This is a genomic window from Novosphingobium sp. PP1Y (genome assembly GCF_000253255.1).
Lineage (GTDB): Bacteria > Pseudomonadota > Alphaproteobacteria > Sphingomonadales > Sphingomonadaceae > Novosphingobium.
This window is the reverse complement of sequence record NC_015583.1, coordinates 863,278-977,884: the sequence shown is the minus strand read 5'-3', so window position 1 is coordinate 977,884 and position 114,607 is coordinate 863,278. Positions and strand designations below refer to the sequence as shown.

The 114,607-nt window shown below is 61.9% G+C and carries 102 protein-coding genes and 6 pseudogenes (2 of these 108 running past the window's edge); 47 read left to right on the top strand and 61 right to left on the bottom strand.

Features of this window, described 5'->3' with window-relative positions:
• The 5 genes from PP1Y_RS05320 to PP1Y_RS05300 all read left to right on the top strand — a co-directional run.
• On the top strand, positions 1-562 hold the end of the coding sequence (locus PP1Y_RS05320; protein ID WP_232512289.1) for a peptidase S10. It extends 821 nt beyond the left edge of the window; 562 of the gene's 1,383 nt are visible here — the last part of the coding sequence; its start codon lies off the left edge, out of view; its stop codon occupies positions 560-562.
• A 145-nt stretch (positions 563-707) separates the two neighbouring features.
• Positions 708-3,740: a TonB-dependent receptor domain-containing protein gene (locus PP1Y_RS05315; RefSeq protein WP_013837057.1), complete on the top strand. Its 3,033-nt coding sequence runs from the start codon at positions 708-710 to the stop codon at positions 3,738-3,740.
• Positions 3,741-3,830: 90 nt separating this feature from the next.
• Positions 3,831-5,000: a pyridoxal phosphate-dependent aminotransferase gene (locus tag PP1Y_RS05310; RefSeq protein WP_013837056.1), complete on the top strand. Its 1,170-nt coding sequence runs from the start codon at positions 3,831-3,833 to the stop codon at positions 4,998-5,000.
• Positions 4,997-6,517 carry a septum formation initiator gene (locus PP1Y_RS05305; protein ID WP_148274848.1) on the top strand — a complete coding sequence of 507 codons (1,521 nt, stop codon included), beginning with the start codon at positions 4,997-4,999 and terminating at the stop codon, positions 6,515-6,517. Before PP1Y_RS05310 ends, PP1Y_RS05305 begins: the two co-directional genes overlap by 4 nt.
• Complete coding sequence (locus tag PP1Y_RS05300; RefSeq protein ID WP_013837054.1) at positions 6,514-7,806, top strand: APC family permease; 1,293 nt, start codon at positions 6,514-6,516, stop codon at positions 7,804-7,806. The genes PP1Y_RS05305 and PP1Y_RS05300 overlap by 4 nt, the downstream gene beginning before the upstream one ends.
• Before the next feature lie 52 nt (positions 7,807-7,858).
• Here the strand turns inward: PP1Y_RS05300 and PP1Y_RS05295 are convergent, their stop codons facing one another.
• Positions 7,859-9,949 (bottom strand): amidohydrolase family protein, encoded by a 2,091-nt coding sequence (locus PP1Y_RS05295; protein WP_013837053.1) that lies wholly within the window; start codon positions 9,947-9,949, stop codon positions 7,859-7,861.
• Positions 9,949-10,917 carry an ornithine cyclodeaminase family protein gene (locus tag PP1Y_RS05290; protein ID WP_013837052.1) on the bottom strand — a complete coding sequence of 323 codons (969 nt, stop codon included), beginning with the start codon at positions 10,915-10,917 and terminating at the stop codon, positions 9,949-9,951. The genes PP1Y_RS05295 and PP1Y_RS05290 overlap by 1 nt, the downstream gene beginning before the upstream one ends.
• Positions 10,918-11,061: 144 nt before the next feature.
• Here PP1Y_RS05290 and PP1Y_RS25705 point away from each other — a divergent pair, with 144 nt between their 5' ends.
• Both PP1Y_RS25705 and PP1Y_RS05280 read left to right on the top strand, forming a co-directional pair.
• Positions 11,062-11,541 (top strand): Lrp/AsnC family transcriptional regulator, encoded by a 480-nt coding sequence (locus tag PP1Y_RS25705; protein ID WP_232512287.1) that lies wholly within the window; start codon positions 11,062-11,064, stop codon positions 11,539-11,541.
• Positions 11,542-11,626: 85 nt separating this feature from the next.
• Positions 11,627-13,333 carry a peptidase M61 gene (locus PP1Y_RS05280; RefSeq protein ID WP_148274847.1) on the top strand — a complete coding sequence of 569 codons (1,707 nt, stop codon included), beginning with the start codon at positions 11,627-11,629 and terminating at the stop codon, positions 13,331-13,333.
• A 10-nt stretch (positions 13,334-13,343) separates the two neighbouring features.
• Here the strand turns inward: PP1Y_RS05280 and PP1Y_RS05275 are convergent, their stop codons facing one another.
• The 8 genes from PP1Y_RS05275 to PP1Y_RS05240 form a co-directional block, all read right to left on the bottom strand.
• Positions 13,344-14,315: a spore coat U domain-containing protein gene (locus PP1Y_RS05275; RefSeq protein WP_041558420.1), complete on the bottom strand. Its 972-nt coding sequence runs from the start codon at positions 14,313-14,315 to the stop codon at positions 13,344-13,346.
• Positions 14,316-14,332: 17 nt separating this feature from the next.
• Complete coding sequence (locus PP1Y_RS05270) at positions 14,333-16,567, bottom strand: fimbria/pilus outer membrane usher protein (RefSeq protein ID WP_232512285.1); 2,235 nt, start codon at positions 16,565-16,567, stop codon at positions 14,333-14,335.
• Positions 16,568-16,658: 91 nt separating this feature from the next.
• Positions 16,659-17,378, bottom strand: a complete 720-nt coding sequence (locus PP1Y_RS05265; RefSeq protein ID WP_232512283.1) for a molecular chaperone — start codon at positions 17,376-17,378, stop codon at positions 16,659-16,661.
• Positions 17,379-17,419: 41 nt separating this feature from the next.
• Positions 17,420-17,953, bottom strand: a complete 534-nt coding sequence (locus tag PP1Y_RS05260; protein ID WP_232512281.1) for a spore coat U domain-containing protein — start codon at positions 17,951-17,953, stop codon at positions 17,420-17,422.
• Between the two features lie 16 nt (positions 17,954-17,969).
• Entirely contained in the window at positions 17,970-18,512 is a 543-nt protein-coding gene (locus tag PP1Y_RS05255) for a spore coat U domain-containing protein (protein ID WP_232512279.1), read from the bottom strand.
• Between the two features lie 286 nt (positions 18,513-18,798).
• A complete protein-coding gene (locus tag PP1Y_RS05250; RefSeq protein WP_232512277.1) occupies positions 18,799-19,458 on the bottom strand; it encodes an OmpA family protein in 660 nt (219 codons plus the stop codon).
• Positions 19,455-21,293, bottom strand: a complete 1,839-nt coding sequence (locus PP1Y_RS05245) for a sodium:proton antiporter (protein ID WP_013837043.1) — start codon at positions 21,291-21,293, stop codon at positions 19,455-19,457. Before PP1Y_RS05245 ends, PP1Y_RS05250 begins: the two co-directional genes overlap by 4 nt.
• A gap of 96 nt (positions 21,294-21,389) precedes the next feature.
• Positions 21,390-21,998 (bottom strand): cation diffusion facilitator family transporter, encoded by a 609-nt coding sequence (locus PP1Y_RS05240; protein WP_013837042.1) that lies wholly within the window; start codon positions 21,996-21,998, stop codon positions 21,390-21,392.
• Between the two features lie 385 nt (positions 21,999-22,383).
• Here PP1Y_RS05240 and PP1Y_RS05235 point away from each other — a divergent pair, with 385 nt between their 5' ends.
• Together PP1Y_RS05235 and PP1Y_RS05230 are read left to right on the top strand one after the other, a co-directional pair.
• Complete coding sequence (locus tag PP1Y_RS05235; protein ID WP_007014604.1) at positions 22,384-22,590, top strand: cold-shock protein; 207 nt, start codon at positions 22,384-22,386, stop codon at positions 22,588-22,590.
• A 77-nt stretch (positions 22,591-22,667) separates the two neighbouring features.
• The gene (locus PP1Y_RS05230; protein ID WP_051009969.1) at positions 22,668-22,919 is read left to right on the top strand and encodes a hypothetical protein; all 252 of its coding nucleotides are present in this window, start codon (positions 22,668-22,670) and stop codon (positions 22,917-22,919) included.
• A 95-nt stretch (positions 22,920-23,014) separates the two neighbouring features.
• Here PP1Y_RS05230 and PP1Y_RS25965 read toward each other — a convergent pair whose 3' ends face one another.
• Complete coding sequence (locus PP1Y_RS25965; RefSeq protein WP_007014606.1) at positions 23,015-23,167, bottom strand: hypothetical protein; 153 nt, start codon at positions 23,165-23,167, stop codon at positions 23,015-23,017.
• Between the two features lie 48 nt (positions 23,168-23,215).
• Complete coding sequence (gene infA / locus PP1Y_RS05220) at positions 23,216-23,482, bottom strand: translation initiation factor IF-1 (protein WP_013837041.1); 267 nt, start codon at positions 23,480-23,482, stop codon at positions 23,216-23,218.
• Between the two features lie 295 nt (positions 23,483-23,777).
• Here infA and PP1Y_RS25265 point away from each other — a divergent pair, with 295 nt between their 5' ends.
• From PP1Y_RS25265 to PP1Y_RS05215, 3 genes are all read left to right on the top strand, one after another.
• Entirely contained in the window at positions 23,778-23,966 is a 189-nt protein-coding gene (locus PP1Y_RS25265) for a hypothetical protein (protein ID WP_083835163.1), read from the top strand.
• Positions 23,963-24,232, top strand: a complete 270-nt coding sequence (locus tag PP1Y_RS25700) for a hypothetical protein (protein WP_148274846.1) — start codon at positions 23,963-23,965, stop codon at positions 24,230-24,232. The genes PP1Y_RS25265 and PP1Y_RS25700 overlap by 4 nt, the downstream gene beginning before the upstream one ends.
• Positions 24,233-24,358: 126 nt before the next feature.
• A complete protein-coding gene (locus tag PP1Y_RS05215; RefSeq protein ID WP_041558413.1) occupies positions 24,359-25,036 on the top strand; it encodes a CDP-alcohol phosphatidyltransferase family protein in 678 nt (225 codons plus the stop codon).
• 11 nt (positions 25,037-25,047) lie between these two features.
• On the opposite strand, the gene PP1Y_RS05210 is transcribed toward PP1Y_RS05215, so the two are convergent.
• The 7 genes from PP1Y_RS05210 to PP1Y_RS05180 all read right to left on the bottom strand — a co-directional run bounded on the left by PP1Y_RS05210 (position 25,048) and on the right by PP1Y_RS05180 (position 34,026).
• Positions 25,048-25,722 (bottom strand): DUF2270 domain-containing protein, encoded by a 675-nt coding sequence (locus tag PP1Y_RS05210; protein WP_013837039.1) that lies wholly within the window; start codon positions 25,720-25,722, stop codon positions 25,048-25,050.
• 99 nt (positions 25,723-25,821) lie between these two features.
• Complete coding sequence (locus PP1Y_RS05205; RefSeq protein WP_013837038.1) at positions 25,822-27,300, bottom strand: glycerol kinase; 1,479 nt, start codon at positions 27,298-27,300, stop codon at positions 25,822-25,824.
• A 74-nt stretch (positions 27,301-27,374) separates the two neighbouring features.
• Positions 27,375-28,862: a glycerol-3-phosphate dehydrogenase gene (locus PP1Y_RS05200; protein WP_013837037.1), complete on the bottom strand. Its 1,488-nt coding sequence runs from the start codon at positions 28,860-28,862 to the stop codon at positions 27,375-27,377.
• A gap of 18 nt (positions 28,863-28,880) precedes the next feature.
• Complete coding sequence (locus PP1Y_RS05195; protein WP_013837036.1) at positions 28,881-29,969, bottom strand: LLM class flavin-dependent oxidoreductase; 1,089 nt, start codon at positions 29,967-29,969, stop codon at positions 28,881-28,883.
• A 126-nt stretch (positions 29,970-30,095) separates the two neighbouring features.
• Positions 30,096-31,010, bottom strand: coding sequence for an aldo/keto reductase family oxidoreductase (locus tag PP1Y_RS05190; protein ID WP_013837035.1), 915 nt, complete (start codon positions 31,008-31,010; stop codon positions 30,096-30,098).
• Entirely contained in the window at positions 31,007-32,020 is a 1,014-nt protein-coding gene (locus tag PP1Y_RS05185; RefSeq protein WP_013837034.1) for a LacI family DNA-binding transcriptional regulator, read from the bottom strand. Before PP1Y_RS05185 ends, PP1Y_RS05190 begins: the two co-directional genes overlap by 4 nt.
• Positions 32,017-34,026, bottom strand: a complete 2,010-nt coding sequence (locus PP1Y_RS05180) for an alpha-glucosidase (RefSeq protein WP_013837033.1) — start codon at positions 34,024-34,026, stop codon at positions 32,017-32,019. Before PP1Y_RS05180 ends, PP1Y_RS05185 begins: the two co-directional genes overlap by 4 nt.
• A gap of 195 nt (positions 34,027-34,221) precedes the next feature.
• On the opposite strand from PP1Y_RS05180, the gene PP1Y_RS05175 reads away from it, so the two are divergent.
• Positions 34,222-36,534 (top strand): TonB-dependent receptor, encoded by a 2,313-nt coding sequence (locus PP1Y_RS05175; RefSeq protein ID WP_041558410.1) that lies wholly within the window; start codon positions 34,222-34,224, stop codon positions 36,532-36,534.
• Positions 36,535-36,989: 455 nt separating this feature from the next.
• Here PP1Y_RS05175 and PP1Y_RS05170 read toward each other — a convergent pair whose 3' ends face one another.
• From PP1Y_RS05170 to PP1Y_RS05155, 4 genes are read right to left on the bottom strand one after another with little or no spacing between them, the layout of a single operon-like run.
• The gene (locus PP1Y_RS05170) at positions 36,990-37,931 is read right to left on the bottom strand and encodes an aldo/keto reductase (RefSeq protein ID WP_013837031.1); all 942 of its coding nucleotides are present in this window, start codon (positions 37,929-37,931) and stop codon (positions 36,990-36,992) included.
• Positions 37,932-37,958: 27 nt separating this feature from the next.
• The gene (locus PP1Y_RS05165) at positions 37,959-39,371 is read right to left on the bottom strand and encodes an efflux transporter outer membrane subunit (protein ID WP_013837030.1); all 1,413 of its coding nucleotides are present in this window, start codon (positions 39,369-39,371) and stop codon (positions 37,959-37,961) included.
• Positions 39,372-39,400: 29 nt separating this feature from the next.
• The gene (locus PP1Y_RS05160) at positions 39,401-40,918 is read right to left on the bottom strand and encodes a DHA2 family efflux MFS transporter permease subunit (protein WP_013837029.1); all 1,518 of its coding nucleotides are present in this window, start codon (positions 40,916-40,918) and stop codon (positions 39,401-39,403) included.
• The gene (locus PP1Y_RS05155) at positions 40,915-42,078 is read right to left on the bottom strand and encodes an HlyD family secretion protein (protein ID WP_232512275.1); all 1,164 of its coding nucleotides are present in this window, start codon (positions 42,076-42,078) and stop codon (positions 40,915-40,917) included. Before PP1Y_RS05155 ends, PP1Y_RS05160 begins: the two co-directional genes overlap by 4 nt.
• An 83-nt stretch (positions 42,079-42,161) precedes the next feature.
• Between PP1Y_RS05155 and PP1Y_RS05150 the strand changes: the two genes are divergently transcribed.
• Positions 42,162-42,782, top strand: coding sequence for a TetR/AcrR family transcriptional regulator (locus PP1Y_RS05150; RefSeq protein WP_013837027.1), 621 nt, complete (start codon positions 42,162-42,164; stop codon positions 42,780-42,782).
• A gap of 30 nt (positions 42,783-42,812) precedes the next feature.
• Here PP1Y_RS05150 and PP1Y_RS05145 read toward each other — a convergent pair whose 3' ends face one another.
• From PP1Y_RS05145 to PP1Y_RS05075, 15 genes and pseudogenes are all read right to left on the bottom strand, one after another.
• Positions 42,813-44,030 carry a YbfB/YjiJ family MFS transporter gene (locus PP1Y_RS05145; protein ID WP_013837026.1) on the bottom strand — a complete coding sequence of 406 codons (1,218 nt, stop codon included), beginning with the start codon at positions 44,028-44,030 and terminating at the stop codon, positions 42,813-42,815.
• A gap of 4 nt (positions 44,031-44,034) precedes the next feature.
• Positions 44,035-44,445 carry a VOC family protein gene (locus PP1Y_RS05140; protein WP_013837025.1) on the bottom strand — a complete coding sequence of 137 codons (411 nt, stop codon included), beginning with the start codon at positions 44,443-44,445 and terminating at the stop codon, positions 44,035-44,037.
• 34 nt (positions 44,446-44,479) lie between these two features.
• Entirely contained in the window at positions 44,480-44,905 is a 426-nt protein-coding gene (locus tag PP1Y_RS05135; RefSeq protein ID WP_232512374.1) for a DUF3237 domain-containing protein, read from the bottom strand.
• A gap of 125 nt (positions 44,906-45,030) precedes the next feature.
• Positions 45,031-45,267: a 4-oxalocrotonate tautomerase family protein gene (locus PP1Y_RS05130; protein ID WP_013837023.1), complete on the bottom strand. Its 237-nt coding sequence runs from the start codon at positions 45,265-45,267 to the stop codon at positions 45,031-45,033.
• A gap of 30 nt (positions 45,268-45,297) precedes the next feature.
• On the bottom strand, positions 45,298-46,008 hold the full coding sequence (locus PP1Y_RS05125; RefSeq protein ID WP_013837022.1) for an SDR family NAD(P)-dependent oxidoreductase: 711 nt from the start codon (positions 46,006-46,008) through the stop codon (positions 45,298-45,300).
• A gap of 87 nt (positions 46,009-46,095) precedes the next feature.
• Positions 46,096-47,058: a LysR family transcriptional regulator gene (locus PP1Y_RS05120; RefSeq protein ID WP_013837021.1), complete on the bottom strand. Its 963-nt coding sequence runs from the start codon at positions 47,056-47,058 to the stop codon at positions 46,096-46,098.
• Between the two features lie 285 nt (positions 47,059-47,343).
• Positions 47,344-48,029: pseudogene (locus tag PP1Y_RS05115) on the bottom strand (IS630 family transposase); the annotation flags it as partial.
• A 191-nt stretch (positions 48,030-48,220) separates the two neighbouring features.
• On the bottom strand, positions 48,221-48,943 hold the full coding sequence (locus PP1Y_RS05110; RefSeq protein WP_013837019.1) for a FadR/GntR family transcriptional regulator: 723 nt from the start codon (positions 48,941-48,943) through the stop codon (positions 48,221-48,223).
• Positions 48,940-49,722 carry an AraC family transcriptional regulator gene (locus PP1Y_RS05105; RefSeq protein ID WP_148274844.1) on the bottom strand — a complete coding sequence of 261 codons (783 nt, stop codon included), beginning with the start codon at positions 49,720-49,722 and terminating at the stop codon, positions 48,940-48,942. Before PP1Y_RS05105 ends, PP1Y_RS05110 begins: the two co-directional genes overlap by 4 nt.
• A 52-nt stretch (positions 49,723-49,774) precedes the next feature.
• The gene (locus PP1Y_RS05100; protein ID WP_013837017.1) at positions 49,775-51,064 is read right to left on the bottom strand and encodes an MFS transporter; all 1,290 of its coding nucleotides are present in this window, start codon (positions 51,062-51,064) and stop codon (positions 49,775-49,777) included.
• 3 nt (positions 51,065-51,067) lie between these two features.
• Positions 51,068-51,727 carry an alpha/beta hydrolase gene (locus PP1Y_RS05095; RefSeq protein WP_051009967.1) on the bottom strand — a complete coding sequence of 220 codons (660 nt, stop codon included), beginning with the start codon at positions 51,725-51,727 and terminating at the stop codon, positions 51,068-51,070.
• Positions 51,724-53,127, bottom strand: coding sequence for an FAD-linked oxidase C-terminal domain-containing protein (locus PP1Y_RS05090; RefSeq protein WP_013837015.1), 1,404 nt, complete (start codon positions 53,125-53,127; stop codon positions 51,724-51,726). Before PP1Y_RS05090 ends, PP1Y_RS05095 begins: the two co-directional genes overlap by 4 nt.
• Before the next feature lie 3 nt (positions 53,128-53,130).
• The gene (locus PP1Y_RS05085) at positions 53,131-55,260 is read right to left on the bottom strand and encodes a TonB-dependent receptor (RefSeq protein ID WP_148274843.1); all 2,130 of its coding nucleotides are present in this window, start codon (positions 55,258-55,260) and stop codon (positions 53,131-53,133) included.
• Between the two features lie 124 nt (positions 55,261-55,384).
• Positions 55,385-56,158: an SDR family NAD(P)-dependent oxidoreductase gene (locus PP1Y_RS05080; RefSeq protein WP_013837013.1), complete on the bottom strand. Its 774-nt coding sequence runs from the start codon at positions 56,156-56,158 to the stop codon at positions 55,385-55,387.
• A gap of 3 nt (positions 56,159-56,161) precedes the next feature.
• Positions 56,162-57,658, bottom strand: a complete 1,497-nt coding sequence (locus PP1Y_RS05075; protein WP_013837012.1) for a carboxylesterase/lipase family protein — start codon at positions 57,656-57,658, stop codon at positions 56,162-56,164.
• 488 nt (positions 57,659-58,146) lie between these two features.
• Here PP1Y_RS05075 and PP1Y_RS26330 point away from each other — a divergent pair, with 488 nt between their 5' ends.
• Positions 58,147-59,412, top strand: coding sequence for a hypothetical protein (locus tag PP1Y_RS26330; RefSeq protein ID WP_232512272.1), 1,266 nt, complete (start codon positions 58,147-58,149; stop codon positions 59,410-59,412).
• On the opposite strand, the gene PP1Y_RS05060 is transcribed toward PP1Y_RS26330, so the two are convergent.
• Positions 59,330-59,815: a Dps family protein gene (locus PP1Y_RS05060; protein ID WP_041558406.1), complete on the bottom strand. Its 486-nt coding sequence runs from the start codon at positions 59,813-59,815 to the stop codon at positions 59,330-59,332. The genes PP1Y_RS26330 and PP1Y_RS05060 overlap by 83 nt on opposite strands.
• A gap of 434 nt (positions 59,816-60,249) precedes the next feature.
• Between PP1Y_RS05060 and PP1Y_RS24605 the strand changes: the two genes are divergently transcribed.
• Positions 60,250-60,834, top strand: a complete 585-nt coding sequence (locus PP1Y_RS24605) for a helix-turn-helix domain-containing protein (RefSeq protein ID WP_013837009.1) — start codon at positions 60,250-60,252, stop codon at positions 60,832-60,834.
• Positions 60,835-60,955: 121 nt separating this feature from the next.
• On the opposite strand, the gene PP1Y_RS05050 is transcribed toward PP1Y_RS24605, so the two are convergent.
• Positions 60,956-61,828, bottom strand: a complete 873-nt coding sequence (locus PP1Y_RS05050; protein WP_158511833.1) for an MBL fold metallo-hydrolase — start codon at positions 61,826-61,828, stop codon at positions 60,956-60,958.
• A gap of 429 nt (positions 61,829-62,257) precedes the next feature.
• On the opposite strand from PP1Y_RS05050, the gene PP1Y_RS05045 reads away from it, so the two are divergent.
• The 12 genes from PP1Y_RS05045 to PP1Y_RS04990 all read left to right on the top strand — a co-directional run bounded on the left by PP1Y_RS05045 (position 62,258) and on the right by PP1Y_RS04990 (position 74,652).
• Entirely contained in the window at positions 62,258-62,845 is a 588-nt protein-coding gene (locus PP1Y_RS05045) for a M17 family peptidase N-terminal domain-containing protein (protein WP_013837007.1), read from the top strand.
• 72 nt (positions 62,846-62,917) lie between these two features.
• Positions 62,918-63,580: a response regulator transcription factor gene (locus PP1Y_RS05040; protein ID WP_013837006.1), complete on the top strand. Its 663-nt coding sequence runs from the start codon at positions 62,918-62,920 to the stop codon at positions 63,578-63,580.
• 363 nt (positions 63,581-63,943) lie between these two features.
• Positions 63,944-64,600, top strand: a complete 657-nt coding sequence (locus PP1Y_RS05035) for a hydrolase (protein WP_013837005.1) — start codon at positions 63,944-63,946, stop codon at positions 64,598-64,600.
• Positions 64,601-64,686: 86 nt separating this feature from the next.
• Positions 64,687-65,508, top strand: coding sequence for an alpha/beta fold hydrolase (locus PP1Y_RS05030; RefSeq protein WP_013837004.1), 822 nt, complete (start codon positions 64,687-64,689; stop codon positions 65,506-65,508).
• Positions 65,509-65,535: 27 nt separating this feature from the next.
• A complete protein-coding gene (locus PP1Y_RS05025; RefSeq protein WP_013837003.1) occupies positions 65,536-65,784 on the top strand; it encodes a DUF1427 family protein in 249 nt (82 codons plus the stop codon).
• Positions 65,781-67,727, top strand: coding sequence for an amidohydrolase (locus PP1Y_RS05020; protein ID WP_013837002.1), 1,947 nt, complete (start codon positions 65,781-65,783; stop codon positions 67,725-67,727). Before PP1Y_RS05025 ends, PP1Y_RS05020 begins: the two co-directional genes overlap by 4 nt.
• A 27-nt stretch (positions 67,728-67,754) precedes the next feature.
• Complete coding sequence (locus PP1Y_RS05015; protein ID WP_041558401.1) at positions 67,755-68,654, top strand: VOC family protein; 900 nt, start codon at positions 67,755-67,757, stop codon at positions 68,652-68,654.
• Between the two features lie 2 nt (positions 68,655-68,656).
• Positions 68,657-69,085, top strand: coding sequence for a DoxX family protein (locus PP1Y_RS05010; protein ID WP_013837000.1), 429 nt, complete (start codon positions 68,657-68,659; stop codon positions 69,083-69,085).
• Positions 69,078-70,436: an alginate export family protein gene (locus PP1Y_RS05005; RefSeq protein WP_013836999.1), complete on the top strand. Its 1,359-nt coding sequence runs from the start codon at positions 69,078-69,080 to the stop codon at positions 70,434-70,436. The genes PP1Y_RS05010 and PP1Y_RS05005 overlap by 8 nt, the downstream gene beginning before the upstream one ends.
• A gap of 16 nt (positions 70,437-70,452) precedes the next feature.
• Entirely contained in the window at positions 70,453-71,169 is a 717-nt protein-coding gene (locus PP1Y_RS05000; protein WP_013836998.1) for a YoaK family protein, read from the top strand.
• A 56-nt stretch (positions 71,170-71,225) separates the two neighbouring features.
• Positions 71,226-71,510 (top strand): GNAT family N-acetyltransferase, encoded by a 285-nt coding sequence (locus tag PP1Y_RS04995; protein WP_013836997.1) that lies wholly within the window; start codon positions 71,226-71,228, stop codon positions 71,508-71,510.
• Positions 71,511-71,664: 154 nt separating this feature from the next.
• Positions 71,665-74,652: a sensor histidine kinase gene (locus PP1Y_RS04990; RefSeq protein WP_013836996.1), complete on the top strand. Its 2,988-nt coding sequence runs from the start codon at positions 71,665-71,667 to the stop codon at positions 74,650-74,652.
• Here the strand turns inward: PP1Y_RS04990 and PP1Y_RS04985 are convergent.
• Complete coding sequence (locus PP1Y_RS04985; RefSeq protein WP_013836995.1) at positions 74,643-75,239, bottom strand: TMEM175 family protein; 597 nt, start codon at positions 75,237-75,239, stop codon at positions 74,643-74,645. The two genes, PP1Y_RS04990 and PP1Y_RS04985, sit on opposite strands and share 10 nt — an antisense overlap.
• Positions 75,240-75,400: 161 nt before the next feature.
• Positions 75,401-76,513 (bottom strand): NADH:flavin oxidoreductase/NADH oxidase, encoded by a 1,113-nt coding sequence (locus PP1Y_RS04980; RefSeq protein WP_013836994.1) that lies wholly within the window; start codon positions 76,511-76,513, stop codon positions 75,401-75,403.
• Positions 76,514-76,853: 340 nt separating this feature from the next.
• Between PP1Y_RS04980 and PP1Y_RS04975 the strand changes: the two genes are divergently transcribed.
• From PP1Y_RS04975 to PP1Y_RS04965, 3 genes are read left to right on the top strand one after another with little or no spacing between them, the layout of a single operon-like run.
• A complete protein-coding gene (locus PP1Y_RS04975; protein ID WP_013836993.1) occupies positions 76,854-77,717 on the top strand; it encodes an alpha/beta fold hydrolase in 864 nt (287 codons plus the stop codon).
• Positions 77,718-77,721: 4 nt separating this feature from the next.
• Positions 77,722-79,458: a D-lactate dehydrogenase gene (gene dld, locus PP1Y_RS04970; RefSeq protein ID WP_013836992.1), complete on the top strand. Its 1,737-nt coding sequence runs from the start codon at positions 77,722-77,724 to the stop codon at positions 79,456-79,458.
• A gap of 21 nt (positions 79,459-79,479) precedes the next feature.
• A complete protein-coding gene (locus PP1Y_RS04965) occupies positions 79,480-80,325 on the top strand; it encodes a fumarylacetoacetate hydrolase family protein (RefSeq protein ID WP_013836991.1) in 846 nt (281 codons plus the stop codon).
• Positions 80,326-80,413: 88 nt separating this feature from the next.
• Here the strand turns inward: PP1Y_RS04965 and PP1Y_RS04960 are convergent, their stop codons facing one another.
• Entirely contained in the window at positions 80,414-81,544 is a 1,131-nt protein-coding gene (locus PP1Y_RS04960; RefSeq protein ID WP_013836990.1) for an alkene reductase, read from the bottom strand.
• 159 nt (positions 81,545-81,703) lie between these two features.
• Between PP1Y_RS04960 and PP1Y_RS04955 the strand changes: the two genes are divergently transcribed.
• Positions 81,704-82,297, top strand: coding sequence for a nucleotidyltransferase family protein (locus PP1Y_RS04955; protein ID WP_065762389.1), 594 nt, complete (start codon positions 81,704-81,706; stop codon positions 82,295-82,297).
• Here PP1Y_RS04955 and PP1Y_RS04950 read toward each other — a convergent pair.
• Positions 82,258-83,208, bottom strand: a complete 951-nt coding sequence (locus PP1Y_RS04950; RefSeq protein ID WP_013836989.1) for a LysR family transcriptional regulator — start codon at positions 83,206-83,208, stop codon at positions 82,258-82,260. The two genes, PP1Y_RS04955 and PP1Y_RS04950, sit on opposite strands and share 40 nt — an antisense overlap.
• Before the next feature lie 100 nt (positions 83,209-83,308).
• On the opposite strand from PP1Y_RS04950, the gene PP1Y_RS04945 reads away from it, so the two are divergent.
• Complete coding sequence (locus tag PP1Y_RS04945; protein WP_013836988.1) at positions 83,309-83,992, top strand: DsbA family oxidoreductase; 684 nt, start codon at positions 83,309-83,311, stop codon at positions 83,990-83,992.
• The gene (locus PP1Y_RS04940) at positions 83,989-85,152 is read left to right on the top strand and encodes an FAD-dependent monooxygenase (protein WP_013836987.1); all 1,164 of its coding nucleotides are present in this window, start codon (positions 83,989-83,991) and stop codon (positions 85,150-85,152) included. Before PP1Y_RS04945 ends, PP1Y_RS04940 begins: the two co-directional genes overlap by 4 nt.
• 66 nt (positions 85,153-85,218) lie before the next feature.
• Here PP1Y_RS04940 and PP1Y_RS04935 read toward each other — a convergent pair whose 3' ends face one another.
• Genes PP1Y_RS04935 through PP1Y_RS04920 form a run of 4 tightly spaced genes read right to left on the bottom strand, consistent with a single transcriptional unit; the run spans position 85,219 to position 89,106 of the window.
• Complete coding sequence (locus tag PP1Y_RS04935; protein WP_013836986.1) at positions 85,219-86,112, bottom strand: NAD-dependent epimerase/dehydratase family protein; 894 nt, start codon at positions 86,110-86,112, stop codon at positions 85,219-85,221.
• Positions 86,109-87,224 (bottom strand): alkene reductase, encoded by a 1,116-nt coding sequence (locus PP1Y_RS04930; RefSeq protein ID WP_013836985.1) that lies wholly within the window; start codon positions 87,222-87,224, stop codon positions 86,109-86,111. Before PP1Y_RS04930 ends, PP1Y_RS04935 begins: the two co-directional genes overlap by 4 nt.
• A 28-nt stretch (positions 87,225-87,252) precedes the next feature.
• Positions 87,253-88,080 (bottom strand): aldo/keto reductase, encoded by an 828-nt coding sequence (locus PP1Y_RS04925; RefSeq protein WP_013836984.1) that lies wholly within the window; start codon positions 88,078-88,080, stop codon positions 87,253-87,255.
• A gap of 33 nt (positions 88,081-88,113) precedes the next feature.
• A complete protein-coding gene (locus PP1Y_RS04920) occupies positions 88,114-89,106 on the bottom strand; it encodes a TIGR03571 family LLM class oxidoreductase (protein ID WP_013836983.1) in 993 nt (330 codons plus the stop codon).
• Between the two features lie 138 nt (positions 89,107-89,244).
• On the opposite strand from PP1Y_RS04920, the gene PP1Y_RS04915 reads away from it, so the two are divergent.
• Positions 89,245-90,150, top strand: coding sequence for a LysR family transcriptional regulator (locus tag PP1Y_RS04915; protein ID WP_013836982.1), 906 nt, complete (start codon positions 89,245-89,247; stop codon positions 90,148-90,150).
• A gap of 6 nt (positions 90,151-90,156) precedes the next feature.
• On the opposite strand, the gene PP1Y_RS04910 is transcribed toward PP1Y_RS04915, so the two are convergent.
• From PP1Y_RS04910 to PP1Y_RS04880, 7 genes and pseudogenes are all read right to left on the bottom strand, one after another.
• Positions 90,157-90,570 carry an SRPBCC family protein gene (locus PP1Y_RS04910; protein WP_013836981.1) on the bottom strand — a complete coding sequence of 138 codons (414 nt, stop codon included), beginning with the start codon at positions 90,568-90,570 and terminating at the stop codon, positions 90,157-90,159.
• Entirely contained in the window at positions 90,567-91,577 is a 1,011-nt protein-coding gene (locus PP1Y_RS04905) for an aldo/keto reductase (RefSeq protein WP_013836980.1), read from the bottom strand. Before PP1Y_RS04905 ends, PP1Y_RS04910 begins: the two co-directional genes overlap by 4 nt.
• A 71-nt stretch (positions 91,578-91,648) precedes the next feature.
• Complete coding sequence (locus PP1Y_RS04900) at positions 91,649-92,587, bottom strand: cyclase family protein (protein WP_013836979.1); 939 nt, start codon at positions 92,585-92,587, stop codon at positions 91,649-91,651.
• Positions 92,588-92,790: 203 nt separating this feature from the next.
• Positions 92,791-93,249 (bottom strand): annotated as a pseudogene (locus tag PP1Y_RS24600) (SDR family NAD(P)-dependent oxidoreductase); the annotation flags it as partial.
• A gap of 93 nt (positions 93,250-93,342) precedes the next feature.
• Complete coding sequence (locus PP1Y_RS04890; protein ID WP_013836977.1) at positions 93,343-93,816, bottom strand: MaoC family dehydratase; 474 nt, start codon at positions 93,814-93,816, stop codon at positions 93,343-93,345.
• 10 nt (positions 93,817-93,826) lie between these two features.
• Positions 93,827-94,453 (bottom strand): hydrolase, encoded by a 627-nt coding sequence (locus PP1Y_RS04885; RefSeq protein ID WP_013836976.1) that lies wholly within the window; start codon positions 94,451-94,453, stop codon positions 93,827-93,829.
• 137 nt (positions 94,454-94,590) lie between these two features.
• Positions 94,591-95,784 carry an MFS transporter gene (locus PP1Y_RS04880; RefSeq protein ID WP_013836975.1) on the bottom strand — a complete coding sequence of 398 codons (1,194 nt, stop codon included), beginning with the start codon at positions 95,782-95,784 and terminating at the stop codon, positions 94,591-94,593.
• A gap of 149 nt (positions 95,785-95,933) precedes the next feature.
• Here PP1Y_RS04880 and PP1Y_RS04875 point away from each other — a divergent pair, with 149 nt between their 5' ends.
• Positions 95,934-96,827 (top strand): LysR family transcriptional regulator, encoded by an 894-nt coding sequence (locus tag PP1Y_RS04875; protein ID WP_041558394.1) that lies wholly within the window; start codon positions 95,934-95,936, stop codon positions 96,825-96,827.
• Here the strand turns inward: PP1Y_RS04875 and PP1Y_RS04870 are convergent.
• From PP1Y_RS04870 to PP1Y_RS04860, 3 genes are read right to left on the bottom strand one after another with little or no spacing between them, the layout of a single operon-like run.
• A complete protein-coding gene (locus PP1Y_RS04870; protein WP_013836973.1) occupies positions 96,824-99,079 on the bottom strand; it encodes a molybdopterin cofactor-binding domain-containing protein in 2,256 nt (751 codons plus the stop codon). The two genes, PP1Y_RS04875 and PP1Y_RS04870, sit on opposite strands and share 4 nt — an antisense overlap.
• A 5-nt stretch (positions 99,080-99,084) precedes the next feature.
• Positions 99,085-99,561 carry a (2Fe-2S)-binding protein gene (locus PP1Y_RS04865; protein ID WP_013836972.1) on the bottom strand — a complete coding sequence of 159 codons (477 nt, stop codon included), beginning with the start codon at positions 99,559-99,561 and terminating at the stop codon, positions 99,085-99,087.
• Entirely contained in the window at positions 99,558-100,772 is a 1,215-nt protein-coding gene (locus PP1Y_RS04860; protein ID WP_232512265.1) for a cytochrome c, read from the bottom strand. The genes PP1Y_RS04865 and PP1Y_RS04860 overlap by 4 nt, the downstream gene beginning before the upstream one ends.
• A gap of 480 nt (positions 100,773-101,252) precedes the next feature.
• Here PP1Y_RS04860 and PP1Y_RS04855 point away from each other — a divergent pair.
• The 10 genes and pseudogenes from PP1Y_RS04855 to PP1Y_RS25245 form a co-directional block, all read left to right on the top strand.
• Positions 101,253-101,498: pseudogene (locus PP1Y_RS04855) on the top strand (IS701 family transposase); the annotation flags it as partial.
• Between the two features lie 151 nt (positions 101,499-101,649).
• Entirely contained in the window at positions 101,650-102,363 is a 714-nt protein-coding gene (locus PP1Y_RS04850) for a LuxR family transcriptional regulator (protein ID WP_013836969.1), read from the top strand.
• A 56-nt stretch (positions 102,364-102,419) separates the two neighbouring features.
• Positions 102,420-103,652 (top strand): annotated as a pseudogene (locus tag PP1Y_RS04845) (ISL3 family transposase).
• 421 nt (positions 103,653-104,073) lie between these two features.
• Positions 104,074-105,279: an MFS transporter gene (locus tag PP1Y_RS04840; RefSeq protein ID WP_013836966.1), complete on the top strand. Its 1,206-nt coding sequence runs from the start codon at positions 104,074-104,076 to the stop codon at positions 105,277-105,279.
• A gap of 82 nt (positions 105,280-105,361) precedes the next feature.
• Positions 105,362-105,544: pseudogene (locus PP1Y_RS04835) on the top strand (integrase core domain-containing protein); the annotation flags it as partial.
• A gap of 421 nt (positions 105,545-105,965) precedes the next feature.
• Positions 105,966-107,984, top strand: coding sequence for a site-specific integrase (locus tag PP1Y_RS04830; RefSeq protein WP_158511832.1), 2,019 nt, complete (start codon positions 105,966-105,968; stop codon positions 107,982-107,984).
• A gap of 38 nt (positions 107,985-108,022) precedes the next feature.
• Positions 108,023-108,430 carry an antitoxin Xre/MbcA/ParS toxin-binding domain-containing protein gene (locus PP1Y_RS04825; protein WP_013836963.1) on the top strand — a complete coding sequence of 136 codons (408 nt, stop codon included), beginning with the start codon at positions 108,023-108,025 and terminating at the stop codon, positions 108,428-108,430.
• Entirely contained in the window at positions 108,427-108,903 is a 477-nt protein-coding gene (locus tag PP1Y_RS04820) for an antitoxin Xre/MbcA/ParS toxin-binding domain-containing protein (protein WP_013836962.1), read from the top strand. The genes PP1Y_RS04825 and PP1Y_RS04820 overlap by 4 nt, the downstream gene beginning before the upstream one ends.
• Before the next feature lie 181 nt (positions 108,904-109,084).
• A complete protein-coding gene (locus tag PP1Y_RS04815; RefSeq protein WP_041558390.1) occupies positions 109,085-109,993 on the top strand; it encodes a site-specific integrase in 909 nt (302 codons plus the stop codon).
• 4 nt (positions 109,994-109,997) lie between these two features.
• Positions 109,998-110,192: pseudogene (locus PP1Y_RS25245) on the top strand (transposase zinc-binding domain-containing protein); the annotation flags it as partial.
• Between the two features lie 81 nt (positions 110,193-110,273).
• Here the strand turns inward: PP1Y_RS25245 and PP1Y_RS04810 are convergent.
• The 3 genes from PP1Y_RS04810 to PP1Y_RS04800 are packed head-to-tail and all read right to left on the bottom strand — an operon-like array spanning position 110,274 to position 113,274.
• Complete coding sequence (locus PP1Y_RS04810) at positions 110,274-111,263, bottom strand: tyrosine-type recombinase/integrase (protein ID WP_013836960.1); 990 nt, start codon at positions 111,261-111,263, stop codon at positions 110,274-110,276.
• Entirely contained in the window at positions 111,260-112,165 is a 906-nt protein-coding gene (locus tag PP1Y_RS04805; RefSeq protein ID WP_013836959.1) for a tyrosine-type recombinase/integrase, read from the bottom strand. Before PP1Y_RS04805 ends, PP1Y_RS04810 begins: the two co-directional genes overlap by 4 nt.
• Positions 112,165-113,274, bottom strand: a complete 1,110-nt coding sequence (locus PP1Y_RS04800) for a tyrosine-type recombinase/integrase (RefSeq protein WP_232512263.1) — start codon at positions 113,272-113,274, stop codon at positions 112,165-112,167. The genes PP1Y_RS04805 and PP1Y_RS04800 overlap by 1 nt, the downstream gene beginning before the upstream one ends.
• A 142-nt stretch (positions 113,275-113,416) precedes the next feature.
• Between PP1Y_RS04800 and PP1Y_RS04795 the strand changes: the two genes are divergently transcribed.
• Positions 113,417-114,607 carry the 5' portion of a transposase family protein gene (locus tag PP1Y_RS04795; protein WP_232512261.1) on the top strand. 177 nt of this gene lie beyond the right edge of the window, so only the first 1,191 of its 1,368 coding nucleotides appear in the window; it begins with the start codon at positions 113,417-113,419; its stop codon lies off the right edge, out of view.

Below are 114,607 nucleotides of genomic sequence, written 5' to 3'. Positions count from 1 at the left end.
CCGGATCGACACGGCTACACTATGGGTTTCACCACGCGACTTTCGCCAGGGCCTGCTCGCCGACGAGGGCAAGACCCTGGGAATATTCGACATGCGCAAAACCGTGTCCAAAGAAGAAAAGTCAGGCAGCCATGCGGTGATTGCCTACTATCGCCAGAGGTTGGGATACCGCGATGGCAAGTATGCCGGTATCGAAGTTCCCGAACTGCCGGTCGGCGGAAACTGGCAGTACGACCAGGCCCCGATCACGAAGGAGTCCCTCTCCCGCGCCATGGCAGGCGAAGGTCCACCCAGCCCATCGCAGCCTTGGGTCCTGCGCGCGCTGGAACTGGCACCTGCCATGCGCGTGTTCGTCGCCACCGGCCTCTACGATTCGCTTAACGGATGCGCGGCCAACAGCGAGGCGGCCAACCAATTTGCCCCGCCACTGGCAAAGCGCGTGGACACCCACTGCTACCGCGGCGGGCACATGATGTACGAGGAACCCACAGAGAAGGTGCAATTTGCGAATGACCTCAAATCGTTCCTCTCCAATGCGGGCAATGTCCGAAATGTGGAATAAAAATTTCTCAAAGGCCCGGATAGCCGATTGCACAATGCACCGGCGCCCCACCTGAAGCGCAAGTTCGCAACATACTGCCTCACGATCTCGATTACTCTGCTTCCCAGACAAGCCGTATTGCAGGCGGAACATGAGGGGTAGTTCGATGATCAGCAGGGAGTCTCAAGTCCGCAACCATAGCGCCGGGGTAACCGCGTTACTGGTCTCCACCGCGACAGCCGCATGGATTGCGAGCGCCGCGCCCGCATTTGCCCAGAACATCGCTCCGGCAACCGTCGCCAGCGACGATGCTGGCGAGATCGTCGTTACCGGTTCGCGCATCCGCCGCGACCGTGCGGAAGAGAGCGCCCCGCTCGACATCGTCGACGCACAGGTCATCTCCGATCGCGGCTACACGAGCGCTTCCCAGGCCCTCAATCAGCTCACCTCCAACAGCCCCATGCTTGCACAGGCCGACGGCAGTGGGGAAGGCAGCGGTTCGGGCCAGCAATATCCGAATCTCTTCGGTCTGGGCACCGGTCGCACGCTGACCTTGCTCAACGGCCGCCGTATGGTCACCACATCTGCGGCCACCGGACAAGGCGACGCGCAGGTCGATGCCAACATCATCCCGCTTGGCCTGCTCGAGCGCGTCGAAGTAGTCCAGGGCGGCGGCGCTGCCGTCTATGGCTCGGATGCGATTTCGGGCGTCGTGAACTATGTCCTCAAGCAGGACTTCGAAGGAATCGAGCTCGACGCGCAAAACGGCATATCGTCGCGCGGCGACTATCACACCTACAGCTTGCGCGGCACGGCGGGCACCAATTTCGCCGAGAACCGCGGCAATATCGCGATCGACCTGAATTACGCGAAGTCCCCGCTCCTGCGTTACGACGCGCGTCCGCTTTCCGCGCTGGGTCGACTGACTGTCACCAATCCCGACGATACCGGACCCAACGACGGCATACCCTCGCGCGAAGAGCTGCTCGACGCGCACTTCTGGGAATTCAATTCGAACGGTGTCGTTTTCAATGCGCCCGCGCCGTTTACCAGCTTCTTGACGCAATTGAACGGAACGCCGCTGCAGTTCGATTCCAGCGGCGACCTCGTGCCCTTCGATCCAGGCAGCCAGGTCGGCATCCCATTCTCCAGCGGCGGCGATGGCTTTGCCTACAACAATCTGGTCGGCCTGCGCACGGGGCTGGAACGCTTCACCGGCAACGTCATCGCCCATTACGACCTGACCGATGCCATTACCCTGCGTACCGAGTTGCTCTACGCCCATACAGAGGGAACCGAACTGCCGCAGGGCCAGAGCCGCACGATCCTGAACTACGGCACATACGCCGGGCCGGTGATCTTCACGATCAACAATCCCTATCTCAGCGATTCCGCGAAGGCGACGCTATCGGCCGCCAGCCCGGGCTTTGCCTTCGGGGCGCCCCTGTTCCTGTCGAAGTACTTCTACGACCTGACGCCCGACAACGTCCAGACCTACAAGACCGACACATACCGGGCGCTCATCGGCGCCGACGGTGATTTTTCGGTCGGCGATCGCGACTTTTACTGGTCGGTCTCGGGCAGCTACGCGCGGGTCAAAGGTTCGCAGCGCCGCTGGGAAGTCGACAACGCAAAGTACGGCAACGCCATCAATGCAGTGCTCTCCGGCGGCGATATAGTCTGTGCCATCAACGCCGACGCCGATGCCACCAACGACGACCCCTCGTGCGCGCCGATCAATCCTTTCGGCAATGGCAATGTCAGCGCCGAGGCGCAGAACTACGTCAGCGTTCGCGCCGGGCTCGACTACGTCAATGAGCAGGTGGACATGCTTGCGACATTCGGCGGAGACCTGTTCTTCCTCCCCGCCGGCGCCGCAAAGTTCAGCGTGGCCTATGAGCACCGCGACGAAAAGGCACGCTACACGCCGCTCGCCGCTAACCAGCAGGGACTGTTCGGCGGTGGCACGATGGAAGTCGGCCAGTCTGCAGGCTACAACACCGATGAGATTTCCGCCGAACTCCTGATCCCGCTGGTCGACAGGGCAATGGACGTTCCCATCGTCAAGATGCTCGAGGCCAGCGCCGCGGGCCGACTGGTCGACAACTCCATCGCTGGCAAGGAACAGGTCTGGGATCTGGGGATGCGCTGGCAGCCGGTCGACGGCATAACCCTGCGTGTCTCGCGCAGCCGCAATTTCCGGGCACCGACACTGGCTCAGTTGTTCGCTCCATCATCGACCCAGCTCGGCTCCGTCGGCGCGGACCCTTGCGATTCGGACCGCATCACCAGCGGCCCCAATCCTTCCGTTCGCTACGCCAACTGCCTCGCCCTGTTCGAGGCCAACCCGAACTATGGCGTTGAGTTCGACGGCACCAATGCGGGCTTGAGCGCGGCGGAGCGCCTCGCCAACTTCCAGGACCCGGCCGAAAACTTCGAGCGCGCGACGATTACCACGGGAGGCAATCCGAACCTGCGTAATGAGGTCTCGGACACCTTCACTTACGGTATCGTCCTCCAACCGGCATTCATTCCCGGACTGACGATCAGCGCCGACCGCATCGAGATCGATCTGAAGGACGGCCTATCGTCCTTCATCACCTCGGACTTCACGGCCACCTGCTATGACAATACCGACCCCGATCCTGCCGTCTGCAATGCCTTCACCAGGCTCGCCGCTTCGGATGGCGTCAGCCCCGGCGGCACCATCGTTACCGGCACTTCCACGACATTCAACGCAGGCGTCGTCAAGTACCGCGGCGAAGTCTATGCGCTCGACTACGTCTTCATGCCGGGCGACCTGGGCACCATCCACCTCGGCGTGAATGCGACGCACAATACGCTGCTGACCACTTCGGTAACCGGCGAGACCTTCACGCGCACCGACAACACCTATCTCAAGCCGACCTGGGAAGGTCGCTTCAACCTCGACTGGACCAAGGGGCCCGTCAAGGTGAGCTATCAGGCCTACTATCTGGATTCGACGAGGGCCGATTACTACGCCACGATCGAGAACAATCCCAATCCGCGGCTCGACAACAACCTGACTCACTCGATCTCGATGCAGTGGGACACCGGACGCATGACCTTCCGCGCCGGCATCGACAACTTCACCGACAAGCAGCCTTCCTACCCGCAGATTGCCTATGGCGACATCCTGGGACGTCGCTTCTGGGTGGGTGCAAAGCTGACGATGTAACGGGCTGGCGGCGCCGGGCCCCCTCTCCTCCCAACGCCCGGCGTCGCCTTGATCGACTCATTCCCAATCTATCCGGCAGATACGAGCACAATGGCGGCAAGCCCTTCCCCCCAAACCAATACGTCATATGCCCGGTGGATCAGGGAATCGATCGTCCGCAACAGCAACTCGCGCAATCTGCTCGTAAGCCTGTTCGAAAGCTCGGTACCGGAACCCACGGCACTGCTGCGCGAGGTCATTCTCGAAGGTTTCGAGAAGAAAGTGACCTCACGCTACACAAGCACTTTCGTGCGCGGAAACCCCTACCTTGTCGCTGCGCTGGCGCAGGAATACGGCGTCGGCGAAGACCAGGTTCTGACCACGACCGGCGCGACCGGTGCGCTATCATTGATCTACCGCGCACTTCTGAGGCCCAGCGATCGCATTCTGGTCGAAAATCCGTGTTTCGATCTTTTCGAAAACCTCGCTGCGGCGACCGGCAATCCAGTCGACATCTTCGAGCGCACCGCCCCCGACTTCGCCATCGATCCGCGGACTCTGGAAGCAGCGATCGGGCCCGATACGCGGCTCGTGGTGCTCTCCAATCTGCACAATCCCTCCGGTACACCGATCGCGTCCGAAGTTCTCAGCGCGCTTGCCGGGATCGCCGAGAGGCGCAAGGTCGTCTTCGTATTCGACGAAGTCTACGGCCCTTATGCCGGGGCACACTTCACCCCGGCTGCGTCACAGGGGATTTCTGGGCGGTTTCTCTCCGTCAGCAGCCTGACCAAGATCTATGGTCTGAGCACACTGCGCTGCGGCTGGATAGTCGGTGATGCGGCCATCATCGCACCGATCCGTGACCTGGCGAGCGAAGTCGAATTCGCGATATCGAACCTTGCCCACTGCATTGCCGCGCTGGTTATCGAAGATCCCGTCGACTTTCGCGAGAACACGTTTTCGGTTCTTGCCCAGGCCCGGCCGATCATCGAATCCTACCACGATCACTGGCGCGCGCTCGGGCTGGTCGAAGGTGCATTGCCCGAACATGGTTGCATCGCGTTTCCGCGCCTTGTCGGTATCGCGGACACCCTCGGCTTTTCGCGCTGGCTTTCCGACCGCTGCGGCGTTCTGGTCGCGCCCGGTGAGTACTTTGGCGCGCCAGGCCATGTCCGCCTCGGCTTCGCGATGGAACCTTCGCGACTGGACTATGGGCTTCAGGCGCTTACGGACAGTCTCCTGACACACCGCGAGCAGAACCGGACGAAGCACAAGACATGATCAAGGCATCACTGCATCCCTCGGGTCGCACCGAGCCAGCGCGGCGGATCATGCCTGCGTTCGCCGCGCTGGCAACAATTGCAATGATTTGCGGATCGCTGACGGTTCGGGCGCAAGAACCTCAGTCCGGCGAGATCCTGCTCGATACGCAGGTCAAACCGGCGGGCTTCGCAAGGAGGCTCGATGTAGAGATCGGAACCTACCCAGTCTCTGCAGGCCCCGGGTCAGCCCCCGCCAGGGCTGGGTATCTCTCGTATAGCCGAAAGAAAGCTGCGGCCCGACGTCCGGTCATCTTCGCCTTCAACGGCGGTCCAGGCGCATCCTCCGCCTATCTGCAGATGGGGCTGCTCGGGCCTTCGCTCGCGCATCTCGCGCAAGATCCGGCAGCAGGTGCGAATGCACCGCTCGGTTCCGTGACCGGGCCGGCGGCGATCTACGACCTGGCAGACGTCGTCTTCATCGATCCGCCGGGCACGGGCTTTTCGACCCGTCCGGAAGGCCCCGCATTCAGCCCTTACATGTCGGTCGAAGGCGACGCGGCGGCGGCGGCCGACCTGGTTCGCCAGTGGCTTGAAAGTCATGGTCGGCGCGATGCCCCGATCTATCTGCTAGGCGAAAGCTACGGCACGATCCGCGCCGTCGCCATGCTCGATGCCTTGGACAAGCTTGGCCTCTCCGGGAACATGCGTGGCATCGTCCTCCTGGGTCAGGCACTCAACATGATCGAGACCTCGCAGCGTCCCGACAACATCGTCACATATGCCGTCTCGCTGCCCACGCTCGCTGCCATCGCCTGCTATCACGGCAAGGTGAAAGCGCCCTGCACCGCCGAGACGATCACGGCCGAAGCCGCGCTTTTCGCTCGCAACGAATACCTGCCTGCCCTGTACCGGGGGCGAGACCTGCCGCAGACCGATCGTGCGCGCCTGGCCCAGCGCCTTGAAGATCTGACGGGCATTCCCGGCGCATTCTATCTGGCGCACGACCTGCGCATTTCCAAGGAGCGCTTCCGCGTCGAACTGCTTCGTGCCGAGGGAGAAGTAACCGGGCGTTACGACGCACGATACCTTGCCAAACGTCCCGACGGCGTGGCGACCTTCATGCCGGGCGATCCCGCTTCATCGATTTCCGATGCCTACCAGAATGCCATGCTCCAGTATGTTTCCGGGTCCCTGCACATTCCGGGCGCGGATCGATACAAGGTGATCGCGCGCTTCGAGGGCGACTGGAGCTATGGTAGCGCCGATTCACCCTTTGCCGACTGGCCGTTCATGTCCGTCGTGGAAAGACATGCACAGACCAATGCGTGTCTTCGTCTCTTCGTCGGCACCGGCATATACGACACCACCACGACGATCGGCGCTGCGGACTATCTCTTCGCGCAGTCCAGCCTTCCGCAAGATCGCTATCGCAACGAGCGCTATGCAGGCGGGCACGTGTTCTATTCCGATGACCACAGCCGCGTGCGCTTCCAGTCCGATCTTGCCGCCTTCATCGGGGCGGATACCTGCCGGTGAGCACCCCCGAACACACCTTGCGCAAGGGAATCGGCCTTTGGGGCGTAGTTTCCATGGGTCTGGGCACTGCCGTCGGGGTATCGATCTTCTCGGCGATTTCACCTGCCGCCGCGCTTGCCGGACCCGGGATGCTCCTCGCAGTCGTGGTCGCCGCCCTGCCGATGTACCTGATCGCGGTGAGTTACGCCTTCCTCGGCTCTGCCGACCCCGTTTCGGGTGCAAGCTTCGTCTGGCCCTCGCGGTACCTGCATCCAGCACTCGGCTTCTTCATCGCGTGGATGCGCATTATCGCCAACATGGGGGCGATGGTCGTCCTGGCCCTCGTCCTTGTGCGCTATGTCTCGATGCTTGTCCCACTGCCGGTCAAGCCAACCATGTTCGCAGTCCTGGTCCTCGCCCTGCTTGCCAACCTGTTCGGCGTTCACATCGCGGCTCGCGCACAGACACTGATGATCGGCGCACTCGTCATTCTCTTTGCGCTTTTCGCGCTCTGGGGCGGCATCGCCGCTGCTGAACCGGCCCGGCTCGAGCCGTTCCTTCCCCATGGCATCCATGGTGCGATTGCCGCCGCTCCGCTGCTCATGGGCCTGTTCTTCGGGATCGAAGCAGCCACCGAAGCCGGCTCGGAGGTCGCTGAAGGGCGACGCAACATTCCCCTGGGCATCGCCCTGGCCATCGGTTCGGCAACGCTGCTCTACACTGCAGTCGCCTTCGTCGCCCTGACGGTCATGGGTGCCGAACCGCTTGCAGCCAGCCAGGCGCCGATCCTGGACGTGGCAAAGCGCTTCATGGGACCGCTGGCCATCCCGGTGATCGTCGTCGCTGCCATCGTCGCAATCGGCACGAGCCTGAACGCCATCTTCACGATGTTCAGCCGCAGCCTCTTCGCGATGGCACATGCCGGCGTGCTGCCACGCGCCCTGGCCCGCATACACCCGCGCTGGCAGGTGCCTCACATCGCCTTGCTCGCGGTATTCGCGATTGGATGCGCAGGACTGCTCCTGCCCATGGAACTTACCTTCCTGTTCCTGGCGGTCAACATTCCCAACCTCGTCAAGTACGCAAGCATCTGCCTTTGCGCCTTGCGCGTTGCCCGCGGCCATCCCGAGCTGCATGCCAGCGCCAGTTTCCGCCCGTCGCGTCAACGCATGACCGCGCTTGCCGGAGCCGGTGCAATCTGCGCCGCAGCCCTCGTACTGGTCGGGTTTGAAGCCGATTGGCGGCCCTATGCGCTTCTGCTGGTCTGGGGCTTGCTGGGCGCTGCCTGGTACCGGCTTCGGCGCAATTAAAAGCCCGGCACCATGGGGGCGCACAAGGCCGCCCCCTACCGGCCTCTCCTTCTCAGAACGCGAAGTCCTCATGCGCTTCGACGCCCTGTCCGTGAATCAGGGCCACTGGCTTGGGTGCGATCTGTGGCACCACGATCTTCGGCGGCGCGGCGAAGGGCGTAACGCCGACTTCACTCCAGATCTCTGATGGATAGTAGATCGTTCCGCCCTTCACCACCATCGCCATGCGATGCAATGCGCTCATGTCGGCAAGCGGATTGCCGTCGAGCAGAACGAAGTCGGCGTACTTTCCCTTTTCTACCGAACCGAAGGACTGATCGCGGTGCAGGTAGCGATCCGCGCCCAGCGTCCCGATGCGCAGAACATCGGCAGGCGCAATACCCGCCTCGGCATAGATCTGAAGTTCGCGGTGCACTGAAAGGCCTGTCGCGTCGTCGGTCCCAGGAAGCAACGTGATTCCCCGCTTGTACAAGTCGAGCAGGAGTGCCTTGATCGTGGCGAAAGCTCCGTCATAGTCGGCCGCATCCTGCGGCGTATGGATCGGCGCGATGCCCTGCCGGCGATTGCGCTGCACACCGACCGGAAGGTGATCGAAATAGCCTGCGACGGACGGATTGATCTTGCCGTTACGCGCCCGCATCAGCAATTCCAGCGTCACCGCTGTCGGATCAAGCGCGATGTGCCTGGCCTGCATCGTATCCAGTGTCCGCGTCACCCGCGGCGAATTGAGGTCGAGACCCGCAGTCCGGCGCATGGCAGTGAGACGCAGGGGCGTGCGCGTGTCCTCTTCGGGCTTGAGCACCCAGCCGAGCATCAGCTGGTTGATGTGGGTCACCTCGTCATAGCCAGCCGCGATCATAGCATCGGCGTTGGTGAATGCGGGAATATGCCCGGTGACACCCAGTCCCAGCTTTTTGGCCTCTTTCACAACCGCCGGCACCCATTCGGGATGAAAGCTGTTGTAGATCTTGATCTGCCAGTAGCCGCGAGCCCCGTACCAGCGCACGGCGTCCAACGCTTCGGCCTCGTTGTCGGCGATAAAGCCGTTGCGTGAGGAATAGGGGCTGCGCCCTTCCAGAAAGCCGTTGCGAATGATGTGCGGCCCAGCCACTTCGCCCTTGTCGATGCGGTTTGTCAGATCGAGCAGAAAGCCATTTTCATTGCCCATGTCGCGCACTGAAGTCACACCCGAGGCAATATAAAGCAGGGCTGACTGCAGCGACACGTGCGCGTGCATGTCATGCAGGCCGGGAATGATGGTACGGCCTTCACCCTCCACCAGCGCTTCTTCGGGCGACGGCGGGCTATCCAGTGGCTCGACCGAAGCGATGCGGTCCTTGAATACGACCACCGAAACCGGATCACCCAGCTTGCCGCTCGCCGGATCGAAAACCCGCACGTTACGGATGCGGATCGGCATCTCGTAATTATGGGCTACCTTCTGCTGGATCGCCGCATACCGCCGGGCCGACCGGGTAGCCGCGATAGTGCCGAGTTCCTGCGCGAATGACGCAAGGTTCTCCCGCACGGTGACATGCGTTGGCGAATAGGCAGCGATCAATCGATCCTGATCGTCAAGAAGGATCGCGCTCGGCGTCAGCCCGATGCCCTTGATCAGGTAGGAACGGTAGCTCGTACCTCCCAGGGTGACGGGCGCTTCTTGCTCAAGTGACAGCCCTCCCCCCGGCGCCGCCGGTAAGGAATGGTCCGCATCAGCCAGCAGCGCGCGGGCATATATCCCCAGCGAGAACGGACTGCCTTCCTGTGCTACGTATAGTGTCGGCTCCTTGACCTGCATCGAACCCTTGCCGGTCGTATCCGTCCAGGTCAGCAGCTTGCCCTTCGCCACGAACTGCTCGTCGACCTTGTTGCCGAATAGCGAAGTCCCCTGAAGCGTCCAGCCTTGCGGCAATCCGTTGTCGTCGAGGACGATCGTCTCGTGCATGGTGGGCCCGCGCCCATTGCTTTTGACGTCGTGGTCGATGGCGATCGTCTTGCCATCGATGTCGGCGAAGACATGCCCGACATTTTCGCCGTTGTCGATGACGGCGAAGCGCTGCTCCTCGGCGTGGAGGGCACTGGCACTCAGGGCGATGACGGAACTGGCAAGCAGGCGCAGGGCGGCAGGACGGTTGAATTTCATCAGATCTGGTTCCGTTTTGCGTAAGACGTATAGATGTGGGCTGCGGCCGCGAGATCCTGAACTGCATGGCCGAGCGACTTGTAGGCCGTGATCTCCCGATCGTTGCGACGCCCCGGGACGAGGCCAAGGAGGACTTCGCCGATCTCCGCGACGATGTGCTCGTCCCCGACCACGCCGGCAGCCTTGGCTTCGAGAAACTCCGCAGCAGCATCGAGGGCGGACGCCCGGCTGTCGGCAATGAAGCGCGAAGCCGCAACCAGCGCGCTGTCCACTTCGACCGGACCCGGTCCGCTGGATCCCACGATGTTGACGTGGGTTCCGGGTTGCAGCCACTTACCCAGCAGGATCGGCGTTCGCGCGCCGGTCAACGTACAGATCACGTCCGCCTCGCCCACCGCGGCCTCGACAGCGCCTGCCGGCTCCACCGGCAGACTGGAGGACCAGTCATCGATCACGGCGTGCACCTTCCTCTCGTCGCGTCCCCAGATGAGGATGCGCTCGAAGTCACGCACAAGCGGCATCGCATGGAGGTGGGAATGAACCTGCCCACCGGTTCCCATCAACAGCAGAACCTTGGAATTGCTTCGGGCCAGAGCTTCGGTCGCCACCGCCGTCGCCGCCGCAGTGCGGATGTGCGTTATCTCTTCAGCATCGGCAACGCAGACGGGCTTGCCCTCGACCGGCTCGAACATGGTCACGAGGCCACGATGGCGGCGCACGCCGGGATTGTCCGGCTCGGCGAAGACGCTGATCATTTTGGCCCCGAACATGCCGTCATCCGCCAGGGCACCGGGCATCTGTGCAAAGGTTCGTCCTTCGCCCATGTGGATCATCGTCCGCAGCAGTTGCCGGGTTGCTCCACGCGAAAGAGCCTTCATGGCCTCGCGCACGACGCCGATGCACGAAGGATAATCGAGCAGGGCGCGCACGTCTTCGGCATCGAAGACCGCCAGTTCACTGCGTTTCATAATCCGGCCACCCTTCCGATCTTCAAAGTTTCGTCTCCGAGCATCAGTGATAGCGTCTGTCACGGGAATATTTCACGCTTTGTTGCGCTGCCGGCCCGGTCCGTGGCATGTTCAAGCCAACAAGGACCATTAGGGAGCATAATTTTGCCAGGCGAATTGGACCGGCTCGACATGAAAATCCTCGATCGCCTGCAGATCGACGCATCGGAATCATCGAGCGAAATCGCCGATCGCGTCGGCCTGTCCCAGTCGCCGTGCTGGCGACGCATGCAGCGTCTGAAGGAAGAAGGCTACGTCCGGCACACCGTCGCAATTCTCGATCGCGAGAAGTTCGGCGAAAGCATGTTCATCTTCGCCCAGCTCAAGATGTCCCGGCTTTCGGACGAGGAACGCGACCGCTTCGTCCATGCCATCGAGGCGATCCCGGAAATTCTCGAAGCCTACACTCTGTTCGGCGAACTCGACGTCATGCTCAAGGTTCTCGCACCCAATATCGGATGGTACCAGAATTTCACCTTCCGCACGCTGCTTCGCTTGCCAGGTGTGGAGGACGTACGCTCAACGGCGACGCTGTCCGAACTCAAGTGTACCCACCGCCTGCCCTTGCCCTCGCTACCCGCTTGATCTGCGCATAATTGATGCACAAGCGTAGCGAATTACGGCAAAGATTGCACAGACTGTTGGCCGCTGTGCCTGATAGCCTGCTTTCATGAAACAGCTTAGCTTCGGCCTTGCCACGTTCACCGCAACGCTGCTGACCGCGATGCCCGCTTTTGCGGCCCGCGCCGAGCAAGCGACAGATCTCTCGATCTGGCTTACCCCGGTCGCGGGGGAGGGAGGCGCGCTTACCCGGCTCGACGTCGCCATCCACTTCGAACATCCGCAAGAAGATGCTGCGCTGGCAAGCATGGCAGTGAGCGCGAACACGGTGGAGACATCAGCCAACGCCATGGCAGGGCTGGCCTTCAGTGACACCCGCGGCCCGATCCCCGTTGGCGTACAGGACAGCAAGTCCGATGACGACAATACGCAGCGCATATGGACGGCGCAGCGCGCGATTGCAGGGCCTGTAACCGTCGCCTATCGGGTCGCCATCGATCCTGGGCAGCCGGAACTGGCGCGTCCCCAATACGAACTTCGCGCCAGCGACGGGGGCCTTTCTGGTGCAGGCAATGCCTTCCTGATCCTTCCGGCCGATAACATAGCACGGAATGTGTCCGTCCACTGGAACCTCTCTCGCGCAGGTTCGATGGCCAAGGGCGTGTCCAGCCTCGGCCCCGGAGACAGTCACTCGAATAGGCCACTGCGTACCGAACAGGTCGCATCAAGCTACTACATGGCCGGCAAAGTCGGAACGTTCGCCCGCGACGCTTTCTTCGGCACATGGCAGGGACAGTTCAGCTTCGATGGCACTCAGCTGATGGACTGGGCGGCCCGCCTGCAGAAATTCTACGCGAAGTTTTTCGATCAGCAGCCTGCCAGTTTCGGAGTTTTCGCGCGGACCAACCGCCTGAACCCCGGCAGCGGCATCGGGCTGACCGACAGCTTTGCCTTCACGTTCAGCGAAAAAACGACGCTGGAGGATCTCGAAAGCCTGCTCGCTCACGAGATGGTCCATTCGTGGATCAACTCCCTCAGCAATTCGATGGACGCTCCCCGCGGCCTCGGACTCTCCTGGTTCGGCGAAGGCCTCGCCGTCCATTACCAGCGCTTGCTGCCTTACCGCGCCGGCCTGATCAGCAGGCAGGCTTTCCTCGACGACCTCAATTCCACGGCGGGGAGATACTACACCAATGCCATGATCGGCACACCCAACGACGATATCCCCGCCGGTTTCTGGAAGGACACCCGCATACGCGTGCTGCCCTATGATCGCGGGTCTCTCTACTTCGCCACTGTCGATGCGCAGATCAAAGCTGCATCGCGCGGAGATCGTTCACTGGACGACATGGTCCGCGAGATGCTGGCCGAGCGCCGCGCCGGTCGCCCCATGGATCTGGCCCTATGGAAAAAGTTGCTGGCCAGGGAACTTGGCGCGAAAGGTCTGTCGCAGTTCGACGCGATGTTGGGCGGAGCAACAATATTGCCGCCCTCCGACGCCTTCGGCCCCTGCTTCGAGCGCGTGACGAAGCCCCTGCGCCGGTTCGATCTCGGGTTCGATCCGTTGGTCCTGTCGACTTCGGAACGCATCGTCACTGGCCTGAAGACGGGCTCGGCTGCCGAGGCAGCAGGGCTGCGCAATGGCGACCGGATACTCAATCGCTTTCCGCAAGACGCCATGCAGGCGAACCAGGATGCGATTTTGACCCTGCAGATCGAACGGGACGGCAGGCAATTCGAAGTTACCTACAAGCCGCGCGGCGAAACAGTCGAGGCCTATCAGTGGCAGGCAATACCTGATTGTCCGTCAAACTGACCGAAGCCGCCTAGAACTCGACATCGACCGTCAAGGTGTCGGTGTAGGTGCCGGGCGGCGGCGTCGACTGGCCGCTCAAGATTTCCGCACGGTAGGTATAGGTCTGATCCGTGGCTCCTGTATAGGTCCCGGCATTGGTCGTTGCCTCCCCGCTGCTGCGGCGTTCCGTTCCCAGGTGGCCCCAACGACTGGTTGAACCTTGCGGATAGTAGATCTCGTAGGCGATGTAGCTACCGGCATTTGCAAGACGCCGGATGCCTAAGTAGTTCTGCCCATCGTCGATGCCCACCGTATAGGATGCATCTTTGGTACAGCGGATCGTAATTGTCTGGGCAACCGGATCGAAGCTGCCAACAAAGGCCGCACTTCCGAAGTCGGCGGTGGGCGCGGACAGGACGCAATCTGCGCTGACGGTCATAGTCACCGTGAGCGTGCTGGAAGTCGCTCCATCGTCGTAAATGCAAAGCGTGACTGCACCGGCCGAGCACAGGTGCCATGTCCAGTCTATGGAAATCGTGCTGGTATAGGTCCCTGCAGCCACCTGGGTTCCGGCCTGCGTGCGTATGTAGATCGGCAGGGTGCCGCCGGTCGCATTGAACAGACCAAGAATGCCCAGGAATGTCGTGCTGCTCCATGTAATCGTGCTGCCTACGGCGTAAGTCGCAGTGCAGGAGGAATCCTTGCAGATATCATAGCGAATGGAATCGCCGGTCGTCGCATCGCGGAGCCGAGGCTGCGTCCCCTGACTGTTGGTTGCGCTGGCGATCGTGGCGGTAATCGTATTGGTCGAGACAATCGACAGGAGGCTGCCGGTGCACGAGAATCCGGTCGCTCCGCCTGCCCTCTGTGCTGCGGACGCGACAGTGAAGGAACTGGCGCTGCCAAGGTTGACCGATCCCGAGGTCGCCGAGCAGGCAGCGCGCGCAGCGTCGGGAACGGCAACCCAATACAGCATCGCAAGCAGCACAAGGGCGGTCCGCATGGTAAGACGCAAGGCGTTTACCGACATGGCAACGGCCCCACGCGTCCCACTCCGGGGCCCCGGGCAGGGTAATCGAACGCGGCCAGGCAGCGACTGCCATCCGCTTGCGTGACAGTAAGCCGATTGTCGTCCTGCAAGTTCTGAAGGTAGGCGCGGCCATCGAGGCCGACCCAGGTTTCCTCGCCGGTTGCCGCGATGACCTTCGAGCCTGCCGGCAACGCCTTGCCGTTCGCCCCGACCAGAAGAACATGGGCTGCCCTGCTCCTCGAAACCGGGAAGCGCAGGAGGCGGCCGCTACCGTTTTTCACCGCAGAACGCTGGCGCGTAACCGGCACTTGCACGTCTGCCGGCAGATCGCGCGTATCGATGGCGAAACTCGCCGCATAATAAGACGGCACGCGCGCGACCAGCAGGTGGCCCTTGGCGTCGGTCACGCCGGCCTTCTGGTTTTCATATTGGACGGGTACGCCCGCCACGCCATCGGTGGATACGAGGGCAAAGGCGTCATTGATGCGATTGGCCACGAAGACGCTACCGTCCATGATGACAAGCGCCCCGGAAAGTTCGCCCCAGGTGGTCGTATGCGGCCCCGCGCCGAATGCCCCTGCCTGGAGTTGCAGGGCACTATTGCGCCAGGTGAGATCCCCGCGATAGCGATCGCGCTCGCCGCTTGCATGGGAGGCACCAACAGACCAGCCCAGCCCGCCTTCGCTTGGCACCGCCCTGCCGTAATCGACAACGGCGCGCGCATTGCCCCGCTGCGTTCTCTCGATCCCGGAGACTGCGCTTCCCTGCCGTCCCAGCGGGACCACCCACTGCGCCATCGCGCTGGTCGTCTCACGCTCAATGTCGCGCACTGCAGACAGGTGCAGGCTGCTCCTGCCCCAAAGCGTTTGGTAATAGGAAAGGTTCGCGAGCCGAAAGCGCCGATCTCCCTGTCGTGTCTCCACAAAGCTGGCGGCCAGGTTGCCCAGTCCCCTGCCGAGAACGACGTTCGCCTGCGCCTGCCACTGGCGGGACGGCAATCGATAGTGCTTGGTCGCATAGCTGGACAACTCGGCATATTCCGGACTGCGCCGCACCGCCCTTGCCATCAGGTTGAAGCCACGACCGGTGTATTGGTAGCCCAGCGCGACCTGATTGCCGCTCCGCCCGAGTTGGCGACTGGCACTGGCCGACAGATCGACGACACCCAGACTGCCGAGTTGCAGCACGCCGCCCACGCCGGCCAACCGGTGGTCGCCAGCCGCCTCTGCCGACGCCTCCAGCGTCAGAAATCGCGTAAGGCCGAAACGCCCGGACGCCGACGCAGCCCATTTACCGTATGATGTGCTACTCGTTCCAAAGTCCCGCCGCAGCTTCCCGACAGACAGCGCATAGTCGGCCAGGCCTGGCCGCAGCAGGCTATTGGCGACGTAGAAGGCCGCAGAGGTTTGCACCTGCCTGCCTTGCGCATCGGTGGTAACGACCGTCGCTTCACCTGCGCCGTTCACGTAAGGCAGTTCGTCCACCACAAAGGGACCCGGCTGCACCGTTGTCGCCGCTGCGCGGTAGCCATTGACGAACAACTCAAGCGCACTCGGTACTGCCGCCATACCCGCGAAACCGGGCAAGGGATAAGTCACGACGTCAGGCCTTACGCTGAAATCGCGAGAGACCTGCGCCCCTGCCATCCTCACAGGGTTTGTCCATGGCAGCGTACGGGTGACCAGGTCCCCCGCTTCATAAGTTCGGATCGCCTCGTCGTCGACGTAGGTCCAGCGGGTCTCATAGCGCAGATAGCGCCTTGTCCCGCCGAACGTATCGAACCGCAAGCTGCCGCTATTGCTGAGACTGCCAAGCCCCCCGAAGAGGCGTTGCTCGCTCCACAGCGAGCCATGGGTTTCCTGCCCCGAGTGCGCGACGTAGAGATCGTAATTGATCAGGGCGCCGAAATCGCTCTTCGGAACGATCCGATCCCTCTTGGAAGCGATGCCCACACGGCTGCCCTCGAGCCACTGCGGCGGCACCGTCAACAAAAGCCTCTGATCCGCTTCGGAATAATCGGCTGCCATTCCCGCCTCGGTCGAAAGATCGACCATGAAGTCGGCAGGCCAATCGCGGTCGATGCCCGCCTCGCGCAGGACCTGCGCTTTTACCGAAAGGCGTCCATCCTGCAAGCTGACGGGGATCAGGCGGCCGGCAGTCCTGCCATTCACCACCAGTTCGAGCCGCAGTTGCACGGCCGAAGGAGTGTCCGTAACTCGCGTCATCTGCGTCGGCGCATCATCTGCAAGGGCCAACGTCGGAGCGAATAGGGCAAGCCCCCCGACCAGCGCCAACAGGAAGTCCGGCGCCCGCCACCTAGTTCGGCATGCAGGCACCGAGCGCCACCTGCTTCGCATGGCCGTTGACCTTGGCGCGCAATGTCCCAGAAGTGACCGGGTTGCCGGGAACAGCCCATTCCATAGTGCTGCCCGCCAGCACATAACCGAGAAGCCCGGGCCCGATCGACACGGTACTTTTACCTGTATCTAGGTCCACATCCGCCAGCCTGGCGTGCACCGGCCCGGCATTGATCAACCGCACGGCCCGCCCCCGATCGACCAGCTTGCAACTCAGTTGCGGCACTGCAGAGTCCCGTTTGTTCTTGTTCTGATCGAGGGCCACGAAAAGCGGAATCGAATAGCGCATGCGAAAGCGCAGCGCGGTGGCGGTCCGCGTCTGTTCGGGCCGGTCGGTGACGGCCGGGATTTCGTCGACGATGACCCGGTATGCCGCTTCCCTGTCCCGCGGCAGCGGCTCACCCAGCACGAGGCGGACGAGTTGGCGCACGCCCGGTCCGACTTTGACCATCGGTGGGCTTGCGAGGACCTCATCCTGTTCGGAATGGACATCGCTTCGCGCTTCCTGCGTCCAATGCATGACGCGAATCTGCAGGACGACGTCGGCTGCTCCTCGATTTTCCAGCCAGAGCTCGGTTCCTGCGCGTCCCTCAACGATAACCGGGTCGATCGGCCAGATCAGGACGGTCGCAGCCAGTGCCCTCAGCGGCAGAACTGCAAGGACAACTGCGATGAGCAAAGCCGTAACACCTTCCGGTGATCTTGCCTCTCCCATGGCCTTCACCAGCTCAGCGTCAGGACGATGGTGTCGGAATAGGTGTCCGGCGGTTTGTCACCGCTCAACACCGCTCTGCCATAGATGGGCAGGGCAATTGCTTCCGGATCGGCGAAAGTGACCGCATAGGCTTGGTCGATCTGCATCTCGTTCGAGAAGCCGGCGTCCCGGTAAAGCCGGTAGGGCAGCAGAGCGCCGCTCCCGGCTGCCTGCATGTTGCGCACGGCAGAACCGTGCTGGCCCGCACCCAGCGCCATCGACAGGGCAACACCGGGCGTGCAGCTCAACGTCAGCCCGGCATCCGCGGCAATGGCCGTGGATACGGTATCGCGGGACAGCGACGAATGGCTTCCGAAATCGAGCAGACCGTATCGCCCCAGCGCTTCACCGCCAGAGGCAAGCGAGCCGTTGATCTCGCATCCCGAAACGACCGTCGCCGAGACCTGGAAGCTCGTGGTGGTATCCGCCATGGCCGGGTTGGACAACGCGGCGGCCAGTCCCGCTCCCATTCTTGCTGCGCGGCGCAATCGAGATCCCATGCTCCGCTCCCCGCCCTCAGAAGGTCAGCGTTACCGATATCGTATCGGTGTAGGTCCCTGGCGAAAGACCCGCGACACCCACAGCCCGGCCATAGATCGGCACCGTCTGTTCGGTGCCGTCACCGGTCACGGACAGCGTCGATCCATTGTTGAGGACAGTACTGAATCCGGCATCGGAATAGATGTCGTAAGGTATGTAGACCGAGCCATTGGCGAGAGCCCTGCCGCCGCCGGCCACCGCAGCGTCGTTGGCGCCGCTGTCGATAGTGATCGTGGCATCGGAACCGGGCGAGCACTGTACCGAGATGTTTCCGGACCCATTGCCGTCGACCTGGGCTTCGGAGGATGTAAAAAAGGTACTGACCGACCCGAAATCGAGCGATCCGAAGTCGACATTGCTAGTCGCTGCGTCACCATTGACTTCGCAGGCTGCGACAAGGGTTATCGAGGCATCGATCGTACCGGTAACGGTTTGGGCATGAGCGATGTGGACAGGGGACAAAGCGGCGAGCAGGAGGACAGGGACCACGCCATATCCGGAATTGAACCTACGCATCATGAGCAGACACCTCGAGTTCTTGTCCTGCGAGTGTCTTCTTTAGGTAAATAAACTTTGGTAAATGCTACGATTACAATTTTGAAACCGTGAAGATATCACTGATTACATTATTTATTTCCTGAAGTTCACGGACAAACTGCGCCCGAGATGCCAACTTCGCAGATGTCGGATCGGCATCGCCGTTAACTGTCGATCCCGGCCAGGTTGCCTGGACAGGCAGCGTTTGGGGCATCCGCGAAGGGCTTCGATGAGGTAATGACATGCAACTGGCGCCAAGCCGGGCGGATTATTCGGACGATGGCTCGAGACTTCCGGTCGCAGTCTCGCCCGGGCCTGCCGCGGCATCCTTGACAGGAGGATCCACGCGGATCTCCACCCTCCGGTTGCGCGCGCGGCCCTCGGGATCATCGGAACCGTCAAGCTTGCGATTTGGCGCAATCGGCCGGCTTTCCCCAAGGGCGATTACCATAAGGCGCTCACCATCCACGCCCTTGCTCTCAAGGTAATCGCGCACGGCCTCAGCCCGCTTTTTCGAAGCGGCCAGATTGGCCTCGTCGCTGCCCCGGGAATCGGTATGGCCCCAGATCGTCACGACACCGCCCGCCCTGAACGTCGGATTGTCGAGCAGCGCATCGATGGCTGCAAGTCCGGCCTCGTCCGGCTCCTTCCCCTTATCGAGAAAGCGAACCGCAACCGTCACCGGCTGCAGCGAAGGCGCGGTATCAGGCAAGGGCCCGACATCGGGACGAAGGATCGATTTCTTGGGGGTGACGTTCACGACAGGGGAAGCGTCCTGCACCGCAGTGCCAGTCGCCTCGTTCGCTGCGGAACTTTTCTCTTCAGGCATGCCAGGCTGGCCGGAACCGTCGCAGGCCGAAAGCGACAGGACCAGAGCCACAGGGAAAATCAGAGCGTGCCCGCAGCCCCTGTCACGGGATAGCATCATGCGCTTGCCTCCTCTGTCCGTGTTGTCTGCCCGGTGGATTGCGCCTCCGGACGGCGCGATGGTGCGTAGGAGACGATCACGTCCCCGGGTTCGGCCGCCGGGCGCGACGCGTGGGTGAAAAAGCGGATCTTCCCATCCTTGCGGTAAAGGAACAGCATGTCCCCTCCTTCCGGAAGTTCCGCCCGCGCATCCGAAAAATCGAACTGATCGCTGATCTTGGTCTTGCGAAAAGTCCAACCCGCCTGTTCGCGCGCGATAATGTCCTCCACGCCGAGCCCTGACGCGAACATCGCGCGGCCCTGCAACGCCTCGGGAAGACTGCGGTGATCTTCGTCATCGCCCATCCCGCCCAGCTGATAGACGGAATCGCGACCGAAGTCGGGCGCGAACTCATTGCATACCAAAGCGTTGTAGGCCTCGTTCTGCGAGATCGCGACCAGGACTTGAAACTGCGTAAGATCAAGCCGTTCCTCGGTAGATTCCGCCAGGATTTCGCCGTGATAGGTTGGAATGCCCGCCTGCCGGGCGGCGGAAAGGCGCTGCCAGCTGGTATCGCAGATCGTGACCGGCAATTCGAGCGAACGCACCTGCTCGGCCAAGGCGAGGCTCCACGAGGTGCTGCCCACGATTAACAGGCCCTTGCGCTGCACGCCCGTCACTTTCAACCAGCGCGCGACATGACGGACGCTGAAGCCGTGAGCAACGATCGTCGCGACGACGACCGCGAAGGACAAGGCAACCAGAATGCTGCCATCGGCGTAGCCAAGCTTGCCGAGGCGCAGGGCGAACAGGCCGGCGATGGCCACGGCAACTACGCCGCGCGGAGCGATCCATGCCAGCAACAGCCGCTCGTTCCACGGCAAGCGGCTGAAGGCCAGGCTGCACAGTACGGTCAGCGGCCGGACGATGAACAGGAGAGCAAGGAGGAAGGCGATGAAGCGCCATTCGAACTGGCGCAGCACTTCCAGATCGAGCGATGCCGAAAGCAGCACGAAAACGCCGGAAATCAGCAGGACCGTGACGTTCTCCTTGAAGGGGTGGATGTCGCGCAGGCTGTCGAGCCGCATGTTCGCAATCGCAACGCCCATGACCGTCACTGCAAGCAGGCCGGTCTCCTGCTGGATGAGGTTCGACAGCACGAATGTGCTGATCACGGCCACCAGCAGCACCGGCGCCTTGAGGTATTCGGGCACTTGCCCGCGGGGGAAGGACCAGGCGATCATTCGCGCCACTGCATAGCCGATCAGTCCAGCCACGACAGCGGCAGCCAGCAGCGAAATGACAACGGCGATCAGTGTCCCGCCGGCTTCCGCCCGCCGCAGGTACTCGTAAGTGATGACTGCGCACAGCGCCCCGATCGGATCGTTGACGATCGCTTCCCACTTGAGGATGGCCCGCGGACGCGGCGCAACATTGCTCTGGCGCAGCAGCGGCAGGACAACGGTGGGGCCCGTCACGACGAGAATGCCGGCGAACAGGATGGCCACGGGCCAGACCAGTCCGGCAAGATAATAGCAGGCGATCGCGCCGAGCCCCCAGCCGACCGGCACGCCGATCAGGACCAGACGCGTCACCGCGCCCTCGGTCTTGCGCAATTCCCGGAAATTGAGGTTCAGGCCTCCCTCGAACAGGATCAGTGCAACCGCCACGGAAATCATCGGCTCAAGCAGTTCCCCGAAGGTCTCTTCGGGTGATATTAGCCCGGTGACAGGGCCGGCGATGACGCCGGCGAAAAGCATCACCGCGATGGCCGGCCATCCCGTGCGCCACGCGATCCACTGCGCCCCGATCCCGAGAACGCCGATCAGTGCAAAAACAAGGGCCTGGTGCTCCATGAGGAGGGCATACTCCACGTTGTCCGGATTGTTAAATGCGCGGAACGCGGGTTCGTTCATCCAAAATCGAGCAAGTCCCGTGCCCTAATGCGCCATTCAGGTCGAAGAGGTTCGCTCCGCCCGGGCGTCCTTCAGGATTTCGAGCGCCTCACGAATGACGTAGAGGCCTATCCCCGCGCCGACGACGAGGTCGAAGTACCGAATTCCCGTGAGCAGGACGGCAAGGCCGGAGAGGATCACGACCACGTTGGCAACGACGTCAGCCCTCGTGAAAATCCAGGCGGCGCGCAGATGCACCTCGCCGTTTCGCTGATGGGAGAGCAGGCGCAGGACAATCACATTCACAGCGAGCGCAGGCAGGGATACAGCCATCATCCAAAGGCCTTCAGGCACTGCGCCTGCATGGAAGCGGCGCGCGACTTCCCAGAGAAGGCCGAAGCCGAGAGCTAGCAGCAGGATACCGCTCAGCGTTGCCGCATTGATCTTGAAATGGGGGCTGCGCCCGATTGCCGCCAGCGCAATCGAATAGACAGTCGCGTCGGAAAGCATATCGAGACCGTCAGCCACTACGGCGGTAGAGCCGATCAGCAGGCCAGTGGCCACCTCGGCCACGAACATCGCAGCATTGAGGGCCAGGGCCAACCATAGCACGCGTTGCTGAGCCCGCGTTTTAACTGGAGTAGGTTCGCATCCGCATCCCGCCATGGCGGAAGTCTAGCGCGGCTGCCGAGACAAGGCAAAACCCAGCGTTGCTGTAGGACCGGAAAAGAATTATTTATTCCTACGACGCCGATCGGAAAATTATCATATAATAAAAGCGTCAAACTCTGAAATCGTCAGGAGACCGGAACGCCATCATGGGAATTTAATCCGATGATTTTCACCAGCGAATTTCCTAGTCTTGTTGAGCGTTCCGTGCTACCAGAAGGCACGTCGAATTTGCGACGGGTTTCGACAATTCTGGTTTTTGAGCCGACCTCTGCTTCGGTAATTTTCCCATCTGAGACGATTTCCCTTTCTCTGACGGTTTGACGTGATCCGGTCGCACGCGTTGTGCGCCGGGAACATCGTTTCTTGAAAGGAAACACCAATGCCTATCGGCACCGTAAAATTCTTCAACACCGACAAGGGCTTCGGCTTCATTTCGCCGGACAACGGCGGCGATGACAGCTTCGTTCACGTCTCGGCGGTTCAGGCAGCAGGCATGCACACGCTCGAAAAGAACCAGCGCATTTCCTACGAAGTTGAAGTCGGCCGCAACGGCAAGGCTTCGGCAACGAACCTTCGCGAGGCCTGATCGCGCGAAGTGCAGGGCTGTCCCCGGACAGCCCTGACATGCTTGTTTTTTGTGAAATCTCGCGGAGAGACCCTCATATGAGCCTAACCCGCACCTTCTGCGACGAACGCGTTCGCGCTGCGACCCTCGCCGCAGACCAATCCAGCCTCGACAACGTTCGCGAACGCGAACTGCGCTCGGCCGCCGCCTGGCAGGCCATGTCCGACCGGATCCGCAAGCTTGAGGCTACACGCTCCGCCAAGGAACGCGCCCAGCTTGAAGCCCGGGAAAACCTGGAAGTCGCGCAATCCGACCAGGCAACGCGGGAAACCAGGACCAGCGCGAACTGACAACGCAGGAAGCAGGCCCTTAGCCTGTCCTGCGATGCAGCGAAATGAATTTCATGGAAGTACAAGGCCGGGCAGTGCCCGACCTGTAGCGCGTGTCAGTCCACCATGGCCGCGACAAGGAGTTTCAACTCCTGCACGGAAAGTGAACTGCGCGTCTTCTCAAGCGTATGCTTGATGGAAAAGGGCAGCTTTTCACTGCCGTTCTTCTTGTGGGGACGCCCGAACGCGTCCGAAATGGTATTGATCATCAATTCCTCTGATAGCGGCCGAAGCCGCATCCCCTTTTTGTTTTCTGGTTACCTTCTGAAATTGCCACGCCCCTTGCCCGGTCCCGGCTGCCCGGGAGAACGCTCACGGAAGACGATACGTCCCTTGCTGAGATCGTAAGGCGTCATTTCCACGTGAACGCGGTCTCCGGCCACCGTACGGATACGGAACTTGCGCATCTTGCCTGCCGTGTAGGCGATGATCCGATGCTCATTGTCGAGCAGTACGGCGAAACGTCCATCGGGAAGTACTTCCTCGACCGAACCTTCCATTGTAAGTAATTCTTCTTTAGCCACTTCAATAAATCCTGATAAAGCGTTGCCCAGCCCCGATGCTCGAATGCAATCCGGGAAATGATTGCCAGGAAGCTGTAGAGGAAATCGAGATTGCAGCCGAAGCTGGAAATCATCTCGCCATGGAGCGACGTAGCGAAAGTCATATAGAGCTTTCTTTCGCAAATTTCAAGCCAGCGAAATTTTATGCTCCACTAGCTATCTGGACGGTTTTGGACTACAGTAGATTTATCGCCGGCCCCGTTCCGCACATCGGTGACTGAGAGACCATCGCGCTCCCGCATCAAGGAGAGCAGTCTTGGACCTCAATCAGCTTCTGTATCATCACCAGATTGCACTCATGCGCAAATCGGATGACGAAGCGCCACAGCACTGTGGATCGCGTTTCGATCTCGTCTCTCACTACGAAAGGCGGATCAGCAAACTGCGGCAAGAGCTGGGGACCACGCAGTATCCTAACTGGCCCGACGGCCAGGCGCACTTGTGACCTCCTGCCGGACTTTCCGCGAAGCGCCCGCGTCCTGCGGCAGGCAGTGGACCAACCTGCCCAGATCTTCGGAGCAATGGAAACGTCGCAGCGAAGTCTATGGGGTGGCCTTCCATCTGCTCGGCGGCGCAAGGCCTGCCTCCCATTTCCTTGGCGCGCATGATGCCGCCTTCCCGGGCACGTTGCTCTCGGTAGCCATGAGTTCGGCCCACGGCCAACTGATGGTCACCAAACTGGTGCGCCGGCTTGCCGCCCAGTCCATCTGAGCCGGCGGCGTGGCGCGAAATCCCTTTACAGATGGCCGCGCAGCGTCTTACGCACCCGAATAAAGCCGCCGGGCCGACGCATGATCGCTGTCGCAACGGCCGCGAGCCCTCCCGAAAGTAACCCGAATGAGTTCAAATCCCGATACCCATGCCGGCCCGATGGTGCGCATCCAGCAGAACCTGTTGGCGCGCTCGGAACGGCGCATCCTGCAATGGCTGTGCGCGCGCATGCCCGGCTGGATCACGCCCGATATCCTGACCGCCCTGGGCATTGTCGGCGCGGTCATGACTTTCGCGGGCTATGCCGCCAGCAACCTGGCTTCGCATTGGCTGTGGCTTTCGATTGCCGGCTATGTCGTGCAATGGTTCGGGGATTCGATGGACGGCAGCCTCGCCCGCTTCCGGAGGATCGAGCGACCTGCCTATGGCTATTTCATCGATCACAGCTGCGACGGGCTGACCACGGTGTTGATCGTGTGGGGTCTCGGCGCCAGTCCGTACATCGACATGAACGTCGCGACCGTGGCGCTGGTAGGCTATCTCCTGCTCTCGATCCACGCCTATCTCGCCGCCCGGGTCATTGGCGAATTCAAGCTCTCCTATCTCTCCGCCGGACCGACCGAACTGCGCTTCATGCTCATCGGCCTGACGCTGATGATGATGGTGCTGGGAAGCGGCAAGGGCATGTTCGGCGTCACGTCGGGCTTCGACGTCTTCGTCGGCGCCGTGGGAACGATCCTGATGATCCTCTTCATCATCCAGACGCTCGTCACCGGTCGTCGTCTCGCGGTAGACGCCCGCTAGACGATCCGGCTTCATCCCATGCCGACATGGTCTTCACGGTTGGCTGCGCGCCGCTTGTCGTCACGCCAGCTCCAGATCGCGATACAGCCCCAGGCAAGGCAATAGAGCGCACCGAGCCCGAGCACGAGTTCGCCCGGAACGGGACCGATCGCAGAGCGCTGTGCGAGCTGGGACACATGCTCGATCGGGGTCGGATGGACGACGATCTTGCTGACGAAGGCTGTCGTCTGGATAAGCAGTATCCAGAAGTAGTTGCGCCTTATGCGCCTGCCAATCGCAACCTGCAGCGGGATATGATAACGCGGGCGCAGATAGTCGCGGGCCAGCGTCTGCTGCCACTCTTCTTCGTGCCGGCCATTATCGCCGTTGAGAAAACTGGCGAAGAAGTGCGTCTCCATCCAGCGGCAACGGGCACGCCAGACATTGAAGTAACGATAGCGGCGCGCTTCGAGCAGCAGGAAAAACAGGATAAGGATGCCTGCGAGCAAAAGCGGCAGGGGAGAAGCGTCGGGGGATGCAAAGGTGATGGACAGGGCGATCCCCAAGGTCACCACCGACCAGTTCGTGGTGGTATCCAGCCGGGTCCGCCAGACCGCAGAACGGTAAACCTCTCCGCGATAGAGGTGCGCGATCGCGCCGATCTTCGCAGCACCCAAGTCAGGCGCCGCTTCGGCCTGCAGGGTCATGTCGTCTCTCCCGCAATTCCGGCGACTTATGTCGCTGGGAAGAAACTCGGCCCTTGCCGGGCCGATGTCAATTCTACCGCCGCAGTACGCCGCGTCCGATCAGGTGCCCTTCCCCAGTTCGGAGGCCAGCACGTCGTGCCACAGGCCAAGGCGGGCGCGACGCATCGCAGAGTCCATGGCCGGCCTGAAGACCATGACCTCGGGACGCATCCTGGCGGCCTCTTCCAGCGATCCGAAGATACCGCAACCTACGCTTGCCAACATCGCCGCCCCCAGGGCAGTTGTCTCCACATCGAGCGGCCTTTCGACCTGCAGATCGAGGATGTCGGAAAGGTCCTGTGCGATCCAGTCGTTCGCACTCATGCCGCCGTCGAGACGCAGGTTGAGCCATGCCGCGCCGTCACCGTCGAAGGCAACTTTGAGATCATGCATCTGATGGGCCATGGCTTCCAGCGCAGCGCGAACGATGTGTGCCCGCCCGGTGCCATGGGTCAGTCCCGCAATGACTCCGCGCGCTTCGGCACGCCAGTGCGGGGCCCCGAGGCCCGACAGGGCCGGCAAAATGCAAACGCCGCCGCTGTCCGCAATCGAGCGGGCGAGACTTTCGGTTTCGCAGGCAGTTCCGACCATGCACAGTTCGTCGCGCAGCCATTTGACCAGGCTGCCGGCGACGAAGACCGAGCCTTCCAGCGCGTAGCTGCGCTCTCCGCCGATCTGCGCCAGCACGGTGCTCACCAGCCTGTGACTCGACAACCTCGGCGAGGTTCCCGTGTTTGCCAGGACGAAAGCGCCTGTTCCCAGCGTGGCCTTGACGTCTCCGGGTGAGAGGCAATTCTGACCGATCGTTGCTGCCTGCTGATCTCCGGCCAGACCGCATATGGCAATCGATCCACCGAACAGTTCCGGGCTCGTCCGCTCGAATTGTCCGGCATTGTCGACGATCTCGGGCAGGCTGGCGCGCGGGACGCCGTGAAGCGCGAGCAGCTCGTCATCCCAGCCCGCGCCTTCCAGCGGCATCAGCATCGTCCGGCTGGCATTGCTGGCGTCGGTGATATGCAACCCTGCGGTGAGCTTCCAGACCAGCCAGCTCTCGACAGTTCCGAAAGCCAGCCTGTCCCCGAGCTCGCGCGCCGCCGGCACGTTTTCGAGAACCCAGCTCATCTTCGTTGCCGAAAAATAGGGATCGAGCATCAGGCCGGTCCGCGCACCGATCATCGGTTCATGACCCGCTTCCCGCAATTGCTGGCAGCGGTCCGCTGTGCGGCGGTCCTGCCAGACGATGGCGGGGGTGATCGGCTTGCCGCTCTGGCGGTCCCAGGCAACAACGGTTTCGCGCTGGTTGGTAATGCCGATGGCAGAGATGCGATCCGCGCCGCCTGCCCTCGCGACCATTTCCCGCGCGCAGGCGAGCGTCTTTTCCCAGATTTCGTCTGCATCGTGCTCAACGTAGCCGGGCGCAGGATAATGCTGCGTCAGTTCCGACTGGGACACGCCCAGAATGCTGCCCTCGGCAGAGTACAATATGGCTCTGGTCGAGGTCGTTCCTTCATCGAGAACCAGAATGGGGCGCTCTTGCACCGTATCTCTCCCTAAGATTCAATCCGTGATGGTCTGCGCCCGCCCCAACCCTGGATGGCAAGCGCAATCCAGCCTCAAGCAGGCGTCAGTTTCGCAAGGTATTTCTGCAGCTCATCGACCTGCTGCGCGTTCATTCTCAGGCCCAGCTTGGTCCGGCGCCACAGCAAATCCTCCGCGCTGCGGCACCACTCGCGCTGAACGAGGTATCGCACCTCGCATTCGGTCAATCCGTTTCCGAAGTGAATGCCGCATTCCGGCAGCGCTGCGGCATTGCCGAAAATGTCCGAGATCAAGGTCCCGTAATTGCGCAGCAGGCGGTGCAGCCATCCCGGCTCCAGGAATGGATAGCGCGATGCATAGTGTTCAAACATTGAGGGCAATTCATCGGCGGAGAAATTGCCGCCGGGCAGCGGCGCCTTGTCGGTCCAGTGCTTGTGAGCAAGCTGCGGCAAGCGGTGGCACAGCAGATCGACGGCTTCCTGCGCCAGATGCCGGTACGTGGTGATCTTGCCGCCCATGACCGAGAGCAGCGGCGCCCCCTCATCCTCGTCGGTCAGTTCCAGCGTGTAACCGCGCGTCGCCGCTTCCGGCTTGCCTGAGCCGTCGTCGATGAGCGGTCGCACACCCGAATAGGTCCACACCACATCGCCGGGGGTCACGGGTTCTCGGAAGTAGTGGCTCGCCCCCTCGCACAAGTAGGCGATTTCCTCCTCGCTGGCCCGGACGTCCTCAAGGCTGCCATGATGGTCGCGATCGGTCGTGCCGATCAGCGTGAAGTCCTGCTCGTAAGGGATGGCGAAGAAGATCCGCCCGTCGGGAAGCTGGAAAAAATAAGCGAATTCATGCTCGAATTTGCGCGGAACGACGATGTGCGAGCCGCGCACGAGGCGCATGCGCCGTTCGGACTGTTCACCGGCCTGCCCCAGGAGCTTGAGGACCGCAGGCCCTGCTGCATTGACGACTGCCCGCGCGTGGAAGCTCTTGCCGCCTGCCTCGATAAGCCAGCCCTCCGCCTCGCGGGTCAGCGCCTCGACCCGCGAACCCGTGTGCACCTCGGCGCCGTGATCCGCCGCATCGCGCGCATTGAGGACAACTAGGCGCGCATCGTCCACCCAGCAATCGGAATAGACATAGGCGTGGGTGAATTCGTCCTTAAGCGGCCTGCCGCCGGGATGTCTGGCGAGATCGACCGACCGCGTCGCCGGAAGGCGCTTGCGGCCACCGAGATGGTCATAGACGAACAGGCCCAGGCGCAACAGCCAGCGGGGCCGCAGCCCCTTCACATGCGGCAGGATGAAGCGCAGCGGCCAGATGATATGCGGCGCAATCGCCCAGAGGCGTTCGCGTTCGCTGAGCGATTCACGGACGAGGCCGAACTCGTAATGCTCAAGATAGCGCAGGCCGCCGTGGATGAGCTTGGTCGATGCAGAAGACGTTCCGCTTGCCAGGTCACGCGCTTCCAGCAGCAGGACTCGCGCACCGCGGCCCGCGGCATCGCGTGCGATGCCGCAACCGTTCACGCCGCCGCCGATCACGGCAATGTCGAAGAGCTCTTCGCTCACCTCGGTGGCTTCCTTCTGTCAGGCTTCGAGCGGACCGTGCTGGATATGCGGCAGGACGTGGCGCGCAAACAGGTCGGCCTCCTGCGCATGGGGATAGCCGGATAGGATGAACGCCTCGATCCCTTCGTCCTGATAGGCGCGAAGTTTGGCGAGAACCTGATCGGGCGTGCCGACGATCGCGGCGCCGCAACCCGAGCGGGCACGCCCGATGCCGGTCCACAGGTTGTCCTCGACGAAGCCATCTCCCCCTGCGGCGCTTCGCAGTTCCGCCTGGCGCTGGACACCGTAGTTCTTCGCATCGAGCGACTTTTCGCGAATGGCCTTGCCCGCTTCGTCGTCCAGCTTCGACAACAGGCGGTCGGCATAGTGGCGGGCCTCCTCTTCGGTTTCGCGGACGATGACGTGGACACGGTATCCGAACTTGAGACTACGGCCAAACCGCGCAGCACGCGCTTTCATGTCGGCGATGGTTTCGCGCACCTTGTCCATCGTATCGGGCCACATGAGATAGACGTCGCAGCCTTCGGCAGCGCATTCGCGCGCATCCTCGCTCAATCCCCCGAAGTAGAACGCGGGACATTTGCCAGAGATAGTACCGATGCGCGGCGGGTCGAGCTGGAGCTTGTAGAACTCGCCCTCGTGATCGAGGTGCTCGCCATTGAGGAGCGTACGCACGATCTTCATGACCTCGGTCGCGCGGGCATAACGGCGCGCACTTTCGAGCTTTTCGCCGGGCATGTCGGAGGAGATGATGTTGACGTTGAGGCGGCCGCCGGTGCCCGAGGCATTCGGGCCGAGGATGCGGTCGAGCGTTGCGATGCGGCGCGCAAGCTGGGGCGGCCAGTCCTCACCGATGCGGGTGGCCCAGAGCAATTTCATGCGGCGCACCTGCGTCGCCACCGCAGCGGCAAAAGCCGTGGTATCGAGCCCGAGCTGGTAGCCCGATGGCAAAAGGATATTGTCGAAACCGCCTTCCTCGGCGCGCATCACGATATTGCGGCAATGTTCCCAGCTCGACTGGAGATAGGGATCGGGAACCCCGAGGAATTCGTAATCGTCGTCGCACAATGCGGAGAACCACGCGATTTCACATTTCCGGTCTGACATTTCGATCTCCTCTCACATCAATCAGGCGTGCGCGATTGCCGGGTCACCCCGTCCGGGCGCACGTTTGCATGTCCAGCAATAGTTACCGTTACTCTCGTTCAGCTCCGCAGGTGCGGAACTCCTGGCTCAGGGCAATGGCACTCCCCGGGCCGCGACCAGAACGCCGTACCACTCCTGCCTGGTCCAGCGGACTTTGAGCGCCGCCGTTCCTTCGACGATCCGCTCGGCCTGCTGGGACCCGATAATCGGGACGATGCCTGCCGGATGCGCCATGAGCCAGCTGTAGGCCGCAACCGTACTGGATACGCCATGGGCATCGGCCACCGCGTTAAGCGCCGCGGCAACCGCCCTGTCACGCGCGCTCTGCGGATTGGCGAGGCGTCCGCCGCCCAGCGGCGACCATGCCATCGGGAGCAGGCCCATCATCATCGCCTGATCGAGTTCGCCGTTCTCGAAGCAGTCGATACGCAGCGGGCTGATCTCGGGCTGGGTGGACACCAGGCTGGTACCAAGGAACGAATCCAGCGCGGCAATCTGGTGGATGGTGAAGTTCGAGACGCCCAGCGTGCGGATCTTGCCTGCCGCAACGGCATCCTCCAGCGCGCGCGCCACTTCCTGCGGGTGGGTCAGGATGTCGGGACGATGGACCTGCCAGAGGTCGATTTGCTCGACCTTCAGGCGGCGCAGCGATGCATCGATGGCCTCGTTGAGATAGGCGGTGCTCTGATCGTAAGGGAGCGGCGGGCAGATGCCGCCCTTGGTCGCCAGCACCATGCGCGGGCGCAGCGAGGAATCCCGGGCCAGCACTTCGCCCAACAGCGCCTCTGCATCGCCGAACCCGGCCGCCCCGTCGAAACCGTAGATATCGGCAGTATCGAGCAGGGTGATCCCGGCATCGAGAGCCGTGTTCACGAGACGGGCAGCTTCTTCGACGGTGCGCCCACCCTCTGCAAGGCGCCACATGCCCCAGGCGATCGAGGACACTTCGATGCCGCTGGCACCCAGAGTTCGGACGGCAGGGGCGGCAGGCAATTGGCTCATATGGTCTTCCTGAGAGGCGGCGCGACGGATGCGCGCTCGATAAGGGAATGGGGCAGGCGGCGGTGGGTGATCTCGTTACCGGCGATCAGGATCTCTGTGGCGGTCTGGGCCAGCTCCGCCATCGGCTGGTGAATGGTGGTGAGCGGCGGCCATACCGTGCGGGCCAGGGTTGTATCGTCGAAGCCGGTCACCGACAGCTGCGCCGGCATCTCGATCCCGCGGCCATGCGCTTCGGCAAGGACTCCGGCGGCCATGTCGTCGTTCGACGCGAAGATAGCAGTCGGCACCTCGGGCAGGTCGAGCAGGTACTGCGCCGCCCGCACACCGCTTTCGAAATCGAACTCGCCCTCGAAGACGAGCGAAGGTTCGAACTGGATGCCGACCCGGTCCAGTGCCCGGCGATAGCCGAAGAGGCGATCTTCGGACGCCATGTGGCTTTGGTGTCCCTTGATGAAACCGATGCGGCGGTGGCCCTGGTTGATCAGGTAGGTCGTCATGTCATCTGCGGCCTGCGTGTCATCCATGAACACCGAGCTGGTGAGAGCATGGTTGGTACCCGGCGAGATCCGCACGAAAGGCAGGTCGAGCGCCTCGAGCGCGCGCAGCACCGGTGCGCAGTCGGTGACTGGCGAGGACAGGATGATCCCGTCGACATGCGTTTCGGTAACAAGACCGCGCACCTGTTCGCCAACGGTCGGATCGGTCACGTCGACCGGCTGGGCAAGCAGGCGGATGTTGTGCTGCTTGCACTGTTCCCAGCATCCGGTCTGGATCTGGAACATGTAGAAAGGGCTGTGGTTGTCGTAGATCAGGGCGATCTGGTTGGATTTCGATCCGGACAGGATGCGGGCGGCAACGCTCGGGCGAAAATCGAGCTTCTGCATGGCCTCCTCGACCCGCGCACGCGTATCCGCGCTGACGTAGGGATGCCCGTTCAGCACGCGGCTGACCGTCTTCACCGCCACGCCGGCCATGGCTGCCACGTCCCTGATATTCGCCCGTTCACTCATCCCCGCAACACCCCTTCCAGTCCGGCAAACAGCTGCGCGAAGGCACTGTCCGGCCGATAGAACACAGGCGGCTGCCCGATCGGAGCGGGAACCTCGGCAACTCCGGGTGCGTAATCCTTGCCCGTCCAGCAATGTCTCCAGACACCGCTGCCCGGCAGGATCACCCGGCGCGCCTCGGCTCCCTCTTCGATGACGGGTGCCACGACCATGTCGGCACCGTAGAGGAACTGATCCTGCACCGTAAACAATGCAGGTTCATCGGGATAATGCAGGAACAATGGCCTCTGGGCAGGAAGACCCGCCCCTTGCGCCTCGTGGCACAAGTGGCGGACGTAGGGTGCCAGATGCGCGTGGACCCGGCTCCAGCGCGCAAAGCAATCCAGCAATTCAGGTGAAGAATCGAACTGGAGGTTGTCATCGGGGCGATTGCCTTCGTGGCTGCGCATGACCGGCGCAAAGGCCGACAGCTCGCACCAACGCTGCATCAGTTCGACGCTGCGGACATTGCCGTGGAGCGATGTGTAGCCGCCACAATCGGAGTGGCTGTAGGCATTGCCGACCAGCCCCGAAGAAAGCGCGGCAGTCACGACCGTCCCGATGCCGTCATGGCGCGTGAAATCGACGCACTGGTCTCCGGCCCACAACAGCGGACAATAGGCTTGCACCCCGGAAAAGCCGGCCCGCATGAAGAAGAGCGCATCGCCCGTCCTACCGCGCGAAGCCAGGGCTTTCGCATTGACCTGCGCCCACAGGACCGGCCAGCGGTTATGGGCTTCCATGGCGTCGGATCCGTCGGCGAGGCACAGATCGGTCGGCAGGTACTCGCCGAAATCCGCCATCCATCCGGAAATTCCGATATCCAGCATTTCGCGCCCAAGGATACGTTCGGCGAACCAGTCGCGCGTCTCTTCCCGGGTGAAATCGAGGACACCGCAGTCGAACTCGCCGAAGTCGACGAGATAGACCTCGTCACTGTCCTGACGCAGGCAGAAGTGACCGCCTGCCAGGGCTTCCTCATAGAGCGTCCCGTCGACCGCCAGGTAAGGATTGGCATAAGCGAGGAAACGAATGCCCCGCTCGGCAAGCGTCGCGATGGACGCCTTGAGATCGGGATATCGTGCCTCACTGCGCTCAGACCCGACCCAGTCCCAGAACAGGCGGCGCCCGAAGCTGGTTTCACGAATGCCGGCCCAGTCCTCGCACCACAAGCCTGACACGGCCGCGCCAGCATCGATGAAGCGCTCCAGCCGTTCAAAACTGCTCGCACCCGACTTGAGGCCGACAATCGCGCCGCCGATGGCCCAGTCGGGCAAGGCCGGCTGGCGGCCGAACCTCGCCGATAGTGCCGAAACCAGCTCCAGGGGCCCGCTGGAGGCAAACATTTCGAAGCGGGCGCACCTGCTCCACACCTCGACGCGGTGCGCGGCGGGGTCCGAGAAATCGAGCACGCTGTAGCAGGCAGCATCGAGATGCACGGCGAGCCACCGGGAAGTAAGGAAGGTGGGTTGCGGGTAATTGGTATTCCAATAGTCCCCGCCGGCCATCCCCTGCTCATCCATGATGCGGGTCAGTTCGGTAGCCTTGTCGCGCCCCACGCCCGGTTCGCTGGTCCACATCGGAAAGCTGCGACCGTTGAGCGCCAGATAGCTCATCTGCTCGCCGCCGCCCCAGACCACCTCTTCAGGTTCGGCATGGAACCTGACGGTAATGCGATCATAACCGGGGAGCAGCACATCGAGCTGCAAACGCGTTCCATCGATGCGCAGCACCGCGCAGGGCGAACCGGCGTCAAGGAACTCGATACCTCCATCGGCCCTGCGCCACTTTGCAGGAATTATGCGACCCGATGGCTCGTCGGAAATCGAGAAGTTGCCTCGATACATTTCCACACAGGACTTGCCGCGCGCAATGTCCAGCGCTGGACATGATTCTCTGTGACGCAGGACCACGCGCCCCCGATACTCGAGGTCGAAACCGTCTCCAGCGTCCAGAATGCGCACTTCCAATGCATTTCCTCTCTAATGTCGCCCTGCCCAATGCGGCACTTTGTGCGCTTCTGCATTTGCGTATGACACCGCTTGACATACCGAGGACACGCTGGCAATGCAAGCATCAATGAAGGCCCGTTTCCGACAGGCTCCGCAAGGGAGCACGGAAGCGAATGAAAACCAAGTCGAGCCCGTATTGGGAGGGGAGTTACTATGAACGTTTCCAGGCACAAGTTCGCGTGGGCGCTGGCCGCTTCCACAAGCGCGATGGCGCTGCTTTCGCCCGCCCTCGCCTCTGCACAGGAAGTCGAGGAAATCATCGTCACGGCGCAGAAGGTGAAGGAGAACGCGCAGTCCGTTCCCATTGCCATTTCCGCGGTATCGGGCGACCGGCTCGAGCAGACCGGAGCCACCAGCCTTGAAAACATTACGCGAATCGTTCCCTCTGTCACTTTCCGCAAGGGGACGACCAGCGCCAACAGCGCGATCGTCATGCGCGGTGTCGGCACGATCACCTTCTCCATCGCCGCAGAACCGAGTGTCTCGACCGTTGTCGACGGCGTGGTCCTGAGCCGTTCGGGCCAGGCCTTCATGGACCTAGTCGATGCCGACCGCCTCGAAGTCCTTCGCGGCCCGCAAGGCACACTGTTCGGCAAGAATGCGTCGGCCGGCCTTGTCAACATCGTCTCCAAGGGCGGTACCGACACGCTCCAGGCCGAAGCCAAGGCCGAATGGTACGAAGGCGACGAATACCGCCTTCGCTCGTCCGTTTCCGGTCCGCTCGGCCAGGACTGGAGCGCACGCGTCACCGGATTCTACGGCACCTACGACGGCAACATCACCAATGTCTACGGCGGCAAGAATAAGAAGGTAAACGGGTACGAGCACTGGGGCGCTCGCGGCATCGTCGACTATTCCGGTTCGATTGCCCGCCTGCGCTTCATTGCCGACTACTTCCATGCCGACGATGACTGCTGCGCCGACGTAACCGGCGCCAGCCGCGGTCCGGTGCTCGACGCCGAACTGGGCCTGCCCGGCGGTGTCGCACTGGGCGAGGACCAGCGCTACGTAAACCACAATCTGGTAACCCGCACGCGTGACAAGCAGTACAGCTTCACCGCATCGGGTGACATCGATCTGTCCGATACGCATACGCTGAGCTTCGTGACCGGCTACCGCAACTGGTGGAACGAGGAGATCCGCGAGGGCGACTTCCTGCCCCGTGCCCTCGTCGGCACTGCCCAGCTTCACGACAATGGCGTGGTCAAGACCCAGCAGATGTCCTTCGAGGCGCGCATCGCTTCGGACCAGTCGCGCCCGTTCTACTACCAGGTCGGTGGTTTCCTCTGGCATTCAGACAACAAGCAGGATTTCACCCGCCGCGACATCACGTGCGCCAGTTCGACCTTGCCGGTCGATCCCATCACCGGCGGGCAGCCGTGCAACCTCGACGACACCGTCAATACCCTCTTCCCGACGGCAAGTTCAGCCAGCGACGTCAACTCGTCGAACTATGCCGTATTCGGGCAGGCAACCTATCGCCTGAGTGACATGTTCGCGATTACCGGCGGCCTGCGCTACACTTGGGACGAGCTCAGCTTCACCCATATTCGCGCACCCGGCGTGAACGCGACGACGGGCCTTCCGGCAACCGGACCCGGCGTCTCGGGCAACCCGGCAGGCGGCACGATTGCGAGCGGCGGTAACGGCACCAACGTCTCCAGCGGATCGAGCTCCAACAGCAACCTCTCCGGCAAGGCCGTCGTGCAGTTCACCCCGAGCCGCGACATCATGCTCTACGGCAGCTACACGCGCGGCTACAAGGGCCCGGCCTTCAACGTCTTCTTCAACCACACCGCACCGACCAATGCCGTGCCGATCGACGAAGAGACTTCCGATGCCTTCGAGGTCGGTCTCAAGTCGCAATTCCTGAACAACAAGGTCCAGCTCAACCTTGCCGGGTTCACCGTTCAGTACGACGGCTTCCAGGCCAACAACTTCGTGCTGCTGAACGGCGCTGTGGTCACCAACCTGACCAATGCCGGCACAGTCAAGAGCCAGGGCTTCGAGGCGGACTTCACGGCCGTTCCGGTCACCGGCCTGACGCTGCGCGCCAGTGCCGCCTATGCCGATGCCAAGGTCAAGCGCTTCAACCCGAACCCGCTGACCAATGCCCCCGACGCGCGCGATGGCACGCGGCTGCCGCTGGCGCCCAAGTTCACCTATACCCTGGGTGCGGATTACGAGCGTCCCGTCGGCAACATGGTCGTCTACTTCAATACCGACTATCGCCATGTCTCGAAGCAGTATTCGGACCTCGGCGAATCCGGACCAATCGACGCCTACGGTCAGTGGAATGCCTCGCTCGGCCTGTCCGATGCCGATGACAAGTACCGCCTGACGTTTTACCTCCGCAATATCACGGATGAAAGCTACGTCCTGCTGAACGTTTCCGATGGTCAGCGCCTGCAAATCCCGCGCGATGCTGACCGCTACTTCGGCGTCAGCCTGCGAGCGCGCATGTAACCCAACCTGCCGGTTCTCCCCCGGTGCCCCCTCGCGCAGCGGCGAGGGGGCATTTTTTTGCTGCAACCTTGACCGGTTCAATCTGCCCCGATCTACACCTGATCCGCAGAACTCAGCCTGTGCCCCCGTACTTGTCCATGCCCGTTCCCCTCTTCGTCGACCCGTCCCTTGAAGCCTATGCAGTGCTTGCGATCATCGGCTAACAGTGTCGGCACTCGCAGGTTCAAAGCCTGCACCCGACGCGGCCAAGCCGCAATCGAGGCCGCAGTCTGCGGCATCTATCGCACCGCTTCAGCTGCTTGCGGAACATTTTGCCTTCAGCGTATCGCGGGCAACGTCCCTTAACGCCGCAGCGGCATGTCCCCTTGCCCTTGCTGCCCTGATCGCAACCTCATTCACCACACTGCAAGTTCCTTTGCGAATAGTGCCCCGAGCGCGAACCGCGCCTGTCCGCATCAATCACGGCGAGGAATAAAACCCGGCACGCCGGTATTCACAACCGAATTGAACCTGATGTTTGTCGCAATGCTCCTTCGCATCTCCTGCATGGCGTCATCGGGGAGCGATGATAACTCGAAGTTCTCCCTGATGTGTTCGGGGTTGGTAGAGGTGGTGAGGAACGCAGTGCCGCGATGCACGGCCCAGGCAAGGGCCACCTGCGCCGATGTCTGCCCTGTGCGGTGCGCGATAGTCTTGATCACCAAATCGTCGGTCACGCGAGGTTCCATGGCATGCCCCAGCGGTGCGAACGCCAGCAAGACAATGCCATGACTTTGACAGAACTCGAGCAGTTCCCATTCCGGAAGGTAGGGATGCGCCTCCACCTGCACCACCGCAGGTTTGATCCGCGATGCCGCGTAGATTTCTTTCAGCGTCGCTAGGTCGACGTCTGACAACCCAATCGACAGGCATTTGCCGAGATCCACCAGACGCTCCATGGCCCGCCAGGTTTCGATTAGCGACACCTCGTGGTCGTACAGGGGTTGTCCCCGCTCGTCGGTCGGAAGCGGGTTGTCCCCGGGCGCGAAGGCGAACGGTGTATGGATCAGATAACAATCGACATGATTGAGTTGCAGCCGGTGAAGGCTCGCCTCCAGCGCCGGTTCAACACGCTCGGGGCGATGATTGGTATTCCAGAGCTTCGTGGTGACGAACAGATCCTCACGGCGCACCATGCTCGCGTCGAACGCTTCGCGAATGGCCTCACCGACAATGTCCTCGTTGCCATATCGCTCCGCGCAGTCGAAATGGCGGAACCCTACCTCCAGCGCGGTCTTGATGGCGTGTCTTGCCTTCACCGGATCCGGGATCAGGGTTCCGAAGCCGATGGCCGGCATCGAGCCGCTGCCATCGGCCAGCGGGATACCGGTTTGGCGAAAAGCATGATTGGCAAGCATGGTCTTACTCCTGAAATGGGGTCGATCTCATTGAGGATTTCTGGCCGCCACCTTTTGCGCGAAGGCTCCGTTGGCATTTCCGCCCAGCGCGACGAACAGTCGCACGGTATCGAGGTGGCGAGCCGTCATTGCCCGAATCTGTCCGAGTAGGGCACGCTGATAGGCACGCTGGGCATCGAGAACCTGCAATGAGCCGGTCGCTCCGGCCTTGTAGCCCGCCTGGCTGAGCCGCAGGCTCCCCTCAGCCGCGCTCAGAGCACGGTCCTGCGCGTCAGCCTCCTCGGCGTCGTGATGGATAGCTTGCAGCAAGTCAGCAACCTGTCCGAGCGATCTGACGATCGTCTGCCGGTACCGTGCGAGCGAGGCATCATAGGCATCGATCGATCCGCGACGATTCGCCTTGAGCGTGCCGCCATGGAAAAGCGGACCGGTAAGTCCGGCAACAAGGCTCCAAATCGTGCCGATGCCAGGTCCCGCGGTGCCAAGCGATCCTGATAGCTGAATATGCGGATAGAGATCGGCAGTGGCGATACCGATCTGGGCGCTGGCGGCATGAAGCCGGGCTTCCGCTTCGAGAATATCCGGTCGGTTTCGGGCGACTTCGGAAGGCAGGCTAACCGGCACGTCCATCGGCAGCGTGAAGTCGGCAAGATCGAATTCCGGCGGCGTCCAGTCGGCAGGGCCCTCTCCGGCCAGCACTGAAAGGGCATGGCGGGCAGTATCGCGCTGCTGCGCCAGCGGCGGCAGCAAGGTTTCATCTTGTGCCAACTGGGTTTTGGCTGCAGCAACATCGACACTCGATGCGCTGCCATACTGGCGGCCGGCACGAATGATCTCAAGGTTCTTCCGATCATTCGCCAGCAGGGTCTGAACCGCTGCGATCTGGGCTCGCGCAGATGCCAGCAACAGGGCCTGGCTCGCCACATCGCCAGTCAGCGTCAGATAGGCGGCGTCGTAGCGGTGCTTCTCCAGGTCAGCGAGCGCAACCTTCTTCTCTACGGACCGTTTTCCGCCTCCGAAGACATCGAGATCGAAGCTCACGGCTGGGCCGACGGAATAAAAGTTGGCGGCACGTCCCCCAGCGCCCTGACGGCCGCCCTCGGCGCCGAAATCCACCTGAGGCCGTAGCCCACCACGGGCCGCTGCGATCGCCTCATTTGCCTGGGCGATCGTCGCATCCGCCGCCGCAAGATCGAGATTTCCATCGATGGCCTTGCGCATCACGGCATCGAGTTTGGCCGAATGGAAGTTCGACCACCAGTCACCCTCGACCGCCCGGTCAAGGGTGATGCGCTGAGCATTGCCCTTTGTGAGTTGCTGCTCCGCCTGCCGATCATAATGCTGCGATGAGACGGATGCCGGCCGACTGAAATCAGGTCCGACCATGCAGCCCGACAGCATGAGGAGCGTTGTGGCAGCGGCGATTGCCGAGTGCGCCATTTTACCCCGAGGTAGGGGGATCGTGTATGTCATTTGCCTGCTCCGGAAAGAGTCGCGGCCGGGCTCGGCTTGCGCAGAAGCAAGGCGAGCGGGCTCACGATAAGCATGGCGATCATCAAAAGCTTGAACTGGCCGAACAGGGCGATCGCCGCCGCCTGACCGGTCATCATTTCATTAAGAACGCCAAGGCCAGCGCGGGAGAGGAAACCGGGAGCCTGGACGGAAACGGCGTGGCTCGTGACATGGCCGGCGAGCGCCAGGTGCATCGCCTGCGTGTTGTTGAAGAAATAGAGCTGAACGATCGCGACGCCAATTGTGCTTCCATAGAGCCGCGCCAAATTGAAAAGTGCCGTGCCCTCCGGGCGCAGTGCCGGGTCAAGCGTGCTGAATGCGGCCTTGGTCAGCGTGGGCATCAGCAGGCCAAGTCCGGCCCCCTGGAACATGCCCGCCGCGACCACCGGCCACCAGTCCATCAGCGGCGAATATCCGATCATCCGCCAATTGCCGTAAATGACGAGCGCGGCGCCGATGACCAGCAGCAGCCGGTTGTCGATCCGCCTGGGCATCAGCCAGGCGAGAGCCAAGCCCCCCAGAAGCGCCAGACTGCGCGGGATCGTCATGTAACCGGTCGTGTCCGCCGGATACCCCAGCAGTTCCTCCAGCATGGGCGAGGTCAAGGCTACCGTCGGCAGCAGAACGAAGCCGAAAGCGAAGAACATGATCGTGGACAGGACGAAGTTGCGGTCCCTGAACAGCGCCTTGTCGAGAAAATGCGCGCGCGTGGTCAGGATGTGGACGGCGTAGAGACAGAAGCCGAGCGCGGCCACGATCGCTTCAAGTCGGATTTCGTTCGCGGCGAACCAGTCCAGGCGCTCTCCTCTATCGAGGACCATCTGCAGTCCGACCATGCCCAACGACAGGGTTGCGAGACCGAAGAAGTCGAACGGCGCATTCTTTTCCGCCTTCATCTCACCGAGCGAAAGGCCCATGGCGAGGAAGACCAGGCCGCTCGCGACAAGGCAGGCGTAGAAGATTGACTGCCAGCCATAATATTCGCTGAGCCAGCCGCCAATGGCCGGACCGCTCAGGATGCCCAGCAGCACCGCGAACGTAGATGCCTTAGCGATATGGTTATGCCTGTGCGGCGGAAGGTCGTTGAGGAGAATGGCCAAGGACAGCGGCGCAAGCGCACCACTCGCCGCGCCCTGGACGATCCGCGCGCCAAGGAATTGCATCAACGTCGTTGCCTGCGCGGCAAGCAGCAGACCCACTGCGAATATCGCCAGCGATGTCTGGAAGACGGTCTTCCGACCAAATCTGCCCGCCAGCCAGCGGGCCATCGGGAAGACCACCGCGCTCGCGGCGATGTAGGAGGTGAAGATCCATCCGATCTCATCGTCCTGCATCGAGAAGGCGCCGCCGATATGGAACACCGCCGCGTTGGGGATCGAAATCGTGACCGCCTGCAGATAGGTCGCAAACAGCGCCGCAACTGCGACGGTCCGCTGGCCTTCTGCCGTGGGACTGGGGGCGGGCGCGGCGTTCACCGCTCTGCTCCATCCGCCGATGCGACGTGCCGCAGGTTATCGCGAGTGTCGATCCGCGCGGTGACGCTAATGCCTGCGTAGAGTGGCCGCTTGGCATCGGGGGCGTCGAATTCCAGCCGGACGGGCAGGCGCTGGACGACCTTGACCCAGTTGCCGGTCGCATTCTCGGGCGGAAGCAGTGCAAATTGCGAGCCCGTGCCGGGGCTCATGCTCGTGACATGTGCCTTGAAGGGATGGCCCGGATAGGCATCGACCTCGATCGTTGCAGGCTGACCGGGCCGCATGTTGGTGAGGTCAGTCTCGCGGAAGTTCGCTTCGACCCAGATATGGTGGGCCGACATCATCGCAAACGTCGGCGCCCCGGCATTGACGAAGTCGCCCAGTTGCAGGTCATCGACCTTGGTGACGATCCCGTCTTCCGGAGCATAGATCCTGGTATAGGAGAGGTTAAGCCTGGCCCTGTCGAGTTCAGCTTTGGCCTCACGAACCGTCGGATGCTCGCTGGGCGTAATGCCCGGATTCCCGTTCAGCGCGGCGACAGTACTGGAAACCTGCTGCTGCGCTGCGACGATGTGCTGGTGGGCAACTTTAAAGTCCTTTTCGGCACGTTCGAAGTCCTCGCGCGAGGTGAAGTCCGACGCCAGCAGGTTCTTTCGGCGGTCAAATTCCTGCGCGTCGAATGCCGCCGCGTCCTTTGCTGACTGGAGCTCCGCCAGTTGCTGGCGGTAGTTGGCCTTGAGGCCCCTGACTTCGAGCATCGCGCTGGCAAGGCGCGCCTCGGCCTGCGCCACTGCGACCTGGTAAGGTTCGGGGTCTATCCGGAACAGCAACTGGCCCTTGCGGACGAGCTGATTGTCCCTGACCGCAATATCCACGACCTGCCCGGAAACGCGCGCATTGATAGAACCCTTGGTCGCGCGGACATAGGCGTCATCCGTCGAGACATACGGCTTCTCGGCCAGATAAGCGGTGCCACATGCCAAAGCGATCAGCACGGGAACGGCGACGAGCAAAGGCCGGCGAAAGCGATGGAGCGGGCTCACACCGGCCGGAGTCTTCGCCGGTTTGGCACCTTCCTCCTGGAGATGGTGCGCCAATTGGCTTTGCGAAATCGGGGCATTGTCGGCCGCCGGGCGGCTGTCTGCCATTTCGAGTTGCATAGGTCGTTCCCATCGGGCTTGAATTTTGTACTATGTCGCATAAATATGATGCGCGAGACCCAACGTCAAGGATTTTATGCGATATGGTACAAAAAGCGGAATCCCAGCAAACGAAGCGCAGGGGACGGCCCCGCGCCTATGATCCGGTCGAGGCCTTGCGACAGGCCAGGGACGTCTTCTGGCGGCACGGATATTCAGGCACGTCGCTGGATGAAATTTCCGCCGCGACCGGGATGAACCGCCCCAGCCTGAGTGCGGCGTTCGGAGACAAACACGCCCTCTATCTCGCGGCGCTTCAGGGCTATTGGGAATACAAGTCCGCCCTCATGCGAGAGGCGCTTCAAGGCAGAACCTTGAAGGAGGCACTGCTGCGTGCCTATGACGCTTCGCTTTCGCTGTATTTTACCAGTGAGAATGACGCGCGCGGGTGTTTCGTCGTCGGGACCGCGATTACCGAGGCCGTCGACGATTCCGAAATTCGGGAGACGATCAGCGCGGGAACCGCCATGCTCGATGCCGCATTCAAGTCGCGCTTAGAGTTGGCGCGCGAGGCCGGTGAGCTTTCGCAGGATGCCGATGTCGCAACCCTCGCGAAGCTGGCCACCGCGACCTTGCACACGCTTGCCATCCGCGCGCGCGCCGGTGTGACTTGCGATGAGCTGAGACAACTTGCGCGCGACACGGTGAAAGTGATCTGCGGATAAAGGACGCGTGGCCGGAACGATCGGGAGTCTTCAGGAGGGCATCTTCTGTGTATCAGCGAGCGAGCGCTTCGACATGTTCGTCAGGAACGCCGTCCACATAGCGGCCGACCCGATAGCAAAGATCAGCCGATAGTCGCCGCCCGACCAATCGAGCAGGAACGAAAACAGATAGGCGCCTGCAGCCTGCAAGAGTGCGAAGGAGGTTGTCGCGCTTCGCCATGCCGCCGTCTGTGCCTCGGGATAGTGGCGCAGTATCTCGCGCGTGCGGCCCAGCACCACCGGAACGATGCCGATCGTGCAGGCTCCCGTCACGAAGCTGGAGATCGCCAGGGCAACCGATGCGGACAGGAACGCGGGCAGCCCGATCGCGACCGCTTCGATCACCAGCATGGATAACAGCGTGCTGCGATAGCCGTTCCTGTCCGCCGTCCGGCCCGCGATCAGAGGACCGGCGAGACTGCCGAGGCCGAATATTACCCAAAAGTGCGTGCCGCTCTCCAGCCCGCGCCCGAGCCCGCGCGAGACGTAATCGACCAGGAACAGCATGTGCGGGACCAGCGCGAAGGCGTTAAGGCCGTAGGCCAGGTAGAGCAGGCGTAATTGCCGCACGGGAAGCGGTTGAGGCGTGATCGCGGCTGAAGCCGGCACCTTGCCTGAGGGCTCGACCCAGCCGTTCCAGCCCGCGACAGTCAGCAAGGCCGAGATTATCGCCAGCCCCAACCACGTCGGCGTCAGTCCTAATCGTAGCAGACAGGGAACGACGGTGCCCGAAAGCACGATCCCGAGGCTGACGCCCAGAAATATGGCGCCGCTGACGATGCCGTGCCGATGCGGCGGAGTGTGAGGCAGGATCGCGGGTGCCGCCAGGACCATCGTGATCCCGCCGCCAATCCCGGAAAGCAGGCGCCAGCCCAGGAACCAGAAAAACCCGGCCGGCCATGCGCAGGCCAGAAATGACAGGGTGGCGGCCACCATGGCGCCGCGCAGCAGCCGAGGCGCACCAACATGGCGCATGGCCAGCGCGCCGCCGACTACGCCAATCAGGTATCCCGCAAGATTGGCGGCACCGAGATAACTGGCCTGACCGGCATTGAACCAGCCGCCGGATATGAGTGCTGGCAGCATCGGCGTATAGGCAAAGCGCGCCAGACCGATACCGATGAGGCTTGCGCTAAGCCCCGGAAGCAGCAGCCGCCATATGGCGGGGGAGGCCTTGGCAGCACCAGGGGGAGCTGCCTCGAAGCTCACCGGCTTACGTGTTGAGGGTTGCGAATTCGACACGAATGCCTCCCGGCATGGAGCAGATGAAATGAAGAGTGGAAGCCCCCGGACGGTTGGGTTCCGGCGCGAATTCTATTTCGACGCCGGGATACTGAGACACACGATCGAAAACTGTCATCAACGCCGCTTCATCTGTGACCGCCAACGCCAGATGGTGAAGACCCACATTCGTGCGCCGGTCAAAGGCGACGGCACTTGCCGGATTGGCGATGCGCCAAAGGGTAAGCAAGATCGCACCATCCGATACGAAGGCGGCAGGATAATCGGGGCGCCTACCGACGACGCTCCAGCCAAGACCTTCCACGAAGAAGCGCTCGGCCTCGTCCAGGTCCGGCACAGCAAGGCCCAGGTGATGGATGCCGCAGGTTAATGAACTCGTCATGGCTGTTCTACTCTTTGGCTGGGACGAAGCGGTCTCAAAGAATCTCATGGATCTGATAGACTGGCCCTTCCGGCCGGCGGTCGCCGGTACCGACGGCCAGCACACCGTTCAGCCAGGTGTAGGGCCGGCTTTCCGTGGTGAAGCTTGGTGCGATGCGCAGATAGTACATTGCCGGATCGACCTTCTCGCCCCGGGCAAGGGCCGCCATCACGTCGGCAGGACCGTGGCGCTTGCCGGTAAAGGCCATCGCGATCAGCGCGCCGTCATCTGTCTGGATCACGAAACGCGCGTCAAGCAACGTTACCCCATCGCCGCGTGCTGTCAGCCAGTCGATACCGCCGGACAAGATGATTCCACTCAGGCGGTCCCCGGTAAATGAACCACCAGAAATATTGGCAACACGCAGCCCCGCACCACCGGGACCGCCCGGCTCGTGCATGTTCTCGACCGCGACCGTCATGGTGAACAAAGGACGAGTCAGGAGAGAGGGAAATTGGCATTGAGACATGTGACATCCCTTCATTTCGAAAGGAGACCGGGCGACGGCCATAAGCCCTTGCCGCCCGGCAAAGCTCCTACATTCGATCAGCCGGACTTTTCCGCGAGCACCTTGCGGTAGTCGGCGACGGGCATGCCGCCCCAGCCCCAATTTTCCAATTCGACTTCCTGGAACACGACCCAGGTCCATTCCGGCGGCTTTCCCAGCACATCGAACAGCACCTGGCTCATGCCCCGATAGATCGCGGCCTTCTGCTCAGCCGTGACGTGATCGGCGCCGGGCTCGGTACCTTCGCGGGTAACCTGCACAGTAACCATCGGCATGATGACGTAACTCCTTCGCTACAGCGATTGTCAGTGCCCGGCCTGCTGGCCGCCATCGACATGGATCGTCTCGCCGGTCACGAAACCTGCACCTTCAAGGTATAGGATGGCGCCCACGATGTCGCAGATTTCGCCCATCCGGCCGACCGGATGCAGCGCGGCGAGAAAGTCATGCGTTTCGGGTGCGTGCATCGGCGTCTTGATTACCCCGGGCGCCACCGCATTTACCCGGATGCCGCGTGCCGCGTATTCGATCGCCAGGCTGCGCGTGGCAGCGGCAATCCCGCCTTTTGAAAGCGATGCAAGGACCGAAGGCACCTGACTCAGCGGATGCTGCACCAGCGCGGTAGTGATGCTGACGATATGGCCGCTGCCCTGCTGTTCCATCGCCTCGACTGCAGCCTGCGTGATGAAGAAGAAGCCGTTGACATTGGTCGAAATGACCTGGGCATATTGCTCGGCGGTGTATTTCGTGAACGGGCTGGCAACGAAGATGCCGGCGTTGTTTACCAAAGTGTCCACACGCCCAAAGTGTTCCATTGCTTTAGCAATGACTTGCGGACCGGTGCCGGGATCCCCGATATCGCCGGCAATGGTGAGCACGTCAGGGTCGGCAGATGGCTTAATTGAACGCGACGTAGCGACAACGCGATAATTTCGGTCGAGATAGGACTTCACGAGGGCATTACCGATGCCCTGCGATGCGCCGGTAATGACGGCGACTTTCTTTGCGTTACTCATGGCAAACCTCGATGAATGAAGTTGAACTCCCGGCTCATGGCCAGTGATCAGTCATCTAGGCTTGTTCGGAAATCGAGCGAATAGCCGCTAACTGGAAGACACTCTTCCGATTCCCGGTTGAATGTTCCCATTTCCGCAGGCGACTGCCAACCGCGCGTAGTGCGCTTTCAAGCGCGGGACTGCGAAATCGACGAAGGCGCGCACCTTTGGCACCTGTAGGCGGCCATGCGGCGCTACGAGGTGCACCGGAATAGCCTCCGGCTCATCATTGGTGAGCAGCAACTGCAATGAGCCATCATGTAACTGAGGCACAATGTGGTAGGAGAACATCCGTGTCACGCCGTGACCGCCAACGGCGCTGTCAACTGCGGCACGAATCGTATTGACCGTCAATCGCGGGGTAAAATGCACCGTGCGGTTTGCGACCTGTCCTACGAGTGGAGGAAAAGTCCAGCTGTCGATGCCGAAATGGGTCATCGCCACGATCTGATGCTGCGAAAGGTCCGCCGGTTCGCGAATAAAAGGGTTCGCATCGAGATAGCGGGGAGCGGCAGCCACGACCTTTCGCACTTCGCCAACCCGAATGGCGATGAGAGTTGAATCGGGCAGATGCGCGATGCGCAGCGCAAGATCGATGCCCTCGTCAATCAGGTTGACCGGCCGATCGAGGAGGTGGAGCCGCACGCTGACAGTGGGGAATTCATCCATGAAGGCGTCGATGATCGGTCTGAGAACACCCTCGCCGGACGTCACCGATGCTGTGATCGTGAGTACTCCGCGCGGCGCGGCACGGTCGCCTGCGGCGAGGATGTCGGCTTCCTCCAGGTCCGTCAGCACGCGCCGGCAGGCGACGGCATAGCGCTCGCCCGCTTCGCTCAGCTTGAGCGATCGTGTGGTGCGGTGAAGCAACTCGACGCCGACATGGTTTTCCAGGAACACGATCGCCCGGCTGACTGCAGCGGGCGATTTGCCCAGCTTGCGCCCCGCACCAGCGAGACTACCCTCGTCGAGCGCCGCCACGAAGACCTTCATCGCATCAATGCGATCCATAAGTTCACCCGATTAGGGACAGGTAGATCGACTACTAGGTGACCCGCCGCATTGTTGCAACTTCACTGTCGTTAAGGCAATCGGTGCCATTTTCTTATAATTGGCGGAAGACTGTCTTTCCGTTCTCGACGCTTCGATACAATGCCCGACGGCATTCGCCGGAGGACTCAATCAACAATGGCCTGACCCGCCGCGTAGCCCATTGCTTCAACAGCGATCATACGCAGAACAGCTGCCTGCTTCTAATTCAAGCTAGTCATCTGAATCCGAAGTTCGGCTCATTGTTTATTGGCAGAACCGTTTGACGGAGGCGAGAATTTCGTCGTCGGACTTTACCCATTTGCAAGGCCTGGGATTTTCGTTGTAGGCAGCGATCAAAGCGGTGATGTCGCCCTCGAGTTGCGCGGTTGATCGGTGAACACCGCGCCGCAATTGCTTACGCGTCAATTCGGCGAACCAGCGCCTGGATCTGAAACTTTTCATCCACGCACGGCACGATCGCCCGGTTCGGCGGCGACAGGTAAAGGCCAACTATGTCCTGCACCTTGTCTACGAACAGTGGATCGGTAGATAGCTTGAATGTTTCAGACCGATGGGGCCGCAGGCCAAACGCCCCCAGATCCGGCGAACTGTGGTGTGCGACAGCCCAGACTCGGCTGCCATCGAGCGGATCGACCAATGCGTGGCGTCCTTCGGCGTGGTGTTCAGTGTGCACTCAATCAGCCGAGCTACCTGCGCATCCGATGCTGTGCGGAGTCTCCCCGCACGATATTCGTCGGTTAGCCCTTCAATGCCATCAGCCGCGAACCGCCGTGCCATTTTCCTACCGTGTGTTCGTGGACACCAAGGCGTTCGGCTACATCCTTACTTTAAAGCCCTTGCGCACACAGCAGCGCCATTGTGCAGCGATCCGATAACGAACGGGGCGCCTTGTGGCGGCGGACCTGAGCTTCGAGAAAGCTTCGCTCCTCGTCAGGTCGCCGAACTGCAAATCCGTGCCGCCATCCTCAACAGTTTCACCGCACTCAAAACGCCTGAAACTCACCGCGTTGCGTAACTATCGGCCGCTTAACGGCTGAACGGCTGACCGACGGGCGATTTGTGCAACAAAGCCGCCGCACGCTTCGCAATGGCAATTTGATTTTCAGTGACGACGAAACGATCAACCGTACTTGCCGCTGGTTTCGCGCATCATGTCACCGATGCTCGTATCGAAATGAAGGTCCATAGCAGAGATTGCGCGAGCGCGGTCTCTGCCTGCGACGGCTTGGGCAATCTCCTGATGGATCCGCAGCATATTACCTCGCTGCTGTTCGGTCTGCCGGGTTTTCCATGCTCGCGGGACGGCTTCGTCCATGAGCGAGCCAAATGAGCGCACGATCTGGTAGTAGAGCGGATTGCCACATGACCGCGCTATGGCCTGGTGAAAGGCGACATCAGCCGCTGTCAGTGCACTGGGATCGGCTTGCGAGTGCGCCATCGCTTCAGCGGCGGCGATAATTCCTGCTGCATCGGCGTCACTGCGGTTCAATACAGCCAACTCGACCGTCCGCAGTTCAAGTACCCGCCGCACATCCCAGACGTCGGAAACAGTGATCTGGGCGGTAGCGACGCCGTGGTCGATTGACCACGCCATAACCGATCCATCGATTGCCGCAACGCGTGCGCGGCGCCCATTGGCAACGTCTATTTGTCGGAGAGCGGCAAGTGCGCCGAAGGCCTCGCGCATCACCGCACGGCTGACCCCGAAATCGGCGGCAAACTTCCCCTCACCGGGCAAGACCTCTCCAACTTTCAGGTTGTTAGTGCGAATGTAGTCGCGGATGCGGTCAATGGCCTGATCGACAAGCGAACCACGTTGCAATGCGGAACCATTTTCACTCATGCGGCGATCTTGCCCTGACGTATCTGACTAGGGGCCGAACCGAAGCGACGTGAGAAGGCCCGTGCGAAGCTGGCGTTGTTAAGATAGCCACAGCGATAGGCGATTTCCGAAACCGCCAGATCGGTAGCCAGCAGAAGCCGCCGTGCTCCTGTCAAGCGGTTCTCGGCAAGCCGGTCGGCCACTGAGCAATCGTAAAGTGCGCGAAATCCGCGTGTGAGCTTGTCCCGGTTCAGGCAGCAGGCGCGGGCAATGCCCTCCAGTGTCAGCTTTTCCTGCCAGCGCTCGTCAACCATCCGGCGTGCCGCAACAATGCGTGCGGTCTCCAATTCGCTCAGTGCGCTGTTGGCCTGAGCCGGAATGAGTTGCCCCTCCTCGCTTGCCGCGAATATCCGGCAGAGCAGCTCTATGCTGCGGGCAAGCTGCAAGGTCGGACGCGCGCTGGGCGATGCTTCGCACTCAACGATGGCAAGGCCGATCATGCGCAAGTCGCTGGGAACGTGCCATGTCGTCGCCCGGTCCGGCAGATGGCCGAAGATCCGCTGACAGGCAACGCGTTGGACCACCAGCACGAGTTCAGCCTGAGCCAGTTCCCCTCGCCCCCTGCCCTCGGCACAAAAGCGCAGCAGGGGCAATTTCTCGCTCTGAAGGCCCTCGAAGGCAAAGATCACGCTCTTTTCAGGCCATATACCGCCGGGTACCGCCCCCGGTCCGACGAACGACAGCATTTCCGCTGAGACTTCGATGCGTTGCTTTTGCGGGCGAATCGATTGTGTGGCCATCAGGTGCCCTCCCGAGTGCCAAATTGCACCTATCTGATAGGTTTGACAAGAGCTATCTTACAGGTCCCGGCGCGGCCCGCATCGCCAGCAGAAAGCCAAGGGCGCCAAAGGTGCTGACCATCAAGCCTACCGCTGCGAGCGCACTTGCCAGGTATGCCTCTCCGCCCAACCATGCGCTCAGGCCTGTCACCATGACCGGACCGGCGCCGAAGGCGATGAGTCCCCCGAACGCGAGAAACGAGCCGACGCACAGGCCGCGCAAATCGTTGGGCAAGAGCACCGCCATCGCAGTCGCCGTAATCAGGCCGGTCACGGTGCCGCCTAGCAGCAGGACAAATAACGCCACGCCGAAAGCCGTCGCCCCCGGTGCCACCGGGAACAGAGCAGCGGGCAGGGACAATGCGGAAGCAAGGACTGCACCCAGCAGGATTCCGCCACGGCGGTTGCTGCGATGTCCGAAATCGGCCGCAAACCCACCCACCGATGCGCCCAGCAGGCCCGACGCGAATATCACTGCCCCCATCCATCCCGCGAAATCCTGCGGGGAAAGGCCGTAATTGCGCGAGAGTACCGGGGCAGCCCAGATCATCGCTGCCGCGTCTGCCATCAGCACCCCGACCTGGCCCATGAAAAGCGGAATCAGAAAACGGCGATAACTCCAGAATTCGCGCGCAACTTCCTTTAGCGGCGCTCGGGAAGCAAATCCGATTTCCAACCGCACAGGCTCGCGCAGAAGGAATACGCCGCCGCTCATGACAAGGCAGCCGATGCCGAGGACGAAATGCACCATGCGCCACGCCGGCATGACCCAGTACCCATGCGCTGTCTCCAAGAAGCCCAGCAGCATGCCACCGAGCGCGAAGGCGAGCGCGGCTCCTGCGTACTTCCCTATCGTCAGCAGTAGCAGCGCACGTCCGCGAGCATCGGGCAGGCACTTGTCTGCGGCGATGGAGATGGCAATGGTAGTCGAAAGGTTCGCGCCAAGCCCCACAAGCAAGCGAGCAATGAACAGCATGGCAAATCCATTGGCGAAAGCAGTCAGGAACGTACCCAGTGTCCAGGACAGCGAAACAGCCAACAGCAACCGGACGCGGTGGCTGCGGTCGACGGCCAGGCCGACCGGAATCGATAGAAGGGCCAGCGGCAACGACATCGCCAGACCCTGCGAAAGGCCGAGTTGCGTATCTGTAAGTTGCAGTTCGGCCTTGGCCGATTCCTGGATTGCACTGAACACGCCAAGCGCGCAGTTGCCCGCGGCAAGGATCACCCCCAAGAGGACAAGGCCCGGAAGCGCGCGCCAGTAACTGGGCGGCTCCGGGGCTGAAGCGATCGATGCGTTCATGCCTCAGACCTCGATGAACCGGCGCAACGCGGCAAGACGGTCAGCTAACGCACGCCGCGATATATCTGCCGCCGGCATGAGATCGAAGCCATGAAAGGCGCCCGGATAGGGGTTGAGGTCGACTGGCACCCCAGCCGCCAACAGCCTCCGCGCAAACTCGAGATTCTCGTCCACGAAGAAATCGAGCGCACCGGTCGCGATATAGGTCTGCGGCAGTCCGGAAAGGCAATGCGCGCATGCAACCGCGACATAAGGTGAGACGTGCGGACAGCCTGGCTCCGCGCCGAGCAGGGTCTGCCATCCGAAATGGCTGTTAAGCGGGGCCCAGACGAAATCGCCGGCGAAGGGATGCTCAGGAGCTATGCAAGTCCGGTCGTCCAGCATTGGATATGTCAGCAGCTGAAACCTGAGCGCGGGCGCCCCCCGGTCGGGAGCCGGCAAGGCAAGTACCGCCACCAGTCCGCCGCCCGCGCTCTCCCCCATCACACCGATGCGCGCCGGATCGACGCTCTTCGGCTCGACAGGCAGCAGCATCCTAGCTTCGTTCGAACGCAGTTCGGCGAGCGACACAATATCAAGCCAGACAGTCGGCAAGGCATCCAGCAGCGGCAGTAACTGGGGATCGAAGAAGTGGTGGCTCGACAACGCAGGCTTTCCGGTCACAACGAGAAGATCTTTCCCGGATTGAGCAAGTTCTGCGGATCGAGCGCCTGCTTGATCCGGCGCATGACATCAACCGATCCACCCAGCTCTTCCTCAAGCCAGTGCTGCTTGCCGATCCCGATGCCGTGCTCACCGGTGCAGGTTCCGTCCATTGCCAGAGCGCGTTCGACCAGACGCGCATTGATCGCTTCGACCTCTGCCATCTCTTCCGCCGCAGCGGGATCGATGGAGAAGACCACGTGAAAATTACCGTCACCGACATGGCCGAGGATCGTGGCCGGAATACTGGAACCGTCGAGATCTTCGCGCGTCTGCGCGATGCACTCAGCAAGGCGAGAAATCGGGACACAGACATCGGTCGCCCAGCCGATAGCGCCCGGGCGCAAGTTGACCGTGGCGTAGTACGCCTCGTGCCGCGCCCGCCAAAGACGCGTGCGTTCTTCGGGTTGGTTGGACCAGGCAAAGTCGCCCCCCCCGTTTTCGCCGGCTATCGCCTCGACGATCGCAATCTGCTCTGCAACGTAGGCGGGACTGCCGTGGAATTCGAAAAAAAGCGTCGGCAATTCTGGTAGGTCAAGTTTCGACCATTTGTTTACTGCCGCGATCTGCATGGCGTCGAGGATTTCCACGCGTGCTAGCGGCACGCCGGACTGGATCGACTGAACAACCGTATCGACCGCGCCCGCGAGCGTCTCGAAACCGCATACTGCCGCCGAGATGGCCTCCGGGATCGGATGAAGGCGCAAGGTGATTTCGGTGATGATCCCCAGCGTGCCCTCAGACCCCACGTATAGCCGCGTGAGGTCATAGCCTGCCGCCGACTTGCGCGCGCGCCTGCTGGTCCGAATGATTTCACCTTGCGGCGTGACGACGGTCAGGCCCAAGACGGCGTCCTTCATCGTGCCATAACGCACCGCATTGGTGCCCGATGCACGGGTGGAAGCCATGCCGCCGATCGTGGCATTGGCGCCGGGATCGATGGGAAAGAACAGGCCGGTGTCCCGCAAGTGGACGTTGAGTTCTTCGCGCCGGATTCCGGGCTGAACGACGCAGTCGAAATCCTCAGGATGGACCGCAATGATCCGATCCATCCCTGTGAGGTCAAGCGAGACGCCACCGCAAACCGGAATCGTGTTGCCCTCGATCGAAGTGCCAGCCCCGAACGGCACGAGCGGGACTTGCGCTTCGGCGCAGAGCTTCACACAATCAACAACGTCATCGGTCGCGCGAGCAAAAACCACTGCATCCGGCAAGACAGTCTCGAAATGAGTCTCGCTGGCGCCATGCTGCATGCAGATCGCATCCCCGATCGCGAAATTGTCACCGAACCTTGCGACCAATCTGTCGAGAAACCCCTCCGGGATGGGCACGCGTTGGAACGTGAGCGCATCGGTACTCATGGCTCAGAACTTCACCCGGGCGCGCACACCATAGCGACGTGCATCGCCGACGATGCCGATGTCGCTCGGCGTCAGACCGGCGAGGATCAGGGTCGTCTTTTCAATGTAGGATTCAAAGTACTTCTTGTCGAACAGGTTGTTTACGAAGGCGGAAAGTTCGACTGGACCATGGCCCCAGGTGATGGACCCATTGACCAGCGCATAGCTGTTGAGCACCGGCGCGTCGGTTTCGCTCAAGCTTGCTGCGATCCGGCTCCCTTTGCCGATCACGCCTGCGCTAAAGGTGACCTCATCCTTGTCGCCAACCGGAACCGTGTAGTCGGTATTGAGATTGAAATTCCAGTCAGGCTGGAAGGTCAGGCGATTCGAGGCCAACTGGCGACCCGTAACCTCGGTGTAGATCGAGGTATCGGTGAGCCGCGCATGTTGCAGCGAGACCCCGCCGCTGATCGACCAACGTTCGAGCGGCCGCACTTGCGCTTCCAGCTCAACGCCGTAGCTCTCGACGTTGCCGGTATTCAGATCGACAGTGGTGAAGCCGCCCGTCACGGCCGGCGCGATACTGTTCAGGCCGATGTAGTCCTTGTAATCGTTGTAGAAGGCGGCCAAAGACAAGGCCAAGCGACGGTCTGCCGAAGCGTACTTCGCGCCAACTTCATAAGTCCAGACGTTATCGCCCTTGTACGTCCGGAAAGGCGCGACCGGCGAGTTGAAGCCACCGCCGCGAAAACCGCGCGAGATCGAGGCGTACGTCATGACCTCGCCTGTCCAGTGGTAGGTGATCGCAACGCGCGGCGAGAGGTGATTTTCGGAGAGCCGCGCATTGGGGATCGGGCCCCCATCGCCATTGATGAAGACCGCTCCAGTAGCATGGCGCTTCTGGTCGTCGTAGCGCAGACCCGCGGACAGCTCGATCGCGTCGGTCGGCCGCCAGAAGATGTTGCCGTAGATGGCCCAGGTGTTGTTGCCAGTATGGCTGATCTGCTGGTTCCTGATGTCGAGCACGCCCGGGAACAGCGTGGTTATCGTATCACCGTCGCGCGTCTCACGACTGTAGAAAAGGCCAACGATCGAACTCAAAGTGCTCGAGAGCTTGGTATCGAAACGCAGCTCCGCCGTGCGCGTACGCAAGATATCTAGGCCGTCGTTGCGGGCAATATCCACGGGCGAGAAGTCGAGGTCCCCGTCCGGCAACCGCGCAACTCGTTCGTCGAAGGCGCCAACGAGGGTCACGTCAGTATTAATCGCGGCGACCGGGAACTCGAGCTTGCCGTTAAGACGTTTGTAGTGAAGGTTCTGGAGATTCGTGGCATTGAACGCGATATTGCGCTGGTAATCTTGTGGCCCGCTCACAAAGGAATAAGGCAGAGACCCGGATAACACCCAGTCGTACGAGCCATTGACTGTGAGAACGACGTCTGCGACCGGAGTGGCACGAATGGTCGCATTGATGGTATCTGTATTGAGCGTATTGGCGTAGCGATTGAGCAAGGTGTTCTTGATGAACCCGTCCTGCTGGCGATGGCCATAGGCGACACGAACCTGCAGCCGGTCCTTGACAATCGGTCCGCTGATCGACCCGGAAGTGAACCAACTGTCGTCAGATCCGGCATAGCTGGCGATGGCGGTGCCTTCGAACGTGTTGCCCGGTTGCTTGGTAATGATGTTAATTGCGCCGCCCAGCGTATTCTTGCCGTAGAGCGTGCCTTGCGGCCCGCGCAGCACTTCCACACGTTCAACATCGACCAGCGGATTGTTCAGGTAGGAGGTATTCTGCTGATATACACCGTCGATAAAAAGTCCGACGCCCGGCTGGACGGTGTCAACGAGCGTAACGCCGACGCCGCGGATGGCGATGAAGGCGCGTCCGCCTCCGTCACTGTTGATATTGAGGCCGGGGGTCAGTGAGGCAATGTCGCGCACAGACGACAGCCCGCGCTTCTCGATGATGTCGCCTGTTACCGCGGTCGCGGCTACCGGAACGTCTTTTAGCGTCTCGGTGCGCTTGCGGGCGGTCACGACGATCTCACCAATGCCTGCGCCGCCGACTTCACTATTCGCATCCTGCGCACGGGCAGTGGCGGGGATGGCGGTGACCATCGTGGTGACAGCAAGTACGGCACAAAAACGCATGGTAAACCTCTCCTGGTTTCGGGCGACATTGCGCCCTTTCTTGCTTTTCCTTCTAGCTACATCAGGACCTATCTGAAAGGTTTGGCACTGTGCCGAGCATCAGTTTGACTGTGCCGCGTGACCCTCACCAACAGGTATACCCGCCATCGGCAAGCACGATGCTACCGGTCATGAGACTTGCGGCATCCGAGGCAAGGAACAGGACGACCGAGGCTACTTCTTCGGGTGTGCCTAGCCTGCCTTGGGGCGTCCCGTCGATCCAGCGGCGGTACATCTCGCTGGAGGTGTCCGCGAAGGCATTGAGCGGGGTGGAGATATAGGTCGGCGCCACGGCATTGACTCTGATCCCGCGCCGAGCCCACTCGGCAGCGAGGCTACGGGTCAACTGATGGACCGCCGCCTTGGAGGCATTGTAGTAGCTTTGTGGCTGAGGGCGATTGACGACGAACCCGCTCATCGATCCGATATTGACGATGGAGCCCTCTTCCGCGGCCAGCATGTGACGACCGAATGCACGGGCGCACCAGAAAGTACCATTGAGGTTAACATCGAGAACATTAAGCCAATGCTCGTCTGCCACATCCTGAGCTGCCGTATCGCTGCGCGCTATTCCCGCATTGTTAACCAGGACGTCGATCTTGCCTTCACGTTCGAGCATTGCATCGGCGGCGACCGTCACTGCTGCGGAATCCGTCACGTCCAGGACCTGGGTCGCGACTTGATATCCCTTGGCCTCGAGCGCGCCGCGCGCTTCGTCCAAACGAGCCAGGTTGTTATCTGCGATCGTGACACGAGCACCGGCTTCGGAGAGAGCCTCGGCACAACACAAGCCAATTCCCTGTCCACCGCCAGTAACAAATGCCGTGCGGCCGTCCAGCCGCAAGCTTTCAAGATACATATCCTACTCCGGAAGATGGTATGCGGCGGGAAGCACGTCTTCGCGAACGGTATCCCCGCGCTCCAACAGATGAACCTGGCGGGTCTGCCCGTCGAACTGTGGCCACGGTAAGGTACCGTCCCTGGCGAATTCGACCCAGAGCGCGTGAACCCGCTTGGCCAGAGCCTGCGGCGGCGCTTCGCCGGCCAGCCCCTGCGGTCCTGTCGCAACTGGCAAGGTGTCGAAGACAAAGGGCAATTCGATCGCATGACATGCGCCCAACTCTCCTTCAAATGCGGGAGAGCGCCAGTCGAACTCGTAGAACCAGGTCCGGCCTTGGTGCGCAGCCGCATATTGGCGAGCTGGCCAGCGAAACACGAGGTCATGCATCGCCCGCGTGAAAGCATCGCCCGGACGCACACCTCTCTTGCCCATTCCGTAGTCGCGCAGCACGGCTCCGGGATTGGGCTGCGAGCGCCCCAGCACCCAGCGTGAAAGGATGCGCCCAATCTTGCGCCTGATGCCTGTCGGTACGAAATAAAGGTTCATCTCTTCTGAATTGGTGCCGATCAACACATCGATATCGCAACCAACACCACTCTTGAGCGCTGCCATGGGGGACTGTGGCAAGACGTCGTCGCCGATTACAGGTATGAAACGGCTGATGCCAAAAACAGGTTCGCGCCCATCGGCACCGCGCAGATCAAGACGGGCGAAGGGCTTTGAGACTCTCGCCATCGCATCAAGTCCGTCCTCTATGCCCACTTTGCGAAAGCCATCTGCATCGGGCGATACCTTCAGGGTCCTGGCGAGCTTTCGGACCAAACGCTGCGCTACGGGAATTTCCCGAACCATTGACCCATGGCCGCTCTGGATGATGGCCCTCTGAAACAGCCCTGCGGCAAGCGGCGAAGTGACGAGATCTGCGATGGCCATCGCTCCCGCGCTTTCGCCAAAGACCGTCACGTTTTCCGGATTGCCGCCAAATGCGGCTACGTTCTCGTGCACCCATTGCAGGGCAAAGATCATGTCCCGCAGCCCGAGATTGGTCGGCGCGCCTGGGACCGGAAGAAAGCCGTCAATGCCAAGCCGGTAATTGATCGCGACGCAGACGACTCCTGACCGGGCAAAGCTGCCGCCATCCTGCACCGGGGCGTCCTTGCTGCCCACAACAAACCCACCGCCATGGATGAACACCATGACAGGCCATCCTTCGCCACTAGCGGGCTTCCATATGTTGAGATTGAGGTAATCTGCGCCGCGTGTCCCCCCGTCACCCACCAAGGCCAGAACATCGATGCCCGGAAACGGCGTGACTCGGTGCGGAGCGCTCGGTCCTTGTAGATCGGCCTCACGGATGCCTGCCCAAGCGTTCGGCGGAGAAGGAAGTTCGAACCTGACGGGCGCCGCTGCATAAGGAATGCCCAGGAAGCGATCGACCCCATCGATGCGTCGTCCTCTGACGAGGCCGTAGTGGGTGTCTGCGATTGGCCCCGAAGGGGATGAATGAGTGTCTCCCATCCCAAGTCTGTTACCACGATCAATTGAGCAGGTGTCCGTCCCAATGTGTGCAAGACAGCAGAAATTGTGTGCTCATAATTAAACGGGAAACGAGCCAAAGCTATCCTGTGTCTATTGCACAACCGCAGCGGAAGGAAGACTGAACGGGTCCATCGTACATTCCCGGGATGTGACAATCGGTGTAGGATGAGCTTCTGACGCTCCAGCTGTTCCATCAGTAATTCAACAGCTTGTGGGTAACGCGAAGCTGGCTGCGAATCCTGCCGCCCCAGCCAGCATTCATCCAAGCGACTGATTTATAAGCGTGGCAGGCCCAGAGCTCCGATTCGGGAGTCGGAGCGTGTAGCCACAGGGTGTCAGTCGGCCCGATGCGTTCCTGCCACCAGCTCTTTCGCCGCGGAGCGGTCTATTACTACCGGCAAGCGATCCGCTGGCCGGATGGCGGCACATATCGTATAGCTCTGAGCCTGCTGACGCGGAGACTCGCCGTGGCTAGACAACGCGCGATCCGGCTGGCCGGCGTTGCCGAAACGGTCCGGTTCAGCCTGGAACACGATCCGGGTGACCCACCCTTCACCCCGGAGCAGCGCAATGCGCAGTTTCGTCGGCTGCTCGCCATCGAACGCGATCGCCTGGAAGCCCTGCACCTGCAGGTCCTCGACCAAGTCCCTGGCTCCACCGACCGCGAGGCCTTCGTCTGTCAGGTCTTCAACGATCTCGAACGATTCTCCCAAGCGCTGGTGTGGGGCGGCATGCCCGATGACGCGGACGCGTCATCCCTCGGCGCCGCCGGCCTGCGCATGACGGAGCTTTGCCTTGCCCGCTGGCAGGCCGAGGTCAACGCCGAACTTGAGTCCCAGAACCTCGCGGATACCGCCCCGCTGCGCCGGGCAATTTGCAAGATCATCCACCAGGCGCGGGTTGCCGCGATCCGCGAATTGCGCGGGGGCGCCACCCCGCGTTCGCAAGTGCGCGGCCATGATGGCGCCAGCCCCCCTCCCCGCGGGGCCCCGCCCCCCGCACGTGGCGATGCGCACGCCGGCGCCGATCTCGCGCGAAGCAGAGCCCCGACGGGGATGGGCTGGCCGGGACGACATGCGCGCGAAGGGCAGCCGCGGCGGCATGTCCCTCCTCTGGACGAACCGGTAGCCGAGTGGGCCGTCGTTACCGTGGCGGAGGCGGCAAGTCGCTACCTCACCAGCGTGCCACGAGCCGGTGGCTGTGCCCCGGGAAAACGCCGGCAGGTGCACAAGGGCCGGGACGATAAAACCAGGAACCAGTTCGCAAGCGCTGCGATGCTCCTGGGCAAGGCTTTCCCGGCCCCCATCTGGCGGTTGCAGCAGGACGATCTCGATCGGTTCGCAGGCTTGCTCGACAAACTTCCAGCCCACAGCCATCACAAATGCGAACGGCATCAGAACATGAGCCTCGAGGCCATTATTGCCGAAGCAGAAGCGCTCGTCGCGGCTGGAAAGCTCGCCGAAGACAAAATCGGTCTCCTGCCGCCGACCAGCAATCGCCACTTCCGGTTCCTGCGCACCCTGTGCACTTGGGTTCGCGCGCGCGTGCCGCAAATGGCGGACTTGCAGTGGGACGACTATATCCTTCCCGACCAGCGCGACGCGCGCGATCAACGCCTCGCGTTTACCCCTGAGCAAGGCAAAAAACGGATCAGCGCGTCCGCGTCGCTTCGAAGAGAAACCAGCGACGGCCTTCCGTCTCATCGAGCCAGGTTTCGACCAGGCTGGCGGTAGCGATGTCGCCATGTTCGTTGCAAAGAGCATGCATTTCATGGAGGCGCCGCGCTAGATCGCCATTGTCGTCCCGTAATTCGGTGAGCATGTCGAGGGGATCGACATAGTCGGCATCGTTGTCGAGCACGCGCTGGACGCGCGCGATGTGGCCGATCGAGCGAATGGTTGTCCCGCCAAGCTTGCGCACTCGCTCCGCGATCGTGTCGGTCGTCGCGAATATCTGGGCCGCCTGATCGTCGAGCAGCAGATGATAGTCGCGAAAGTGCGGCCCCGAAATGTGCCAGTGAAAGTTCTTGGTCTTGAGGTAGAGAGCGAACATATCGCCCAAGAGCGCCGTAAGCGCGGCGGAAATGTCGCGCGATGCATTCTCACCCAGCCCCGTTGGCGTCGCGAGCGGGGCCATTCGGGCGGCCTTGAGCCGGTCGGTCACATTTAAACTCCTTGAAAGAGCAGGATCGGTCGCTTGGTTAGCGGGACGCTGCGCCTCAGAATTGTCAAATTCACACCTCATTTGGATCGTGCACCGGGATTGCGAATTTGGGCGGCCGGAGACCTCGCGCGCTCTTCTTGAAATAGGGGACGACAGCGCCGCCACGTCAGCGCTTGGATGAAGTTAGCTCACAGGGGGTGCCAATTTGCGCCTCGTCAGAGGGGGCGAAGTCGTCTCGCATTGGGCTATCGTTCAAATGGGCGCCCAATCATCATGTCGACACATCGGAAGAGTGCCTGACGGAATGATTTGCGTGAGCGAACCGCCACCAGCCCGCCAGCTTCATCCACCGTGCTGCTGGCTCGTCGGCAGCAAATCGCTGCTGAACTGAGACAGGGGTGCCGGCCATGTATCAAGAATTTCAATCTCTGCCGCCGGGGGAGACCCAGTCCTCACCCTTCCAGCAGGCCGTGTTTTCCATGCAGATCGTCTCTTTGCTTGCCGGCGCGCGCAGATCGCTGGATGAGGACCTCAATCTCGCGCGGCACTATCTCGATCAGCTTTCAGCGCTGTTCGAGAGCGACTTCCAGGATGACATTCCCGAAGGGGTCCTTCTTCCGCAGCGCCTCTCGGGAACTATGGGCCTGACAAAAGGGGGCCTAGCCAGTTGGCAAGTCCGGCGGGTTACCGAGCATATTGAGGATCGGCTCGATAAGCCCTTGATAACCGAAGATCTGGCAACCGTGGCGCGGTTGAGTACTGGCCATTTCTGTCGCGCGTTCAAGGCGAGTATGGGTGAGACGCCTCACTCCTACATCATCAGGCAAAGGCTGCGGCGCGCTCAAACACTGATGCTGAAGACGCGCGACACGCTATCCCAAATCGCATGCGCCTGCGGTCTCACCGACCAGGCCCATTTGACCCGGCTTTTTAGGCGGAACATCGGCACAACCCCAATGACCTGGCGCCGGGACTGGCAACTCGCTGCCTAAAGTGCACCGTCGCGACAGGAGGTCCTTCGGCGACTATCAATGAACTCAGATCAGCGACTAAGCTAACACCCGGCCCGAAAAAGGCGACAGGCAGATAACTTGCGGAGCGGCCCTATGGAATTCACCGGTTGAGCGTATAGTTCGCGGGTACCCACTGATACGCGCCATGCGGCAGTTTCGACACATGCCCGATGCCAGGGAAGGATATATGCGCACCGGCGATCCACCAGCCCTTGGCGGCAGCCTCCTCCAAAATTTCCTTGCGTGCCGAAACCGCTTCGGGGACTTTCCAGTCATATTCGATGGCTATATCGGGCCGCGGAAACTGGACTGCCGCCATATGGACCGTGTCCCCCCAAAACAGCATCGACTGCCCTCCATCCTGAAGCAGAAAGAAGCTGTGCCCTGGGGTGTGACCTGTTGCAGCTCTGGCGGTCAATCCCGGCGCGAGGGCAGCGTTTGCGGAAAACGGCTGCAGACGTCCCGCATCGATATAGGGTTTGAGGACTTTCTGGATTGCCGGAAAGAATGGCTGCAGCAATTGGCCGACCTGATCCTTGTTGGCGTTGTTGGTCCAAAAGTCGAAGTCGGCCGCGGACACATGGATGTTCGCTTTGGGGAAGACCATCTTCCCGTCCTTGAGGAGGCCACCGGCATGATCCTCATGGAGATGCGTGATATAGACGTCCTCGATCTGTGCGGGCGAATAGCCGGAGGCGATCAACGCGCTTACGAGCCCGCCTCCTTCCTTGCCGTAGAGGTCACCGGCGCCGGTATCGATGAGAACTAGCCGGCCATCAAGGTTGATCAGAAAGGCGTTGATCATTCCTTCAAAGGGTGAGGAGAGGAACTCATCGGCGAGAAGTCCGTCGATCTCTCCTGGCCTGGCGCCAACGGCGAGCTTTGCTGCGGGGAACGGATGGGTGCCATCGAGAAGCGCCGTGACTTCGAAATGGCCCAGGTGCATCCGAAAGAAGCCCGGAGCCTGGCGCACTGCCGATTGGATATTTTCAACCGGCGCCGGCTGGCTTGCACCAATGGAGGGTAGCATCGCAATCGCGATGGGCCCGCCGAGAGCAATTCTGACGAATATCGATGATGTCATGAGACGCTCCAGCTCACCTGCATTCTTCGCGCTATCCTAGACGCGATCGCGGGAGGGGGCCTTGGACAGGTGCCTCATGAATCGGCGATTCCTGACGCAAAGCGGCCTGCATCGGTGCTTTGCCGGAAGTGATCGGCCAACAAGGGACCTGGGGCCAATTCTTGCCGTGCAGATCGAGGGTAAGCGTCTGCGCCTGATCGAAAAACGCAGATGTGTCCAAATTCTGTCAGCCCGGAACAGGACGAGCGCCAACATGAGTAGGAACGTGCGCACGTCCGGAGTGCTCGAATTGTCAGGGAGGGAAGAGAGATTGGCGCTATGGAGCAGGTTACACCGCTAACGATAGGCCGCCGGGGACCGATTAGCTTCAAGGTCGCGCAGATTGATGTGGTGTGCGCGGACGTAGACCTGCTTGTCGTCGGAATGTTCGAGCAAGACGTGGCCAATCGCCCAAAGGGCGGAGCCGATCAACTCGACCGTGTACTGGACGGGACCTTGAGTCGGCTGCGCAAGGGCGGGATCTTCAATGGCACGGCGGGCGAGACCCTTGTGCTCGCCACGCCGCCCGCACCAATTCGGGCCCGGTCGCTGATGCTTATCGGCATGGGGGACGGTATTGCGCCGATCTCAACGGCCGCCCGACATCCCGCGGAACTAGCCATGTGCACGGCGCTTCGGATGAATGCTCGTTCGGCAGGCTGCCTTCTCATGTGGCTTGAGCGCGATATCCCAGCTGAAATGGTCGAAGCGATGGCTGCGACGATGATGGAGGGCGTGCTCAAGGCGGTCGCCGAAAGGGCACGACGCGAGCCCCTTCCCGAGCTCGAATGGACCTTCGACATCCGGAACGGCGATGCCGCACGAACCGCGCAGGCGCTGAGCCATTCGCTCACCGCGGCGCCGTGAGAAAATTGGCGCTGCGAAGAATGAGATCATGATGTATGTATCGATCAAGTGTAGGAAAATATTGAACGTACCATGCAGACCAGGGTGACAAACAGGACAGCTGCGACCGGGCAGGCACCGACGATTTCAGTGCTGCTCGTGGACGACCATCTTCTCCTGCGCGAGGGGGTCCGCGCCGTCGTCACGACCCAGAGCGATATCGAGATCATTGGCGAGGCGAGCAGCGGCGCCGAAGGCATTGCGGAATATACCCGTCTTCGGCCCGACATCGTGTTGATGGACCTGCAAATGGCTGACATGTCGGGGGTGGACGCGATTGCGGCGATCCGGTCGAACTTTCCCGACGCAAAGATCATCGTACTCACAACCTATTCCGGCGATGGCCGCGCCATCAAGGCTCTGCGCGCGGGCGCGATGGGCTATCTGATGAAGGCCAGCCTTCGCAAAGAACTACTCGACGCCATTCGTTCGGTGCATCACGGAGGAAAGCATCTCGACGCGTCGATCGCGACAGCCATCGCGATGCACGTCCTCGAAGACGCCCTTTCGGACCGCGAAGCCGCGGTGCTCTCGCTCGCAGCCTGGGGCAACTCGAACAAGCAGATCGCTGCGCGCCTCGATATCACCGAAGAGACCGTCAAAGGTCATATGAAGATCGTCTTCTCGAAGCTAGGTGCCACCGACCGCACCCATGCCGTGACGATTGCCGCCAAGCGGGGGCTGATCGACCTTTAGCCTCCAGCTTACTTTGGCCGAACGATAAAGGGCCACCGGCACCTTCCCCACATTATCTTGAATTCGTGCGCCACCAGGGATCGCTTCCCGACTGACGGTCGCGACGCCAACTTATGATCGCAGATGGCTGTTTGCGTCAGAGCGATCCAAGACCGGCTCCCGCTAAGAGCCTAGGATCGCGGACAAGCCGATGCTCCCGGCCGAATGCCCTCGCGAAAGTCTCTCAGCGCGATGTGGCGATGATTGGGAGCCGGCCAACCGATTAGAACTTGGGAGCGACCGGTCGGATGAAATCCGGTCAGTCACACTCCTCGAGCAAGCCCACAGGCAGCCAGACGCTGTCCGACAAGAAGGAGCCTTTGTATGCCAGTCACCGCCACGCCCACACCCGGAAAATCACTGATTTCGCCGACCGATCACACGCTGATCCTCATCGATTTCCAGTCGCAGATGTCGTTCGCGACCAAGTCGATTGCGTCCGAACTGCTGCGCAACAATGCGGCTCTGATCAGCCGGGCTGCGAAATCGTTCAACGTCTCAACGATCCTGACGACGGTCGCCGAGAAAAGCTTCTCCGGCCCCATGTTCAGTGAAATCACCGACGCATTCCCGGGGCAGGCACTGCTCGACCGGACGTCGATGAACACTTGGGAAGATGCGGCCGTGATCGAAGAAGTCAATCGCATCGGGAAAGAGCGGATCGTGTTTGCCGGCCTGTGGACCAGCGTCTGCATCGTCGGCCCGGTCGCCTCTTCGATCGACCAGGGCTTCGACGCCTATTTCATCGCGGACGCATGCGGCGACATCTCCGAAGAGGCGCATGAGCGCGCAGTCCAGCGGATGATCCAGCTCGGTGCAAAGCCGATGACCTCGCTGCAATATATGCTCGAGTTGCAGCGCGACTGGGCGCGCACCGAAACCTATGACTCGACCACCGGCATCGCCAAGGAATTCGGCGGCGCCTACGGTCTCGGTATCAAATACGCCAAGACGATGTTCGGGGCCTCCGAAGGCCACTGATGCAGAACGGGGCTGGCGACTAGACCCCCCCCTCCCCGCCCATCGCCAGCCCCAACCCTTCGATACAGATAAAGAGGAATCGGGTTATGAGTTTCGTGGCGACCAAGGACGGTACAAGGATATTCTATCGTGATTTCGGGCAGGGTCGGCCCATCGTTTTTTCGCACGGCTGGCCGCTCAACGCGGACGCATGGGACGGGCAAATGCTGTTTCTCGCGCAGAATGGCTTTCGTGTCATCGCGCATGATCGGCGTGGGCATGGCCGGTCGGATCAGCCTGCTGCCGGCAACGATATGGACACCTATTCAGACGATCTCGCGGTGGTCATCGAAGCGCTCGATCTCAAGGACGCGATACTCGTCGGCCATTCGACCGGCGGCGGTGAAATTACGCGCTATGTGACACGCCACGGCACTGCCCGCGTCGCGAAGATGGTTCTGCTCGGTGCAGTCACGCCGCTGATGGGTGCGATCAACGGTAATGACGATGGCGTTCCGATCGCGGTGGTCGACGGCGTACGCAAAGCGACCCTCGACAACCGCTCGCAGCTGTTCCTCGATTTCCCCGACGTCTTCTTCGGCATGAACAAGCCGGGCGCGTCCAAAAGCGAAGGCTGGCGCTATTCCTTCTGGCTGCAGGGCATGATGGGCGGCATCCATGGCCAATATGCCTGTATCGAGCAATTCTGGGCCAGCGATTTCCGCGAGGAAATGAAATCGATCACCATTCCGGTACTGGTTGTGCACGGCGATGGCGATGAGGTCGTGCCGATTGCAACGACCGGCAAGCGTTCGGCCGAGATCCTGCCGAATGCGACACTCAAAATCTATGAAGGGGCGCCGCATGGCTTCCCCGCGACACATCAGGACCGGCTGAATGCCGATCTGCTCGAGTTCGCACGCGACTGACCGGTAGGCACTGAGGGGGAATCTGTCATGAAACCTTACCTGATCTCACTGGCTGTGGGACTGCTAGTCGGCCTCATCTACAGCCTACTCAACGTCCGCTCCCCGGCTCCGCCGACAATTGCTCTCCTTGGTTTGCTCGGCATGTTGCTTGGCGAACAGATCATCCCCATCGCCAAAAGGATCGCGGCGGGCAAGGAAGTGACTTCTTTCGTACGAACGGACTGCGCCGAGCATGTTCTCGGCCGGCCCATCGGACAACGGAAGGACGAGGTATGAGCATCACCCGGCGCAGCACGCTCGCTGGTGCTGGCGCAGCTGCCGTCGGCGCCTTGCTCCCATATCCCCTGTTTGGAAGGAACGCTCCTGTGCCCCAGCGCGACCTGATAATCATCAATGCCAAAGTCACCACGCTCGATCGCGAGAACCCCGAAGCGCAGGCGATCGCCATACGCGACGGAAAGTTCCTCGCGGTGGGGAGCGAAGTGGAAGTTCGCCAGGCTGCCGAAACGGGCGCAACGCTAATCGACGCGATGGGTCGCAGGGTGATCCCGGGGCTGATCGACAGTCACATGCACATCATCCGCGGCGGCCTCAATTTCAACATGGAACTGCGCTGGGATGGTGTCCCGTCGCTTTCCGAGGCGATGGCGATGCTCAAGGCGCAGGTCGACCGTACGCCGGCTCCACAATGGGTGCGCGTCGTCGGCGGCTTTACCGAACATCAGTTTGCCGAGAAGCGGCTTCCGACCCTTGACGAGCTCAACGCCGTTGCGCCCGAGACACCGGTCTTCATTCTCCATCTCTATGATCGCGCGCTGCTCAATGCGGCCGCCCTTCGGGTCGTCGGCTATACGAAAGACACGCCCAATCCGCCCGGCGGCGAGATCGTGCGCGACGCCTCCGGCAATCCCACCGGACTGCTGCTGGCGCATCCGAATGCGACGATCCTCTATTCCACGCTCGCCAAGGGGCCGAAGCTCCCGGAGGAGTATCAGATCAACTCGACCCGCCATTTCATGCGCGACGTGAACAGCCTAGGCGTCACGGGCGTAATCGACGCGGGTGGCGGATATCAGAACTATCCCGAAGACTATCAGATCATCGAGAAGCTTCACCAGGATGGCGAGCTGACAGTCCGCATCAGCTACAATCTGTTCACGCAGAAGCCGAAGGAAGAGCTGGCGGATTTCTCCAGCTGGGTGAAGCAAGTGAAGCCTGGGCAAGGCGATGACAGCTACCGCCACAACGGCGCGGGCGAGATGCTGGTCTACTCCGCGGCCGATTTCGAAGATTTCCGTGTCGCTCGCCCGGACTTGCCTCCCAGCATGGAAGGCGATCTCGAGCCGGTTATCCGGCTGCTCGCCGAGAATCGCTGGCCATGGCGACTGCACGCGACCTACGACGAGACGATCGGCCGCGCGCTCGACGTTTATGAAAAGGTCAATCGCGATATCCCGCTCGCCGGCATCAACTGGTTCTTCGACCATGCCGAGACCATCAGCGATCGCAATATAGACCGGATTGCCGCCTTGGGTGGCGGCATCGCCGTGCAGCACCGTATGGCGTATCAGGGCGAGTATTTCGTCGAGCGCTATGGTGCGAAGGCCGCCGAACGCACGCCGCCGATCGCGAAAATGATCGCGGCCGGCATTCCGGTCGGAGCCGGCACCGACGCGACGCGCGTCGCCAGCTACAACCCCTGGGTGTCATTGTCCTGGCTGGTCACCGGCCGGACTGTGGGCGGCCTCAAGCTCTATCCGGGCGCCAATCGCGTAAGCCGCGAAAAGGCGCTCGCCATGTGGACACATGAGAACACGTGGTTCTCGAACGAGGTCGGCACGAAGGGCCGGATCAAGGCGGGCCAACTCGCCGATCTCGCGGTCCTCTCCGACGATTATTTCTCGGTGCCTGAGGATGAGATTGTTCATATCCGATCGGTCCTGACCCTGCTTGGCGGCAAGGCGGTCCATGGCGAGGGGGATTATGGGCCCATCGCGCCCGAACTTCCCAAACCCATGCCCGACTGGTCGCCGGTCGCAATTTTCGGCGGCTATCACAAGACACCCGAGGCAAAGGCGAAGCTTGCTGCGGCCTGCGGCTGCCACTCCGCCTGCTCGGTTCACGGCCATGATCATGCCGCAGCCCTTGCTGCAAATGTGCCCGCCCATGACGTTCAGACCTTCTGGGGCTCGCTCGGCTGCGGCTGCTGGGCCGTCTGAACCAATGCTCCGGTCAGGAGAAGAGCCATGAAACCCGCTGCCCTCCTCGTCGCCACCGCGCTCTTTGCCGCGATGCCGACCCCTTCTCCGGTCCAGGCAAAAGAGGTCGCCAGCGCCGATTATTCGGTCGGACCGCAATATGATACGACGCATGTCTATGTGCCCGAAGCAAAATTCGACGCCTTTGTGGCCAGTTTCGTCGCGACATTCGGCGGCTCGATCTCGAAGCAGGGCGAGTTCCAGGTCACGCCGACTAAAAGCCTGACCAAGTCGCAGCTCGCGCGGACGCCGGCGGGGACCGTTTCGGTGTTCGGGTTCAAAACCCCGATCCCTTACCCGTTCGGTGACGAGCGCACTGGTTATCTCGTGACCGATATCGACGCAGCCGTCGCCTCCGCGGTCAAACACGGCGCGATCCGTCGCATCGCGACGTTCCCGGATCCTATTGGCCGCGATTCCGTGATCCAGTGGCCAGGCGGCGTGAACATGCAGCTCTATTGGCATACGGCGAAACCAAATTACGCGCCGCTCGCCACCACTCCCGAAAACCGCATCTATCTTACCGAAGATGTGGCCGATCGCTTCATCACCGGCTGGACCGGCTTTGCCCGCGGCAAGATCCTTTCTGATGATCGAGCGGCGCCTGGCGCCGAAGTTGGCCAGCCCGGCAAGACCATCCGCCGCGTCGCAATCGAGACCGGGTACGGCAAGATGGTCGTCTACGTCACCGACGGGCAACTGCCCTGGCCCTATGGCCGCGACATGACCGGTTATGAGGTGGCCGACCTCAGCGCCACGCTCGCTAGGGCGACGGCGGCCGGGGTCGAGACGCTCGTCGTTCCCTACTCCACTGGCGGGCGTCAGGCGGCGATCGTGCGGTTCCCCGGCGGCTATATCGCCGAAATACACACCAATATGGGCAAATGACGATGGGTATTGATCGGGATCCCCGCTTCGTCGATGCCGTTCTGGACTGGCCGCCGACATGGTTCATCGCCCGCTTGCTCCTGGTCGGTGCCTATCTTCTGGGCGGCATCGTCAAATTAACAGACTGGTCCGGCGCGGTAACCGAACAGGCACATTTCGGGATGAGCCCGCCCGCTTTCTGGGCGGCGCTGACAATCGCGATCGAGCTGATCGGCCCAATCCTCATCCTCTCGGGCCGGCTGGTCTGGCTGGGAGCGGGAATGCTCGGGGTCTTCACTTTGCTCGCCGCCTTTACCGCCAATGCTTTCTGGACAATGCCTGACGGACCCGAGCGGTTCGCCGCGACTAACGCCTTCTTCGAACATGTCGGCCTGATTGGCGGCTTCGTGCTCGCGGCGCTGGTGGCAGAACAGGCAAAGCGGCGTGCCTAGACGTGCGGCCGTTTTCCTGCTCGCGGGGTTTCTTCCAACGCCTGTTTTCGCTCAAGCGACCGAAGCGTGGGAGGCGCCAACGCTGACGACCACCCGCTACGACGAGGACTGGTCCGATCTTGCCGACAAGGATAAGCGCGACCATCACTGGACCGGAGAGTTCAAATATATACCGATCGCCGATGATGCGTGGCTCTCCACGGGAATAGAGCTCCGCGCGCGCAACGAGAATTACAAAAACAGCCTTTGGGGCAGCGCGGCCCCTCCGAGCGACAGCTATCTTTGGGTTCGGGCTCTTCCCTATGCTGACCTCCATGTCGGCAAGGTGCGCGCGTTCGCCCAGCCCATTATCGCTTATGCCGTTGGCGTCCAGCCTTCGGCTGGTCCGATCGATCAGACGAGGGCTGATCTTCTACAGGCTTTCGGCGAAGTCGACCTTGGCCCGCTTACCGTACGCGGGGGGCGGCAGATGCTATCACTCGGCTCGGAGCGGCTGGTGGGCACACGCTATGGCCCTAATGTGCCGCTCGCATTTGATGGCGTGCGCGGCATCGTGACGGTCGGCAAAGCCAAGGTGAACCTTCTTGCGGTAAAGTCTGTAACGCCCGGCACGGGAAATTTCGATGACCGGACGTCGGCCACCGAAGCGCTATGGGGCGCCTATGCGACGATCCCGCACCTCGATCTCTATTATCTGGGCTACCGCAATCGAGCGGCCCGCTTTGGCGGGATTTTGGGACGCGAGGAGCGGCACACTGTAGGGGCCCGTTATTTTGGCGCGAGCCAGGATTGGCACTGGAATATCGAGGCGGCGGGCCAATTTGGGCATTTTGCCGGTCAGAAGATCCGTGCCTGGACGCTCGCCACCGAATTGGGCCGAAGCTTCTCTTCACTGCCGCTCTCGCCCGATGCGACGCTGCGGTTCAACATTGTGAGTGGCGACACTGAAGCCGGCGACGGTCGCGTAGAGACCTTCAACGCGCTTTTCCCGAAGGGCAAATATTTCGGCGAACTCTCGCCCATCGGCCCCACGAACATCATCAGCGTGAATCCGCGGGTAAGCGCCGAGCTTGGCGAAGGCGTTTCGGCTAGCCTGGCCGGAATGGGCTATTGGCGATACGCCCGCGCCGACGGGGTCTACGACATCCCCGGCAACCTTGTACGCGCGCCCGGAAACAGCCGCGCGCGCTTTATCGGCAAGGAAGTGGAAGCGACGCTTGCGTGGCAGGCGACGGCGGAACTCGAACTATCGACGTCCCTCTCACTTTTCGCGCCTGGCGCATTCATCAAGGAAACTGGTCCGGCCAAGACGATCAGGATGATCGGCCTCGAGGCCAATTTTCGCTTTTAGGCAAGGTAAGACGCTGATGGTATCATTGCCGACAAATGCGGACAAGCCCGCTTCATCGCCCCTCCCAGGCCTGCTTGTGCTTCTGTCGGTGACCACCGGTCTAGTGGATGCGGTCAGCGTGCTGGGGCTCGGAAAGGTCTTCACCGCGAACATGACCGGAAACGTCGTGTTCCTCGGATTTGCTGTAGCGGGAACCCCGGGCTTTTCGATCGCACCAGGGCTCGTCGCGCTGCTGACATTCTTTCTCGGCGCATTTATCGGTGGCCGGACCGGGCAGAGCTTTGGGACGCGCCCGCTCCGGCATTGGCTTATGTTGGCCGCACTGATCGAAACGGCGCTGCTCTGGGCGGCCGCGCTTTTTGCTCTGGCTTTCGATCCGGTTGCGCTTTCGCCCCGCTGGGCGCTCTTTGCCATTATCGGCCTCACCGCAGTCGCAATGGGCTTTCGCAATGCGACGATCCGTCAGTTGAAGGTTCCGGATCTCACCACGACGGTGCTGACGCTCACCATTACCGGCATTGCGGCAGATTCGCGGATGGCCGGCGGCACCGCCCCCAATCTTGCGCGACGTATCGCTGCAGTCCTCGCGATCCTTCTTGGAGGAGCGATCGGCGCGCTTCTGGTCATGCGCTACGGCCTCGCTGTTCCCTTGGTGGTTGCGGGCATCGTCGTGCTGGGGGGGACGGCCGCCTGCGCCCGGCATCCGAGTGCCGCCCTGCCGCGCAGCGCTTGAGCGGCAGCGCGTGCTCCCCAGTTTCAGTCAAAAGGGATCTCGTAGTGAGCGGAGCAATGAGCACCCAGGTCATTCACAATAAGGATATGCACCGGTTCGAACGCCCGATCAGCGGGGATGACATCGCGGCAGCCTATTATCGGATCGATGAGGAAGGTCGTTTGGTTTTGGTCCACACCGAAGTCCCGAGCCAGTTTGGCGGCCAAGGCTTTGCGTCCAGGCTGGCTCGTGGCCTTTTTGAAATTGCTCGCACCGAGGGCTGGAAACTGGTGCTGCGCTGCCCCTTCATGCAAAGCTGGTTCTCGCGGCATTCGGAATTTGGCGACGTCGTTGCCGGCTAGCCGAATTTGACGGCGACGCCCTTTCCATAATCATGGATCGTGCGATCCGGTCGACAATGAAAAATGCTCGACATAGTGGACTGCTATTGGCCTATTCGTGCATAGCGGCGGGGCCAGCGGGAGCAGCAATGAAACATAGTCAGCCATATCCTTCATGACAGGAACCGGGCCAGGAGGTTTGCGCGGATGGAGTGACGAGTTCGATCGCGGGGATGTACATCTGGGTGCTGGCCTGAATGCCAGTTTCCTTCGTGCCTTGCTGCAGTGCTTCGCGCATCTCGTCTTCCTTATCGGTTTAGTGCCCAGCGTCTCGGCACAACAGATACCCGGCTACAGCCACCGCCATTGGGACGCTGAAGAGGGCTCTCCGTCCGACGTCCGGGCTATTGCACAGACGCGTGACGGCTTTCTCTGGCTTGGTACTGCCAACGGCCTGTATCGCTTCGACGGGCTGGCTTTCGAGAAGATCGAGCCGAAAACCTTCAACAAGTGGCGTTCCAACCAAATCACCGCGCTGGCGGCCGCTCCCGACGGCGCTCTGTGGGTCGGCTATGACTTTGGCGGTGTCGGTGTCGTCCGGAATGGCGAATTACGAGATGCGAATACCGTCAGTCGTCCACGTGGCTCCGTCTGGAGCATCATGGTCTCTCGCGATGGCGATGTTTGGGTAAGCGTCAATGGAGAGAATGGCGCCGAGCTCCGCCGGCGCCACCGCGGCCAATGGCGCATTTATACCGCGAAGGACTGGCTCCAGCCCGAACCGATCCAGGAGGTATTCCAAGCCCGCGATGGGACGATCTGGATTGCGCAATTTCGCAGCATCCTGCGTGTTCCCCCAGGGGCTTCACGTCCGGAAAAAATCCCTGAACAGGTGGGGTTTGCGACCTCCTTTGCCGAAGATGAGAATGGAACGCTGTGGCTCCTCAGCGACAAAGGCTTGCAGCGCCTCACGCCTCCACGCCTTCTCAGAAAGATTGAAACGGATGGTCCCAGCTCGGGCGGTTCAGGCAAATGGTCGCTGCTCTTTGAGGACGGTCTCGCGTGGCTGGGCGGCGATCAGCAGGGCATAGTAAGACTCTCGAACCTTAAAGGCCTTGCCGCAGGCCGTGACGTCATCGCGGCGAAGTCCCGCATCCTCTTTCGCGATCGCGAAGGGACGATTTGGGGCGGCGGACCCGACGGCCTCGTAAATTATATGCGCTCGCCGATCGTGCGGGTGGATCTGAAGGGCGCTCCCACGACGGGATTTGCGATAGGCTCGGTCGCGGGCGCACCGGTCTATGTGGCGACCGACGCGGGCGTCTACCGGCTCTCCGATCAATCTGCGGATCTAGTCCAGAAGACTTCCTACGCGATCACGCTTTGCGCCGGTCCGCGTGATCAATTGCTGGTGCCAACCTTGAAGAAGAGCTACCTCAAGCGTGATGGACGCTGGACTGCGGTGGCAGGGTCGCCGTCCCCCATGGCGCTGAGTGACTGCTCCATAGATGCCGAGGGTGAGGTTTGGGCATCCGGGACCGGCCTGTTCAAGCTATCCGGCGGCGCGTGGAATCTACAAAAGGGCTGGCCCACGGGCCAGTCGATGCTCAGCGACGGGAAGGACGGCTTTTATTTCAACCTCCCGATGCACGCCTTCCTTCATGCGCGCCCGGGTTCGGTCCGAACACTCTGGAAAGAAGAAGAGATCAAGATCGGTTTCGTCCACCTGATCAAGAAGATCGGAAATCATCTCTATCTGGGCGGCGAAAAGGGTATCGCGCGCTATGACGGGAAGCAGTTCGTATCTCTCGAGTCCGCGCACAATCCCTGGCTTAACGGTATCAGCGGACTGGCCATCGATCAAAAGCAGGCGTGGTTGATCGGAGCTGAAGGGATTTTCCTCGTGCCGCTTCGCGACTTCAATCGTGCCTTCGAAATGCCGACACGTCCCCTCGCCCATCAGTTGATCGGCAGCGAGCTTGGATTGACCAGTCGCAGCTTCGCCTATGTGTCTAATGATGCTGTACTCGATGCGAAGGGAAATCCGTGGTTCGTCACGAACCGGGGTGTCGTCCGGGTGGACCCGGCGCGGATTGGTCGCAATCCCGTACTTCCGCCGGTCAATATTCGGAGTCTCGAAGCGAACGGACACTTCTACCCGCAGCGCGACGTCACCCTTCCCGCCGGCACGACCCGCCTTCAGTTCGACTTTGTGGCTCTTAGCCTGACCAAACCGACGGCCAATGCGTATCGCTATAAAATGGAGGGTGTCGATGATGATTGGGTCGATACCGGCGGAAAACGGCAAGCCACTTATACGGGTCTTCGACCCGGTACGTACAGATTCCAGGTAGTTGCCGCCAACTCGGACGGTGTCTGGAACAACGATGGCGCTGTCATGACGGTCACGATCCTTCCCTATTTCTGGCAAACCTGGTGGTTCAAGACCGCCTTGCTTTTGATCGTTGCCGTGCTCTTATGGGCGTTCATCCAGACGCGGATGCGCGCGGCAGCGCAAGCCGCCCGGGAGCGAATCGAAGATCGGATCGCTGTACGGGAGCATATTGCCCAGGATCTTCATGATACGTTGCTGCAAGGGTTTCAGGGTCTGGTTCTTCGATTCCAGTCGACGGTCGAGCGCCTGCCTCCGGGGCATCCCGCCCGCGAAGAGCTTGAATCCACCCTGGATCGGGCCGACGACGTGCTACAGGAGGGCCGCGACCGGGTGCGCTTCCTGAGGGAAGAAAGCGAACCGGTCGATCTCGGGATCGCACTCACCGCGATCGCCGAGGACGTGCTGCAAAAACAGATTAAATGGTCGGTAAAGGAAGCGGGTACCATAAGGCCCGTCTGCGCACCGGTCGCAGATGATATCGCGCGCATAGCGAATGAGACGATGTTCAATGCGCTGCGCCACGCGCAAGCAAACATGATCACGGTCAGAATATTGCATCGCCGTGACAGCCTGTTGGTGTGCGTAGCCGATGACGGCGTTGGCCTCGACGCCACAGTGAAGGAAGCGGGAGGCAAGGCCGGGCATTATGGCCTTGTCGGCATGCGCGAGAGGGCGCAACGATTGGGGGCGATCATCAAGATATCCGACGTTGAGCCGAGCGGAACGGAGATCAAGCTGACCCTGCCCGCGCGGATTGCCTATCGCTGACGATCAGCGGTTCTGTTTTCTACTGCGCGTGCAAAGCGCCGATCAGGTATGACCCAGAGCGCTATGACGGTGACATAGAGCAGGATGGCGATCCAGCGGCTGTAGAAGGCTGCGGGGATCGCGATTGCATAGAGGCCAAGCGTTCCCCAGCCCTTCCAATCCATCCCAAGTGCCTCGGAAAGCTCAGAGCTTTTTCCGTTGCAGGCGATGATAGCGCGCTCGGTCAGAAAATAGCCGATTGCGGCCATTCCAAGGACGATCCCATAGGCCGCGGTTGCACCTATCGAATAGTCGCTATCATCAAGCCAGCGGATCACGAAAGGGACAAGGCTCAGCCAGAACAGAAGAAAGAGATTGGCCCAAAGGACGCGCCCGTCGATGCGGGGATTGAGTTGATACAGATGGTGGTGATTGTTCCAGTAGAGGCCGACATTGATGAAGCTCAGGACATAGGCGAGAAGCAGGGGAAGGCTCGCGGCCAGGTCGCGCAGCGAGCTGCCATCCGGAACCTTGAGTTCGAGAACCATGATCGTGATGATGATCGCGACCACGCCGTCGGTGAAGGCCTCCAGTCGTTTTGAATCCATTCCGCTTCGCCCATCGAGAGAAATTGACTGACCAACACGAGGCGTCGCGCGGTTTGCAGTCCAAGGCCGCGAGCGTATCAGTTTTGAGACGGTCAGACGGCCCACATGTTCGTCAGGGACAGGCAAAACGCATCATGGATGTGCAAGACGACATTCGCCAGTCAGGTTTGTGCGGGGCGAAGCAGGTTCAGAAAGAGCCGCGGCTGCGATCGAAGATATTGGTTTGGAGCGCGTACCTGGCCGCCGAGCGCCGCAGCGGCATGCCAGGGCCAATGCGGATCATAGAGGATGCCGCGGGCAAGGGCGACGAGGTCCGCGTCGCCCGTGGCAATGATCGCTTCCGCCTGCTCTGGCTCGGTGATCAGGCCAACTGCAATGACGGGAATGTCTACGGCCGCCTTGACCGCGCGCGCAAAGGGCACTTGATAGCTGGGACCAACAGGAATTTGCTGGGCCGGATGAAGTCCGCCGGTCGAGATATGGACGGCCGTGCAACCGCGCTCGCGCAACGCGCGGACGAAAGCGATTGTCTGTTCAATTTCCCAGCCGCCATCGACCCAATCGGTCGCTGATATGCGCACCGTCAGTGGTTTCGATGCCGGCACAGCCCCGCGCACCGCTTCTATGACCTCCAGTGGAAAGCGCATCCTGGTGGCGAGGTCGCCGCCATATTCATCGGTTCGTTGATTGGCGAGCGGCGAAAGAAACTGGTGGAGAAGATAGCCGTGCGCCGCATGGATCTGGACGCCATCGAGGCCAATCTCCATGGCGCGCGCGGCCGCTGTAGCAAAGGCGTCCCTGACGTCTGCAAGCTCGCTCTTATCGAGCGCATTGGGGATGGCGTCGGTGTCACGAAGTGCAACGGGCGATGGTGCACGCGTGGTCCATCCGCGCGGCAGCGGCGGCGCGATCTGGCCACCGCCGAGCCACGGCACTTCAACCGACGCCTTGCGGCCGGCATGGGACAATTGGACGAAGAGCGGCGTGTCGGACATCGCCTTCAGGCGGGCGACGATTTTGGCCGCAGCAGTTGCGGTCGTTGCATCCCAAAGACCCAGATCCTTGTCGGAAATCCGGCCGTCGGGGAGCACAGCGGTCGCCTCGATCGTCACGCCCGCAGCGCCCGACAAAAGCAGCCGCGCCAGATGGGCAAAATGCCAGTCGTTCATGCACCCATCGGTTGCGGAATATTGGCACATCGGGGCTACGACGATCCGGTTGTCGAGCTTCAGCGAAGCCAGTTCGATCGGCTGAAACAGTGCCGGAGACGCCATCTATGTCACTCCATTTCGGTCCAGGACGTTCATCGCCCGGCATAGGTCGGATGGACCGCGACCCTCGCACCGGTCGCGTCCGGAATATTGGCGAATAGCGCGGCGGCTTGGATATTCTTCACGGCGATCTTGATCGGCCACGTTGCGCCCCCTTCCGATGTCGAATGCGATGCAGCGGAACTCAGGTGGTTCAATGCCCGGGTCGTTCGGGTCGGTCCGCCTTTGAGCAGGAACGGACAAAAGGTCGCAGTTCCAACCAATCGGCCCGCAAGCCTGCCTGCCTAAATGTTGCGCGAAGGATGGCCGGACATATCGGCCGCGCAGAAGAACGGATCCGACCATGATCGCAATCGCCAATCACACCGTCCGTGCGAACGGAATTCGCCAGAACTATATCGATGCCGGTGCCGGATCGCCGGTGGTTCTCTTGCACGGTTTTCCGGAAACGAACTACGCATGGCGCTATCAGATCCCCGTCCTTGGCGAACTGTTCCGGATCATCGCGCCGGACCTGCGCGGCTATGGAGAAACCGACAAGCCCGCCTCGGGCTACGACAAGCGCACGATGGCGAAGGACATCGCTTGCCTGCTCGACGAGCTCGAGATCGGACGTGTCGCCCTGGTTGGCCACGACCGCGGCGCGCGCGTCGCAACGAGGTTCGCCAAGGACTATCCGGACCGGGTCGATCGACTGGTCGTGATCGACAATGTGCCGACCAGAATCGTGGCGCGCGAAATCAATGCCGAAATCGCCAAGGCCTACTGGTTCTTTCTCTTCCACCTCGTGCCTGATCTCCCCGAGACGCTGATTGCTGGCAAGGAAGAGCAATGGCTGCGGTGGTTCTTTTCCGACTGGGCTTATGATCCCTCGGCGATCTCGGGCGAAGCCTTCGACACCTATGTGCGCGCCTATCGCGCGCCGGGCGCCGTCCGGGGCGCGATGGCCGATTACCGAGCAAACTCCGAAGATGTCGCGCAGGATAAGGAAGACGCCGAAGTCAAGATTGCCTGTCCGACGCTTGCGCTTTGGGGAGCCAATTTCGGCGCCGTCGGCAAGATGTTCGACATGCCTCGGGTATGGGGCGAGATGGCGGACAATCTGAAGGCCGTCCCGATCGAACGGTGCGGGCATCTTCCGCATGAGGAGCGGCCGGAGGCAGTAAACGCGCTCCTCCTCGAGTTTCTCCAGGGCTGGCAGGGCTGAGGCCATGGATTTCCGCCTGGCATCGGCTCTTGTCTTGCCGCACTCCCCTGTCAGCCCGGCTGACCTTGTGAGCGAACTCGAACAGATCGTCGGAAAGCGGCACCTGCTGACCGGCGACCGGAAGACGAGGCGTTACCGCACAGGCTTCCGTTTCGGCGCCGGGAAGGCCCTGGCGGTCGTGCGGCCGGCCAGTCTTGTTGAACTATGGCGCACCGTCAATGCATGCGCTCGCGCTGGCGTTATCATTATCATGCAGGCGGCGAATACCGGCCTGACTGGTGGATCGACGCCGGACGGCGACGATTATGATCGCGAGATAGTCATCATCAGCACCGTCCGGATTCAGGGAATTCACCTCATTCGGAAGGGCACCCAGGTCCTTTGCATGCCTGGGTCACGTCTGTTCGAACTGGAGGAGATTGTCACAAAAGTCGGCCGGGAACCCCACTCGCGGATCGGCTCGTCCTGCATCGGCGCCTCGGTGCTCGGCGGCATCTGCAACAACTCCGGCGGCTCGCTGATCCACCGGGGCCCCGCGTACACCCAGATGGCCCTCTATGCGCGACTCATGGCGGACGGCACCGTTCGATTGATCAATCATCTCGGCGTCAGCCTTGGAGTGGAGCCGGAGATGATGCTCGCGCGCCTCGATGCCGGAGATTTCACCGAGGACGACTTGGTCGACGATGCGGGGCGTGTCTGCTCCGATCAGAGCTACCAGGACCATGTCCGTCAGGTCGACGCGGACACGCCGGCCCGGTTCAACAATGACGCGCGCCATCTTTTCGAGGCGGCGGGAAGCGGCGGACGCGTCATCGTTTTTGCGGTGCGTCTGGATACATTCCCACGTGAGCGGGAAATCACCGATTTCTACATCGGATCGAATGATCCGGTCGAACTCAGCGCCATCCGGAGGACCATCCTCACCGATTTCAGCTCCCTGCCGATCCAGGCCGAATATATCCATCGTTCAGCCTTCAGGCTGACCGAGCGCTACGGCAAGGATACGTTTCTGGCGATCCGTCATCTTGGCGCAAAGCAGCTTCCTGTGGTCTTCTCGCTGAAATCACGGTTCGACGCTTTCTGCGCGAGGCTCCGCTTTGCACCGCATGACCTGTCCGATCGCGTCATTCAGGCGGCCGTGTCGCTCCTGCCGCGGCACCTGCCAAAGCGCATGCGTGACTATGACCGACGCTACGAGCATCACCTGATCCTCAAAATGGGCGGTTCAGGCGTTCGGGAAGCGCGCGATTTCTTGTCGAAGATTTTCCCAACAGCAACCGGCGACTTCTTCGAGTGCACTCGGGATGAGGGAGACAAGGCCTTTCTTCATCGCTTCGCGGTGGCAGGCGCATCCATCCGCTATCGCGCGCTCCACCGCGATCAGATATCCGACATTGTCGCACTCGACGTTGCGCTGCGCCGCAATGACGACGACTGGGATGAGAAGCTACCCGATGAACTGTCGGAGCAGATTGTGGGTGTGAGCTATTGCGGCCATTTCTTCTGCCACGTCTTCCATCGCGACTATCTGGTGAAGGCGAGCCATGATCCGGTCGCCTTCGAGTATGCGATGTTCGCGCTGCTCGACGCGCGAGGCGCGGAATATCCAGCAGAGCATAATGTCGGACATCTCTACGCCGCCAAACCCCCGCTCGAGCGGCACTATCGCGATCTAGACCCGACCAACAGCATGAATCCGGGCACCGGTCGAACCTCGAAGAAGGTCAATTGGGCCTGAAGGCCAGACAGGAGAATTCAGATGCAGATCGTTCGTTTCGAGGACCGGCGGGGACGCGGGCTCGCGGTCAACACCGGCGATGGCTATCGCGCCTTGTGGAGCGAAGATGGGCCATTTCCCGGCGACCTCCCCGACCTGATCGCCGAGGGGGCCGACCTCATGGCGATCGGGAGCGCGTTTCATGCGGCAACGCCCATCGACATCGACGCGGTTCGGATATTGCCGCCTTTGCCTAACCCCGGCAAGATCATCTGTGTTGGCCTCAACTATGTGGACCATGCCGCCGAAGGCAATTTCGAGGTCCCGATCTATCCCACGATATTCGCGCGATTCGCTTCGAGCCTGCTCGCACATGGCGCTCCGATGGCCCGTCCGCCCCAATCGGAACAATTCGACTTCGAGGGCGAACTTGTCGCCGTCATCGGCATGGGTGGCCGAACGATCCTCCGCGAAGAAGCGCTGCTCCATGTCGCCGGCTATTCGATTTTCAACGACGGCTCAGTTCGCGACTATCAGTTCCGGACGCCGCAATGGACGATGGGCAAGAATTTCGACGGGACGGGCGCGTTTGGCCCCTGTTTCGTCCCGTCGGCGGCGCTTGCGCCGGGTGCGAAAGGTCTGCGGCTCCAGACACGGCTGAACGGCGTCGTCGTACAGGATGCCTCGACCGACGACATGATCTTCGATATCGCCGAACTCATTGCGCTGCTGAGCGAGGCAATCACGCTTGCGCCAGGCGACGTGATCGTGACCGGAACCCCGGCGGGTGTGGGCTTTGCCCGCAAGCCGCCCGTCTGGATGAAGCCCGGCGATATCTGCGAAGTCGAGATCGAGGGCATCGGCCTTCTCAGGAATGAAATCGTCTGAGTTCACGACCCCAGTGGCGACAGAGCGATATCGCAAGAACATTGGCATGGAAGGACGCCCGCCGAGAGGCAGGCGCCCTTCCCTGTTCTTACGCAGCCAGTTCGCTGCCCGCGGCAAGCGCTGGATAGTCGCTATAGCCCCGGGCATCGCCTCCGAAAAAACTGTCGCGCTGTGGCTCGTTGAGCGGTGCGCCGAGCGCGAAGCGTCGCGGAAGATCGGGATTGGCGATGAAGAGCTTGCCGAAAGCGACAGCATCGCCGCGATCGTCCAACAGGGCCCGGTCGGCACTCGCGCGATCATAGCCGCCGGCCAGGATCAGCGTTCCATCGTAGATGCGGCGCATCTGGTGAACGATCGCATCCCAGCGAGGATCATATTCGCTGTCGGTTTCGATACCCAGTGTCGAAGGTTCGACGACATGGAGATAGGCAAGATCGCGCTCGTTGAGTTTGGCCGTGATGTAGCCGAAGGTCTCCTCGGGCGTGTCGTCTCCCATGCCCATGAACCGACCCATCGGGGTCAGCCGAACGGCCACGCGGCTGCTGCCGATCGCCGCAGTCACCGCATCGACGACCTCCAGCAGGAAGCGCGCACGGTTTTCGATCGCGCTGCCATAGGCGTCGCTTCGGTGGTTGCTGTTGCTGTTGATGAACTGGTCGATAAGATAGCCGTTGGCCGCGTGAATCTCGACGCCATCCATGCCCGCGAGAATCGCGTTTCTTGCTGCCTGCGCATAGTCCGCGACAATCGCCTTGATACCTTGAACGTCAAGCTCCTGCGGGACCGGTACGTCGCTCCAGATGCCATTGCCCGCATCATCGATGATGAAGGTCTTTCCGGGGACGGGCATCGCCGTCGGCGCGACGGGAAGAGCGCCGCCCGGCTGAAACACGGGATGCGAAACGCGGCCCACATGCCAGAGCTGCATGAAGATGCGGCCGCCGGCGCCGTGGACTGCCTCGGCGACCTTGGCCCAACCCTCGATCTGGGCGCTGCTGTGGATTCCCGGGGTCCAGGCATAGCCCTGCCCCTGCTGCGATATCTGCGTGGCCTCGGTGATGATGAGGCCAGCGCCCGCGCGCTGCCTATAATATTCGACATTGAGATCATTGGGGACATTGCCCTCGCCTGCCCGCGAGCGGGTCAGTGGAGCCATGAGGATCCGGTTTGGAAGTTCGAGGTCGCCAATCCTGAGCGGCGTGAAAAGATCTGGTTGCATCGCATTTCTCCAGCCTGGCGCGTGTCGCGCTCCTGCATCGGAGGTGGATATGGCCTGTCACACTCGCGGTGATAATCCGGCAATAACTGCGGTCACCGTTGCATATGGCGCAAAGATAAGAGCTCTCCGCGCGACGCCTGGTCTCTTCGAGATAATGGGATGAGGATCGCGACCATCCTGCTTGCCGCGGGACGTTCAACGGGCTTCGGTGTTGCGGACAATCTTTCAGCACCCTTGGGATCATTACCCCTCGGCCGTCACGCCGCACATACGCTGATGGCGCTCTCCCTCGACCTTCGTTTTGTGGTGACAGGGCCGACTATGATGGAGTGGCCGGGCTTCTGCCGTGTGAACAATGAAGCGCCTGAGCGCGGCCTGTCTCATTCGATCGCGCTGGGGGTCGCCGCCGCTTGTCATGCTGGCGCAACGGCGGTCCTCATCGCGCTTGCCGATATGCCGTTCGTGAGCCACGGGCATTTTGCGGCCCTTATCGAACATCATATGTGCGGTAGCTCGATGGCGGTCTCAAGCGATGGGTGGCGAAGGATGCCGCCCGCCAAATTTAGCGCCTGTCACTTCGCGGTGCTTTGCTCGCTGAGCGGGGACCGGGGCGCCAGGCACCTTCTCTCCGAAGACACACCAGTCTTGGCCGCGCAAGGCGAACTCATCGACATCAATACGCCCGAAGAATGGGAGCGCGCCGCCCGCGAACTTCAGACGATCGCTTCGCTCGGCTCGCACCGGTCCCAATAAGGCGGAGTGCCGAAGCTCGCCTCGAGAAAATCGACAAATGCTCGCAGCTTCGCCGATGTGCGCCGGTCGGACTGATAGACCGCGTATATGCCGGCGTCGGGCGAAGCGGCTGTCTTCCCGATATTCGCCTCCCAACCCGTCAGGAGCGGGCGAAGCGTGCCAGCTGCTATATCTGGTCCGACAAGCCAACTCGGCATCAGCAGGAGTCCGAGGCCAGCAAGTGCTACTTCGCGCAATGTTTCCGAATGATTGGCGCGCAGCTTGCCGCGGACCCGGACGAGTTCCTCCTTGCCATCGCACGAGAAGCGCCAGGTACGGTCGCCGCTCGCATAGGAGAAAGTGAGGCACTCGTGCGCCGCCAGATCAGAGGGGCAAAGGGGCTCGCCGCGTTCCTCAAGATAGGCGGGGCTTGCGCACAGAATCCGCCGGTGCGGCGCCAGACGCCGTGCGATCAGGCTTGAGGATTCGAGGCTTCCAAGGCGTATCGCGACATCGATGCGGTCCTCGACCAGGTTAACGACCTCGTCGGTCATAATCATCTCAAGCTCCACCTCCGGACAGGCCCGCAGGAACGCCGGGACGACCGGCGCGACATGCAGTCTGGCGAACGCAACGGGCAGGCTTACGCGGAGCAAGCCCCGCGGCGTCCCCTCGCGCTCTGAGACGCTGCGATTGGCTTCCTCAAGGTCGGCCACGATACGGGCTGCCTGAACATAATAATCTTCGCCCGCGGGTGTCAGCGTCACGCTGCGTGTCGATCGATTGAAGAGAACAGCGGTAAGATGTTCCTCAAGCGCATCGACCTGGCGCGTGAGCGAGGATGTGGCGACGCCCGCCTTGCGCGCGGCAGGCGCAAAGCCGCCTTCATCCGCGACGGAAAGAAATGCCTTCAGGGAAGCGAATACGTCCATCGTTCACCGTTGCGCGCTACGCAACGCAGATACCATTCTTCGTACTATTATCAAAGTTTTCCGTCTGACCCATCTTCACCCTCAATTATGGAGATCGGTCATGAATCCACCTGTCAAAATCACCGTCACTTCGGATTTCATCTGCCCCTGGTGCTATATCGGCGAGCAGCGGCTGGCCCGGGCGGTCGAAGGGCTGCCCGCCGGCATTGATGTCGAGCTTCTTTGGCTTCCCTTCGAACTGAACCCGGACATGCCGGTGGGCGGCATGGACCGAAAGACCTATCGATCAGGCAAGTTCGGCAGTTGGGAGCGATCGCAGGCGCTCGACGCAGGGACCGTCGCTGCCGGCGCGACCGATGGCATCCCCTTCGCCTATGCGGCAATTGCGCGGACGCCCAACACCCGCCTTGCGCATCGGCTCTCGCTGCTCGCTCACCGAGCCGGAAAGCAGTCCGAATATGCGGCCGCAGTCCTTCGAGCCTATTTCGCGGAAGGCAAGGACATCGGCGATAGCGATGTCCTTGCCGATATCGCGGCCGGCGTCGGCCTGAACCGTGAAGAGGTTCTGGCCTTTCTCGAAGGCGATGAGGGCGCGATGGAGATCCGGGCGCTCGAACTGTTCAGCCAGGATCGCGGCATTCACAGCGTACCCCATATCCAGATCGGCGTAACCACGTTGAGCAGCGCTCAGCCGGTCGACACGATCCGCACTGCGATCATCGATGAAGCAGCGCGCACCCCGACGGCAGCTCAGACGGACACATCGAAAGGAATTGCGTCATGAATTCGGTATCGATCAGACCCAGGGCGCTGGTCATCGGCGGATCGCTTGCCGGCCTCTTCACGGCCAACCTGCTGCTCCGCACTGGCTGGGATGTCGAGGTCTTCGAACGCTCTCCCCACGATCTCGACAGCCGAGGTGGCGGAATCGTCCTCCAGCCCGACGTGGTCGAGGTCATCCGCCGCACCGGCGTGGAGATCGCGGCCGGCCTCGGCGTTCGCTCGCGCTTCCGGACCGTGTTCCGGCCTGACGGATCGATCCAGTCGAAGGAATTGTCACCCCAGACGCAGACGTCGTGGTCGCTCATCTATTCGACCCTTCGATCCGCCTTCCCGGAAGAACGATATCATCAGGGGAAGGTGTTGGCTGACCTTAGACAGGATCGGGCGGCAAAGACCGTTTCAGCGCGCTTTGTCGACGGAACGACGGCAATCGGCGATCTTCTGGTCGGGGCCGATGGGGGCAACTCCACGGTTCGCGGCCTGGTCTGGCCCCAGGCCAACCCCCTATATGCCGGCTATCTCGCCTGGCGCGGCCTGATACCGGAAGATGCGATGCCTGCAGTGTCCCGCGAGACGCTGCATGGCGATTTTGGCTTCGCCAATAACCGCGGATCGCACATCCTCGGCTATCTTGTTCCCGGTATCGCCAATGACATGCGCGCAGGGCACCGGCTCTACAATTGGGTATGGTATCGCGTCGCCGAAGAGACGCTGCTGAACGACATCCTGATCGACCGCGACGGCCAGAAACGGACGTCCGCAGTTTCCGAAGGCATGCTGGCAGACCGGTGGCTTCCGATCCTGCACGCCGAGGCGGATGCTTTGCTTCCCGGCCCGTTCTGCGAGGTGGTCAAGGCTACGCAAGAACCCTTTGTGCAGATCATCCGGGATCTGGCTTCAGACCATATGGTCGATGGCCGCGTCATCATGCTTGGCGATGCGGCGGCCATCCCCCGGCCACACACCGCCGCAAGCTCCTCCAAGGCGGCCGCAAACGCGCTGGCGCTCGCAGATGCGCTCGCGTCCAGCGCGGACATCGACACAGCGCTTAAGCAGTGGGAACCATCGCAGGCCGAGCTCGGGAAAGCGCTTCTGCGGCAGGGTTCGCAAACGGGCGACTATCTGCTCTTCAGAAAGCCGCCCGTGGCGCAGGTTGGCTGAGCCGCCCATCCCCCTCGTGGGGTGAAAGGACGCGGCATCCTGAGGTCGCCGCGTCCGTTGAGGCCGCTATTTCTCCAGCTCGTTCTCGACCCAGTCGATGACGCTGGTGCGCTGGGGCGCCCATCCCAGCTCGGAACGCGCCTTGTCCGCGCGAACCCGGCTGTTCGAGCCGAGCGCGAAAACGGCGAGTTCCCTGCCCCATTTAGCCACCGCGTCTTCCGTGGGCCAACTCTGCGCGTCGCCGAGGCTGAGCGCCTTGGCGATTGCGCGGACGAGATCACCAAACGCGGCTTCGCCATTTTCGACATAATAGAAGCTGCCTGCGGGCGCCTTGTCGAGGGCAAGCAGATAGAGATCGGCCATGTCGGCGATATGGACGTTCGACCAGATGTTGAGGCCGCGGCCGATATAGCGGGCGATCCCGCTTTCCTTCGCCTGTGCGACCAGCGGCGGAATCTGAACGCTCTGCGCCGGGGCGCCAAGGGTGTGGCCATAGATCAGGCTGTTGCAAAGAACGATGGTCCGCACGCCCGGTGCCGCATCCATGATCAGCTTGTTGAGCGCGACGCGGTGCTCCTTGTCGGGCTCGGGCTTGACCGGCGTGTCCTCGGTAAAGATCACGTCCGACGGTTCGCCCATGGCTTCGTCGCCGACCAGGCTAGTGCCGCTGGTGTGAATGAATGGCTTGCCCGATCCGGCGAGGCCGGCAAGCAGCGCCTCGACCGCGCCCTGATGATCGCTGTCGGCGGTGTTGATGACGGCATCGGCCGCCTGGGCTTCGGCGGTCAGCAACTCGGCGTCGTCGAGCGTCCCGATCACGGGCTCGATGCCCTTGGCCCGAACGCCATCCGCCTTCGAAGCAGTGCGAACGAGGCCGCGGACCTCATGCCCCTTGCTGGCGAGTAGCGCGGCGACCGAGCCGCCGATATAGCCGCTCGCGCCGGTTACGAAGATCTTCATGCGCTCACTCCTTCAGCAGAATATTCGGGAAAGTCGGTATAGCCGCGGGCACCGCCGCCATAATGGATAGCGTGGTCGGACCGCTCGATCGGCCAGCGATTGCGCAACCGGGCCACGAGGTCGGGATTGGCGATGAAGGGTTCGCCGAATGCCGCGATGTCGATAATATTCGTATCGATCATCTCTTCGGCGCGCTCACGGGTCATGCCGCCTGCAAGGATCAGAGAACCTTTGAAGTGCGCGCGGAACTTCGCGAGGAAATCCGCCGGGGTCCCCGAGCTTCCGCGCGTCGACTGGTCCATCAGATGGACATAGGCGATGCCGCGGCGCGAGAATTCGTCGGCGAGATAGAGGTAGGTTTCCTCGATCTCGGGATAGACGGGGTTGTCGAAAAGCTGGCCATAAGGCGACAGGCGAACCGCCGTACGCTCGGCGCCGATCGCGGCAATGACCGCATCGAGCGTCTCGAGAAGAAAGCGGGTGCGGCCTTCGAGCGTATCACCGCGATAGGCATCGGTGCGATCGTTGACGTTCGGATTGAGGAACTGCTCGATCAGATAGCCATTGGCGCCATGCAGTTCGATGCCGTCGAAACCGGCCTCGATCGCGTTGCGCGCGGCGTTCACAAAGTCTTCGGTTACGCCGCGGACCTCCTCGGTGGTGAGCGCACGGGGCTTGGACACATCGACCAGCGCCGCCATGCCGTCGTCGCGCAGGCCGAACGCCTGCGAGTCCGCCGCGATGCGCGCGGTCGAGCTTACCGGCGCAGCGCGATCCGGCTGGGTTGAGACATGGCTCACGCGGCCGACGTGCCAGAGCTGGGTGAAGATGACGCCGCCGCGATCATGCACCGCCTTGGTGACGGGCTTCCATGCCTCGAGCTGCTCGGTGGTCCAGAGGCCCGGCACGTCGAGATAGCCGATGGCGCTGGGTGAGATGGCAGTCCCTTCTGTCACGATCAGGCCGGTCTCGGCGCGCTGGCTATAATAGAGCGGCGCGAGATCGGACGGGACGTTGCCAGGCCGCGCGCGCGAGCGCGTCAGCGGGGCCATGGCGATACGATTGGCGAGTTCGTGCCCGCCCATCGCAAAGGGTTCGAATAATCTGCTCATTATGAGTATCTTTCCTTCAAGAATTGCTTCAGCGATCCCAGACCGGCGCGAGGTTTTCCGGGCTGACGATCCGGCCATCGGGCCGCGCAAGGGCATGGAGCGCGGCCATGTCGGCTGCTTCGAGCGTGAAATCGAAGATCGCAAAATTCTCGGGCACACGCGCGACATTGGCGGTCTTGGAAAGCGCGATCACGCCATCCTGCTGAACCAGCCAGCGCAGCACGACCTGGGCGGGCGTCTTGCCATATTTGGCGGCGATCGCCTGGATGGCGGGGTCGGTGATCACCTTGCCATCGGCCATGCCGTAGTAAGCGGTGAGTGCGATCCCTGCCTTGCGGGCCGCCGTGTAGAGAGCGGACTGGTCGATATAGGGATGGATTTCGACCTGGTTGGTGACGATCGGTGCTTTGCTCAGGCGCGCGGACTCTTCCATCTGCGCGATATTCTGGTTGCTGACGCCGATGTGGCGGGTCTTGCCGGCCTCTTTGACGGCATTGAGCATTTCAATCTGGTCCGAGACCGGCACCGTGTTACCGGGCCAGTGGATCAGCAGCAGATCGACCTGATCGACTTGCAACTTCTCGAGGCTTTCGTCGACCGAGGCGGCAAACTTTTCCGGCGCATAATAGTCGACCCAGACCTTGGTCGTGAGGAAGAGCTCGTCGCGCTTTACGCCAGCCTTGGCGAGCGCGCGCCCGAGCGCGGCTTCATTCGCATAGATCTGCGCGGTGTCGAAATGGCGGAATCCGACCGAAAGCGCCTCGGGGACGATGCGCTCGACTTCCTCGTCGGACATGCGGAACACACCGAAACCGAGTGCCGGTATCGAGGCGCCGTGGGCCTTTACATTAAGCATGAATTCTACTCCTTCTACGCGAGGGGATGCTGCTCAGGCGGCAGCGCGGATGGGACGGACATTGATCCGAGGGAGGACCTCGCCTGCCAGCTCGTCGAGAACGTCTTCGACCGGCCGCCCGGAACGGCGCAGCAGGACGGCCAGGTGATCCACGCCGAATTGCTGGAGCTGCTCCAGATGGTCGATGAAGGCATTGCGACCAACGCGTCCGCCGAAGCGGAACGGCTGCAGCGGCGTCTTCGGATCATCGGCAAGATCGAGATGGAAAGCGGTGATGAAGGCACCGCCCATCCCCTTCGCCGCCTTCCAGACCGAGGCCTGCTGGGCAAGGCGATCGAGCGAGCCTGGATAGACGAAACGGCCATCCATGTTCGCCGAGATCCAGTCGTCGCTTTGCTGAGCCTGGCCCGCCACCACCATGGGAATGGTGGACCGGACCGGCCTTGGCAGCAGCTCGAGCGCGGGCTCGCGCATGTCCGGGCCCACGGGCAGCCCGCCGGGCATCCAGGCGGTGCGCATATAGGCAATGGCGTCGCGAAATCGCTCGCCCCGGGTCTCGAAATCGATCCCGAGCAGCGGATATTCGACTGGCCGGTCGCCCGAGGCCACGCCCAGGATCAACCGCCCACCTGACAGTACGTCGACGCTGGCTGCCGCCTTGGCGATCATCATCGGGTGACGGATGGGCAGCACGACGGCGGCGGTGCCGAGTGCGACATTCTTCGTGATCCCGGCCAGAAAGCCCAGATGCGCGAACACGTCATAGACCGAGCCGGCGTCACCCATCCGGACGCTGTCGAAAACGGGAACGTCGCGCATCCAAACGGCCGCAAAGCCCTGTCCATCCACCTTGCGCACGAGCTCGGCATGGCGCGTCAGGTCGGGCACGCCGCTCGGCCGACCATCGGCAAGCCGGCGGGCTTCGCCTGCGGGCGACCAGTCATTGTCCAGCGGCAACTCGATCCCCAGCGTGATCTGGCCGGGGATACGTACCTTGTCGAGCGAGGAGAAAGCGGAACCAGTCATCATCTATTCCTGTGCTGCGGCGTCGATGCCGCTCTGGATTGCTAGATGACCGTTCGGACACGCCTTGATAATTGGCTCGCGTTCCACATAATCTTGGAGGCCAATTCACAGATAAGCTGATTCAGAGATAGGAACGTCATGGACAATCGCGCTGGCGAAATGCAGGTCTTCGTCAGGGTCGTCGAGGCCGGCAGCTTTTCCGAGGCGGCAAGGCAGCTCTTGATGACGCCATCGACGGTGAGCAAGCTCATCGGCCGCATGGAGGATCGGCTGGGCGTGCGGCTGGTCGAACGATCGACCCGGCGGCTGTCGCTGACCGACGAAGGGCGGCTCTTCTATGAACGCAGCGGCGCGCTTCTTGCCGATCTCGACGATATCGAGCGCGAAATCAGCCGGGGTGCGGGCGGCGCGGGAGGAACGGTGCGGGTGAACGCCTCGGTGGCATTCGGCGTGCTGGGGATCGAGCCCCATCTGCCCGACTTCTGGCGGACCTATCCGAACGTCGTTATCGATCTGTCACTGTCCGACGAGATCGTCGACCTCTATCTCGACCGCACCGACATTGCGTTCCGGGTGGGAGCTCTGACGGACAGCAACCTGCTCACCCGCAAGATCGGGGTCGCGAGCCGGAGGATCGTAGCCTCGCCTGCCTATCTCGAAGCACATGGCGTCCCGGTCGCGATCGAGGATCTCGACCATCATAATTGCCTGGGATTCAATTTCAGGAGGGCGGCCCCTGTGTGGCCGCTCCGGGAAGCCGGGCGGATCGTCGACCGCATGGTCGGTGGCAATCTTCTCGCCAACAATGGCGAAACCGTCCGGCGACTGGCGCTGGCCGGCATGGGGCTGGCGCGCCTTGCGGATTTTCACGTTCGCGAGGATATCGCCGAGGGACGGCTGGTTGAAGTCCTTGGGGACGCAGGGCATGGCGACGAGGAAGAGGTTCACGCGCTTTACCTCGGCGGCCAGCGGATGCCGCAGCGCATTCGCCTCTTCCTCGATTTCATGGTGCCACGCCTGCAGGCCTTCATGCGGGGCGACTGAAGCGGCTCAACCTTCGACCAGCGCCTTCAGGGCGTGGAGCCCAACGCTGTAGATGCCGTCGAAATGCGCGATCGCCTCGGCCTCGCTCACTGAAACCGGTGTGAAGCGGCAAGCCCAGACGACCGTGCAACGACCTTCATCCAGCGGCGACACGCGCATTTCCGAAACATAGTCGGTCACGGGATCAGGTGCTTCGAGGTGGCTGTAGCTGAACCTGCGTTCGGCCTCGTCGAAGCTCAGCAGGCGTTCGACGATCAGCGCGCCGCCGACCGCTTCGAGACGGCGAACGCGTCCGCCGTCCTCGAGCGTGCTCGTGCGGATCAGGTTCAGCCACTGCGGCAGATTGTCGAAGCCACCGATGATGGCCCAGACCTTGTCTGCGGATGCGCTGATTTCAATGCTCGTTGAAACCTCGGTCATGTTGCAGTCCTTACTTGTTCGGGAAGTGGGGCGTCGCTTGAGACAAATGCCTTGTCGCGCAGGTCCTGCCAGAAGGCGTCCAGGATCGGCGCTTCGGCCAGTCTCAGATTTTCGGCGCTGCGTCCCGGACGGCTCGCACCGGGGATGATGGCGGCAACCGCTGGATGGGCTAGGCTGAACTGGAGCGCGGCTGCGCGCAGATCGACACCGTGGCGCTTTGCGATCTCTCTCAGGCCATCAACGCGCGCACGTATTTCCGGCGAGGCGACCTGATATTCATAGTGGCTGCCGCCGGCCAGGATGCCCGAATTATAGGGACCGCCGACCACGATCCCGAGGCCGCGTTGTTCGGCTTCCGGCATGAGCCGGGCAAGCGCGTCGCGATGATCAAGCAGCGTGTAGCGGCCGGCAATCAGGAAACCGTCGGGTTCGCTGCGTTCGATCGCGATCTCGCAAGGCTCGACCCGGTTGACGCCAAGCCCCCATCCCTTGATGACGCCCTGTTCGCGCATCTCGATCAGCGCGGCCGCGGCGCCCGACAATGCGGTATCGAGGACCTCGCGCCAGCTATCGCCATGGAAATCCCTGGCAGGGTCATGGATCCAGACATAGTCGAGGCGGTCGGTGCCGAGGCGTTCGAGGCTCTGCTCGATCGCGCGCTTCGCGCCATCGGCCGAATAGTCATAGACGATCCGGTTGGGCAGCCCATGTTCGAAGAGACCGCCCTTCTCGCCCAGGTCGCGGTCGCTCGTCTCGATCTCGTCGAGGATGATGCGGCCGACCTTGGCGCTCAGCACATAGTCGTCGCGCCGATATCCGGCGAGCGCCTTGCCCAGGCGCAGTTCCGAGAGACCCGCACCGTAAAGTGCGGCAGTGTCATAATAGCGGATGCCGGCATCCCAGGCATCGTGGACCGAAGCCAGAGCCTCGTCCTCGGGGATGTTGCGGAACATGTTGCCAAGCGGCGCGCCGCCAAAGCCCTGGCGGGAGGGCAGGTTGATACGCATGATTGATCCTTGCTCGAAAAATTGGGCGGCCGGGCCTTGGGGTGGGGCGACAGCGCCCGGCCGCCTGCCGATCAGCGGATCGCGACCGGATTGACGTTGACCTGGGTCGAGCCCTTGTAGAGCGGCTGACCGAGGACGAAGAGGAATTCCCAGGCCTTGTCCCGGACAAGCGCGCGGCTGTCGATCAGCTCGAGATTGTAAATGCCCTTCTTCGCGAGCATGAACTGGTTGACCGGGAAGTCGCGGCCATCCTTCGAGGGATAGATTTCGGAGGCCCAGGTATCGCCGCCAAACGCGATGATGCCCTTGTCGGCGAGCCACTCTGCGGCTTCCATGCCGATGCCGGGCTCAACGCCGAGGAACTTCTCATTGTCCTTGCCGATGAGCTCGAGCCAGCCGGTGTTGAAGAGCACGACGTCGCCCTTTTGAATGGTGATGCCCTGCATCTTGAGCACCTTCTCGATATCGGCGACGCTGAACTCGGTCTTCTCGGGGATGACCGGACCGCCGTAGAGCGCGGTCATGTCGAGCACGATGCCGCGGGCAATGATCGGCGGCACCTTCTCGATGCCAAGCTTGGTGACACCCTCGACCGTCACGAAGTCGGACGCCTTGTTGCCGTTATAATAGACATGGTCGATGCCGATATGGCCGATGCCGTTGAGCTGGGTGCCGACGCCCGTCCAGCCGACGACGAGCTCGTCGTTGAAGGTGAATTTGTTGGGCCCCATCGTGGCGCCGCCCGCCTCGCCCGGCTGGACATTGGTGAGCTGGAAGCTGCGATGACGAAAGGCGGGGAGCTTCCTGTCGATGGGAACGGCCAGCGGGTAGGTCTTGCCGGTCTTCACCAGTTTCACCGCCTTGAGGACGGATTCGGGCGTCACCAGATTGGCGGCGCCGATTTCATCGTTCGGGCCATAGGCAGAAGGTGGAACCTCCTGCGCCTGGATCGGTCCGGATGCGGCGCTCAGGCCGAGCGCCAGCAACGCGCCAAAATCACGAATGCGCATGATCTATCTCCTGCGGGCTTCATGTTGAAGCAATGAACTCGTGGGTCGGAGATAGAGGCAAGCCGCCTGTGGGATAATTCACTCGCTTCTCCCAGCTTCTGGGAATGAATTTCACAAGCGATCGGCACGTCAATGGTCGGTCAGAACGACCAGAGCGTCTCAGCTTCGCGAACGGAACGAAACGCTAGTTTCCGCTCTGGCAGTAGTCCCAGGACATCGACCGGCGCCTTCACCGCACCTGAAGTGATGTTGACGATCCGACCAAAAAGTGCGCTCGGCCATTGCGTCGACGACCGCGCGGATCAGTGCAATCGGCGTCAGCTTGTTGGCGTCGAGCGCGGCATACCAATCAGCCGGCTCCCACTCCCTGAAATCCCCGGGGGCGGCCCGCCGGCATTGTTGACGAGCATATCGATCTGCGGACAGGCTGACAGCAAGGCTTCGCGCGTCTGCGACAGCGTAACGTCTCCCGCGACAGCGCGCACTTCAACCGAACGGTATGCCCGCTGCAGATCTTCCGCTGTGGCAGCAAGGGCTTCGCCTCCACGCGCGTTCAAGACGAGATTGACGCCTTCGCGCGCCAGCGCAGCCGCGCAGCCTTTACCGAGCCCCTTGCTGGAAGCGCATACGAGTGCCCAGCGGCCTGCTATTCCCAGATCCATTGCCTGGCTCCATTCAAGGGGTGCGATCGACCCATGTCATAGCGGGAAGTGCGCATTTGATCCCATCCGGCGCCGTCGAGAGATCGGAAAAGCTCAGGCCGTGCGCAGGAGATAGCTGTGCTGGCCCGACAGGACGAGTTCTCCGTTCTGGTTGTGGACGGTCACATTGGTGGTGACCTCGCCTTTGTCGCCCAGCGGCTTTAGGGCAGCGATTTCCAGCGCGGGATAGAGCGTATCGCCGGCATGGACCTCCTTCAGGAATTTCGCGGAAAGTTCCGTGAACGCAATGAAGATCGACCCGAAGTTATGCGGAAGCAGCGTCGCTCCTGGTGCAGTGAAGGCAATAACTTGCAGCCCGTGAACGACCGGGGCCGAATGGCCGAAACGCCTCGCATATTGGGCATCATAGTGGATCGGGTGATTGTCGCACGAAACTGCCTGGAACGCTGACGCATGCGCGTCGGTCAGGGTCCTGCTCGGCGCCCGGAAGATTTCACCGACCTTGAGTTGGTCGAAGCTGCGTTCGGGCACAACGTGCCAATCACTTGCATCGAAGGCGAAGGGCATGAAATCGTCCTCAGGCAGGGTGGAACATGTCGCGGGCATAGTCGAGGCCGATGCCATAGCCGCCCCCATGATCGACCACGATCGCGCGCGCCGCTTCATAGGTATCGTGACGCGTCCAGTCGCGCTGCAGTTCAAGAAGGAACTGCAGCCAGGATGTCATCACGGCACCGGCCATTTCCATGCGCCGGAGCGCTGCATCATGGCTCGCTGGCGTCAGTCCGCCGCATGCATCTGCGACGACATGCACTTCATATCCATCGGTCAGAGCCGAGAGAACGGGGAAGCTTACACAGGCTTCCGTGAACAGTCCGGCAATGACAAGCGTTCGGCGCCCCGAGGAAATGATGGCGTCCCGGGCGGCCTCATCCTCCCACAGGTTCATGTTCCTGCGTTCGATCTGCACGACGCCAGAAAGCACGGCGCGCAGCGGGGGCATGAGAGGGCCGCTGTAAACCTTGGACGCGGACGTGCTGACGACAATCGGAATGTCGAAGGCCAGCGCGGTTCGAGCGAGTGCGACGGTGTTGCCACGAAGCGTCTGGCGATCGGCCGAGCCCGCGGCGAAGGCGAGCCCGGCCTGTTCATCGACCAGGATGATAACACAGTCTGATGGGGTCAGAAGCGAATTGGCTGGCATTGGCACGGTCTCCTCGACAGAGCCCGGAGTTACGTCTGTTGAGCCACGGGCTTCTTGTCAATTACGCTGATTTCTTGGACCCCATGTCGGAATGTCGGAGGCGGATGACCAATTGGCTGCCTGCCCCCGCGACCACTTCATCGACCCTTGCAGATGGTGGCGAGTTGAAGCGTCGTGGCAACTACTGCGAAGCCGATCCCGAGCAGGGAGACCGCCGTCCAGCCGCCAGCACCCCATGCGGCGGTCGCTGCGGCGGCACCGCCTGCACCGCCGAGGAACATCGATCCCATAAAGATCGTGTTGAACCGCGCCCTGGCTTCGGGACGAAGCGCATAGACAATGTGCTGGTTCGACACGAGGACGCTTTGGACCGCAAAGTCGAGCAGGATACACCCCACAACGAGACCGATGATCGAGGCCCACAGGCCGAAGATCACCCAGGAAACGACCGTCAGGATCGTTCCGGCGACAATGACCTTGTGCGGGCCGCGTTTGTCGGCGAAGCGGCCGGCAATCGGCGCGGCGAGAATGCCGACGGCACCGACGATACCGAAAAGCCCGGCAACCTCGGCGCCCTGACCAAAGCGCGGCTCCTGAAGATAGAGCGCGAGGATCGACCAGAACGCCGTGAACGCGCCGAACAGGAGGGCCTGGGTCACCGCGGCAAGCCGCAATTCGCCGAACTCGCGCCAGAGATGAACCAGCGAGATCATCAGGCTTACGTAACTCTCTCTGGTATCGGGCTGACTCCTGGGGAGGGTGAAAGCCATCAGTGCGCCGGCGCCAAGCGCGAGCGGTACGCCGAGCCAGAACATGGCCCGCCATCCTTCATGCGCCGCGACAAACCCGGACAGGGTTCGGCTAAAGAGGATACCGCACAACAGGCCGGACATGACTGTTCCGACCGTCGCTCCGCGCTTTTCGGGCGACGCGAGGTGCGCTGCGAACGGAACGATCTGCTGGGCGACGGTCGACGCGACACCGAGCAGGAGCGATGCGACGAGCAGGAGCCCCGCTGATGGCGCGACGGCGGCGACGACGAGGGCTGCTGCCAGAACCAGGAACTGAATGACGATCAGCCGCCGCCGCTCGATAAGATCACCGAGGGGCACGAGCGCGAACAGACCGACCGCATATCCAAGCTGCGTCGCCGTTGGCACCAGCCCGGTGATCCCGCCCGGGAGATCCTTCTCCATGATGCCGAGCATCGGCTGGTTGTAGTAGATGTTGGCCACGGCAAGGCCCGCGGCAAGAGCCATGGCGAATGTGAGGCCCCTACCGAGCGCAGGCGTCGGGCTCACCTCTGCTTTATCTATTGTGGTGCTTTCCATATGAAAATTCCTCACGGACACGCCCGCATCGGTGAGCACACGAGCGAACGTCTGCCGATTGGACCATTAAGCTGTGGTAGATGTAGAATTCTATCGAAGACCGGTGTAGTCGCCGATATCGTTAAGTCAGAATAACGAAATGCGATGTAATGGAACTGTCCGATATTGCGATTTTCGTAGAAGCCGTTCGTGCAGGCAGCCTCGCAGGAGCGGCGCGCCGACTGGGCATGAACGCGATGGCGGCATCCCGCCGATTGGCTGCGCTGGAGGCCGAACTTGGTGTCCGGCTTGCCCACCGCACCACGCGATCGCTGTCTACGACCTCCGATGGCGAGATATTCCTCAAGCATGCCCAGGCCCTGCTCGAGGAACAGGCAAGCGCGCTCGCTGCCTTGCGGCCCGCGGCGGCCGGCGTATCCGGGCAATTGCGCGTGACGGCATCCGCCGCATTCGGGCGGAAGGTCGTCGCCCCGATGATCGCCGCGTTCATGCACGACAATCCCGAGCTTCATGTCGATCTGCTGCTGACCGACGATCAGGTCGACATCGTCGGCCAGGGCATCGACGTGGCGGTGCGGATCGCGAAACTGCGGGACAATCATCTCATCGCGCGGCGTCTCGCGGACAACCCGCGAAGGCTTTGTGCATCGCCGGCATATCTTAAGGCGCATGGCGCGCCACGATTGCTGTCCGATCTCGCGGGCCACAGTTGTCTTCTGGGTACCGGAACCTCGCACTGGATATTCGTCAGGAACGGCAAGGCCGTGCGGCACAAGGTGACTGGACGCTTCACCGCCAGTTCGATCGAAGCGATCCATCAGGCTTGCCTTGGCGGCGTGGGCATCGCCAACCTTTCCGCCTGGGACGTCGCGGATGACCGGCGCGGCGGATTGCTCGAAGCGATCGAACTCGAGGATGCGGAGCCCGAACCGCTGGCGATCTGGGCCGTCTATCCGACCGCGCGGATGGTGCCTGCAAAAGTGCGGGCCTTTATCGCAGCACTCGAACAGGAGTTTGGTCAGGGTAGGCACCATCCCGTCTAGCCTTCTAGACCGATTGCAGCTTTGACTGCTTCCGGCGTGAGCGGCATGTCGCGCAGCCTTGCGCCGGTCGCGTCCGCCACCGCATTGGCAAGAGCCGCCGACGCCGGCCCCTGGGACGTCTCGCCTGCGCCGAGGAAGGGAAGACCGGCGCGATCGATGACGTGAACCTCGATCGAACCCGGCACATCCTCGAAGCGAAGGATTGGATATGTGCCCCAGTCGAAACTGGTCCGGCGCGTAGGATCGTAGGAGACCGCCTCGCACATCGCCCAGCTCAACGATTGGATGATCCCGCCTTCCACCTGGTTGCGAATACCGTCCGGCGAGGCAGGCTGACCGGCATCGACCGCGGCGTTGACCCTGTGAATCCTGATCTTTCCCGTCTCGCGCTCGACCTCAATCTCCATCACGACCGCACAATAAGCGCCGATATTCTTGTAGCGCGCAAAGGCCATTCCGCAGCCGCGGCGGCCATCGCCCTTGGGCCGGTGTCGCCAACCGAAACGACGGGTCGCCTCGATCATGACGGCGCATGCCCGCTCGTCCTCCATATGCGCCAGGCGGAATTCGAGCGGATCGACACCCCCCGCGAGCGCGAGCTGGTCCAGCATGCTTTCGATTGTGAAGACGTTGAGATGCGCACCAAGTGACCGCAGCGCCGAGACGCGCAGCGGCATCTCCGGCACGAAATGGTATAGCACATTCATATTCGGGAAGACGTAGAGCGGGTTCGCGTTCCGGTCGCCGTCCCCCTCGGGCATCGGGATGGGCCTCGCCGGTTGTGGAGCAAAGCCGGGCGAGACTTGCTGAGCGACGGCATAGCCGCCTGCTTTCACTGGCCTGTTGTTGTGCGAGTTGCTCCAGACCTCATATGTCCAGTGTGCGATCTTTTTGTCGGGGCCGATCGACGCCTCGACTTTGGTAACCATACTGCACCCGCAAGGCTCCCAGCCGAACTCCTGCTCGCGCATCCACTGAAGCCGGATGGGGCGTCCAGGAAGCGCCATGGCGATAAGGCCAGCCTCGGCCGTGACATCGTCGGCACCATTCTGCCCATAACAGCCCGCCGAAGGCGTATGGATGCACCGGACCTTGTCCGGCGGCAGACCCACCAGTTCGGCAACCGCGCGGTGCATGTCGAATACGCCCTGGCTGTGCGACCAGAGTGTGAGTTCCCCGTTCCGGGCGAGAGCGACGGCGCAGGAAGGGCCGATCGAGCCGTGGCTGTACCAGGGACGGCTAAAGCTCCCGCGCACTGTCTTCCAGGCCGGGCGATTGCCGTCATGCGTGTCGAGGACGGTGATCTCCTGCGTGGCGAGCTTCTGAAGACGACGCGGCCCATCGCCGACGGGGAGCGGGGCCAGCGTTCGGACATAATCGCTCTGCTGCGAGACCCGCATCGCCTTGATCGCCTGCCATTCCTTGCGCGCCACGACCGCAAGAAACTCTCCGTTCTCGATGACGGCAACGACACCTGGCATTGCGCGCGCGGCAGCCAGGCGGGGGGCTGCGAGACGCGTACCATAGCTGGGTCCGCGGACGACGCGTGCATGGAGCATGCCGGGCATCCGCAGGTCCTGAACATAGGCATCCCCGCCGGTGAGCTTGGCCGGAATATCGACGCGCGGGAGGCTTCGCCCCATCGTCCGATAATGGCGTGGATCGCGCCGCGGAGCGTCGGGCACCGCTTCGACATGGCGCGACAGGTTTGCCGCGAGCAGGCCATAAGGAAGACGGCGGCCGTCTGGCGCCACGATGTACCCGTCTCCGCTGGTTCTGAGTGTTTCCGGCGCGAGGCCCCATCTGTTCGCAGCGGCGCGCGCCAGCAGCATGCGGACATTCGCACCGGCATTGGCGAGCGCGGTGCCGCCATCCTGCATCGAATGGCTACCGGCGGTCAGCCCTTCATCCGGCGTGCGCCCGGTATCGGCAGTGATGAACTCGATCCTGCCTAGAGGAAGGTCTAATTCTTCGGCGGCGACCTGCAGAAGCGCTGTACGGATGCCCTGTCCAAGCTCCGCCTTGCCCGAGAACACCGTGGTCGCCCCGTCAGGCGCAATACGGATCCAGGATTCGAGTTCCGGATGGCTGCTGAGGCTTCCGGGCAAGTCGGGCCGAACTGCCTTTGGGACAGCACCGCCCTCGCCGCCCCCGGCGAGTTGAGCCAAACCTTTCGAGGTCAGGCTGAAGGCCACGACGAGACCGCCCGCCGCCAACGCCTCGCGACGGCTCAGCCCGTGTGCGCTGGTCATGCCGGTCATGCGCTCGCTCCCTGAGGCGCGGGTCCGGCTGCGCGCCTTATCGCGCGCAGGATGCGCATATGGGTGCCGCAACGGCATAGGTTGGGCTGCATGTGCGCGCGGATCTCGGCGTCGCTTGGACGGCTATTCCGATCGAGGAGTGCCTGCGCGCGCATGATCATCCCAGCGATACAATAGCCGCACTGTGCGGCTTGCTCTTCGAGAAACGCCTGCTGGAGCGGGTTCATCTTCTCAAGGCTCCCCAGTCCCTCGATCGTTCGAATTTTTCGGTCCACCACGGCCGCAAGCGGGGTGAGGCAGGAAAAGATCGCCTTGCCATCGAGGTGGATCGTGCAGGCGCCGCATTGCCCGAGCCCGCAGCCATATTTTGCGCCCTTGAGGCCCAGGTCTTCTCGCAACACATAGAGAAGCGGCGTGTCGGGTTCGGCCTCAACGGCGTGATCCTTGCCGTTGACATTGATAGCAAGTGTCATGGTTGCGCACTTTCCTTGCGGACCTTGCGGACCGACTTTTCGAGATTCGGCCAGGCAGGCCGATCGGTGAATCGGGCGCGGGTGTAACCAACGATCGCTGCGACCTGTGCGTCGGTCATGCTGTCGGCAAAGGGCGGCATTTTCGGGCCACGCTGCGCGATCGGCGGCTCAATGCCGACCAGGATCGCCTGAATCGCGCTTGTCGGTTCGTCGTCGCGAACGCTCGTTGCGAGGCCAAGCGAAGGGCGCCCCTGACCCATCATGGGCGCACCCGCGCCATGGCAGCCGGCGCAAGCGCCCGCGAATAGGGGAGCACCTTGCGGATATGTGCGTGCCGCGCGGACTGGATTGTCGGGGAGGGGCAAAGAGGGCGAGCCCGCGTCACGACGGGCCATCAGGGATGCGACATAGGTTGCGATTGCCCGAACGTCCGATTCAGGCACTGATGAGAGGCTCTCGATCACGGGACCCATGGGACCGGCGGCGGCGCTATGGTCGGGCGAGATCCCGGTTCGCAAATAAGTGTAGAGCGCATCAGGCGTCCAGGCGCGTGCGGCCGGGTTGGATGCATCGAGCGCCGGCGCACGCCACCCTTCGGCGACCCCAGCGGCAAAAGCGCGTGATCGGATTTCACCCCCGGCCAGATTGCGCGGCGTGTGACATCCGCCGCAATGGCCAAGCCCTTCGACGAGATAGGCGCCGCGATTCCACTCGGGCGATCGGTCCGGATCGACAGGAACGCCGCCTTCATGCAGGAACAGCATTTTCCAGCCTGCAAGCAGGGGACGAAAGCCGAGCGGGAAGATCAGGCGGTTCGACGGTGCGTCCTGCCGCACAGGTCTGCGCGTCATGAGAAAGGCGTATATTGCATCAAGATCCGCGTCGGTCACATGGGTGAAATGCTCGTAAGGAAGCGCCGGATAGAGGTGCGATCCGTCGCGGCTCACCCCCTGCTTCATCGCGCGCCGGAACGCCGCTTTGGACCAGCGGCCGAGCCCGGTTTCCGGATCGGGTGTGAGGTTATCCGAGAAGAGCGTGCCGAACGGCGTTGCAAGCGGCCGCGCGCCAGCGAGCGAGCGACCGTCATTCGCCGTATGGCAAACCGCGCAGTCGCCGAGCTTGGCAAGAACCGCACCGCGCGAGATTTGCTCCTGCGAGAATTCAGCTGGCCGAGAAGCAGCGATCGGCGCAATTTCAGGCCGCCACGTCAAGGCAAGGGCAATAGCCGCGGTCCCCGCGATTACAATGGAGCCGTTGCGCACGGGTCGCGACCGCGAATTAGCGGCCAGCCAGGCCCATGGGGCCTTCACGCGTGACAGCTCGCGATAGCGCACATCGAAGCTTGATCTCCAGGTTAGTGGTGCGGAAATGATTGCTTCGTGTGCAGCGGATCGTCTTGGCGGATCAAAAGTCGATTTGGACGATCTGCACTCCAAGAGGGCATCGGTGCGATCAAACCTGCACCTGCATTCCCGCCTCGCAGCGCGCAGTAATGCACGCTGCCTCGATCGGGAGCGTCGCGAAGGCTTCGTTTAGCCGCTTCACCGCTCCGGCGGCGATCGACAGCGCAATCTCGGCCGTTCCCCTGCCCCCCAACGTGGCGCAATGCCGCCTCGTTGAGGCCCGATCGGCGAAGCCGCTCCAGTCGTGCCTGATGATTGCGCTTTGATCCGAGCGCTGCCTTCAAAAAAGGCACGATAATCGACACTCTGGCGGCCATGGAAGGCCGGCGTTGGGCCATTGAAGACAGCTTCGAGACCACCAAAAATGAACTGGGCCTCGATCACAATGAGACCCGATCCTGGCATGGCTGGCATCGCCGTGTATCCATGGTGATGCTCGCATTCGCCATGGTCGCCACTGTTCGCCACAAGGCCAGTCACGTCGCCGAAAAAAGGATCCGGAAACTGCTGAGAATGGCCTCTGCAGGCCCCTGATCCGCTGGTCAGTCCAAGAGATTAGACACATCGCCAATCGACTCAGTCAGCGCCAGATCAGACCTGCACATTACATCGCATGGTCTGTATGGCGACGCGCGCATCAGGCTGCCGCCCAGTTGGCGCACTTGAAGATTAAATCACAACTGTAATGTTAGCAGCAGAACTCGCTGACACATTCACCCATTCCCGGTCGGGCGACGAGTTGCACGAAGCGCTTGCGCGCTCGGCGCACGAAATGGGCTTCGACCATTTCGCGCTTGCACTCGAAGTCGGTGGCTGTGCCGGGAATGGCATCTCGGTGCTGATCCACGACTATCCGGCGAGTTGGGCCGATGCCTATGTCGACTTCAACCTTGCTGCAAGCGATCCGGTCCGCCGTGCGGCCGAGCGAAGCGTACTGGGCTTCAAATCGTGCGGCATCGGCGATTTGATCCCGGTCACCGAAGCGGAGCAGTCGATGTTCAACATCGGTCGCCGCCACGGCGTGGCGGATGGATATACCGTGCCGCAGCAGGTACCCGACGACCTGACGGGATCGTGCAGCTTTGTGACGGCGCCCAGCCGAAACCTCCCCGAAGCAATGCTTGCCGTCGCCGAACTCGTCGGCGCGGTCGCCATTGCAAGCGGCCGGCGGGTCGCCGGCTGGGAGGACCCGGTGGAGCGGCCGAGGCTGACCGATCACCAACGGGATTACGTCCTCTGGGCGGCGCGGGGCAAGACCGATTGGGAAACCTCGAAAATCCTCGGGATCAGCCACGAGACGGTCATCCAGCACCTGAAGGAAGCAAGGGAACGCTCCGATACGACGAAGCGCGCTTCGCTGATCATTTTCGCGACTCCTCGACGCGGCGAATGGATTTGAGCTGAAGGGAGCAGCGTGATCGGCTATTCCCCTGCCTGTGAGGCGAGGAGCATTTGATGGACGCGAGCGAAGTGTTGGCGCTGGGCCTTGGGGTGACGCTGCCGTGGCGTTTGGGCAGTCAGCATCTGGACACGAACAAGTCTCCGCACGAGTTGCACCTGCACCTGGAATCCGAGCGCGGAGCCACTTTCGCCTGCCCGGAATGCGGACGGTCCTGCAAAGCGCATGATTTTGGCGAGTTTCGCTGGCGTCATCTGAATTTCTTCCAACACCACTGCTATATCACGGCCCGGGTGCCGCGGACCGATTGCCCTGAGGACGGCGTCAAGTGGGTGCGGGTACCTTGGGCGCGGAAGGGCAGCGGCTTTACCCTGCTATTCGAGCAGGCGGCGCTGATGCTCTCCCGCGAGATGCCGGTGCAGGTCGCGGCGCTGGAAATGGCGATCACCGATCAGCGGCTATGGCGGATCATCGCGCATTACGTGGGGGCAGCGCTGGAACGGCTCGGCCTGGCCGATCTGAAGGCCGTGGCCTTCGACGAGACGGCTTCGAAGCGAGGGCACAATTACCTCACCATCTTCATCGACCTGGATCGCAAGTCCCGGCCTGTGGTGTTTGCCACGCCGGGCAAGGGCAAGGAAACCGTCCGGTCTTTCAAGACTTCTTGACCGCGCACAACGGCAAGCAAGGCCAGATCGCCGAAGTCGTCTGCGACATGTCACCTGCCTTCCTGGCTGCGCTTCCCCGAGGCGTCTGTGACGGTCGACTGGTTCCATGTCGTGCAACTGTTCACCAGAGCCCTCGACGAGGTGCGCAAGTCCGAGGCAAAGCTGGTTAAAATGCCTTCTGCCGTGCGCTGGGCGGTCTTGAAGGCGAAGGAGAAAAACCTCACGGCAAAGCAGGAGGCGGCGCTGGCGGAACTGGAAGCCATCGGGCTGCTCACTGGCGTCGCCTGGCAGATCACGGAAAAGTTACGCTGGGTTCGCGTCGCGCCCACGCTCCAGGCGGCCAGATGGAGGCTCTCGCACTTTATTCGCCATGCTCGCGACAAAGTGACAGGCGGTCCTTTGCTGGCTCCAGTGCTGACAGCCATCGAAACCGTCGAAAAGCAGAAGGACCGCATCCTGCGGCGATGGGCTTCAACCTACAGCAACGCCCGCATGGAGGCGCTCAACGGTATCTTCAAGCCCGCCCGCGCCAGGGCACGAGGCTACCGAAATATCCATATCTTCACCTCTATTATCTACCTCACCGCCGCCCCCCTCGGCGACATCCTCAAATCCACGTGAAACGTCGAGGAGCCCTCTTCGCGCTATTCGATGGACTTATCAGCTTTGCGGACATTTTCCGGTGGCGCATGCGACACTAGATTATGGGCCGTCTGGCAATATCGACTACCAGGGCGAACGCGGACCAGAGCAGCCGATGGTGGCCAGTGAAGCAGGCGTCCAGATCCTTGGGCATGCCCATTTGCGAATGGCCTTCACAAATTATGTGAAGCGGGAACTCATTATCGAGGACTCCGTCCCCGCATAGCTTCGTCCCGGCAAGTGGTTGCGCCACGGGATCGGATTGACATTCGGTGACCGATCCCGCCGCCCCCGCGCGGAGTCCAGGATGGTCGCGACCACCAGATCAGCGCGGCACACCGACGCTTTGAGTTCGATCGAACTCGAAGCGTCGGTCCCCTTGCGCGAGGAGGTGGAAGCGATGTTGCATGTAACTCTTAATACCGACCCGGCGATCGAGTCGCCGCGGTTCAACTGGCCGCTGCTCGCGTTGGCGATCGGGGCCTTCGGCATCGGAACGACTGAATTCGCGCCGATGGGGTTGTTGCCGGTTATCGCAGACGGAGTCGAGGTTTCCATCCCCAAGGCCGGCATTCTTGTCAGCGCCTATGCTGTCGGCGTTATGGTCGGCGCGCCGATCATGACGCTTGCCTTCAGCCGGTTCGGCAAGCGAATGGCGCTAATGCTGCTGATGGCGATCTTCACGATCGGCAATCTGCTCTCGGCGCTCGCGCCTTCCTATACAACATTGCTGCTGGCCCGCCTCGTGACCAGCCTCAACCATGGCGCCTTCTTCGGGCTCGGCGCGATCGTCGCAGCAAGCGTGGTTCCGGAGGAACGGCGGGCAAGTGCGGTCGCGACCATGTTTATGGGCCTGACGATCGCCAATATCGGAGGCGTTCCCGCCGCCACATGGGTTGGTCAGGAAATTGGATGGCGCATGGCTTTTGCCGGTACCGCGCTGCTGGGCCTGGTGGCGATCGCGGCGCTCTGGCTCGCGCTTCCCAAGGGGGAGGCGGGCAAGATGCCGGACATTCGTCGGGAGTTTTGCGCGATCGTCCAGCCTCCGGTGCTGCTTGCCATGGCGACGACGGTCATGGGCGCAGGCGCCATGTTCACGCTCTACACCTATGTCGCCCCGCTCCTCTCCGAACTCGCCGACGCGTCCGATCGATTTGTCACGCTGGCACTGGTTCTGATTGGGGTCGGCTTCACGCTTGGCAATGCGCTGGGCGGCCGCCTTGCCGACTGGTCGCTCGATGGCGCGACAAAGCTGCTGCTCGGTGCGCTAGCGCTGATCATGGGGCTGCTGCCATTCGCTCTTTCGTCTCACATGGGGGCGGCAATCGGGCTCCTGATCTGGGGTGCGGCCGCCTTCGCGATCGTACCGCCCGTCCAGATACGTGTGATGCAGGCGGCTTCCCAGGCTCCAGGGTTTGCCTCGTCGATCAACGTCGGTGCGTTCAATCTGGGCAATGCATTGGGGGCTGCGATCGGCAGCGGCGTGATCAGCCTCGGTCTTGGCTACGCGGCTGTTCCCGTGGCTGGCGGCGTTCTGGCCGCGATCGGGCTGGCGATGGCGCTGATCGGGCAGCGCAGGCCATTGCTGCGACGTTGCGTAATCTGAAGGGCGCGCGATCTTCTTCAGCGTGCTGGCGAACCGTGCTCGCGCGCGAAACAACTCGACGGCCCCTGAGACACGCCAACCCGAGGCCCAGATCGCGGCCCTCGTGGAGCACTACAATCACCAGCGCTACCATGAGAGCCTGAACAACGTGACGCCGGCAGACGCCTACTTCGGCAGGGGCCCCGCCATCGTCAAGCGCCGCGAGGCCATCAAGCGAAAGACCATCGAACATCGCCGCTTGCTTCACCGCAAGCTCGCCGCCTAACATCAAACCCCAGACGAGGCTCGCTCTCCGCTAATCCACTCCCCGATCTGGGCCAAATGTTTCGACGACGGACAGCATCGAATTAATTCGCCTTGCCGGGATGTGACAATCGGTGTAGGATGAGCTTCTGACTCCCCAGCTGTATCGGTTTCAAATCAACAGCTTGTGGGTAACGCGAAGTTGGCTGCGAATCCTGCCGCCCCAGCCAGCATTCATCCAAGCGACTGATTTATAAGCGTGGCAGGCCCAGAGCTCCGATTCGGGAGTCGGAGCGTGTAGCCACAGGGTGTCAGTCGGCCCGATGCGTTCCTGCCACCAGCTCTTTCGCCGCGGAGCGGTCTTTTACTACCGGCAAGCGATCCGCTGGCCGGATGGCGGCACATATCGTATAGCTCTGAGCCTGCTGACGCGGAGACTCGCCGTGGCTAGACAACGCGCGATCCGGCTGGCCGGCGTTGCCGAAACGGTCCGGTTCAGCCTGGAACACGATCCGGGTGACCCACCCTTCACCCCGGAGCAGCGCAATGCGCAGTTTCGTCGGCTGCTCGCCATCGAACGCGATCGCCTGGAAGCCCTGCACCTGCAGGTCCTCGACCAAGTCCCTGGCTCCACCGACCGCGAGGCCTTCGTCTGTCAGGTCTTCAACGATCTCGAACGATTCTCCCAAGCGCTGGTGTGGGGCGGCATGCCCGATGACGCGGACGCGTCATCCCTCGGCGCCGCCGGCCTGCGCATGACGGAGCTTTGCCTTGCCCGCTGGCAGGCCGAGGTCAACGCCGAACTTGAGTCCCAGAACCTCGCGGATACCGCCCCGCTGCGCCGGGCAATTTGCAAGATCATCCACCAGGCGCGGGTTGCCGCGATCCGCGAATTGCGCGGGGGCGCCACCCCGCGTTCGCAAGTGCGCGGCCATGATGGCGCCAGCCCCCCTCCCCGCGGGGCCCCGCCCCCCGCACGTGGCGATGCGCACGCCGGCGCCGATCTCGCGCGAAGCAGAGCCCCGACGGGGATGGGCTGGCCGGGACGACATGCGCGCGAAGGGCAGCCGCGGCGGCATGTCCCTCCTCTGGACGAACCGGTAGCCGAGTGGGCCGTCGTTACCGTGGCGGAGGCGGCAAGTCGCTACCTCACCAGCGTGCCACGAGCCGGTGGCTGTGCCCCGGGAAAACGCCGGCAGGTGCACAAGGGCCGGGACGATAAAACCAGGAACCAGTTCGCAAGCGCTGCGATGCTCCTGGGCAAGGCTTTCCCGGCCCCCATCTGGCGGTTGCAGCAGGACGATCTCGATCGGTTCGCAGGCTTGCTCGACAAACTTCCAGCCCACAGCCATCACAAATGCGAACGGCATCAGAACATGAGCCTCGAGGCCATTATTGCCGAAGCAGAAGCGCTCGTCGCGGCTGGAAAGCTCGCCGAAGACAAAATCGGTCTCCTGCCGCCGACCAGCAATCGCCACTTCCGGTTCCTGCGCACCCTGTGCACTTGGGTTCGCGCGCGCGTGCCGCAAATGGCGGACTTGCAGTGGGACGACTATATCCTTCCCGACCAGCGCGACGCGCGCGATCAACGCCTCGCGTTTACCCCTGAGCAAGGCAAGATCCTGTTTTCTCTGCCGGTCTGGACGGGCTGCGAAGGCCCCGGCCAGCGCGAGAGACCGGGCCGATGCATCCTGCACGACGCAGCGTACTGGGTTCCGCTGCTCTGTTGGTATTCCGGAGGCCGGCGCGAGGAGATTGCCAAGCTGCTGGTAGACGACATCGCTTTCGAGGACGGAATCGCCTACTTCAACATCGATGCGACCTCGACCGGACGCATCAAGAACGCGCGGTCTCGCCGCTCCATTCCGCTTGCCTGCGAGCTCCTGCGCCTGGGCTTTCTCGCTTACGTCGAAGCCGTCCAACACGCGGGTCAGAGCGTCCTGTTTCCCGACCTGCTTCCCGGGGAGTCCAAGCAGCACATGGGGGACGTCTTCTACAAGCGCTATTGGCGACCGCTCGCCCGACACCTCCCGTTCCTCAAGCCAGGTCAGGCTCTCCACGCCTTCCGGCATATGGTATCGACCGGGCTCAAGGATGCCGAAGTCTACATCGAAACGCGCAACGATCTGCTCGGCCATGCAACCGCGCATGGGATGTCCGACCGCTACTCGAAGGCGACGGCCCTATCGAAGCTGGCGAGCATCGTTGAAAAAATTCCAATCGTCACCGGTCACCTCGAGGCCGCACCTGTCAATATCTGCATGGCGAACTGGCCTTGCGCATATCCCGGCAGCGAAACGCAGAGACCTGGACGCGCCGAAGGCAAGCCTGCCCGAAGACAACGTACAGGCCCGGCAGCGTCCATCGAAGCCCCCTCGCCCGCGAAGCGCGCCGGGCAAACCAAGCGCAAGTCAGCGAGAGTCCCCATCACGGGCTCAACCACCCCCGCTGCGCGCCGGTAAGTCGAGCGCCACTCCTGATTTAACGAAGCGCCTGTGAAATGACCTCGCAACGACCAGATTTGACCTCGCGCATCACGCCCCGCACCGCGCCAGCTGGCCTTCGCACATTCTTCAATATCGCTCGCTGCTGGGACCTTTCGAGCGAGCAGGAAGCGGCTATCCTGGGCGCCGGCAGCCGAGCCGAACTGGAGCGATGGCGCGAACTGGCCGGCAAAGAGACCGGCTCCCTCCCTCTGGAAACGGTTCTGAGGATCGGGCACATTCTCGTCATCTTCAGGCTCATCAACACGTTGCTGGGCGATCCTGCACGCGCCGATGCGTGGATGCGCAAGCCGAATTCGCACCCGCTCTTCGGGGGCGCCAGCGCCATCGACACGTTGGCGAGAGGTCGTCTCGACGACTTGCTCGCTCTGCGCCGATATCTCACCATCGAGGCCGGTCCATGACGCGTCACTCTCCTTTTCCCGACGACAGCCTGCCCGTCATCGAAAACGCCATTGCCCTGTTGGGCGGCAAGCAGGTCCTCGGCCTCGGCTCCAATGTGCCACTCGATCTGCACGAGCGGCTTGTCGCAGGTCTGCCCCTTACTGCGGTGGAGCACCTCATCGCCAGCGTCCCGTTTCTTGCGGCCCACGAGCGCTTCCACAAGGTCTCCGGACTGAGGCTGGCAACCTATCGCCGGCATCTGACCATGGGCAAGGAGACGCTCAGCTCCGAGCAAAGCCAGCGGATATGGCGCTTCGCGGTTGCAATGTGCCAAGCCGCCGCAACGCTCGGTGACCTTGAGGTCGCGGCGGACTGGATGACCGCCCAGATCCTTCCGTTGGCCTGGGAAACGCCGCTCGATTTTATGGGCACCGAAATAGGCGGAATGTTGGTCCTTCGTGTTCTGGGACAGATCGAAGCCGGAAGCTTCTGAGCTTGCCTAACGGAAACGTGCGCGTGAGCATGAATGACCTGGCCTGCGGACAAGTACGAACCCGCTGTCGCGGGAATGGCGCTGGACCTGATGTTGTGAAAGTCCTGCTTACAACGCGCCTTGGTTGAGCCTCGCGACCGAGAGGCAGACGCTTTCGGCTCCTTCAACCGAGGAGTCGAACATGACCAATATCACTATGCCAGCGCCCGCCACCACGCTTCGCGAGCGGATGATCGAGGATATGAAGCTGCATCGTCTTTGCCGGACGACGCAGCGCAACTACTTGCGCGATGTCGAGCGGTTCGCGATCTGGCTTGGGCGGCCGCCCGACACGGCGACGGATGAAGATCTGCGCCGTTACCAGATAGAGCAGTCGGAGATGGGGTTCGGCGCCCCGGCCATGAACACCGCCGTGTCAGCGCTGCGGTTCTTCTACATCCGAACGCTGGATCGTCCTGACCTGACCCGCAAGCTCCACCGGGTGAAGCATCCTCGCGGATTGCCGACCGTGCTCAGCCGGGACGAAGTGGGCCGGATGCTGAATGCCACGACCAGTATCAAGCACCAGGCGATCCTGTCCGTTGCCTATGGAGCCGGCCTGCGCGCAGGAGAAGTGTCCCGCCTCAAGGTCCGGGATATCGACAGCGAACGCATGTTGCTCCGGGTCGAGTGCGGCAAAGGCGGCCGGGATCGCAATGCCATGCTCGCCCAGGACCTGCTCGTCCTCCTGCGGGAATGGTGGAAGATCGGGCGCAAGGAGGGCGTGATGCATCCCGATGGCTGGCTGTTCCCGGGCATGCATTACCTCAAGCCCATCAGCACCCGGCAAGTCCACCGCATAGCTGCAGAAGCAGCCCATGCCGCCGGCATCACCAAGCGGGTCGGGCCGCATACATTGCGCCATAGCTTCGCAACCCACTTGCTCGAAGACGGCGTCGATGTCCGGATCATCCAGGTGCTGCTGGGACATTCCCAGTTGCAGACCACGACGCTGTACACCCGGGTGGCAACCAAAACGGTGAAGGCCGTGGTCAGCCCGCTTGACCGCCTGGGCATGTTCCCAGGGCCGCAAGGGTTGCCGCCCGGTTGAGCCGGTGCGCACCTCGATTGAGGTCGCCGACATCTTCCGTGCTGCCGGACCAGGCTATCGGGCTACCCATGCCGGGCATCTGAACCTCGTCCAGCTCAAGGTGATGACGGCGATCGAGAACTGTCGGACTGCAGCGCTGGGCGGCCACGTCGAGGCCTGCGAAGACTGCGGGCACTGGCGGATTGCCTACAACTCATGCCTTATGGGCATTTCCAGTAATGGGGAGTTGGCGGCGATCTGGTCGCTCTTTCACACATTTCGCCGCCTGCTCAACTCACCATTACGAAGTGCTCTTTAGCAATGCCATCAGCTTGTCGGTCGGTTGGAACGTTCCGCGCCGCAGATGCGGTGGTACAATTGCTTCCATGGCTTCGAGCTTTTCAGTCGGATCGCCGCGCGTATAGACTTCGGTGGTCGTCAACGTGGCATGGCCGAGCCATAGCGATACTTTCCGGATGTCTTGTGTCGCCTGCAGGATGATCATCGCGCAAGTATGCCTGAGTACATGAGGCGAGACGCGCTTCTTGGCGAGACCTTGCTGATGGTAAGCCGCCACCGCGGCGTGCTGCTTGAGCAGATAGGCAAAGCCCCATCGGCTCAGAGGTTCACCACGGGCGCTGATGAACACTTCGGGTGTCGCCACCTTTCCGCGAATGGCGAGCCAAGTGCGCAGTGCGGTGGCCGCCGGCTTCCACAGCGGCAGCACTCGTTCCCGCCTGCCCTTACCAACAACGCGTATGCTCATTGACGATATGTCGATATCGTCGATCTTCAGACTCGTCAGTTCCGAGACGCGCAATCCTGCACACACGGCCACATGCAGCATGGCTCGGTCGCGGATGCCGTCGCGCGTCGTCGGATCCGGAGCATCGAGCAGCGCTTGCAGCTCTTCGCGCAGCAGATAGGGAACGAGACGCGTGTCCGTCTTCTTGAACGGAATCGCCAGCACGCGGCGAACTTGATCGAGCGCTGCCGGTTGCCGGTATTCGAGGAAGCGGAAGAACGACTTGATGGCTGCTAGACGAACGTTTCGCGTCACGGCGGCATTCTTGCGCTTATCCTCGAGATGCTCGAGGAAGGCGCTGACCAATCCGGAGTCGATCTGCTCCAACATCAGCCTGGATGGTTTACTCTTGAGTCTTGCAGCGGCGAACTCAAACAGTAGTTGGAAGCTCTGGGCATAGGAATCGCATGTGTGGCGGCTGGCGCCCCGCTGATGGACAAGTGTTTCGCGCATGAATGTTTCGATGAGGGGAGCGATCGGCGTCATGCTTGCGCTCCCTCTGACAAGAACGCTTCTCCCGACACGGCTATGTCGCGCACAAGGTCAGCGGTTGCTTCCAGGTACCAGTAGGTGGAGTAGATGTTGACGTGTCCCATATACGTCGCGAGCGCGACCATATGCGCACCGCATCCAGTTCGGCCCGACGGACTACCTTGTAGCGCCCGCACCGCGAAGGTGTGTCGCAGATCGTGCAGCCGAGGACGCAACCCCGATGTTGACCGGATGCCAACTTTGGCTACCAGCCTGTCGAAGGTTTCTTTGACTGCAATGTAGCGCAGTGGCCGGCCATGCATGTCGGCGAACACGGGATCATCTCCCGAGCCAGGTCCGCGACGCTCCAGGTAACCTTGCAAGCCTGCCGCCGCCGTCTCATGCAATGGCACGAGACGGGTCTTGCGGAACTTGGTCTCACGGATCAGCAGACCGTCGCTGGTTATATCCGTGAACGTGAGCTTGAGTGCTTCAGAGATGCGCAGCCCCGTGGCCGCGAGCAGGGCGATCAAGGTCGCGTACGTCAGCGAGCGTAGGCCTCCTTGAGGTCGCAGTTGGCCGGCAGCTTCGATCAGGCGACTAATCTCTGTGCCCGAGTAAATGTGCGGCGGTCGACGCCGTTTGCGGGTGCCGAAGTGATTGGCCGGGGGCAACTCGTGCCGAGCATCTTCGATGCGGATATGGCGTGCGAAGCGGCAAACGGCCTTCAGTCGAGCATCGCGTTGCGCAATGGACGGTCCGAGCGCAGCCCAGTCGATGGCTGTTTGGGTGTGAACATGCGTGTGCCCGCGCTCAGCCGCAAAGGCGCCAAAGCTCTTGAGCAGGTGCTCGGCATTCGACATCGCAAAGCCAGTGGTACGGCGCAGTGCGAGATAGGTCTCGATGGTTTCCAGCATCAGAGTGCCTCCGGCCAAGGCTGCGCCACCTGCTTCAGAAGAGTGACATCGGCTTTGGCGTAGTGGGCCGTCGTGTCGATGCCCCTATGCCGGAGGACCAGGCCGATCTTGTCGAGTGGCACCCCATGGCGCAGCATCTCGGTCGCTGCGGTGTGCCGCAGGGCGTGCGCACCCTTGACGGGCGTCATGACGCCAGCCCGCTTCATAATACGCCTGACCACCGAAGAGACGCCGTCACCGTTCAGGAACGGGCGACTCGGCGCGATCGTGCTCAGGAACACGCGATCGCTTCGACAGCACGACGGTCGGTATTCAAGATAGGCCGCGATCGCATCCCCGACCTCCTGGGGGAGCGGCAAGCGAACCTCATGGCGCGACTTGCCCGTCACCCGCAGTGAACCCGCCTGCCACTCGATATCAGTAAGACGGAGCTGCGCCACGTCGCCGGCCCGCAGACCGAGACGAGCCAGCAGCAGCACGATGGCGCGATCGCGCCGACGCGCGCTGGCGTCACCATCGCAGGCAGCAATCATCTGGCTGACCTGTTCGCCCGAGAGATATCGCGGCATCTCAGCAAGCTGCCAATGAGCGAAGGCCGGAACGGCATAATCGAGACCAGCCCGGCAGTGCCCCTGAACGGCAAGGTAGCGCAAAAATGCCCGTAGGCTCGTGGTCATCTTCTCGATGGTGCCGCGCCCGCATATCCTTCCGCGCTTCATGACGTAGCCGCGGATATCTGCGGGACTCCAACGCATCGGGTCCGTTTCGAGTTCTGCCATGATACTGACTGCATCGCGCCCATAGAGCCCTATCGTCGCATCGGATGCCCCGCGATGTTTGCTGAGCCAGGTTCTAAAGCCGGCAACCAACGGCGGTTCGACAAGCCGGATCGCCGCGGCTGCGGGTTTGCACACGCCTATTTCTTCGAGGTGCCGACGGAAAAGCCTTGCGCCGTAAACGGTGTGGTGGTTGCGCCGTCCTCCCGTGGCGCGCGGACATCGGCACGTTCGCAGATGCTGTTCGAACGCCTCCAAATCGATGTCGCTGACGCTTGCATCACGTTCGGCCATTACATGGCCGATATGAGATGCCGCGCGCAGATAACGCACGGCCGTCTCGTGTCACACGAACTGACAAACTGACCCCGCATTGCCTCAAGCAATATGTTACCGGTAGGATTGCTGTCCCGAGGGGGACGGAGGCTGTTCTGTCATCCAGACTCGGGGATGGCGGATGGGCAGGCGGATCAGCATGGCGACACGTTCCGAATTGGTTGAGGCGATTGTCGAGCGGTATCGATCCTGCTCTCGGGCGAGCAAGCAGCAGATCCTGGACGAGTTCGTTGCGGTCACCGGCTATCATCGCAAGCACGCGATCCGCGTGCTTGGACGCCGCGAGACGAAGCCGCCGCGCGACCGGCGTCAGGCGATCCGTTACGGCGGCGATGTCCGCGAGGCGCTGGTGGTGTTGTGGGAGGCGTCGGATCGCCTCTGCTCAAAGCGCCTGAAGCCGTTGATCCCGGTTCTGCTACCGGCGCTCGAGCGGCACGACCGGCTCGACGTCAGTGCCGAGCTGCGCGACAAGCTGCTCACGGTGAGCGCGGCGACGATGGACCGGCTGCTGTCGGAGGTGCGTATTGTCGCGGGCGGCGGGCGGCGGCGTCGGACCGGCATGAGCTCCGCAGTGCGCCGGTCGGTTCCGGTCCGCACCTTCGGGGACTGGAACGATCCTGTGCCCGGTTATGTTGAGGTCGACTTCGTGGCGCATTCCGGCACCTCTTCCTCCGGCAGTTTCGTGCAAACGATGGTGCTGACCGACATCGCCACGGGGTGGACCGAATGCGTGCCGGTCCGCAGTCGCGACAGCAGCCTGGTGGTTGCGGCGATCCAGCAAGCGCAGCGGCTCTTTCCGTTCCCACTCCTGGGCGTAGACTTCGACAATGACAGCGCCTTCATGAATGAACTCGTGGTCTGCTGGTGCCGAAGCCAGGGTCTGGAGGTGACGCGCTCCCGGGCCTATCGCAAGAATGATCAGGCGTGGGTCGAGCAGAAGAACGGCGCCATCGTCCGGCGCCTGGTGGGCTACGGCAGGTTCGTGGGAGCGGAGGCGACAGCGGCGCTCAGCCGCTTGTACGATGTGGTGCGGCTGCACGGTAATCTGTTCCAACCCTCGTTCAAACTGCGGGAGAAGACCCGGATCGGTGCGCGCATCATCAAACGCTATCATCCGCCCACGCCGCCGGCCGCGCGCGTGCTGGCGCATCCCGATGTGGCCGGGGCCGACAAGGCACGGCTGAGCCGGATGCTGGAAACGGCCGATCCCGTGATGCTGTTCGCAGGCATCCGGGCAGCACAAGACGATCTGGGGAAACGCGTCGATCGCCGCGGGCTGAATGCCAAGCCTGAGGAGCCGGTCGTTGTCGACCTGCAGCGCTTTGCCGCC

What these genes read in the sequence shown, in the direction of transcription:
- PP1Y_RS05025 (WP_013837003.1), top strand. Translation starts at nt 65,536, where the DNA reads ATGAAACCTTACCTGATCTCACTGGCTGTGGGACTGCTAGTCGGCCTC.
- PP1Y_RS04955 (WP_065762389.1), top strand. Translation starts at nt 81,704, where the DNA reads ATGAGGATCGCGACCATCCTGCTTGCCGCGGGACGTTCAACGGGCTTC.
- PP1Y_RS05310 (WP_013837056.1), top strand. Translation starts at nt 3,831, where the DNA reads ATGGCGGCAAGCCCTTCCCCCCAAACCAATACGTCATATGCCCGGTGG.
- PP1Y_RS05135 (WP_232512374.1), bottom strand. Translation starts at nt 44,905, where the DNA reads ATGACGGTCGCGGTCGAGAACATGCACGAGCCGGGCGGTCCCGGTGGT.
- PP1Y_RS05315 (WP_013837057.1), top strand. Translation starts at nt 708, where the DNA reads ATGATCAGCAGGGAGTCTCAAGTCCGCAACCATAGCGCCGGGGTAACC.
- PP1Y_RS05290 (WP_013837052.1), bottom strand. Translation starts at nt 10,917, where the DNA reads ATGAAACGCAGTGAACTGGCGGTCTTCGATGCCGAAGACGTGCGCGCC.
- PP1Y_RS04900 (WP_013836979.1), bottom strand. Translation starts at nt 92,587, where the DNA reads ATGCGCATTCGTGATTTTGGCGCGTTGCTGGCGCTCGGCCTGAGCGCC.
- PP1Y_RS04870 (WP_013836973.1), bottom strand. Translation starts at nt 99,079, where the DNA reads ATGACCAGCGCACACGGGCTGAGCCGTCGCGAGGCGTTGGCGGCGGGC.
- PP1Y_RS05035 (WP_013837005.1), top strand. Translation starts at nt 63,944, where the DNA reads ATGCCAGTCACCGCCACGCCCACACCCGGAAAATCACTGATTTCGCCG.
- PP1Y_RS04820 (WP_013836962.1), top strand. Translation starts at nt 108,427, where the DNA reads ATGACGCGTCACTCTCCTTTTCCCGACGACAGCCTGCCCGTCATCGAA.
- PP1Y_RS04815 (WP_041558390.1), top strand. Translation starts at nt 109,085, where the DNA reads ATGACCAATATCACTATGCCAGCGCCCGCCACCACGCTTCGCGAGCGG.
- PP1Y_RS05170 (WP_013837031.1), bottom strand. Translation starts at nt 37,931, where the DNA reads ATGCTTGCCAATCATGCTTTTCGCCAAACCGGTATCCCGCTGGCCGAT.
- PP1Y_RS05020 (WP_013837002.1), top strand. Translation starts at nt 65,781, where the DNA reads ATGAGCATCACCCGGCGCAGCACGCTCGCTGGTGCTGGCGCAGCTGCC.
- PP1Y_RS04990 (WP_013836996.1), top strand. Translation starts at nt 71,665, where the DNA reads ATGACAGGAACCGGGCCAGGAGGTTTGCGCGGATGGAGTGACGAGTTC.
- PP1Y_RS05125 (WP_013837022.1), bottom strand. Translation starts at nt 46,008, where the DNA reads ATGAGTAACGCAAAGAAAGTCGCCGTCATTACCGGCGCATCGCAGGGC.
- PP1Y_RS05140 (WP_013837025.1), bottom strand. Translation starts at nt 44,445, where the DNA reads ATGACGAGTTCATTAACCTGCGGCATCCATCACCTGGGCCTTGCTGTG.
- PP1Y_RS05215 (WP_041558413.1), top strand. Translation starts at nt 24,359, where the DNA reads ATGAGTTCAAATCCCGATACCCATGCCGGCCCGATGGTGCGCATCCAG.
- PP1Y_RS05080 (WP_013837013.1), bottom strand. Translation starts at nt 56,158, where the DNA reads ATGTATCTTGAAAGCTTGCGGCTGGACGGCCGCACGGCATTTGTTACT.
- PP1Y_RS05260 (WP_232512281.1), bottom strand. Translation starts at nt 17,953, where the DNA reads ATGGGATCTCGATTGCGCCGCGCAGCAAGAATGGGAGCGGGACTGGCC.
- PP1Y_RS05030 (WP_013837004.1), top strand. Translation starts at nt 64,687, where the DNA reads ATGAGTTTCGTGGCGACCAAGGACGGTACAAGGATATTCTATCGTGAT.
- PP1Y_RS04995 (WP_013836997.1), top strand. Translation starts at nt 71,226, where the DNA reads ATGAGCACCCAGGTCATTCACAATAAGGATATGCACCGGTTCGAACGC.
- PP1Y_RS05075 (WP_013837012.1), bottom strand. Translation starts at nt 57,658, where the DNA reads ATGGGAGACACTCATTCATCCCCTTCGGGGCCAATCGCAGACACCCAC.
- PP1Y_RS05100 (WP_013837017.1), bottom strand. Translation starts at nt 51,064, where the DNA reads ATGAACGCATCGATCGCTTCAGCCCCGGAGCCGCCCAGTTACTGGCGC.
- PP1Y_RS25965 (WP_007014606.1), bottom strand. Translation starts at nt 23,167, where the DNA reads ATGATCAATACCATTTCGGACGCGTTCGGGCGTCCCCACAAGAAGAAC.
- dld (WP_013836992.1), top strand. Translation starts at nt 77,722, where the DNA reads ATGGATTTCCGCCTGGCATCGGCTCTTGTCTTGCCGCACTCCCCTGTC.
- PP1Y_RS05195 (WP_013837036.1), bottom strand. Translation starts at nt 29,969, where the DNA reads ATGTCAGACCGGAAATGTGAAATCGCGTGGTTCTCCGCATTGTGCGAC.
- PP1Y_RS04915 (WP_013836982.1), top strand. Translation starts at nt 89,245, where the DNA reads ATGGACAATCGCGCTGGCGAAATGCAGGTCTTCGTCAGGGTCGTCGAG.
- PP1Y_RS04950 (WP_013836989.1), bottom strand. Translation starts at nt 83,208, where the DNA reads ATGGACGTATTCGCTTCCCTGAAGGCATTTCTTTCCGTCGCGGATGAA.
- PP1Y_RS05155 (WP_232512275.1), bottom strand. Translation starts at nt 42,078, where the DNA reads ATGCAACTCGAAATGGCAGACAGCCGCCCGGCGGCCGACAATGCCCCG.
- PP1Y_RS04940 (WP_013836987.1), top strand. Translation starts at nt 83,989, where the DNA reads ATGAATTCGGTATCGATCAGACCCAGGGCGCTGGTCATCGGCGGATCG.
- PP1Y_RS05165 (WP_013837030.1), bottom strand. Translation starts at nt 39,371, where the DNA reads ATGGCGCACTCGGCAATCGCCGCTGCCACAACGCTCCTCATGCTGTCG.
- PP1Y_RS05230 (WP_051009969.1), top strand. Translation starts at nt 22,668, where the DNA reads ATGAGCCTAACCCGCACCTTCTGCGACGAACGCGTTCGCGCTGCGACC.
- PP1Y_RS05090 (WP_013837015.1), bottom strand. Translation starts at nt 53,127, where the DNA reads ATGAGTACCGATGCGCTCACGTTCCAACGCGTGCCCATCCCGGAGGGG.
- PP1Y_RS05190 (WP_013837035.1), bottom strand. Translation starts at nt 31,010, where the DNA reads ATGAGCCAATTGCCTGCCGCCCCTGCCGTCCGAACTCTGGGTGCCAGC.
- PP1Y_RS05240 (WP_013837042.1), bottom strand. Translation starts at nt 21,998, where the DNA reads ATGGCGGGATGCGGATGCGAACCTACTCCAGTTAAAACGCGGGCTCAG.
- PP1Y_RS04810 (WP_013836960.1), bottom strand. Translation starts at nt 111,263, where the DNA reads ATGACGCCGATCGCTCCCCTCATCGAAACATTCATGCGCGAAACACTT.
- PP1Y_RS04930 (WP_013836985.1), bottom strand. Translation starts at nt 87,224, where the DNA reads ATGAGCAGATTATTCGAACCCTTTGCGATGGGCGGGCACGAACTCGCC.
- PP1Y_RS05060 (WP_041558406.1), bottom strand. Translation starts at nt 59,815, where the DNA reads ATGGCCCCGCTCGCGACGCCAACGGGGCTGGGTGAGAATGCATCGCGC.
- PP1Y_RS05295 (WP_013837053.1), bottom strand. Translation starts at nt 9,949, where the DNA reads ATGAAATTCAACCGTCCTGCCGCCCTGCGCCTGCTTGCCAGTTCCGTC.
- PP1Y_RS05185 (WP_013837034.1), bottom strand. Translation starts at nt 32,020, where the DNA reads ATGAGTGAACGGGCGAATATCAGGGACGTGGCAGCCATGGCCGGCGTG.
- PP1Y_RS04875 (WP_041558394.1), top strand. Translation starts at nt 95,934, where the DNA reads ATGGAACTGTCCGATATTGCGATTTTCGTAGAAGCCGTTCGTGCAGGC.
- PP1Y_RS04865 (WP_013836972.1), bottom strand. Translation starts at nt 99,561, where the DNA reads ATGACACTTGCTATCAATGTCAACGGCAAGGATCACGCCGTTGAGGCC.
- PP1Y_RS05120 (WP_013837021.1), bottom strand. Translation starts at nt 47,058, where the DNA reads ATGGATCGCATTGATGCGATGAAGGTCTTCGTGGCGGCGCTCGACGAG.
- PP1Y_RS04935 (WP_013836986.1), bottom strand. Translation starts at nt 86,112, where the DNA reads ATGAAGATCTTCGTAACCGGCGCGAGCGGCTATATCGGCGGCTCGGTC.
- PP1Y_RS04805 (WP_013836959.1), bottom strand. Translation starts at nt 112,165, where the DNA reads ATGCTGGAAACCATCGAGACCTATCTCGCACTGCGCCGTACCACTGGC.
- PP1Y_RS04980 (WP_013836994.1), bottom strand. Translation starts at nt 76,513, where the DNA reads ATGGCGTCTCCGGCACTGTTTCAGCCGATCGAACTGGCTTCGCTGAAG.
- PP1Y_RS05255 (WP_232512279.1), bottom strand. Translation starts at nt 18,512, where the DNA reads ATGATGCGTAGGTTCAATTCCGGATATGGCGTGGTCCCTGTCCTCCTG.
- PP1Y_RS05040 (WP_013837006.1), top strand. Translation starts at nt 62,918, where the DNA reads ATGCAGACCAGGGTGACAAACAGGACAGCTGCGACCGGGCAGGCACCG.
- PP1Y_RS05250 (WP_232512277.1), bottom strand. Translation starts at nt 19,458, where the DNA reads ATGATGCTATCCCGTGACAGGGGCTGCGGGCACGCTCTGATTTTCCCT.
- PP1Y_RS04925 (WP_013836984.1), bottom strand. Translation starts at nt 88,080, where the DNA reads ATGCTTAATGTAAAGGCCCACGGCGCCTCGATACCGGCACTCGGTTTC.
- PP1Y_RS04850 (WP_013836969.1), top strand. Translation starts at nt 101,650, where the DNA reads ATGTTAGCAGCAGAACTCGCTGACACATTCACCCATTCCCGGTCGGGC.
- PP1Y_RS04880 (WP_013836975.1), bottom strand. Translation starts at nt 95,784, where the DNA reads ATGGAAAGCACCACAATAGATAAAGCAGAGGTGAGCCCGACGCCTGCG.
- PP1Y_RS04825 (WP_013836963.1), top strand. Translation starts at nt 108,023, where the DNA reads ATGACCTCGCAACGACCAGATTTGACCTCGCGCATCACGCCCCGCACC.
- PP1Y_RS05280 (WP_148274847.1), top strand. Translation starts at nt 11,627, where the DNA reads ATGAAACAGCTTAGCTTCGGCCTTGCCACGTTCACCGCAACGCTGCTG.
- PP1Y_RS04840 (WP_013836966.1), top strand. Translation starts at nt 104,074, where the DNA reads ATGTTGCATGTAACTCTTAATACCGACCCGGCGATCGAGTCGCCGCGG.
- PP1Y_RS05015 (WP_041558401.1), top strand. Translation starts at nt 67,755, where the DNA reads ATGAAACCCGCTGCCCTCCTCGTCGCCACCGCGCTCTTTGCCGCGATG.
- PP1Y_RS04975 (WP_013836993.1), top strand. Translation starts at nt 76,854, where the DNA reads ATGATCGCAATCGCCAATCACACCGTCCGTGCGAACGGAATTCGCCAG.
- PP1Y_RS04985 (WP_013836995.1), bottom strand. Translation starts at nt 75,239, where the DNA reads ATGGATTCAAAACGACTGGAGGCCTTCACCGACGGCGTGGTCGCGATC.
- PP1Y_RS05085 (WP_148274843.1), bottom strand. Translation starts at nt 55,260, where the DNA reads ATGCGTTTTTGTGCCGTACTTGCTGTCACCACGATGGTCACCGCCATC.
- PP1Y_RS05110 (WP_013837019.1), bottom strand. Translation starts at nt 48,943, where the DNA reads ATGAGTGAAAATGGTTCCGCATTGCAACGTGGTTCGCTTGTCGATCAG.
- PP1Y_RS04910 (WP_013836981.1), bottom strand. Translation starts at nt 90,570, where the DNA reads ATGACCGAGGTTTCAACGAGCATTGAAATCAGCGCATCCGCAGACAAG.
- PP1Y_RS05175 (WP_041558410.1), top strand. Translation starts at nt 34,222, where the DNA reads ATGAACGTTTCCAGGCACAAGTTCGCGTGGGCGCTGGCCGCTTCCACA.
- PP1Y_RS05010 (WP_013837000.1), top strand. Translation starts at nt 68,657, where the DNA reads ATGGGTATTGATCGGGATCCCCGCTTCGTCGATGCCGTTCTGGACTGG.
- PP1Y_RS05045 (WP_013837007.1), top strand. Translation starts at nt 62,258, where the DNA reads ATGGAGCAGGTTACACCGCTAACGATAGGCCGCCGGGGACCGATTAGC.
- PP1Y_RS05150 (WP_013837027.1), top strand. Translation starts at nt 42,162, where the DNA reads ATGGTACAAAAAGCGGAATCCCAGCAAACGAAGCGCAGGGGACGGCCC.
- PP1Y_RS04945 (WP_013836988.1), top strand. Translation starts at nt 83,309, where the DNA reads ATGAATCCACCTGTCAAAATCACCGTCACTTCGGATTTCATCTGCCCC.
- PP1Y_RS04890 (WP_013836977.1), bottom strand. Translation starts at nt 93,816, where the DNA reads ATGCCCTTCGCCTTCGATGCAAGTGATTGGCACGTTGTGCCCGAACGC.
- PP1Y_RS04960 (WP_013836990.1), bottom strand. Translation starts at nt 81,544, where the DNA reads ATGCAACCAGATCTTTTCACGCCGCTCAGGATTGGCGACCTCGAACTT.
- PP1Y_RS24605 (WP_013837009.1), top strand. Translation starts at nt 60,250, where the DNA reads ATGTATCAAGAATTTCAATCTCTGCCGCCGGGGGAGACCCAGTCCTCA.
- PP1Y_RS05275 (WP_041558420.1), bottom strand. Translation starts at nt 14,315, where the DNA reads ATGCGGACCGCCCTTGTGCTGCTTGCGATGCTGTATTGGGTTGCCGTT.
- PP1Y_RS05000 (WP_013836998.1), top strand. Translation starts at nt 70,453, where the DNA reads ATGGTATCATTGCCGACAAATGCGGACAAGCCCGCTTCATCGCCCCTC.
- PP1Y_RS05235 (WP_007014604.1), top strand. Translation starts at nt 22,384, where the DNA reads ATGCCTATCGGCACCGTAAAATTCTTCAACACCGACAAGGGCTTCGGC.
- PP1Y_RS04905 (WP_013836980.1), bottom strand. Translation starts at nt 91,577, where the DNA reads ATGCGTATCAACCTGCCCTCCCGCCAGGGCTTTGGCGGCGCGCCGCTT.
- PP1Y_RS04965 (WP_013836991.1), top strand. Translation starts at nt 79,480, where the DNA reads ATGCAGATCGTTCGTTTCGAGGACCGGCGGGGACGCGGGCTCGCGGTC.
- PP1Y_RS04920 (WP_013836983.1), bottom strand. Translation starts at nt 89,106, where the DNA reads ATGACTGGTTCCGCTTTCTCCTCGCTCGACAAGGTACGTATCCCCGGC.
- PP1Y_RS05210 (WP_013837039.1), bottom strand. Translation starts at nt 25,722, where the DNA reads ATGACCCTGCAGGCCGAAGCGGCGCCTGACTTGGGTGCTGCGAAGATC.
- PP1Y_RS05245 (WP_013837043.1), bottom strand. Translation starts at nt 21,293, where the DNA reads ATGGAGCACCAGGCCCTTGTTTTTGCACTGATCGGCGTTCTCGGGATC.
- PP1Y_RS04885 (WP_013836976.1), bottom strand. Translation starts at nt 94,453, where the DNA reads ATGCCAGCCAATTCGCTTCTGACCCCATCAGACTGTGTTATCATCCTG.
- PP1Y_RS05305 (WP_148274848.1), top strand. Translation starts at nt 4,997, where the DNA reads ATGATCAAGGCATCACTGCATCCCTCGGGTCGCACCGAGCCAGCGCGG.
- PP1Y_RS05270 (WP_232512285.1), bottom strand. Translation starts at nt 16,567, where the DNA reads ATGACGCGAGTTACGGACACTCCTTCGGCCGTGCAACTGCGGCTCGAA.
- PP1Y_RS05105 (WP_148274844.1), bottom strand. Translation starts at nt 49,722, where the DNA reads ATGGCCACACAATCGATTCGCCCGCAAAAGCAACGCATCGAAGTCTCA.
- PP1Y_RS05130 (WP_013837023.1), bottom strand. Translation starts at nt 45,267, where the DNA reads ATGCCGATGGTTACTGTGCAGGTTACCCGCGAAGGTACCGAGCCCGGC.